Source organism: Martinezella sp. CNPSo 3959 (assembly GCF_057784355.1).
The window spans coordinates 1-112,698 of the sequence record NZ_JBXSOV010000003.1; the positions used below are offsets into that span (position 1 = coordinate 1).

General features: G+C 58.1%; 109 protein-coding genes and 7 pseudogenes (1 of these 116 only partly in view). 54 read left to right on the top strand and 62 right to left on the bottom strand.

Annotated elements, in window-relative coordinates:
- The 7 genes from AC13RE_RS10635 to AC13RE_RS10665 form a co-directional block, all read right to left on the bottom strand.
- A partial coding sequence (locus AC13RE_RS10635; RefSeq protein WP_488562889.1) for an ACT domain-containing protein occupies window positions 1-216 on the bottom strand: 216 nt, incomplete at its 3' end.
- Between the two features lie 99 nt (window positions 217-315).
- Window positions 316-1,623, bottom strand: a complete 1,308-nt coding sequence (gene glnT, locus AC13RE_RS10640; RefSeq protein ID WP_488562890.1) for a type III glutamate--ammonia ligase — start codon at window positions 1,621-1,623, stop codon at window positions 316-318.
- Between the two features lie 78 nt (window positions 1,624-1,701).
- The gene (locus AC13RE_RS10645; RefSeq protein WP_132720335.1) at window positions 1,702-3,030 is read right to left on the bottom strand and encodes an FMN-binding glutamate synthase family protein; all 1,329 of its coding nucleotides are present in this window, start codon (window positions 3,028-3,030) and stop codon (window positions 1,702-1,704) included.
- 15 nt (window positions 3,031-3,045) lie between these two features.
- On the bottom strand, window positions 3,046-3,732 hold the full coding sequence (locus tag AC13RE_RS10650) for a GltB/FmdC/FwdC-like GXGXG domain-containing protein (protein ID WP_132720334.1): 687 nt from the start codon (window positions 3,730-3,732) through the stop codon (window positions 3,046-3,048).
- A gap of 31 nt (window positions 3,733-3,763) precedes the next feature.
- On the bottom strand, window positions 3,764-4,672 hold the full coding sequence (locus AC13RE_RS10655) for a class II glutamine amidotransferase (RefSeq protein ID WP_488562891.1): 909 nt from the start codon (window positions 4,670-4,672) through the stop codon (window positions 3,764-3,766).
- Window positions 4,673-4,764: 92 nt separating this feature from the next.
- Window positions 4,765-5,448 (bottom strand): helix-turn-helix domain-containing protein, encoded by a 684-nt coding sequence (locus AC13RE_RS10660; RefSeq protein WP_015343856.1) that lies wholly within the window; start codon window positions 5,446-5,448, stop codon window positions 4,765-4,767.
- Window positions 5,449-5,525: 77 nt separating this feature from the next.
- Window positions 5,526-6,485: a GlxA family transcriptional regulator gene (locus AC13RE_RS10665; protein ID WP_488562892.1), complete on the bottom strand. Its 960-nt coding sequence runs from the start codon at window positions 6,483-6,485 to the stop codon at window positions 5,526-5,528.
- A gap of 88 nt (window positions 6,486-6,573) precedes the next feature.
- Between AC13RE_RS10665 and AC13RE_RS10670 the strand changes: the two genes are divergently transcribed.
- From AC13RE_RS10670 to AC13RE_RS10685, 4 genes are read left to right on the top strand one after another with little or no spacing between them, the layout of a single operon-like run.
- The gene (locus AC13RE_RS10670) at window positions 6,574-7,824 is read left to right on the top strand and encodes a sarcosine oxidase subunit beta family protein (protein ID WP_488562893.1); all 1,251 of its coding nucleotides are present in this window, start codon (window positions 6,574-6,576) and stop codon (window positions 7,822-7,824) included.
- Window positions 7,825-7,836: 12 nt separating this feature from the next.
- Entirely contained in the window at window positions 7,837-8,115 is a 279-nt protein-coding gene (locus AC13RE_RS10675; RefSeq protein WP_488562894.1) for a sarcosine oxidase subunit delta, read from the top strand.
- Window positions 8,112-11,045: a sarcosine oxidase subunit alpha family protein gene (locus AC13RE_RS10680; protein WP_488562895.1), complete on the top strand. Its 2,934-nt coding sequence runs from the start codon at window positions 8,112-8,114 to the stop codon at window positions 11,043-11,045. Before AC13RE_RS10675 ends, AC13RE_RS10680 begins: the two co-directional genes overlap by 4 nt.
- Window positions 11,038-11,610, top strand: a complete 573-nt coding sequence (locus tag AC13RE_RS10685; protein ID WP_488562896.1) for a sarcosine oxidase subunit gamma — start codon at window positions 11,038-11,040, stop codon at window positions 11,608-11,610. The genes AC13RE_RS10680 and AC13RE_RS10685 overlap by 8 nt, the downstream gene beginning before the upstream one ends.
- A gap of 189 nt (window positions 11,611-11,799) precedes the next feature.
- Here AC13RE_RS10685 and AC13RE_RS10690 read toward each other — a convergent pair whose 3' ends face one another.
- From AC13RE_RS10690 to AC13RE_RS10750, 13 genes are all read right to left on the bottom strand, one after another.
- Window positions 11,800-12,156, bottom strand: a complete 357-nt coding sequence (locus AC13RE_RS10690; RefSeq protein WP_488562897.1) for a YrdB family protein — start codon at window positions 12,154-12,156, stop codon at window positions 11,800-11,802.
- 118 nt (window positions 12,157-12,274) lie between these two features.
- Entirely contained in the window at window positions 12,275-13,009 is a 735-nt protein-coding gene (locus AC13RE_RS10695) for a haloacid dehalogenase type II (protein ID WP_488562898.1), read from the bottom strand.
- Between the two features lie 114 nt (window positions 13,010-13,123).
- A complete protein-coding gene (locus AC13RE_RS10700; protein WP_488562899.1) occupies window positions 13,124-13,873 on the bottom strand; it encodes a helix-turn-helix domain-containing protein in 750 nt (249 codons plus the stop codon).
- A gap of 202 nt (window positions 13,874-14,075) precedes the next feature.
- Window positions 14,076-14,450 (bottom strand): GFA family protein, encoded by a 375-nt coding sequence (locus AC13RE_RS10705; RefSeq protein WP_488562900.1) that lies wholly within the window; start codon window positions 14,448-14,450, stop codon window positions 14,076-14,078.
- 259 nt (window positions 14,451-14,709) lie between these two features.
- Window positions 14,710-15,105 (bottom strand): DUF1236 domain-containing protein, encoded by a 396-nt coding sequence (locus tag AC13RE_RS10710; RefSeq protein ID WP_112339137.1) that lies wholly within the window; start codon window positions 15,103-15,105, stop codon window positions 14,710-14,712.
- A gap of 356 nt (window positions 15,106-15,461) precedes the next feature.
- Window positions 15,462-15,776 (bottom strand): thiamine pyrophosphate-dependent enzyme, encoded by a 315-nt coding sequence (locus tag AC13RE_RS10715; protein WP_488562901.1) that lies wholly within the window; start codon window positions 15,774-15,776, stop codon window positions 15,462-15,464.
- Window positions 15,777-15,956: 180 nt separating this feature from the next.
- Window positions 15,957-16,559, bottom strand: coding sequence for a DsbA family protein (locus AC13RE_RS10720; protein WP_488485233.1), 603 nt, complete (start codon window positions 16,557-16,559; stop codon window positions 15,957-15,959).
- A gap of 58 nt (window positions 16,560-16,617) precedes the next feature.
- Entirely contained in the window at window positions 16,618-17,193 is a 576-nt protein-coding gene (locus tag AC13RE_RS10725) for a TetR/AcrR family transcriptional regulator (protein WP_488562902.1), read from the bottom strand.
- A 38-nt stretch (window positions 17,194-17,231) separates the two neighbouring features.
- Entirely contained in the window at window positions 17,232-18,275 is a 1,044-nt protein-coding gene (locus tag AC13RE_RS10730; RefSeq protein ID WP_488562903.1) for a ketopantoate reductase family protein, read from the bottom strand.
- Complete coding sequence (locus AC13RE_RS10735) at window positions 18,272-19,516, bottom strand: acyl-CoA dehydrogenase family protein (protein WP_488562904.1); 1,245 nt, start codon at window positions 19,514-19,516, stop codon at window positions 18,272-18,274. Before AC13RE_RS10735 ends, AC13RE_RS10730 begins: the two co-directional genes overlap by 4 nt.
- Before the next feature lie 137 nt (window positions 19,517-19,653).
- Window positions 19,654-20,754 (bottom strand): LLM class flavin-dependent oxidoreductase, encoded by a 1,101-nt coding sequence (locus AC13RE_RS10740; RefSeq protein WP_488562905.1) that lies wholly within the window; start codon window positions 20,752-20,754, stop codon window positions 19,654-19,656.
- Window positions 20,755-20,896: 142 nt separating this feature from the next.
- Entirely contained in the window at window positions 20,897-21,901 is a 1,005-nt protein-coding gene (locus tag AC13RE_RS10745) for an inorganic phosphate transporter (protein ID WP_112401074.1), read from the bottom strand.
- On the bottom strand, window positions 21,901-22,518 hold the full coding sequence (locus AC13RE_RS10750; protein ID WP_488563138.1) for a DUF47 family protein: 618 nt from the start codon (window positions 22,516-22,518) through the stop codon (window positions 21,901-21,903). Before AC13RE_RS10750 ends, AC13RE_RS10745 begins: the two co-directional genes overlap by 1 nt.
- Window positions 22,519-22,818: 300 nt before the next feature.
- On the opposite strand from AC13RE_RS10750, the gene ku (AC13RE_RS10755) reads away from it, so the two are divergent.
- The gene (gene ku, locus AC13RE_RS10755; protein WP_488562906.1) at window positions 22,819-23,706 is read left to right on the top strand and encodes a non-homologous end joining protein Ku; all 888 of its coding nucleotides are present in this window, start codon (window positions 22,819-22,821) and stop codon (window positions 23,704-23,706) included.
- Window positions 23,707-23,708: 2 nt separating this feature from the next.
- Window positions 23,709-26,285 carry a DNA ligase D gene (ligD, locus tag AC13RE_RS10760; protein WP_488562907.1) on the top strand — a complete coding sequence of 859 codons (2,577 nt, stop codon included), beginning with the start codon at window positions 23,709-23,711 and terminating at the stop codon, window positions 26,283-26,285.
- 141 nt (window positions 26,286-26,426) lie between these two features.
- On the opposite strand, the gene ku (AC13RE_RS10765) is transcribed toward ligD, so the two are convergent.
- The 4 genes from ku (AC13RE_RS10765) to AC13RE_RS10780 form a co-directional block, all read right to left on the bottom strand.
- Entirely contained in the window at window positions 26,427-27,233 is an 807-nt protein-coding gene (gene ku, locus AC13RE_RS10765) for a non-homologous end joining protein Ku (RefSeq protein ID WP_488562908.1), read from the bottom strand.
- 76 nt (window positions 27,234-27,309) lie between these two features.
- On the bottom strand, window positions 27,310-28,917 hold the full coding sequence (locus AC13RE_RS10770) for a DHA2 family efflux MFS transporter permease subunit (protein ID WP_488562909.1): 1,608 nt from the start codon (window positions 28,915-28,917) through the stop codon (window positions 27,310-27,312).
- Between the two features lies 1 nt (window position 28,918).
- Window positions 28,919-30,064, bottom strand: coding sequence for an HlyD family secretion protein (locus AC13RE_RS10775; protein ID WP_488562910.1), 1,146 nt, complete (start codon window positions 30,062-30,064; stop codon window positions 28,919-28,921).
- A 65-nt stretch (window positions 30,065-30,129) separates the two neighbouring features.
- Complete coding sequence (locus AC13RE_RS10780) at window positions 30,130-30,774, bottom strand: UdgX family uracil-DNA binding protein (RefSeq protein WP_488563139.1); 645 nt, start codon at window positions 30,772-30,774, stop codon at window positions 30,130-30,132.
- A 144-nt stretch (window positions 30,775-30,918) separates the two neighbouring features.
- Between AC13RE_RS10780 and AC13RE_RS10785 the strand changes: the two genes are divergently transcribed.
- Window positions 30,919-31,272, top strand: coding sequence for a hypothetical protein (locus AC13RE_RS10785; RefSeq protein WP_488562911.1), 354 nt, complete (start codon window positions 30,919-30,921; stop codon window positions 31,270-31,272).
- 226 nt (window positions 31,273-31,498) lie between these two features.
- Here the strand turns inward: AC13RE_RS10785 and AC13RE_RS10790 are convergent, their stop codons facing one another.
- Together AC13RE_RS10790 and AC13RE_RS10795 are read right to left on the bottom strand one after the other, a co-directional pair.
- Complete coding sequence (locus AC13RE_RS10790; RefSeq protein ID WP_488562912.1) at window positions 31,499-31,849, bottom strand: DUF982 domain-containing protein; 351 nt, start codon at window positions 31,847-31,849, stop codon at window positions 31,499-31,501.
- Between the two features lie 152 nt (window positions 31,850-32,001).
- Window positions 32,002-32,550, bottom strand: a complete 549-nt coding sequence (locus AC13RE_RS10795) for a sigma-70 family RNA polymerase sigma factor (RefSeq protein ID WP_488562913.1) — start codon at window positions 32,548-32,550, stop codon at window positions 32,002-32,004.
- Between the two features lie 222 nt (window positions 32,551-32,772).
- On the opposite strand from AC13RE_RS10795, the gene AC13RE_RS10800 reads away from it, so the two are divergent.
- The 3 genes from AC13RE_RS10800 to AC13RE_RS10810 all read left to right on the top strand — a co-directional run bounded on the left by AC13RE_RS10800 (window position 32,773) and on the right by AC13RE_RS10810 (window position 34,741).
- Window positions 32,773-33,390, top strand: coding sequence for a hypothetical protein (locus AC13RE_RS10800; RefSeq protein ID WP_488562914.1), 618 nt, complete (start codon window positions 32,773-32,775; stop codon window positions 33,388-33,390).
- Window positions 33,378-33,707: a hypothetical protein gene (locus AC13RE_RS10805; protein WP_488562915.1), complete on the top strand. Its 330-nt coding sequence runs from the start codon at window positions 33,378-33,380 to the stop codon at window positions 33,705-33,707. Before AC13RE_RS10800 ends, AC13RE_RS10805 begins: the two co-directional genes overlap by 13 nt.
- Window positions 33,708-33,775: 68 nt before the next feature.
- Entirely contained in the window at window positions 33,776-34,741 is a 966-nt protein-coding gene (locus tag AC13RE_RS10810; RefSeq protein ID WP_488562916.1) for a DUF72 domain-containing protein, read from the top strand.
- 10 nt (window positions 34,742-34,751) lie between these two features.
- Here AC13RE_RS10810 and AC13RE_RS10815 read toward each other — a convergent pair whose 3' ends face one another.
- Window positions 34,752-35,021, bottom strand: coding sequence for a hypothetical protein (locus AC13RE_RS10815; protein WP_488562917.1), 270 nt, complete (start codon window positions 35,019-35,021; stop codon window positions 34,752-34,754).
- Window positions 35,022-35,352: 331 nt separating this feature from the next.
- Between AC13RE_RS10815 and AC13RE_RS10820 the strand changes: the two genes are divergently transcribed.
- The gene (locus AC13RE_RS10820; RefSeq protein ID WP_015343887.1) at window positions 35,353-35,556 is read left to right on the top strand and encodes a cold-shock protein; all 204 of its coding nucleotides are present in this window, start codon (window positions 35,353-35,355) and stop codon (window positions 35,554-35,556) included.
- Between the two features lie 122 nt (window positions 35,557-35,678).
- Here the strand turns inward: AC13RE_RS10820 and AC13RE_RS10825 are convergent, their stop codons facing one another.
- Window positions 35,679-36,977, bottom strand: a complete 1,299-nt coding sequence (locus AC13RE_RS10825; RefSeq protein WP_488562918.1) for an NRAMP family divalent metal transporter — start codon at window positions 36,975-36,977, stop codon at window positions 35,679-35,681.
- 223 nt (window positions 36,978-37,200) lie between these two features.
- Between AC13RE_RS10825 and AC13RE_RS10830 the strand changes: the two genes are divergently transcribed.
- Window positions 37,201-37,785, top strand: coding sequence for a tyrosine phosphatase family protein (locus AC13RE_RS10830; protein ID WP_488485249.1), 585 nt, complete (start codon window positions 37,201-37,203; stop codon window positions 37,783-37,785).
- A gap of 102 nt (window positions 37,786-37,887) precedes the next feature.
- Here the strand turns inward: AC13RE_RS10830 and AC13RE_RS10835 are convergent, their stop codons facing one another.
- Window positions 37,888-40,962 (bottom strand): efflux RND transporter permease subunit, encoded by a 3,075-nt coding sequence (locus AC13RE_RS10835; RefSeq protein WP_488562919.1) that lies wholly within the window; start codon window positions 40,960-40,962, stop codon window positions 37,888-37,890.
- Between the two features lie 9 nt (window positions 40,963-40,971).
- Complete coding sequence (locus AC13RE_RS10840) at window positions 40,972-42,093, bottom strand: efflux RND transporter periplasmic adaptor subunit (RefSeq protein WP_488485251.1); 1,122 nt, start codon at window positions 42,091-42,093, stop codon at window positions 40,972-40,974.
- On the opposite strand from AC13RE_RS10840, the gene AC13RE_RS10845 reads away from it, so the two are divergent.
- Window positions 42,071-42,487 (top strand): hypothetical protein, encoded by a 417-nt coding sequence (locus tag AC13RE_RS10845; RefSeq protein WP_488562920.1) that lies wholly within the window; start codon window positions 42,071-42,073, stop codon window positions 42,485-42,487. The genes AC13RE_RS10840 and AC13RE_RS10845 overlap by 23 nt on opposite strands.
- Window positions 42,488-42,596: 109 nt before the next feature.
- On the opposite strand, the gene AC13RE_RS10850 is transcribed toward AC13RE_RS10845, so the two are convergent.
- Entirely contained in the window at window positions 42,597-43,070 is a 474-nt protein-coding gene (locus AC13RE_RS10850) for a VOC family protein (protein WP_112606124.1), read from the bottom strand.
- Window positions 43,071-43,285: 215 nt separating this feature from the next.
- Between AC13RE_RS10850 and AC13RE_RS10855 the strand changes: the two genes are divergently transcribed.
- The 5 genes from AC13RE_RS10855 (at window position 43,286) to AC13RE_RS10875 (ending at window position 47,749) form a co-directional block, all read left to right on the top strand.
- A complete protein-coding gene (locus AC13RE_RS10855; RefSeq protein WP_488562921.1) occupies window positions 43,286-43,822 on the top strand; it encodes a GNAT family N-acetyltransferase in 537 nt (178 codons plus the stop codon).
- A gap of 160 nt (window positions 43,823-43,982) precedes the next feature.
- A complete protein-coding gene (locus tag AC13RE_RS10860; protein WP_488562922.1) occupies window positions 43,983-45,011 on the top strand; it encodes an ABC transporter substrate-binding protein in 1,029 nt (342 codons plus the stop codon).
- A 5-nt stretch (window positions 45,012-45,016) separates the two neighbouring features.
- A complete protein-coding gene (locus AC13RE_RS10865; RefSeq protein ID WP_488562923.1) occupies window positions 45,017-46,066 on the top strand; it encodes a FecCD family ABC transporter permease in 1,050 nt (349 codons plus the stop codon).
- Window positions 46,063-46,824 (top strand): ABC transporter ATP-binding protein, encoded by a 762-nt coding sequence (locus AC13RE_RS10870; RefSeq protein WP_488562924.1) that lies wholly within the window; start codon window positions 46,063-46,065, stop codon window positions 46,822-46,824. The genes AC13RE_RS10865 and AC13RE_RS10870 overlap by 4 nt, the downstream gene beginning before the upstream one ends.
- A gap of 157 nt (window positions 46,825-46,981) precedes the next feature.
- The gene (locus AC13RE_RS10875; protein WP_488562925.1) at window positions 46,982-47,749 is read left to right on the top strand and encodes an SDR family NAD(P)-dependent oxidoreductase; all 768 of its coding nucleotides are present in this window, start codon (window positions 46,982-46,984) and stop codon (window positions 47,747-47,749) included.
- Here the strand turns inward: AC13RE_RS10875 and AC13RE_RS10880 are convergent.
- The 3 genes and pseudogenes from AC13RE_RS10880 to AC13RE_RS10890 all read right to left on the bottom strand — a co-directional run bounded on the left by AC13RE_RS10880 (window position 47,674) and on the right by AC13RE_RS10890 (window position 49,474).
- A complete protein-coding gene (locus tag AC13RE_RS10880; protein ID WP_488562926.1) occupies window positions 47,674-48,240 on the bottom strand; it encodes a PIN domain-containing protein in 567 nt (188 codons plus the stop codon). The two genes, AC13RE_RS10875 and AC13RE_RS10880, sit on opposite strands and share 76 nt — an antisense overlap.
- Window positions 48,237-48,502, bottom strand: a pseudogene (locus tag AC13RE_RS10885) (type II toxin-antitoxin system Phd/YefM family antitoxin). The gene AC13RE_RS10880 and the pseudogene AC13RE_RS10885 overlap by 4 nt, the downstream one beginning before the upstream one ends.
- 69 nt (window positions 48,503-48,571) lie before the next feature.
- Window positions 48,572-49,474 carry a LysR family transcriptional regulator gene (locus AC13RE_RS10890; RefSeq protein ID WP_112339105.1) on the bottom strand — a complete coding sequence of 301 codons (903 nt, stop codon included), beginning with the start codon at window positions 49,472-49,474 and terminating at the stop codon, window positions 48,572-48,574.
- A 139-nt stretch (window positions 49,475-49,613) separates the two neighbouring features.
- On the opposite strand from AC13RE_RS10890, the gene AC13RE_RS10895 reads away from it, so the two are divergent.
- The 4 genes from AC13RE_RS10895 to AC13RE_RS10910 all read left to right on the top strand — a co-directional run bounded on the left by AC13RE_RS10895 (window position 49,614) and on the right by AC13RE_RS10910 (window position 55,230).
- On the top strand, window positions 49,614-50,840 hold the full coding sequence (locus AC13RE_RS10895) for an HlyD family secretion protein (RefSeq protein ID WP_488562927.1): 1,227 nt from the start codon (window positions 49,614-49,616) through the stop codon (window positions 50,838-50,840).
- A gap of 77 nt (window positions 50,841-50,917) precedes the next feature.
- A complete protein-coding gene (locus tag AC13RE_RS10900; RefSeq protein ID WP_488562928.1) occupies window positions 50,918-52,540 on the top strand; it encodes an MDR family MFS transporter in 1,623 nt (540 codons plus the stop codon).
- A 48-nt stretch (window positions 52,541-52,588) separates the two neighbouring features.
- Complete coding sequence (locus AC13RE_RS10905; protein WP_488563140.1) at window positions 52,589-53,776, top strand: adenylate/guanylate cyclase domain-containing protein; 1,188 nt, start codon at window positions 52,589-52,591, stop codon at window positions 53,774-53,776.
- A 362-nt stretch (window positions 53,777-54,138) separates the two neighbouring features.
- Window positions 54,139-55,230 (top strand): porin, encoded by a 1,092-nt coding sequence (locus AC13RE_RS10910; protein ID WP_132720290.1) that lies wholly within the window; start codon window positions 54,139-54,141, stop codon window positions 55,228-55,230.
- A 172-nt stretch (window positions 55,231-55,402) separates the two neighbouring features.
- On the opposite strand, the gene AC13RE_RS10915 is transcribed toward AC13RE_RS10910, so the two are convergent.
- Together AC13RE_RS10915 and AC13RE_RS10920 are read right to left on the bottom strand one after the other, a co-directional pair.
- Entirely contained in the window at window positions 55,403-56,737 is a 1,335-nt protein-coding gene (locus AC13RE_RS10915) for an acetyl-CoA hydrolase/transferase family protein (RefSeq protein ID WP_488562929.1), read from the bottom strand.
- A gap of 269 nt (window positions 56,738-57,006) precedes the next feature.
- Window positions 57,007-58,482: a multicopper oxidase family protein gene (locus AC13RE_RS10920; protein ID WP_488562930.1), complete on the bottom strand. Its 1,476-nt coding sequence runs from the start codon at window positions 58,480-58,482 to the stop codon at window positions 57,007-57,009.
- Between the two features lie 322 nt (window positions 58,483-58,804).
- Between AC13RE_RS10920 and cueR the strand changes: the two genes are divergently transcribed.
- Complete coding sequence (cueR, locus tag AC13RE_RS10925) at window positions 58,805-59,254, top strand: Cu(I)-responsive transcriptional regulator (RefSeq protein WP_112611026.1); 450 nt, start codon at window positions 58,805-58,807, stop codon at window positions 59,252-59,254.
- A gap of 74 nt (window positions 59,255-59,328) precedes the next feature.
- Here the strand turns inward: cueR and AC13RE_RS10930 are convergent, their stop codons facing one another.
- Complete coding sequence (locus AC13RE_RS10930) at window positions 59,329-60,237, bottom strand: LysR family transcriptional regulator (protein ID WP_015343910.1); 909 nt, start codon at window positions 60,235-60,237, stop codon at window positions 59,329-59,331.
- Between the two features lie 167 nt (window positions 60,238-60,404).
- Here AC13RE_RS10930 and AC13RE_RS10935 point away from each other — a divergent pair, with 167 nt between their 5' ends.
- From AC13RE_RS10935 to AC13RE_RS10945, 3 genes are all read left to right on the top strand, one after another.
- Entirely contained in the window at window positions 60,405-61,229 is an 825-nt protein-coding gene (locus AC13RE_RS10935; RefSeq protein ID WP_488562931.1) for an aldo/keto reductase, read from the top strand.
- An 11-nt stretch (window positions 61,230-61,240) separates the two neighbouring features.
- Complete coding sequence (locus AC13RE_RS10940; RefSeq protein ID WP_488562932.1) at window positions 61,241-62,452, top strand: MFS transporter; 1,212 nt, start codon at window positions 61,241-61,243, stop codon at window positions 62,450-62,452.
- A gap of 279 nt (window positions 62,453-62,731) precedes the next feature.
- Complete coding sequence (locus tag AC13RE_RS10945) at window positions 62,732-63,883, top strand: MFS transporter (protein ID WP_488562933.1); 1,152 nt, start codon at window positions 62,732-62,734, stop codon at window positions 63,881-63,883.
- Between the two features lie 156 nt (window positions 63,884-64,039).
- Here the strand turns inward: AC13RE_RS10945 and AC13RE_RS10950 are convergent, their stop codons facing one another.
- Together AC13RE_RS10950 and AC13RE_RS10955 are read right to left on the bottom strand one after the other, a co-directional pair.
- Window positions 64,040-65,326, bottom strand: coding sequence for an epoxide hydrolase family protein (locus AC13RE_RS10950; RefSeq protein WP_488563141.1), 1,287 nt, complete (start codon window positions 65,324-65,326; stop codon window positions 64,040-64,042).
- 474 nt (window positions 65,327-65,800) lie between these two features.
- Window positions 65,801-66,310, bottom strand: coding sequence for a cytochrome P460 family protein (locus AC13RE_RS10955; protein WP_488562934.1), 510 nt, complete (start codon window positions 66,308-66,310; stop codon window positions 65,801-65,803).
- Between the two features lie 196 nt (window positions 66,311-66,506).
- Here AC13RE_RS10955 and AC13RE_RS10960 point away from each other — a divergent pair, with 196 nt between their 5' ends.
- Window positions 66,507-67,256, top strand: coding sequence for a 2OG-Fe(II) oxygenase (locus AC13RE_RS10960; protein ID WP_488562935.1), 750 nt, complete (start codon window positions 66,507-66,509; stop codon window positions 67,254-67,256).
- Between the two features lie 111 nt (window positions 67,257-67,367).
- On the opposite strand, the gene AC13RE_RS10965 is transcribed toward AC13RE_RS10960, so the two are convergent.
- Complete coding sequence (locus AC13RE_RS10965) at window positions 67,368-68,129, bottom strand: helix-turn-helix domain-containing protein (RefSeq protein ID WP_132720279.1); 762 nt, start codon at window positions 68,127-68,129, stop codon at window positions 67,368-67,370.
- Window positions 68,130-68,299: 170 nt separating this feature from the next.
- On the opposite strand from AC13RE_RS10965, the gene AC13RE_RS10970 reads away from it, so the two are divergent.
- Both AC13RE_RS10970 and AC13RE_RS10975 read left to right on the top strand, forming a co-directional pair.
- Window positions 68,300-70,558 (top strand): marine proteobacterial sortase target protein, encoded by a 2,259-nt coding sequence (locus tag AC13RE_RS10970; RefSeq protein WP_488562936.1) that lies wholly within the window; start codon window positions 68,300-68,302, stop codon window positions 70,556-70,558.
- Window positions 70,555-71,175, top strand: coding sequence for a class GN sortase (locus AC13RE_RS10975; protein ID WP_488562937.1), 621 nt, complete (start codon window positions 70,555-70,557; stop codon window positions 71,173-71,175). The genes AC13RE_RS10970 and AC13RE_RS10975 overlap by 4 nt, the downstream gene beginning before the upstream one ends.
- Window positions 71,176-71,204: 29 nt before the next feature.
- Here the strand turns inward: AC13RE_RS10975 and AC13RE_RS10980 are convergent, their stop codons facing one another.
- Window positions 71,205-72,176: a nitrilase family protein gene (locus AC13RE_RS10980; RefSeq protein ID WP_488562938.1), complete on the bottom strand. Its 972-nt coding sequence runs from the start codon at window positions 72,174-72,176 to the stop codon at window positions 71,205-71,207.
- Between the two features lie 90 nt (window positions 72,177-72,266).
- On the opposite strand from AC13RE_RS10980, the gene AC13RE_RS10985 reads away from it, so the two are divergent.
- The 4 genes from AC13RE_RS10985 to repC all read left to right on the top strand — a co-directional run bounded on the left by AC13RE_RS10985 (window position 72,267) and on the right by repC (window position 77,651).
- Window positions 72,267-73,172 (top strand): LysR family transcriptional regulator, encoded by a 906-nt coding sequence (locus AC13RE_RS10985; RefSeq protein WP_488562939.1) that lies wholly within the window; start codon window positions 72,267-72,269, stop codon window positions 73,170-73,172.
- 814 nt (window positions 73,173-73,986) lie between these two features.
- Complete coding sequence (gene repA / locus AC13RE_RS10990; protein ID WP_488562940.1) at window positions 73,987-75,210, top strand: plasmid partitioning protein RepA; 1,224 nt, start codon at window positions 73,987-73,989, stop codon at window positions 75,208-75,210.
- Window positions 75,207-76,241, top strand: coding sequence for a plasmid partitioning protein RepB (gene repB, locus AC13RE_RS10995; RefSeq protein WP_488562941.1), 1,035 nt, complete (start codon window positions 75,207-75,209; stop codon window positions 76,239-76,241). The genes repA and repB overlap by 4 nt, the downstream gene beginning before the upstream one ends.
- 186 nt (window positions 76,242-76,427) lie before the next feature.
- Window positions 76,428-77,651 carry a plasmid replication protein RepC gene (gene repC / locus AC13RE_RS11000; protein ID WP_132720273.1) on the top strand — a complete coding sequence of 408 codons (1,224 nt, stop codon included), beginning with the start codon at window positions 76,428-76,430 and terminating at the stop codon, window positions 77,649-77,651.
- A 184-nt stretch (window positions 77,652-77,835) separates the two neighbouring features.
- On the opposite strand, the gene AC13RE_RS11005 is transcribed toward repC, so the two are convergent.
- The 4 genes and pseudogenes from AC13RE_RS11005 to AC13RE_RS11020 form a co-directional block, all read right to left on the bottom strand.
- Window positions 77,836-78,006 carry a hypothetical protein gene (locus AC13RE_RS11005; protein WP_165915294.1) on the bottom strand — a complete coding sequence of 57 codons (171 nt, stop codon included), beginning with the start codon at window positions 78,004-78,006 and terminating at the stop codon, window positions 77,836-77,838.
- Between the two features lie 563 nt (window positions 78,007-78,569).
- Window positions 78,570-79,043 (bottom strand): annotated as a pseudogene (locus tag AC13RE_RS11010) (HIT family protein).
- A gap of 663 nt (window positions 79,044-79,706) precedes the next feature.
- Entirely contained in the window at window positions 79,707-81,428 is a 1,722-nt protein-coding gene (locus tag AC13RE_RS11015; protein ID WP_488562942.1) for a peptidoglycan D,D-transpeptidase FtsI family protein, read from the bottom strand.
- Window positions 81,429-81,706: 278 nt separating this feature from the next.
- Window positions 81,707-82,942 carry an MFS transporter gene (locus tag AC13RE_RS11020; RefSeq protein ID WP_488562943.1) on the bottom strand — a complete coding sequence of 412 codons (1,236 nt, stop codon included), beginning with the start codon at window positions 82,940-82,942 and terminating at the stop codon, window positions 81,707-81,709.
- A gap of 343 nt (window positions 82,943-83,285) precedes the next feature.
- Here AC13RE_RS11020 and AC13RE_RS11025 point away from each other — a divergent pair.
- Window positions 83,286-83,489: pseudogene (locus AC13RE_RS11025) on the top strand (transporter substrate-binding protein); the annotation flags it as partial.
- A 33-nt stretch (window positions 83,490-83,522) separates the two neighbouring features.
- On the opposite strand, the pseudogene AC13RE_RS11030 reads toward AC13RE_RS11025, so the two are convergent.
- Window positions 83,523-83,648 (bottom strand): annotated as a pseudogene (locus AC13RE_RS11030) (transposase domain-containing protein); the annotation flags it as partial.
- Window positions 83,626-84,633 (bottom strand): helix-turn-helix domain-containing protein, encoded by a 1,008-nt coding sequence (locus AC13RE_RS11035; RefSeq protein ID WP_488562944.1) that lies wholly within the window; start codon window positions 84,631-84,633, stop codon window positions 83,626-83,628. The pseudogene AC13RE_RS11030 and the gene AC13RE_RS11035, both read right to left, overlap by 23 nt.
- On the opposite strand from AC13RE_RS11035, the gene AC13RE_RS11040 reads away from it, so the two are divergent.
- Complete coding sequence (locus tag AC13RE_RS11040) at window positions 84,627-85,565, top strand: alpha/beta hydrolase (protein ID WP_132722065.1); 939 nt, start codon at window positions 84,627-84,629, stop codon at window positions 85,563-85,565. The two genes, AC13RE_RS11035 and AC13RE_RS11040, sit on opposite strands and share 7 nt — an antisense overlap.
- Before the next feature lie 64 nt (window positions 85,566-85,629).
- Window positions 85,630-86,196: a transposase gene (locus AC13RE_RS11045; RefSeq protein WP_488562945.1), complete on the top strand. Its 567-nt coding sequence runs from the start codon at window positions 85,630-85,632 to the stop codon at window positions 86,194-86,196.
- 223 nt (window positions 86,197-86,419) lie between these two features.
- Here the strand turns inward: AC13RE_RS11045 and AC13RE_RS11050 are convergent, their stop codons facing one another.
- Window positions 86,420-86,686: a hypothetical protein gene (locus AC13RE_RS11050; protein ID WP_112339654.1), complete on the bottom strand. Its 267-nt coding sequence runs from the start codon at window positions 86,684-86,686 to the stop codon at window positions 86,420-86,422.
- A 269-nt stretch (window positions 86,687-86,955) separates the two neighbouring features.
- Between AC13RE_RS11050 and AC13RE_RS11055 the strand changes: the two genes are divergently transcribed.
- The gene (locus AC13RE_RS11055; protein WP_132720883.1) at window positions 86,956-87,237 is read left to right on the top strand and encodes a hypothetical protein; all 282 of its coding nucleotides are present in this window, start codon (window positions 86,956-86,958) and stop codon (window positions 87,235-87,237) included.
- A 41-nt stretch (window positions 87,238-87,278) separates the two neighbouring features.
- Here the strand turns inward: AC13RE_RS11055 and AC13RE_RS11060 are convergent, their stop codons facing one another.
- The 3 genes from AC13RE_RS11060 to AC13RE_RS11070 form a co-directional block, all read right to left on the bottom strand.
- On the bottom strand, window positions 87,279-87,539 hold the full coding sequence (locus AC13RE_RS11060) for a PCC domain-containing protein (protein WP_488562946.1): 261 nt from the start codon (window positions 87,537-87,539) through the stop codon (window positions 87,279-87,281).
- A 327-nt stretch (window positions 87,540-87,866) separates the two neighbouring features.
- The gene (locus AC13RE_RS11065; RefSeq protein ID WP_095438695.1) at window positions 87,867-88,016 is read right to left on the bottom strand and encodes a hypothetical protein; all 150 of its coding nucleotides are present in this window, start codon (window positions 88,014-88,016) and stop codon (window positions 87,867-87,869) included.
- A gap of 420 nt (window positions 88,017-88,436) precedes the next feature.
- Window positions 88,437-88,637 carry a hypothetical protein gene (locus tag AC13RE_RS11070; RefSeq protein WP_132720886.1) on the bottom strand — a complete coding sequence of 67 codons (201 nt, stop codon included), beginning with the start codon at window positions 88,635-88,637 and terminating at the stop codon, window positions 88,437-88,439.
- A 469-nt stretch (window positions 88,638-89,106) separates the two neighbouring features.
- On the opposite strand from AC13RE_RS11070, the gene AC13RE_RS11075 reads away from it, so the two are divergent.
- Window positions 89,107-90,675: a putative bifunctional diguanylate cyclase/phosphodiesterase gene (locus AC13RE_RS11075; protein WP_488562947.1), complete on the top strand. Its 1,569-nt coding sequence runs from the start codon at window positions 89,107-89,109 to the stop codon at window positions 90,673-90,675.
- A gap of 428 nt (window positions 90,676-91,103) precedes the next feature.
- Here AC13RE_RS11075 and AC13RE_RS11080 read toward each other — a convergent pair whose 3' ends face one another.
- Window positions 91,104-91,346, bottom strand: a complete 243-nt coding sequence (locus AC13RE_RS11080) for a DUF2934 domain-containing protein (RefSeq protein ID WP_488562948.1) — start codon at window positions 91,344-91,346, stop codon at window positions 91,104-91,106.
- A gap of 466 nt (window positions 91,347-91,812) precedes the next feature.
- Between AC13RE_RS11080 and AC13RE_RS11085 the strand changes: the two genes are divergently transcribed.
- Window positions 91,813-92,907 carry a sensor histidine kinase gene (locus AC13RE_RS11085; RefSeq protein ID WP_488562949.1) on the top strand — a complete coding sequence of 365 codons (1,095 nt, stop codon included), beginning with the start codon at window positions 91,813-91,815 and terminating at the stop codon, window positions 92,905-92,907.
- 148 nt (window positions 92,908-93,055) lie between these two features.
- Here the strand turns inward: AC13RE_RS11085 and AC13RE_RS11090 are convergent, their stop codons facing one another.
- The gene (locus AC13RE_RS11090; protein WP_488562950.1) at window positions 93,056-93,412 is read right to left on the bottom strand and encodes an avidin/streptavidin family protein; all 357 of its coding nucleotides are present in this window, start codon (window positions 93,410-93,412) and stop codon (window positions 93,056-93,058) included.
- A gap of 337 nt (window positions 93,413-93,749) precedes the next feature.
- Window positions 93,750-94,766 carry a PAS domain S-box protein gene (locus AC13RE_RS11095; protein WP_488562951.1) on the bottom strand — a complete coding sequence of 339 codons (1,017 nt, stop codon included), beginning with the start codon at window positions 94,764-94,766 and terminating at the stop codon, window positions 93,750-93,752.
- 406 nt (window positions 94,767-95,172) lie between these two features.
- Between AC13RE_RS11095 and AC13RE_RS11100 the strand changes: the two genes are divergently transcribed.
- The 4 genes and pseudogenes from AC13RE_RS11100 (at window position 95,173) to AC13RE_RS11115 (ending at window position 96,885) form a co-directional block, all read left to right on the top strand.
- Window positions 95,173-95,565 carry a response regulator gene (locus AC13RE_RS11100; RefSeq protein WP_488562952.1) on the top strand — a complete coding sequence of 131 codons (393 nt, stop codon included), beginning with the start codon at window positions 95,173-95,175 and terminating at the stop codon, window positions 95,563-95,565.
- A 143-nt stretch (window positions 95,566-95,708) separates the two neighbouring features.
- Window positions 95,709-95,798: pseudogene (locus tag AC13RE_RS11105) on the top strand (VOC family protein); the annotation flags it as partial.
- 363 nt (window positions 95,799-96,161) lie between these two features.
- Window positions 96,162-96,449, top strand: coding sequence for a hypothetical protein (locus AC13RE_RS11110; protein ID WP_488562953.1), 288 nt, complete (start codon window positions 96,162-96,164; stop codon window positions 96,447-96,449).
- A gap of 202 nt (window positions 96,450-96,651) precedes the next feature.
- Window positions 96,652-96,885: a hypothetical protein gene (locus tag AC13RE_RS11115; RefSeq protein WP_132720892.1), complete on the top strand. Its 234-nt coding sequence runs from the start codon at window positions 96,652-96,654 to the stop codon at window positions 96,883-96,885.
- Between the two features lie 167 nt (window positions 96,886-97,052).
- On the opposite strand, the gene AC13RE_RS11120 is transcribed toward AC13RE_RS11115, so the two are convergent.
- From AC13RE_RS11120 to AC13RE_RS11130, 3 genes are all read right to left on the bottom strand, one after another.
- Window positions 97,053-97,823 (bottom strand): SDR family NAD(P)-dependent oxidoreductase, encoded by a 771-nt coding sequence (locus tag AC13RE_RS11120; RefSeq protein ID WP_488562954.1) that lies wholly within the window; start codon window positions 97,821-97,823, stop codon window positions 97,053-97,055.
- A gap of 55 nt (window positions 97,824-97,878) precedes the next feature.
- On the bottom strand, window positions 97,879-99,078 hold the full coding sequence (locus AC13RE_RS11125; protein WP_488562955.1) for an arabinose transporter: 1,200 nt from the start codon (window positions 99,076-99,078) through the stop codon (window positions 97,879-97,881).
- 61 nt (window positions 99,079-99,139) lie between these two features.
- Entirely contained in the window at window positions 99,140-100,489 is a 1,350-nt protein-coding gene (locus AC13RE_RS11130; protein ID WP_488562956.1) for an amidohydrolase family protein, read from the bottom strand.
- Between the two features lie 109 nt (window positions 100,490-100,598).
- Between AC13RE_RS11130 and AC13RE_RS11135 the strand changes: the two genes are divergently transcribed.
- From AC13RE_RS11135 to AC13RE_RS11165, 7 genes are all read left to right on the top strand, one after another.
- Window positions 100,599-101,510, top strand: a complete 912-nt coding sequence (locus AC13RE_RS11135; protein ID WP_488562957.1) for a LysR family transcriptional regulator — start codon at window positions 100,599-100,601, stop codon at window positions 101,508-101,510.
- Window positions 101,511-101,978: 468 nt separating this feature from the next.
- Entirely contained in the window at window positions 101,979-102,188 is a 210-nt protein-coding gene (locus AC13RE_RS11140; protein WP_488562958.1) for a cold-shock protein, read from the top strand.
- A gap of 122 nt (window positions 102,189-102,310) precedes the next feature.
- The gene (locus AC13RE_RS11145; protein ID WP_488562959.1) at window positions 102,311-102,520 is read left to right on the top strand and encodes a hypothetical protein; all 210 of its coding nucleotides are present in this window, start codon (window positions 102,311-102,313) and stop codon (window positions 102,518-102,520) included.
- Window positions 102,521-102,567: 47 nt separating this feature from the next.
- On the top strand, window positions 102,568-102,873 hold the full coding sequence (locus AC13RE_RS11150; RefSeq protein WP_488562960.1) for a DUF6481 family protein: 306 nt from the start codon (window positions 102,568-102,570) through the stop codon (window positions 102,871-102,873).
- An 82-nt stretch (window positions 102,874-102,955) separates the two neighbouring features.
- Entirely contained in the window at window positions 102,956-103,231 is a 276-nt protein-coding gene (locus AC13RE_RS11155; protein ID WP_132720898.1) for a hypothetical protein, read from the top strand.
- A gap of 53 nt (window positions 103,232-103,284) precedes the next feature.
- Window positions 103,285-103,641 (top strand): hypothetical protein, encoded by a 357-nt coding sequence (locus tag AC13RE_RS11160; RefSeq protein WP_488484687.1) that lies wholly within the window; start codon window positions 103,285-103,287, stop codon window positions 103,639-103,641.
- A gap of 23 nt (window positions 103,642-103,664) precedes the next feature.
- Window positions 103,665-103,970 (top strand): YkgJ family cysteine cluster protein, encoded by a 306-nt coding sequence (locus AC13RE_RS11165; protein ID WP_488563142.1) that lies wholly within the window; start codon window positions 103,665-103,667, stop codon window positions 103,968-103,970.
- 188 nt (window positions 103,971-104,158) lie between these two features.
- Here AC13RE_RS11165 and AC13RE_RS11170 read toward each other — a convergent pair whose 3' ends face one another.
- Entirely contained in the window at window positions 104,159-104,404 is a 246-nt protein-coding gene (locus tag AC13RE_RS11170) for a hypothetical protein (protein WP_488484688.1), read from the bottom strand.
- A 1,199-nt stretch (window positions 104,405-105,603) separates the two neighbouring features.
- Window positions 105,604-105,813, bottom strand: a complete 210-nt coding sequence (locus AC13RE_RS11175; protein ID WP_112338766.1) for a cold-shock protein — start codon at window positions 105,811-105,813, stop codon at window positions 105,604-105,606.
- 247 nt (window positions 105,814-106,060) lie between these two features.
- On the opposite strand from AC13RE_RS11175, the pseudogene AC13RE_RS11180 reads away from it, so the two are divergent.
- A pseudogene (locus AC13RE_RS11180) lies at window positions 106,061-106,284 on the top strand (helix-turn-helix transcriptional regulator); the annotation flags it as partial.
- Between the two features lie 294 nt (window positions 106,285-106,578).
- Here the strand turns inward: AC13RE_RS11180 and AC13RE_RS11185 are convergent.
- Window positions 106,579-107,601, bottom strand: a pseudogene (locus tag AC13RE_RS11185) (methyl-accepting chemotaxis protein); the annotation flags it as partial.
- Between the two features lie 146 nt (window positions 107,602-107,747).
- Here AC13RE_RS11185 and AC13RE_RS11190 point away from each other — a divergent pair.
- Window positions 107,748-108,467 (top strand): hypothetical protein, encoded by a 720-nt coding sequence (locus AC13RE_RS11190; protein ID WP_488484690.1) that lies wholly within the window; start codon window positions 107,748-107,750, stop codon window positions 108,465-108,467.
- 13 nt (window positions 108,468-108,480) lie between these two features.
- Here the strand turns inward: AC13RE_RS11190 and AC13RE_RS11195 are convergent, their stop codons facing one another.
- The gene (locus AC13RE_RS11195) at window positions 108,481-109,293 is read right to left on the bottom strand and encodes a tetratricopeptide repeat protein (RefSeq protein ID WP_488562961.1); all 813 of its coding nucleotides are present in this window, start codon (window positions 109,291-109,293) and stop codon (window positions 108,481-108,483) included.
- Between the two features lie 528 nt (window positions 109,294-109,821).
- Window positions 109,822-110,472, bottom strand: coding sequence for a TetR/AcrR family transcriptional regulator (locus AC13RE_RS11200; protein ID WP_132720904.1), 651 nt, complete (start codon window positions 110,470-110,472; stop codon window positions 109,822-109,824).
- Between the two features lie 317 nt (window positions 110,473-110,789).
- Between AC13RE_RS11200 and AC13RE_RS11205 the strand changes: the two genes are divergently transcribed.
- Entirely contained in the window at window positions 110,790-111,995 is a 1,206-nt protein-coding gene (locus AC13RE_RS11205) for an HlyD family secretion protein (protein WP_488562962.1), read from the top strand.
- Window positions 111,996-112,018: 23 nt separating this feature from the next.
- Window positions 112,019-112,698 carry the 5' portion of an MDR family MFS transporter gene (locus AC13RE_RS11210; RefSeq protein WP_488562963.1) on the top strand. It continues 904 nt past the right edge of the window, so 680 of the gene's 1,584 nt are visible here — the first part of the coding sequence; it begins with the start codon at window positions 112,019-112,021; the stop codon falls past the right edge of the window.

Consider the following 112,698-nt stretch of genomic DNA (forward strand, 5'->3'; position numbering starts at 1 on the left):
TTTCTCGGCGATCGGCTTGAAGCCTTCCGCCAGCGCCGTCTCACCGACGCCCTCCTCGGAGATGAAGGAGACGCGCATGAAGAACATGCCGGTATCGAGATCGTCGAACTGGCTGGAGTCGACGATGTTGCAGCCCTGTCCGGCCAGATAGTTCGAGATCGCCGCAACGATCCCACGCGTCGATTTGCACGCAACTGTCAATACATAGCTCGTCATGCTGATTTTCCTCCGCCGTCCGCGGCCAAAATTCCGCTGTTGTGCCGGGGGCTCGCGCCCCGGCACCTGAGCCCTTAAGGGCATCTTGTCGCTGCGCACTCAGATATCGAGCGTGCTGTCGCGCTCCCACTGCGTAAAGTGCGAGCAGTAGGCGTTCCATTCCTGATGCTTGAGCTTCAGATAGGCTTCGGAGAATTCCGAACCGATCGCCTGCTTCAGCCCCTCGTCCTCGTCGTAAGCCCGCAAGGCATCGAGAAGATTGAGCGGCAGGCGCGGCGCATTCTTCACCAGGTGACCCTCAGCATACATGTCGATATCGTGATGGGGGCCAGGATCGGCTTTGTTGCGCAGACCATCGAGGCCGGCGGCGATGATGACGGCCTGCAGCAGGTAAGGATTGACGGCACCATCGGGCAGGCGCAGCTCGAAGCGGCCGGGGCCCGGCACGCGCACCATGTGTGTACGGTTGTTGCCGGTCCACGTCACGGTATTGGGAGACCAGGTGGCGCCGGAGGTCGTGCGCGGCGCATTGATGCGCTTGTAGGAATTGACCGTCGGGTTGGTGATCGCTGCCAGCGACGAGGCATGTTTCATGATGCCGCCGAGGAAATGCTTGCCCTCGGCCGACAGGCCGAATTCAGCTTCCCTGTCGGCAAAGACGTTGGTCTTGCCGTCATTGCTCCACACGGAGATATGGCAATGGCAGCCATTGCCGGTGAGGCCCTTGAAGGGCTTCGGCATGAAGGTTGCTCGCAAGCCATGCTTCTCGGCGATCGACTTGACCATGAACTTGAAGAAGGAGTGCTTGTCCGCCGTCTTCAAGGCATCGTCGAATTCCCAGTTCATCTCGAACTGGCCGTTGGCGTCCTCGTGGTCGTTCTGATAGGCACCCCAGCCGAGCTCCAGCATATAGTCGCAGATCTCGGAGATGACGTCGTAGCGGCGCATGACCGCTTGCTGGTCGTAGCAGGGCTTTTCCGCTGTGTCGTATTCGTCGGAAATCTTGGAGCCATCGGCGGTGATCAGGAAGAATTCAGCCTCGACGCCGGTCTTGACTCGCTTGCCTGCGGCTTCCGCTTCTTTCACGAGCTTCTTCAGCACGTTTCGCGGCGCCTGGCCGACGAGTTCGCCCTCCATCATGCAATCGGCCGCAACCCAGGCAACGTCCTTCTTCCATGGGAGCTGGATGACGGAGGAGGCATCGGGTACGGCAAAAAGATCGGGATGGGCGGGCGTCATGTCGAGCCAAGTGGCAAAACCGGCAAAGCCGGCGCCCTCTTCCTGCATCCCGGCAATCGCCTGCGCCGGTACCAGCTTGGCGCGCTGGCCGGAAAAAAGATCCGTATAACTGATCATGAAATATTTGATGCCTTTGTCCTTTGCAAAGGCAGCAAGATCCAGTGTCATTCTCGTTCCCCTTTGGATTTCTTCGAGACACTTCGATGATGCATGCAGCGGCCGGGCCTCTCAGGCCCGGCCGGAATCTTAAAAGCCTCCCTTGCCCGGGTACCAATTGGTGCCGGCAAGCGGAATCTGCGCCATGGCGGCAGCTTCCATCGTCAGCGCACAGAGGTCCTCAGGTTCCAGATTGTGCAGGTGATTTTTGCCGCAGGCGCGCGCGATCGTCTGCGCCTCCAGCGTCATCACCTTGAGATAGTTGGCAAGGCGCCGGCCCGCAGCAATCGGATCGAGCCGGCTTGCGAGCTCCGGGTCCTGGGTCGTAATGCCCGCCGGGTCTTTGCCCTCGTGCCAGTCGTCATAGGCGCCGGCCGTCGTGCCGAGCTTCTGGTACTCTTCTTCCCACTTGGGATCGTTGTCACCGAGCGCAACCAGCGCCGCCGTGCCGATGGCAACCGCATCAGCGCCGAGTGCGAGCGCCTTCGCCACATCGGCCCCAGAGCGAATGCCGCCGGAGATGATCAGCTGCACCTTCCGGTGCATGCCGAGATCCTGCAGCGCCTGGACGGCGGGACGGATACAGGCGAGCGTCGGCATGCCGACATTCTCGATGAAGACGTCCTGGGTCGCGGCCGTGCCGCCTTGCATGCCATCGAGCACGACGACATCGGCACCAGCCTTGACGGCAAGAGCCGTATCATAATAGGGGCGTGCGCCGCCGACCTTCACATAGATCGGCTTTTCCCAATCGGTGATCTCGCGCAATTCCATGATCTTGATTTCGAGATCGTCCGGCCCGGTCCAATCCGGATGACGGCAGGCCGAGCGCTGGTCGATGCCCTTCGGCAGATTGCGCATGTTGGCGACGCGATCGGAAATCTTCTGGCCGAGCAGCATGCCGCCACCGCCGGGCTTGGCCCCCTGTCCGACCACGACTTCGATCGCATCGGCGCGGCGAAGATCTTTAGGGTTCATGCCGTAGCGCGAGGGAAGATATTGGTAGACCAGGGTCTGCGAATGACCGCGCTCCTCGTCCGTCATGCCGCCGTCGCCTGTTGTCGTCGACGTGCCGGCAAGCGTGGCGCCCCGGCCGAGCGCTTCCTTGGCGTTGCCGGAAAGCGCACCGAAGCTCATGCCGGCAATGGTGATCGGGGTCTTCAGCGTAATCGGCTTCTTGGCGAAACGGCTGCCGAGGACAACGGTCGTATCGCATTTCTCGCGATAGCCTTCGAGCGGATAGCGCGAGATCGAAGCGCCGAGAAAGAGCAGATCGTCGAAATGCGGCACCTTGCGCTTCGTGCCGGCGCCACGGATATCGTAGATGCCGGTCGCTGCCGCACGACGGATTTCAGCGAGCGTATGATCGTCGAAGGTCGCCGACTTGCGGGGTGGCGTATATGGATTGTGGTAGCTCATGAGGTCCCCTTCGCCTTAGTACGCGTCGGCATTGTCGATATTGAAATTATAGAGCTTGCGGGCTGATCCGTAGCGCTTGAATTCCTCGGGCTTGACGCCGCGCACGCCGGCCTTCTCGAGAAGCTCGGCAAGCTTCTCCAGATGCTCCGGGCGCATTTCCTTTTCGATGCAGTCCGAACCGAGACTTTGCACTGAACCGCGGACGAAGAGCTTGGCCTCATAGAGGCTGTCACCGAGAGCATCCCCAGCGTCACCCAGCACGACCAGATGACCGGATTGCCCCATGAAGGCGGACATATGGCCGATATTACCGTAGACGACGATGTCGATGCCCTTCATCGAGATGCCGCAGCGCGACGCCGCATTGCCCTTGATGACAAGCAAGCCGCCGCGGCCGGTCGCGCCGGCATACTGGCTGGCATCGCCTTCGATGACGACGCTGCCGGACATCATGTTCTCGGCGACACCAGGACCGGCAGAGCCATGCACGGTGACGTTACCGCCATCGTTCATGCCGGCACAGTAGTAGCCAACCGAACCCCTGATATCGACGGTAACGGGCGCATCGATACCGGCGGCGACAGCATGATGGCCGCGCGGATTGACGACTTCGAAGGCGAGATCGTTGGCGCCCGAGGGAAGGCCATGAAGGGCGCTGTTGAGTTCGCGCAGCGGTGTGACGGATAAGTCGAAAACTGGCATGTAAGATCTCTCTCGATTGCGGCGCTTCTGATCAGGCAGCCTTTTCGTGATCCCAGAAATAGACGGTCGCCGGCTCCGGCTCCCAGATGCGGGCATTTTCGATACCAGGCAGGTTCACCAGCGCCCGGTATTCCGAGCCGAAAGCGACATACTGATCGGTCTCGGCCATAACGGCCGGCTTGCAGGCGATGGGGTCGCGAACGACGCCGAAACCGGACTTGGTGCCGACGACGAAGGTGAAGAAGCCATCGAGATCGTCGACCGCGCCTTCCAATGCCGCGCCGAGATCCTTGCCCTTTGCCATTTCGGCCGTCAGATAGGCGGCCGCGACTTCGGTGTCATTTTCCGTCTCGAACGTCATGCCGACGCGCTTCAGCTCGCGACGCAGGTTGTTGTGGTTCGAGAGCGACCCGTTGTGAACCAGGCATTGATCCGAACCTGTCGAGAAGGGATGAGCGCCAAGCGTCGTGACAGCCGACTCGGTCGCCATACGGGTATGACCGATACCATGCGTGCCGGACATGGCGGCGACGCCAAAGCGTGAGACGACATCCTTCGGCAGGCCGACTTCCTTGTAGATCTCGACGGTATCGCCGCTACTCATGACGCGGATATTCGGGCGCGATGCCGTCAGGGCTACCCTGCCCTCGTCGAGCTTGTCCTTGGCGAGGGTGATGACCGCATGCGTGCTCTTGACCGCGACGGATACCGGGACGTCCAGCGCGCGCCGGAGTTCATATTCCAGACCGTCGAAATCCTTGGCCGGATCGGCTGACTGGACGGTTATCTTCGCCGTGTTGCCGTTATCGTTGCCGTAGATCGCAATGCCCGCGCTATCAGGTCCGCGATCGGTCATCGTGATCAGCATGGAGGACAGAAGCGCGCCAAGTTTCGGCTCCAGCGCCTTATCCTTCAAGAAGAGACCGACAATTCCGCACATGCCCAAACCCTCCGTTTTCGCATCTGCAAAATGGCTATCAGGTCCAATGCGGTTTTTCAACTCAAAAGAATAAATTTTTCTTTTTAGGCAAGTTAATCTGTCTTGCCCCGCTGTGGATAGCTGATGATCGACAGGTATTTCGCCGGCAGTTTCACCAGCACTTCCGGTCCATGCGGCGCATCCGCATCGAAGAAGAGGCTGTCGCCGGGCTGCATGGGATAGAGCTGGTCGCCATGACGGTACATCACCTCGCCCTCGAGCATATAGAGGAACTCCATGCCCTCGTGCTGGAAAGTGGGGAAGACATCGGAATCGGCCGTCAGCGTAATGAGATAGGGCTCAACGATGACGCCGCTCGAATTGTTGTCGATATGGCCGAGCACATTATATTGATGGCCGGCACGCGTGCCGCGGCGTTCGAGTTCTACGCCCTGGCCAGCCTTGACGAAGACAGCATTGCGCGGCTCTTCATAACGACGGAAGAAAGCCGTCAGCGGCACGCCGAGGGCGCGCGACAGCGATTGCAGCGTCGTCAGCGACGGCGAGATATTGCCGTTTTCGATCTTCGACAGCATGCCGAGCGAGATACCCGTCGCGGCGGCAAGATCCGTCACCGTGATGCCGAGCTTCTTGCGATAGGCGCGAACCTCGTGGCCGATCGCCATCTCGAGATTGTTTTCCTTCGGCTCGCGCACCGCATGCGGATTTTGTGAGAAAGCTGACCGCCCGCCATGGGATTGGTCGTCGGCCGATATCTTGTCTGCCTTGGTTTTCATTTATGATCCTTTTTGCCGGCAGGGCTTGCTGCGGCGATCCTATCCTCCGAGTGAAATTTTCTCAACTGCGGCGAAAATCACGCCTGACGGGTGTCGCCGGGCGCAATCCCATAGAGAGAGCGATAGGCTCGGGCAAAATGCGCGCCGCTTGAAAAGCCGGTGGCGACGGCGATTTCGGAAATCGAAAGCGGGCTCTGCTCCAGGAGCCGCCGGGCATGCTGTAGGCGTATTCGCCGATACTGATCGAGGAAGGTCGAGCCGAGATGAACGGCAAACAGCCGGTCGAGATGACGCGGCGTGACCCCGGCAATTCGCGCCATGGCGGCACGATCGAGGGGCATCTCGATCGTTTCCTCCATTTTTTCGAGCACGCTCAGCAGACCCGGGTGATGGGCGCCATAGCGCTCGGCGAGCGAACCGCGTTGCGGCGCAGTCGGCTCACCCACCTCCGTATGCAGGTACCAGTCGCTGACGCGGCGAGCGAAATCGGCACCCATGCGCTCTGATATCAAAACGTGCATCATGTCGAGCGGCGCAATGCCGCCGCCGCAGGTGATGCGATTGCCGTCGATGACGAAGCGCGCTTGGCGCGGCGTAAGCGCCGGAAAGGCTTCGAGCAGGGCTGGCGCATGCTCCCAATGAATCGTGAAATCGCGCTCGGCCAAAAGCCCGGCGGCTGCAAGCAGATAGGGACCCCCGGAGATGCCACCGACGCGCACGCCGTCGCGTGCGAGTTGGCGCAGGCAGGTGAGAATAGAAGGGTAATGCCAATCGCGTGGCGAGCCACCGGCGCAGACGAAGACCGTGCCAAGACCGGATCCGCGACCTGGAAGAGGCTCGGCCGGCACCGGCACGCCGCCCGACGATACCGCTGGAGTGCCGTCCAGCGAGAAGGTCGACAATCGATAGATTTCTCGCCCGGCCAGGAGATTGGCGGCGCGCAACGGCTCGCTTGCCGAGGCAAAGGACATCAAGGCGAACCCTGGGATCAGGATGAAACCAATATTCTGGCTATTTTTGCTATCGATCGCCGTCATGTCCCTTTTCTATCGAAAAAGGTCCTAATTGGGCAAGTCGGCATTTGCCGCTCTGTCATCATGAGCGCAATTCAAACCGGATCCAACCATGCGCTATTCGGCTTTCTCTGTTTTTCTCAACGGCCTTCGCGGCAATACCGGCTGGGCCCCCGCCTGGCGCCAGCCGCAACCGAAGCCGCATTACGACGTCATCATCGTCGGTGGCGGTGGCCATGGTCTTGCAACTGCCTATTATCTCGCCAAGACCTTCGGCATCACCAATGTCGCCGTTCTGGAAAAGGGCTATCTCGGCTCTGGCAATATCGGCCGCAATACCACGATCATCCGCTCGAACTACCTGCTGCCCGGCAACAATCCCTTCTACGAGCTGTCGATGAAGCTTTGGGAAGGGCTGGAGCAGGATTTCAATTTCAATGCCATGGTCTCGCAGCGTGGCGTGCTCAATCTCTTTCATTCGGATGCGCAGCGCGATGCCTATACGCGACGCGGCAACGCCATGCGCCTGCACGGGGTCGATGCCGAATTGCTCGACGGCGAGGCCGTTCGCAAAAAGCTGCCCTTCCTGGATTTCGAAAATGCGCGCTTCCCCATCATGGGGGGATTGTTGCAGGCGCGCGGCGGCACGGTACGCCACGACGCAGTCGCCTGGGGCTATGCCCGCGGAGCCGATAGCCGTGGCGTCGACATCATCACCGGCTGTGAAGTCACAGGCATCCGCACCGACCAGGGCCGCGTCACGGGTGTCGAGACGACAAAGGGCTTTATCGGTTGCGGCAAGCTGGCACTGGCGGCAGCCGGTAATTCCACCGTCGTCGCCGATATGGCGGGTCTGCGCTTGCCGATCGAAAGTCATGTGCTGCAGGCGTTCGTCTCGGAAGGTCTGAAGCCATTCATCGATTGCGTCGTCACCTTCGGCGCCGGGCATTTCTATGTTTCGCAATCCGACAAGGGTGGCCTTGTCTTCGGCGGCGATATCGACGGCTACAACTCCTATGCCCAGCGCGGTAACCTCGCGACCGTCGAGCATGTTGCCGAAGCCGGTGTGGCGATGATCCCGGCGCTGACCCGCGTGCGCTATCTACGTACCTGGGGCGGCGTCATGGACATGAGCATGGACGGCTCCCCGATCATCGACCGGACCCATATCGACAATCTCTATCTGAACGCTGGCTGGTGCTACGGCGGCTTCAAGGCCACGCCGGCGTCAGGCTATTGCTACGCGCATTTGATCGCCCGCAACGAGCCTCATGAAACAGCGACGCAGCTGCGCCTCGACCGATTCCGGCGTGGCTATCAGATCGATGAAAAGGGCGTCGGCGCCCAACCGAACCTGCATTGAGGACACGACGACATGGCAAGCCTGATTTCCTGCCCTCACTGCGGCACACGTCCCAAGGAAGAATTCACCATCAAGGGGGATGCAAACCTTATCCGCCCGAAAGCCGATGCCGGCACCGAAGACTGGTATGATTACGTCTACCTGCGCAACAATCCAAAGGGACTTCATAAGGAATATTGGCACCATTCCTCGGGCTGCCGCCGCTGGCTGATCGTCGAGCGCGACACCATCACACACAAGGTCCATGGCGTCAGCGATGCGGCGCTTACCAAGCTTGGAGGCGGCGCATGAGCAGCTATCGCCTTTCCTCCGGCGGTCGGATCGACCGCTCCAAAACCATTGCCTTCAGCTTCGACGGCAGGAACCTGGCGGGCCATCCCGGCGACACGCTTGCCTCCGCCCTGCTGGCCAACGGCATCCAGCTTGTCGGCCGCAGCTTCAAATATCATCGCCCGCGCGGCATCCTGACGGCGGGCGCCGCCGAACCCAATGCCCTCGTCATGACCGGCACGGGCGGACGCACAGAAGCCAACAGCCGTGCCACGATGATCGAACTTCACGACGGGCTGACCGCCCGCAGCCAGAACCGCTGGCCTTCGCTTGCCTTCGATGTCGGCGCAGTCAACGGCCTGCTCTCACCCTTCCTGAGCGCCGGCTTCTACTACAAGACCTTCATGTGGCCTGCCGCCTTCTGGGAAAAAGTCTACGAACCGCTGATCCGCAAGGCAGCCGGCCTCGGCAAGGCGTCCTATGAGGCAGATCCCGATTCCTATGAAAAGTGCTGGGCGCATTGCGACCTGCTCGTGATCGGCGCCGGGCCTGCAGGTCTTGCCGCGGCGCTGACGGCGGGACGCGCCGGAGCGCGTGTCATTCTCGCGGACGAAGGCTTCGCTCTCGGCGGCAGTTTGCTCTTGGAGCATAGCTCGTCCCTCAAGGATATGTTGGACGAACTCGACAGCCTGCCGAACGTGCAATGCCTGCCGCGCACGACGGTTATCGGGTGGTATGACGATAACGTCTTCGGCGCGGTCGAACGCATTCAGAAGCATGTGGCAGCGCCCGACCCGCGTCAGCCGGTCGAACGCCTGTGGCGCATCATCGCCAAGCAGGCGATCCTTGCGACCGGCGCCGAGGAACGGCCGCTTGTCTTTGGCGGCAACGATATTCCAGGCGTGATGATGGCTGGCGCCATGCGCAGCTATCTGAACCGTCAAGCTGTAGCTCCCGGCAAGCGCACCGTGGTCTTCACGACCAACGGTTCCGGCTACCGGACCGCCGCCGACCTCGAGGCCGCAGGCGTCGAAGTAGGCGCCATCGTCGATACGCGCGCCGCAGGTGAACACTGGAACGGCAAGGCGCGGGTGCTGACCGGTGCTTGCGTCCTCGATGCGGTCGGCACCAAGCAGGTCCGCAGGGTCAAGATTGCGAGCGGTTCGGGCACTCAGGAGATCGATGCGGACGCTTTGGCCATGTCCGGCGGCTGGAGCCCGATCATCCATCTTGCCTGCCATCGCGGCGCAAGGCCGGTGTGGTCCGAACGGCATGCAGCCTTCCTCGCGCCCGAAAGACAGGCGGGTTTGCTGATTGCCGGCTCGGCATCCGGCCTTGCCTCCATGGATAGCTGCCTTGGCGACGGAGCAATCAAAGCTGCCGAGGCGCTGGAAACCATCGGTTTTGGCAAGGTCGTGCCCGCCTTTGCTTTAGCAGAAGAAGAAGTACCGACTGTTGCCGCGCGGCTCTGGCAGGTCAAAGGGAGCAAAGGCAAAGCCTTCGTCGACTACCAGAACGACGTGAACCTGAAAGATCTGGGGCTCGCCGTGCGCGAAGGTTATGGCGATGTCGAGCTCGCCAAACGCTATACGACGAACGGCATGGCGACCGACCAGGGCAAGCTTTCCAACATCAATGCCATCGGCATTCTGGCCGAGGCCCGCGGCGTCTCGCCGGCCGAAGTCGGGACCACGACGTTCCGGCCCTTCTATACGCCGGTTTCCTTCGGCGCCCTGACGGGTACTTCGCGGGCTAAGCACTTTCAACCGGCGCGCAAATCTCCCTTGCATGAATGGGCAAAGAAGAATGGCGCAGTCTTCGTCGAAACCGGCCTCTGGTACCGCTCCTCCTGGTTCCCGCGTGACGGCGAGAAGACCTGGCGCGAAAGTGTCGATCGCGAAGTGCTGAATATCCGGAAAAATGCCGGCATCTGCGATGTCTCGACCCTCGGCAAGATCGAGATCTTCGGCAAGGATGCGGCGACCTTCCTCGACCGCATCTATTGCAACGGCTTCGCCAAGCTTTCCGTCGGCAAGGCGCGCTACGGTATCATGCTGCGCGAAGACGGCATGATCTATGACGACGGCACCACCAGCCGGTTGAGCGAAGACCATTTCTTCATGACTACGACGACGGCGCTTGCCGCCGGCGTGCTCACTCATCTCGAGTTCTGTGCCCAGACGCTCTGGCCCGAGCTGGAGGTCTATTTTGCGTCGTCAACCGATCAATGGGCGCAGATGGCGGTGGCAGGCCCAAAATCCCGCGCCATCCTTTCCGAGATTGTCGATGACGATATTTCCGATACGGCTTTCCCCTTCATGAGCGCACGCGCGGTCTCTCTGTTCGGCGGCAAGCTCAAGGGCCGGCTCTTCCGCATCTCCTTTTCCGGCGAGCTCGCCTACGAGCTTGGCGTACCCGCGGCCTATGGCGAGTTCGTTGCCGATGCCATCATGCAAGCAGGCGAGAAGCATAGTATCTGCGCCTATGGCGCCGAAGCGCTCGGTGTTCTGCGCATCGAGAAGGGCCACGTCACCCATGCAGAGATCAATGGTACGGTAACACCAGGCGATCTTGGCTTTGGTCGCATGGTTTCGACCACCAAACCCGATTTCATCGGCAAGGCGATGCTCGCCCGCGAAGGCCTGCAGGCGCCTGACCGGCCTCGCCTCGTCGGTGTCAAACCGGTGAACCCTGCGACCAGCTTCCGCACTGGGGCCCACATCCTGGCGGAAGGCGCTGCCGCAACGCTCGAAAACGATCAGGGCTATGTCACCTCGAGCGCCTTTTCCCCCAATCTCGGCCATACGATCGGGCTCGCTCTTATCAAGAACGGACCGGAGCGTATCGGCGAGAAGATCGTCGTCTGGAATGGCCTCAGAAACGAATACACGGATGCGGTGATCTGCAGTCCCGTCTTCATCGACCCTCAGAACGAGAAACTCCATGCCTGATTTGCCGACATCGAAGCCGGTCCTCGCCGGCAAGGCCGTTCTACAGGGCGAGACCATCCGGCTTGAAGCCTTGCCCGAGGGCCATCTGCTGCATGTAATGGGCGCTACGACGAGCGAAGAGCTTGCGGCGCATCTTCCAGCAGCCGGCCTCACGGACAGCTCCGTGCGTCCGGCCGGATACCGGCAATGGTTCATCGCCGGCAGCGCGCAGCTCGCCGGCTCCCAAGAGCGGGTGCTTGCGGACGCTCTGGCGGGCAGAGCTTTCATCTCCGATCAAAGCCACGGGCGCATCCGTATCCGCATCTCAGGATCGCGTGCTGCCTGGATGCTCAACAGGGGCACTGCTGTCGACCTGCATCCAGCGAACTTCCCGGAGGGAAGCAGCGCTATGACGCTCTTCGGGCATATCTCCGTGCAGCTCACGCGCCTGGGCATGGAGGATTTCGAACTGACTGTCCTGCGCAGCTTTGCGGAATCGCTGTATGAAGAGCTCGAAACGCTGGCCGAAGCCATGTCAGAGCCGATCGGCACGCTGCCGTCGCCGGCAGAACAACTTCTCAGATAAGTCTTCAAATCGTCAGCCATACGTAAACACTTCCACAAGGGTTCGGCCAACTGCTGTGTGGTGACGGGATATCGCTCATTCTTTATGCCATAAGGTGGTGTGGTATTAAGGCTTCCTACCCGAGCGCTGAAGAGGACAATCATGTCAGTGCCTCTAAGGCTCATGGCTGGTTGAGATACTCAGGCTCAATCATGAAATGAGCGCAAGGGCAATCCGATTGGCAGCTGCGACGACGACCAGCGCGATCGCCAGCGTTGGCCAACCGAGGTGGTTCAAAATCAAGGCTGTGATCAGGAAAATGCCAGCTTCGAGAACGAGCCGGCCGGCCGGGCCAACCTCGTATCTCCGCTTCGGGGAAAGGAATTTACCCCAAAAAGTGGCAACTGCTGCGCACAGCCCAAACCCCAACAGCACTTGTGCCATGATCGGTACGGCAAGATGTGCGGCCAACGCCGCAAGCGAAGCGAGTATACAAAGCTCGAGAGCAAATCTGATGCTAAGTGCTATCGCTTTCATCTTCCCTCCCAGCTGTAGAGCTGTGTTCATTCATTTTTGAAGAAGCCCAAGGCCATCAAGAAGCTCGAAGGATATCTGAATAGCAGTTTTTACTCGAAGTCCCGAGGCTTTATGTGGCCACACAGCGCGATCGGCACAGCGAGTGCCTTTACCCGATTGTGCATTCGATTGCGGCTCGGTGTGCAGCCGCAAACTCCGACAGCGAACGGAAGTGACCAGCAACTTTCGGAGGATTGTCGAGGGTTTTCGTCGCCCCTTGGCCCGCCTTACCAAATCGCCTGTCAATCCATACACTGGTCAGGTCCATTTGCACGGCCGGCGCATGGTCGTGATATAAACTCTGCGCCACATGCAAAAGCTCGCTCTTTTGAACGCCTAGATCCTGCTGCAGCCGCGAGAAAAGGAAATGGAAATTCTTCGGATCCGGCTTATAGCTCCCAATGTCCTCTGCGGTGTAGACAGCATCAAAGGAAATACCAAGCTTACGGTTTGAAGCCTCAAAGCTCTTGCGATCCACATTGGAAAGCACAACCAGATGATAGTGCCGCTTCAGATAAGCGAGTGCCTCAGCAGAATCAGGGAACGCCGGCCAATCAGGCACCGAGGCGCCGAAGCGCTCATGTAGGTCAGAGTGGACAGTTAAGCCCCAGTGCCGAGCAAGCCTTGCATGCACGACCGACAAGAGCGTGACGTAGTGCAAGGACGGCGTCTCAGCCTCCTGCGCCGTTTCAATCTCCCCGTAAGCTTTCAGCGCTTCCTCGCGCCCAATTTCACGACCTCCCGTGCTCAACAACGGCTGCAGGGCGTTCCAGATGCCGCTCTCCCAGTCAATCAGCGTACCGTAGACATCAAAAGAAAGGGCCTTAAAGCAGGTCAGATCCATGTCGTTCATCCTCTCGCGCAGATTTTCGTTGCGCTACACTAGCGCTTGCTGTGCCAGAAGAGATGAGCCTGGAATCTGGAAGACTATGCCAAAGCTACGATATTTAGCCGAGCCTCAGTCCACGCGACCAGTCAGACGAAATTCGCCTGGTGAAATCCCAAGGCGACGCTTGAATATGCGGTTGAACGCAGAAACATTCTCATAACCTGCCGCGTAGGCAATTTCCGCTATAGTGTTATTGGTGGTGATCAGGCACTCCATCGCTACATCAAGCCGCCGCTCAATATTATACTGTCTCGGAGAACTGCCGAACGTCGCCCTGAACAACGCATGGAAATGGCTTTGGCTAATGCCGGCCTCGCGCGCCATAGCGCTGATATTTGTTTTGCTGCCGCCTGTTCCAAGGTCGGCCGCCAGCCGCTCTATTCTGTTCGATGCTTTTGATTTTGTCTTAGTGGCCGAGGCCGGACGGATAAGATGCAGTCCGGTTAGCGCCAACATGGCTGCATCTTGAGCGCGATGCCCATCCGCATTGACCTCTGTGCCGATCTGGCGGAAGATTCGCCAAAGCCAGGGCTCCATGCGCGAGACCAAAGGGCTACCTCTGGTCAGTAGAACCGGTGCTTGTTCCGCATCGCTTTCGTGGAGTTTGAGATCTACGACCAACAGACTGCAATCCGCACTTGGGACAAAGTCATGGTAACATCCCGTCGGGATGACAGCGACTGAGCCGCCTGCGATAATGCCCGATCCGGCGTCGATGGAGATCTTCATCGCGCCCCGCAACGGAAATAGCACCTGGACGTGGTCGTGATAATGATAGCCGCGGCTATGATACTGTCTTGTCTCGAGATTGATGTCCACGGCTCTTGCTCCCAGGCAACCCAGTCTTGCGCTTATGAATCAGCTGGGCATACCCGTTTTTCGCGCGCGATGTTAATTTTCGCGGAGTTCTGGCTCAGATCGTAGTTTTCTGCTGGTCGGTCTGAACGTATCGAAGGCGTCGAGAAGATCAAGGTTGAATTTCTGGCGGCGTCAGCGCGAAGTGGAAATTGATCAAATCACCTCATCGTCGATCCTCCTCGTGCTGTTCCGCTCCCTCGATCGGAGAAAACCAGGGTTCCCGCCGCTTGGTCCACAGCTCATAGGTGGGGCGGAGACGCGTGGGCGCCTCGCTCAGGATTCCGAGTTTGATCTCAACCTCGTTATCACCCATGGCAAAGACGCGCGAACCGCAACGCGGGCAAAACTCCCGTCCAGCAAACTCGCTTGTCTCGCCTTCATAGTGAAATTCACTTGCCGGCCACAGGCCGAAATAAGTGAAGGCGGATCCGCTTTCCTGTCGGCAATCTGTACAGTGGCAAATGCCGATATGAAGCGGCGTTCCGCGCACCGTCAGACGCACTTGCCCGCACCGGCACGATCCGGTCGATTCCGTCATGGTATGTCCTCATCATCACTTACATTCCTGATCGGGCCCTGCCCACGGCTGACATGCTCCGTCTGCGAGCGCCGATCAGACAGCTGGTAGCTGATTTCTGCATCCTCACCGCCTGTTGCTGGCGGGCTGCAGCAGATTTGGCGGCCGCGAGCGCACTCTCATGGTCGGGAAAGGTCTCCGACCAGACATAAGCCAATCTTCAAGAAGATAGCCTCGGTCTTTTTCTGCCTTTCCCGAACCTTGGGTCACCCTTTCGGCATTATTCAAGGATGCGGACAACCGTGCGCGTCTTCGGTTGGACAATGATACGTTTGTGGTTCACGACCGCGTAGGCATAGGTCGGGTTGTCCGGGACCGGTGTGACGACAACTGTCTCTGGGAGCGCGCGGCCGACAACGATCTGGTCCTGGACGACTGCCTCGGATGGAGGCAGGGGCTGCTCCTGAACGTAAGTGACAACTTTCTCTGGCGGTGGATCGATCGCGGTGCCGGCAATCGCACCGGCGACACCTCCGACTGCAGCGCCGACAGGGCCGCCTACTACTGCTCCGGTCACCGCACCGCCTGCGGCGCCGGTTACGGTGGAAGACTGCGCGAAGGCCGAACCGGCCAGAAGGCCGAAGGCGGCCATTGAAACGACAAGTCTCGTTTTCATAGCATTCTCCTTTGATTCCAGCTCTTGTGAGCTGAAAGGAGAATTACTGAGCCAATAGAATGTTCCTCTTCGGTTACCATCCGAAGCCATCACGAGTTAGCCGCCTGCGACAAACTTCGTGATCGGTACGGAAGAGGCAGGTGCATCGACGAAGGATGCGGTAACGGCAACGCTCCAGACTGGATCTCATGTTCTGTCATGATGCCATGCCGCCCAGGGGGCTTTGTCTCAGGCAGACGGTGGTCGTTATGATCTGTCTTAGCTTCGCCTTGCCGCTTCCAACCGATGCAGCAGCTGGTCACGCTTTTCGCTCCGCATGCGCTGCGGCCCTTATTGGGGATGGGTCTTGTGTGGCGCTACAGATTGTCAGCTCGCGGATTTAGTCTCACGACCTGTTCTGCATCTACCGGCACCTCGACCAAGATGGATGGGTGACCGAGGCTGTAGCTTTCGCGCATGATCTCGGCCAGGTCGCTGAGATCCGGCACCAGCTTCCGGCTTGTCCAGCCACATGCGCGCGCCATTGACCCAAAGTCGATGCGGTGGAGGTCACTATGGTAGCGGTCGGATGAATAGTCTGGAATGACCACGGGAAGGCCCTGCACTATGATACCGAGCGCGCCGTTGTCCAGCACAAACAGAACTAACCCCAATGATCGCGCTTCGGCCAACTAATCGTAGGCCTGCTCATCGAGCTCAATTAAACAGCAACCGTTAACCCACCGAAAACGTGACAACGCCTGATAAGATGTCATTACATGCGACTGCCCTCGCCCGAGCCATCCGGGCCGAACGATGGCAGCTCTTGCCTAGCGCGGCTTCCATAGCAGGTCGCTTTTTTCAGCCCTGTGTCACGCCACCAGCTTTTCACCCCTGAGATGACGCTCCAGGAAGGGAAGGCTGTCCTGTCCCCAATAGAGCTCGCCTTCGTGGCGGAAGGTCGGAAGGCCGAAGACGCCCGCCTCCTTGGCAACATCGCGATTGCTGCTCCAGAGTTCGGCAATATCGGGACGAGCCGCGCGCGCCTCGAGCGCAGCGCCGTCAAAACCTGCAGCCTCGGCAATCGCCTTTCGCACGTCGGCATTGCCGATATCCGCAGCGGCGCCCCAGAAAGCATGTTGCAGCGCGCGGGCGAGAGCGGTCCAATCCTGCCCATCAAGCTGGGCCGCCAAGACAAGAAAGCCCGCGGGCGTCGGATCGGACAGCGCCGACCGGTTGGTAAAGTCGAGCTGCTTGCCGCGAAGAGCCGCCCAGCGCCGGAGATCCTTCATCCAGTAGGCCCGGCGCGCGTCGGGACGATCACGCGAGTAGATCGCACCATTTTCGACGATCAGCGGAATGAGATAAGGCCGGATCTCGGCGCCCGATCGCGCCGCGAGTTCGATAAACGCGTCAAAGCCTATATAGGCCCAGGGCGATCCGATACCGAAGAAGTAGTCGATGGTTTTGGTCATAAAGTTTTCCTCCCGACGGGATCAAATGTGAAACAGATCTAAATTGCTAGAGCGACCTTTACGCGTCACATGGGACGCCCGGTGCTGTGGTCGCCATATCGAAAACGGACAGCGCGCAATCACGCGCGATCAGAACAGACCGGGGGTCGCGGCCGACAGCGACCGTAGCCACAGCGCCTTCGTAAAGCAGAGACAGATGCGCAGCCGCCTGCTCGGTCGGACACCTTGCGGCCGACATGACGGAACGGAAGATCTCTCGCACCGCATTCTTATGCTCGCGGGCGATAGTGACGACCCGCTGGGAATCGCCATGCTCGGCGACCGCCAATGCGAAAGCGCAGCCGCGAAACTCCGGACTGTCGGCCTTTTCGAACAGGCGCTCGAAAATCATGGCGATCTGGTCACGCGGCTGCAGGGTTGCGGTCGATATGACCTCTCTCAACTGGAGAAGGACGCGTTCGTGACGTTCGGTCAGATAGGCCGCGACAAGATGATCCTTGGATGGAAAGTGCCGGTAGAGGGTGGCTTTTGCAACATCGGCTTCATCGATGATGCGATCGATGCCAACAGCGCGAATGCCCTCCCTATAAAAAAGGGTGCCGGCGGTGGTCAGGATATGGTCTGAAATTTTCATTGCGTCGGTCCGGATGCCTTCACCGCACTAACTCGGAACTAGCCCGCTAGGTGCGCCTTCGGCCTCGAATGAATGGGAGTGGAGAAAGACAAGTAGTTCTCGGCAAGCTCGCGCAGACTAGCGAAAGGAAGGAGCGCCGTGAAGCCACCCTGTTGCGCCGCCGATCCGGCAATTTCCTGGGCGGCACGATTATAGGGCGTCGCTATCCCATGCAGACGCCCGAGAAGCACGATTTCTCCGTTCAGATAGTCGACTTCGCTCGAGGCGCCGCGCGTGAAGCTCTGCCACGTCGATTGCTGACCGGGGCGAATACCGGCATTCTCGGCGATCTTCCAGTGCGCTATGCTGACCGTACGTTCCGAGGGAGATGCAAATCCATAGCCCGCGGCCTTGAGAACGGTTTCGGCCTCCACGACAAGGGCCGCGCTGAACGTTGCTCTTTCGTCGTCCGCCCCGTCGAAAAGCTCCAGCACATTGCGCACATTGTGAAGAAGCTTCGCCGCCTTCCATCGCTTGATATCGCGTGTTGCCTCGGCAATGTAATCCGACCGGCTAAGATCCGCGACGATCTTGGCAGCAGTCTCGTCCGAGCCTTGCGGATAGCGGCCGATGGTGACGATCGCCACTTGCGGATCGCCCCCGACCACGACGTAGCCGACTTCCGTAAAGCGGGCGGGCGTCAGGATGCTGGCGCCGTAGACATTCGGAAATAGCCTAAGAGCCGCCGTTTCCGTCGCCAGGCCATTCTGAAACGTGACGATCGGCAGGGCGGAGGCGGTCAGTACCTCGGTATGCTCGACTGGCCGCCAGGCCCAAAAGGCGAGAGCTTCGGCGGCATCCTGCGATTTCACCGTCAGCAGGAGGATGTCTCCCTGCCTCAATGACGGCGGTTCAGTCGTGTCGAAAGCTTTCAGCCGGATTTGCCGGGTGCCGGCGGGCCGCTGGTAGACGAGGCCATGATCGACGATATGCCTGATCTGGGCGCCGCGTCCGACAAGGGCGTAGTCTATCCCCGAAAGCTCAAACTGCGCGGCAAGGCTCGCACCGACGGCGCCCGCTCCGATGATGATATAGCGTGTCATGCTCGCCGCCCGGAAATTGCATTCAGGAGCTCCCGCGCGTCTTCTGCCTGCCGGGAACTGGGGGAGACAGCTGATGCCTTTTCAACCGGGAAAAGATGAGGCGGTTCCTCCGCCTTCCGGCTCCATCTGTCACATGCCGCGCGTCCGAGAATGGAAACAGACGTGTCTTCCTGGGGCGCGTGGACGAGAACCGATTGGATGTCGCGGAAATGCCGTTCGATCCCGAGATCGCCATTGAGACCGGGATTGCCGAGCGTGCGAACGGCAAGCTGAACTGCGTCGCGTATGTTGCGGGCCGCAAGAAGGCGCGCCCTGATGAGCGCTTCAGGTTCATCCAGCGAATGGTCGAGCGCATTGAACAGGATCTGTCTCGCGCCGCCCACGAGCAGGTCGATTTCACCGGCTGCGGAAATGAACCTTTCCGTTTTTGCGATCGGAACGCCGAGATTGGCGGGGATACGTTCATGACCGAAACGGATAAAAGCCTCCTGGGCAGCTTCCGCAGCGCCGAGGTATATGGCGGTGAGCGCGACGTTAGCGGCGGCATGGGCACGATTGTCCTGCGTGCCGACGGAAACATCGACAAGATCGAGGACGTCCTCAAGCGGCACCTCGACATCCTTGAATTCGACGTCGTGCGAGCCGCTGGCCCGCATTCCCAAGCTCTTCCAATTCTCGATCACCTGGATGCCGGGAAGGGTCGACGGAACGACGAAAGTGCCGACGCGCTGCGGTGTCTCATCGGTACGCGCCCAGACGAGGAAATGGGTCAGGCCAAGCGCACCTGTCACGAAACGCTTGCGCCCTGTGATCACCCATCCACTGGCGGTGCGGCGCGCCAATGTGTCGGGAAGGCCGCCTCGGGCGGGAGAACCAAGCTCGGGCTCGACGCGGGCCGCGTTCAACAGGATCGGCCGATCGCGTGCATCTTCCAATAAACGTCGATAAAGCGGCTCCGGCCATTTGCTGCCTGCCGCCTGTCCGAGATGGGTAAATATGGTCATAGCGCTAATCAGGGCGACCGAAGGATCGCCGCGACCAAGCGCGGCCAGAATGCGCCCGACATCGGCAAGACCAGCACCTTTTCCACCGAACCTTGGCGCCACGGTGCTTTCGAGCAGCCCAGCCGCATGAACAGCCTCGATGCCGACCCAGGGGAAGGTGCCGGATTCATCTGCCGCCGCAGCTGCGGCGGCAAGCTTGCGGGTCACATCCGTCAGATCGATGGTGTTAAAGGACACTTTGCATCAGCCTCTTTGAAGCGGTGAGGAGTGCCATGCGCGGACTTTGCCGCGCGATGGCTGGTCTTTGCGAACACAACCCGAATGGCATTCGCCAATTCTGTTTGTCGGTGCGTGACAATGTGTCCAGGGTGGGATCAGGCGACGGCTTGCTCCGGCGCCTCTCTTACCGCCAGATCCGCCCTGACGAGTGGCAGAATATAGCGGCCATAATCGATGGCATCGTTCAGGTTGTCATAGCCTCGGATCGAAATCAGATCCGCGCCGAGATCGACGTAATCGAGAATGGAGTCCGCAATGGTTCTTGGCGAGCCGACCAGGGCGGTGGAGGCGCCGCGCGCATTCGTCGCCGTCACCGTCGGATACCAGAGAGCCCGATCATGGACATCGCCGCGCGAGGCGATCTCAAGCAGGCGCTGCGAGCCGATATTCTGCGGAGAAGGTGCTGCGGGTGGCACCTTGCCAAGGCCCTTTGCGCGATTTTCCTTCAAAAGGTCGAGGGTGTGATGCGCCTTAGCCCAGGCAAGCTCGTCGGTCTCCGCAACGATCGGACGGAACGTCACCCAGATCCGCGGGCGATCCTTGCGCCCGGCGCGCGCTGCTTCAGCATAGATCCGGTCGATTTGCTGTTTGGTTTCCGCCAGCGGCTCACCCCATAGGCCGAAGATATCGGCAAGCGCGCCGCCGATGCGATAGGCGTCGTCCGACGATCCGCCGACCGACACCGGAATGGTGCCGTTTACCGGACGCACACGGCTGTGGAACTGCTTGAATTGATAGTAGCGGCCGTCGAAGTCAAAGGGTTCACTCGACTGCCAGACGCGTCGCAGAATGCGGATATACTCCTCCTGCCGTTCGTAGCGCTGGCGCTTGTCAAGAAAGTCACCTTCCTTGGCCTGCTCCTCATCGCTTCCGCCGGCAATGAAGTGAACCACCACACGCCCGCCGCTCAGCTGATCGAGCGTGGCGAGCGATTTTGCCGCAACCGTCGGATAGATCGTGTTCGGACGAAGGGCGATGATGATCTTGATATTCTTCGTATGCGCCGCAACCGTTGCGCCGATGGTAAAGGGGTCGAAGGACGCGCTGTCATAGGGAATGAGGGTGTAGTTAAAGCCATAATCATCGAGCGAACGGGCATAGCGCTCTAGGAATTGCGGGTCGAGCGCGGGGTTTTCCAGAGGATTGAGCTCGGTCGAGGCATTCGGAAAGGTGACGCTGATGAATTCGGTCGGCATATCGATGTCCTATGGTTTCCTTCATCGGATTTGGACAGAATGCTAGCGTGACCCTCCGGCCTCAGAAAGACAGGTCGTTCTTTTTCTACTAAATTTGTAGAATATTCGTGCTTAGGATGTCTTCAATCCTGAAGGCACAGTTCTATCCGACCCAATTCGTCATCCAATAGGTGAGTGCGGAGATAGCAGCCGCAGCCGGAAGCGTTATTACCCATGCGATGACAATATTGCCCGCCAATCCCCAGCGGACTGCGGAGACGCGCCGGGCAGCCCCGACGCCGATGATAGCGCCCGTGATCGTATGGGTCGTCGAGACTGGGATGCCGAGCCATGTCGCGGCAAACAGGGTCAAAGCACCACCCGTCTCGGCACAGAAACCCTGCATTGGGTTGAGCCTGGTAATCTTCGAACCCATCGTATGCACGATCCGCCAGCCGCCAAACAGCGTCCCGAGCGCCATCGCGGACTGACAGGACAATACGACCCAGAGGGGGACATGGAACTCCGCTCCGGTATGCCCCTGGGAATAGAGCAGAACGGCGATGATCCCCATCGTCTTCTGAGCGTCGTTTCCGCCATGACCGAGGGAATAGAGGGAGGCGGAGACAAATTGCAGCACACGGAAGGTGCTGTCGACGGCGAAGGGCGTCTGGCGAATGAATATCCAAGTCACGCACAGCACGAGGAAAAGCGCGAGAACGAAGCCCAGTAACGGAGACATGACGATGGCGCCGGCCGTCTTCAGCAAGCCCGACCAAACAATGGCGCCCATGCCGATTTTAGCCAGCCCGGCGCCGACGAGGCCACCGACCAGTGCATGCGACGAACTCGATGGAATGCCGAAAACCCAGGTCACGATGTTCCAGACGATCGCTCCCATCAGGGCGGCGAAGATGACTTGTGGCGTGACGATATTGGGATCGATGATGCCAGTGCCGAGGGTTTCGGCAACGTGAAGCCCAAAGAACAGGAAGGCGATAAAATTGAAGAATGCAGCCCATAGCACCGCATATTGCGGCCGCAGAACCCGTGTCGAGACGATGGTAGCAATGGAATTGGCGGCATCGTGCAGCCCGTTCAAAAAGTCGAAGAACAAGGCCACCGCGATGAGACCCGCCAGCAGCGGAAAAGCGAGGGTGGCCTCCATCAGACGTTCTCGATCACAATGCCGCTGATTTCATTGGCGACATCTTCGAACCGATCGACAACCTTCTCCAGCTCACCATAAATCTCGCTGCCGATGATGTAGGCCATGGGGTTCGTTGCGCCATGGCGGCGAAAGAGATCCTTCAGCCCCTGCTCATGGAGTTCATCGGAACGCTCTTCGACAGCAACGATTTCTTCCGTGAGCGCGCTGAGGCGGGAGGAATTAGCACTCATACGATCGAGAAGAGGAATTGCATCAGCCACCAGTTTTGCCGCCTGAACGATCGCGCCGCCCATTTCCTGCATGCCGGGATCGAAGCTATCCTGCTCGAACAGGCGGATTGTCTTGACCGTCTTGTGCATCATGTCGATGGCATCGTCCATCGACATGATGAGATCCTTGATATCGCCACGGTCAAAAGGCGTGATGAAGCTGCGCCGCACCGCAAGCAAAACTTCGCGCGTGATGTCATCGGCCTCGTTCTCAAGTTCGACGATGCGTTTGCAGTGCTGCTCGGTATCTTTGCCGCTCAGCAGTTCGTTAAGGGCTTCTGCGGCGCTGACGATTGTACGGGAATGCCGCCCGAATAGATCGAAAAAGCGATCTTCCCGGGGCATCAATTTACGGAACCAGTTCACTCTCGGCGCTCCGAACGTGTGTTGTCATAAATCCGTCATAAATGATGGAGGCCACCATGAAAAGCCAATGTGCCCGCGAAACCACGGTCTTCGACAGTCTCGCAAGAGTTGGGATGCCCATAGAGGTGCCACACCGAGACCTGGGCGATACGTAAGAACCGTATAAAGCGAGTCAAAATCGCCATGCGCTTCTATCGGCTTCTCCAACAAAACAAGGACAACAGGGAACAATGACCGCCAGGTCCCGTTTGTTTCCTGTCGTCGACATGGAGTCCGCTGATGAGTGCGCGTGCGCAATGGAAAGGATATCTGAAGTTTGGGGAGGTCGGCTGCGCTGTTGCGCTTTATACGGCAGTTTCCACTTCCGAGCGAATTTCCTTTCACACGCTGAACCGCGCAACCGGCAATCGCGTCCGACGGGAATTCATAGATGTCGCGAGCGGAAAGCCGGTGTCGCGCGAGGATCAGGTCAAAGGCTACGAACTCAACAAGGACGATTACATCGTTCTTGAGCCTGAGGAAATCGCCGCGGCGGTGCCGGAAAGCGACAAGGTCTTGCAGATAAAGGCCTTCATGGCATGCGACGACATCGATGACGTCTATTTCGACCGTCCGTATTATCTCGCCCCTTCCACTCCTGCGAGCGAAGAGGCATTCGCACTGATCCGCGACGGAATGCGCAAGAAGCAGGTCGCTGCCATTGCCCAAACCGTTCTGTTTCGCCGCCTGCGAACCGTCATGATCCGTGCCCACGGCAAAGGGCTGATCGCGACGGTATTGAATTTCGACTACGAGGTTCGCTCGGCAAAAGAAGCCTTCGAGGATGTGCCCGATATGAAAATAAAGGGCGAAATGCTCGATCTCGCCAAGCACATCATCACCACCAAGAAAGGCAAATTCGATCCCAGCGAATTCGACGACCGCTATGAGGCCGCGCTTGCAGAACTGGTAAAGGCCAAGATCGAGGGCAAGAAGATCCCGCAACGCAAGCCGGCAAAGGTCGCCAAGGTGACCGATCTCATGGAGGCTCTGCGCCAGAGCGCCGGCATGAGTGGCCAAGGTAAGGCAAGCGCAAAGGAACCCGCTAGAAAACCGGGCGCGACCTCCCGCAAGACGGTAAAATCGCGAACAAAATCTTCTTCGCGGCCGCAACGCAAGGCGAGCTGACAATGGCATTGGAGATCTACAACCGCAAACGCGACTTCAGCAAGACGACCGAGCCGAGAGGGCGAGCCGGCAGAAAAAAGATCGCAGTATCCGGCAACAGCTACGTCATTCAGAAACACGATGCGCGCCGGCTCCACTATGATTTTCGCCTCGAATTGGACGGTGTTTTGAAGAGCTGGGCCGTGACCAAAGGGCCGAGCCTAATAGCCGGAGAAAAACGGCTCGCGGTGCAGACCGAAGATCACCCGCTGGAGTATGGTGATTTCGAAGGCACGATCCCCAAGGGGGAATATGGCGGCGGAACTGTCATCGTCTGGGACAGCGGCTCTTGGACACCGCTTGGCGATCCCCACAAGGGCCTTGCGAAGGGACATCTGGAATTCGAGCTCCACGGAAAGAAACTCGGCGGCCGGTGGCATCTGATCCGCATGGCGGGGAAGCCACGCGAGAAACGGGAAAACTGGCTGCTGATCAAAGGCGAAGACGAGGCGGCGCGCCCGGAAGGCGCTGCCGATATTCTCGAGGAACGACCGGAATCGGCAAAAACGGGGCGTGTCATAGACGAAGTCGAGAACGAAAAGCCGGGCTGGTCCTCGAAGACGGGGAAGATCCGTCGCAGGAGCGTCCGAAAGAAGGATGATGCCGCCAAGGGGGAAGCCGGCGAAACCGCAACGCCAACGGACGCAACGCCCGTTGATCCCTCGTCTTTGAAGGGCGCACGGAAGGCCACTCTGCCATCCTTCGTCGAACCTGCTTTGGCGACATTGGTATCCAAGCCACCTTCAGGCTCCCGGTGGCTTCACGAAATCAAATTCGATGGCTATCGGCTCGAGGTCCGCATCGAGGCAGGCCGCATCAAGCTGCTCACGCGCAGCGGCCTCGACTGGAGCCAGAAATTCGGCAGGGAGATTGTCAGCGCCTTCCGGGCTCTCCCCGTCGGCACCGCAATCATCGATGGCGAGCTGGTCGTTGAGCCGGCGGCCGGCGCTTCCGATTTCTCTGCCCTGCAGGCGGATCTCAGCGAAGGCCGTAGCGACCGCTTCGTCTTCTATGCTTTCGATCTCCTCTATCTCGACGGCTACGACCTGAAGGCCTCGCCGCTGATCGGCCGCAAGGAATTGCTGCGGAAGATCATCCCGTCCGAAACCGGGATCCTTCGCTTCAGCAGTCATTTTGATGAAAATGGTGACCTGCTGTTGTCGCATGCCTGCAGGTTGAGCCTGGAAGGGATCGTATCGAAGATTGCCGATGATCCATATCGCCCCGGCCGCGGCAAGACATGGGTGAAATCAAAATGTTCCTCCCGGCAGGAATTCGTGATCGGCGGCTGGGTTCCCTCGACAACGTCGCGAAAGGCGATCGGCTCGCTGGTGCTCGGCGTCTATGAAGACGGCAAGCTCGAACATGTCGGCCGCGTCGGTACGGGGTACACGCACACTGTCGCCGAGCAGCTCTTCAAAAGGCTGGGCCGCCTGCAAGTGAAGGAAAATCCTTTCGCAACCAAGCTGACGGCGGAAGAACATCGCGGTGTCCGCTTCGTGCGGCCCGAACTGGTTGCCGAAGTCGAATTTCGTGCCTGGACGGCAGACGGCCATTTGCGCCACGCATCCTTCCGCGGATTGCGAGAGGACAAGAATCCGCTCGAGATTGTTCGCGAAACACCGAAATCCACGAAGGAGTCCGCGGCTGAGAAGCCCGCGCGCAGCAGCGTATCCTTGACCCACGGCGATCGCCTCTATTGGCCTGACGAAGGTGTTACGAAGGCGGGGCTTGCGGATTATTATACCGAGGTCTGGCGCTATATGGGGCCTTTCGTCGTTGGCCGGCCGCTCGCGCTGGTACGCTGTCCCAATGGTATTGCCGGCCAGCATTTTTTCCAGAAGCATGCCTGGAAGGGCATGAACAGGAACATCGCTTTGGCGAAAGATCCGCAAGACGAAGAACCCTACGTCAGCATCGACGACCTGAATGGCCTGATCGGCCTCGTGCAGGCGGCAGTCCTCGAAATCCATCCCTGGGGATCGATGATCGGCAATTGGGAAAAGCCTGACATGATCATCATGGACCTCGATCCAGGCCCAGACGTCGCCTGGAGCGAGGTCATCGCCGCCGCGGAAGAAACGGCTGAGCGGCTGAGGCAGACGGGGCTCGTTCCTTTCGTGAAGACCTCCGGCGGAAAAGGGCTGCACATCGTCTGCCCACTGGTCGCTAAGGCCGAATGGTCTACTGTCAAAGCCTTTACCAAGGGTATCGCAGACGCCATGGCCGCCGACAGCCCAGATCACTATGTTTCCACCATCACCAAGTCGAAACGCGGTGGCAAGATCCTGATCGATTATCTGAGAAATCAACGCGGCTCGACTGCCGTCGCGCCTTACTCCACCCGCGCACGACCGGGCGCCGCGGTCTCGATGCCTTTATTATGGGAGGAGTTGAGCCCTGCAATAGGGCCGGACTATTTTACCGTGCTCAATGTGCCGACGCGGCTTGCCGCGCTCCGTTCGGATCCCTGGGCAGACTTCCGGAAAGCCGCCGAACCCCTGCGCGAGGAGTCCGCGAAGGCCAAGCGTAAGTCTTGACGAACAAATTTCTTCCTGACAGCGAAAACCAGCAGGTGACTAGCGCAGTTCCAGGAAAAGTGCGAAGCGGTTTTGCGTCCGGAACTGCGTAAAAACAAGAAGATAGAGCGCTTTCGCGATTCGAAGAAAAGCGGAAATGCTCTAGCGTCTCCTTGCGCCCTTTTCCTGCGAAAGGCTCTTGCGAAGGGCATCCATGATGCTGATGACGTTGCTGGGTACGGCGGCTTCTTCCACCTTTGCCTTGGCGGGTCGCTTGTGCCCTTTCTTCTTGGCGGCGATGATATCGAGCAGCTTTTCCTGAACTGGGTCCGAAACCATCGCCGGGTCCCATGGTTTCGTTCGTTCGTCTATCAGCTCGCCGACCAGCTTCATCAGCTTGCCGTCCACCAGCTCTGATCCGATATTTCCAAAGTAGTTCCGTTCATCACGCACCTCGTCGCCGAAGCGCAGGGTCCAAAGGACGATCCCCTTATCTCTGGGCTCGAGCATGACGGCACGTTCGCGGCGATACATGACGAGCCGGGATATGCCGACCATTCGGCTCGCGGCCATCGCGTCGCGGATCACGCAGTAGGCCTCTTCGCCAACAGCATCGTCGGGCGTGAGGTAATGCGGCGTATCAAACCAGATCCATTCGATGCTGTCGCGCGGCACGAACATCTCGATATCGATCGTCCGGGTGCTTTCAAGGCCGACCGCATCGAGTTCCTCATCCTCAAGCATGACATAGTCATTCTCCCCGCGCTCATAGCCCTTCACTTCATCGTCCTCATCCACCGCCTTGCCCGTGACGGAATCGACGTATTGACTGACGATGCGATTGCCTGTCTTTCTATTGAGCGTGTGGAAACGAACCTTTTCATTATCACTTGTCGCCGGCGCCATGGCGACCGGGCAAGTCACCAGCGACAGCTTGAGATAGCCTTTCCAGAAAGAACGCGGAGCCATGTTTTTCTCTCCAATAGGAAGGGAACGATCTCTGGCATTTCCTGGTTCCCTGGCATGATGCTATTGCGGCCGAGACTCAATGCATGCCACCGCCGCCGCCCTCCTTGAGATCGACATTGCTGAGGATTAAGGCGAGTGGAATGGCGCAGAGCACGATCAGCATCAACACATGGAATACATCGATATAGGCCAGGAAGCTCGCCTGGGTCTGCACCTGCTGGCCGACCCAGGCGGTCGCCTGCGCCTTCGCATCCGCCATGGTCGCTCCCTTCTCGGCAAAATAGCGTGTCATGGTTTGCAGCGCGTCGTGATAGGCGGGTGAGGATGGCGTGATGTGCTCGACGAGCCGGCTCTGGTGCCACTGCTCGCGATGAGCAAGCACATTCGACGCAATGCAGACGCCGATCGAACCGCCAATATTTCGGGCGGCATTGATCATGGCGGATGCCTGATTGGTTTGCTCCGGTCTCAGACCGTAATAGGAAGCCGAGGTGATCGGAATGAAGATCAGCGGTAGGCCAAGTCCTATATAGAGGCGCGACCAAACAAAGAAACTGAAGTTCAATCCCGGATAAAGCCTGGTCAATTGCCACATGGATGCCGCAATGATCGCCGCACCGACCGCAATCAGATATTTCGGTTGAATCACGGAATTGACGCGTCCGGCAACGAACATCATGACCATGGTGACAAGACCACCCGGCGACAATGCCAGCCCCGCCCATGTCGCGGTATATCCGTAGTTCTGCTGTACGACTTCGGGAATGAACTGCGTCGTTGCGATCAGGATCGCCCCGACCGCCATCATGACGATGAAACAGGAGCCGAATTGTCGTGTGCCGAGCAGCCAGCCATCGATGATCGGATTGGCCTTCGTCAGAACCCATGGAATGGCAAGAAGAAACGATAGCAGGCAGATCGTCACCGTCAGGATGATGAAGTTAGAACCGAACCAATCATCGGTTTGCCCCCGATCGAGCGTAAGCTCCAGCGAACCGAGAAATGTCGCAACCAGCAGAAAACCGACAATGTCGAAGCGCACGCCCTTGCGCCGAAATTCCTCGCGCAGCTGCTTCGTCTTCGGTGTTTCCTTGAGCAGGGCATAAACGAGGATGAAGGCGAAGATGCCGACGGGACCGTTGATGAGAAAACACCAGTGCCAGGAAAGATTGTCCGAGAGATAGCCGCCCAGGGTCGGGCCGATGACCGGCGCGACGACCACGGCGACGCCGAAAAGCGCAAAAGCCTGCCCGCGCTTTGCCGGCGGGAAGGCATCCGCCAGGATCGCCTGCGATGTCGGCACCATGCCGCCGCCGGCAAAACCCTGGATCACCCGAAAGATCAGCAACGTCTCGAGGTTCCAGGACAACCCGCACAGGATGGAAGCGATGGTGAACGTTGCGAGGCACAGAAGATAAAACCGCCGTCGGCCGAACCGTTCCGCAAAGTAGCTGCTGGCAACCAGCACGATGGCATTCGAGACGAGATACGTCGTCACCACCCAGGAGGCTTCATCGGAACTGACGGCAAGGCCGCCGGAAATGTAGCGCAACGCCACATTGGCGATTGTAGTATCCAGCACCTCCATGAAGGTCGCGAGCGACACGACGATGGCGATGAGCCAAGGGTTCGTGGCACGCTCGGATGAGGCCGCGCCTCCATTTGCCGTTGCTGCGCCGCTCATCTCAGTTCCTCGGCCGGACCGTGACCGTCGGCACGACGGACATGCCGGGGCCGATGGGAAGATCGGCGGGCCATTGGTCAACGACGATCTTCACCGGTACGCGCTGCGTGACCTTCACATAGTTGCCGGTCGCGTTTTCCGCCGGCAGGAGTGAAAAGGCGGTGCCGGAGCCTGGCTGGACGGAGGCCACCTTGCCATGCAGCGTATGATCCGGGTATGCGTCGATCGTTACATCCACCGGCTGATCCGGACGCATGTCGGTCAACTGCGTTTCCTTGAAATTCGCAGTGATCCAGATCTCATCCGGGACGAAAGTCGCGATCGCCTGGCCGGCATCGATGAACTGGCCCTTCGCGCCGGTGAGACGGACGACACGGCCGGGCTGCGCAGCGGTTATCGTCGTATAGCTGAGATTTTGCTGGGCTTCTTCGGCCTGCGCCTGCGCCTGCTTGAGGCTTGCCAGCGCGCTCGATTTCTGCGCCTCTGCCACAGCCCTGTTCTTCAACGCGGATGTCACGTTCGCCTGCATTTGGGCGAGACTTGCCTGGTCCTGCTGCAAGGTGGACGCTGCCTGCTGCACCGCCTGCACGCTGCCGGATCCGGATTTGACCAGCTGTTGCTGGCGATTGGCCTCCTGCTGCGCATATTGCAGGGCCGCATTGGCCGAATTCAGCTGCGCTTTTGCCACATCGACGGAAGCGGCAGCCGCCTCGATCTGGGCGCTGGCGCTATCAACGGAGGCCTTGGCGGCCTCTATCTGCGCGTTTGCCTGGTCAAGCGCGATCTGGTAATCCCGCGGCTCGATCCGCAGGATGACATCGCCCGCCTTGACATGCTGGTTGTCGGTCACCGGCACGTCGGAAACATAGCCGGAGACCTTGGCGGCAACGGAGAAATTGCGAGCGTCAACGAAGGCATCGTCCGTCGTCTCGTAGGGATAGAAATACACCTTCCAGGCGAACCATCCGGCGGCAATGAGAACCGCCAGAGCGACAACACCGAACAGGATCCAGAAGGGATGACGACGAAGGAAGGAAGGCCGTTTTGCTTCCTGCCGGTCCTCCTTCTGACGTTCGATTTCATCTGAAGCCTGCTGTGTCGGCCGGTCCGGCCGGGTTTCCATGGTTGTGGATTGATTGTCAGCCATGACATGACCTTTGCTTTTGTCTTGCTCAATCTGACTTCGACGGTTCAATGAAGAGGTGGTCAGCCCTATAGAAAGCGCGTGACCTTTTTCAAATCCTGGATGAAGGCGGCCCGGTTTCTTTCTCTCTCGTCAGCCTCCCTGATCCGCAACAGCGCCGAGGGATGGATGGTCACGAGAACATCGAGCTTTGCGGACGAATGCAGGATATGTCCGCGATCGCGCATGACCTTCACTTTCGTCCCCAGCAGGGAAGATACGGCGGTTGCGCCGAGTGCGACGACCAGTTTTGGCTGCAGCAGCTCGAGTTCCGCGCCTAACCACCAGGCGCAACGTTGTATCTCGCCGGCATTCGGCCGACCGTGCAGACGCTTCTTGCCGCGCATCTGATATTTGAAATGCTTGACGGCGTTGGTGACATAGCAGCGATCGCGATCCACCCCCGCCTCATCAAGGCATTGATCCAACAGCCGGCCCGCAGGCCCCACGAAAGGCCGAGCAGCCTGATCCTCCTTGTCGCCGGGTTGCTCCCCGACGAGGACGATTTCAGCGGTGCGAGGCCCTTCGCCGAATACAAGATGAGTTGCGTTGCGATAAAGGTCGCAGCGTTGGCATGATTGCGCATCGTCACGCAGCTCGTCGAGTGTCTCTGCGTCTGCATGTTCATACGCTAACGAAGGGCCTGCGCCGGCCAAAGCAAATCTCTCGAGCATTGGGGGCTCGCAATGGTTCCAGATTCTCCAACGATCAACTAATCGCCCTTCTGTTTGTTCCATCACTACGACCGTGGTCCTGCGGGGAACCCAGGCAACCGACATTCGTTAGATCGATAGGAACATCCAAAAGGAGAAATCCTCATGAGCAATCAAAGCAAACCGGGCCCCCTCGCACTCAGTGCGTTCTTCGCTGACGAATATGATGCGGAAGCGGCGGCTCAGGAATTGGTGGATGCGGGTATTCCGAAAGACGCGATCACGATGACGCCCGGTAATCGGCCTGACACAACGCCAATCGATCATATGGGCTTTCTCGACGCGTTGACGGGCATCTTCTTTCATGAAGAGCAGCGCACAGCCTATGCGGCGGCGCTGGAACAGGGAGGAACGTTGGTCACGGTCCAGGAGATGGACGAGGCACAACACAATATCGCCCTGCCCATCCTGGCGGAGAAAGGCCAGATCGAGATCAACGAACGGGAAAGCGGGCGCTGAGGCAGGTCTCCGCCCTTGGCAATCACGTGCGATCAATTTGGCGGGTGGCCAGGCCTATGCTGATCACTGCGAATCTTCTGCGCATCCGTGAAGCCATGCGCCCATTCATCGCGCCGTTGATCGCCCTGTGGAAACGGATTGTTGTCGCTGCACGCCCCTTTCGCAAAGGCCCTTCTGCCGAGCTCATATGCATCGTTTTCGGAGTTCCTATCGTCGCTCCCGGTTTTCATGGCTGTACCTGCTCCAACACAAGGCGTGCATCGAGGCAGGCGGTCACGAAAGCAGCTCTTGATGCCTCGATGGGAACCCTGTGCAAAACGGCTGCTGCACATTGTGCCTTCGCATTGATGTAAGCTGAGCTTCTTTCACAGGGCCATCGTCGTGACAGGAAATGAATTGCCTCTTCAGGCCCCCGGATCATCCGATCGTCTCGACCACTGGCTGCAAGGCGGACTGGCTTGGTCCAAAGCGTCGTGAATTCCACATCAATGACATCGTACATCCCATCCTCCCATCTCCTGCCTCTCGTTCTTCTGGATTTCCCCCTCCCGTTGGATCGAACACTGGATATTGGCATTTGTTCCTCAACCTCTTCGATATAGAGCTGGCTTGCAGAGGCCTCCGCATCGGGTCAGGAACCTCCATCTGACGGGCATATGCGGGAACAGATGGAAACCCACAAAGCCGGAGGTCTCGCGGTGGAGGCAGGGTTGGTGGATAATAAGATCGTCAATGACCCTCTTCGCCGAGGCGCGCCGCCAATTGCTGGCGAGCACGGTTGATCCGGCTTTTCACCGTGCCGATCGCACAACCGAATCGTTCCGCGGCGGCATCGTAGGACCGGCCTTCGATGACAACGTATTGAAGCACCGAACGATAATGCTCCGGCAACAGATTGCATGCCTCCTCAAGTTCTTTCGCCCGAATGGTCCATTCCTGTAATGGCTGCGCTACTCCCTCGCCGGAAACGCATTTGTCGGCGCCGGGAGCTTCGCGCCTGTTGATACGGAATTTGGTGCAGAACGTATTACGCATGATCGTGAACAGCCAGGATTTCAGCCTGGTGCCACGATCGAATTGGTCGAGATTGGCCAGCGCTTTCGTCAAGGTTTCCTGGACCAGATCATCGGCGTCGTTGGCATTTCTGTGAAAGCTACGCGCAAAGGCGCGAAGAGCCGGAATAAGCTCAACGATTTCATCTTGCAGACCGGCCGTTCGGTACATATCGCTCACAAGCCTTCTCCTTGGGAAGCAGTGCATAGCGGTATCCGGCGGCATTGGATCGCAATGCCGGGACTCGGCTGCTGCCGAGGCGCGACGCGCGTCAGCACACTCAGGAGTCGTTGGAACAAGACGACCTGATGAGTTGTGCAGATTTGCTGCTCGCTATGCGCGGTGATGCATATCAGGATGCTTCGGAGCGTTTCCTACTCGGGATGCTCCTGGCATCTTTCAAGGGAACGGTTGCATCCGGAGCTTGTTCCCAGAGAAACCAAATAATTGCAGAAGGTCGAAACAGGACGACAGGTCGCTATCGATCGCGCCCAGAAGCGGATCACCGCTTGGAGCCTGGCCGGGCTGCTGAAAGTCGCTGATGATAGGACGATCTTTAAAGGAAGACATGAGGGGCCACTGGTAAAAAGGAACCCCAACTTTCATACGAACGGCTTGTTCCCGGCATTCGAGCAGGTGCCCCCGATCCGCTCCCAACGGACGAAAAATCCAAAAATTCCGGAAACAACGGCGCGGTTTCCGAGTTTGAAGGCAGCAAAGCCAAAAGAGGAAACACCAATGTTGACGAGAATGATCGCGGTATGTGCCCTTTCGATCGGCATGGCGACAGCAGCCATGGCGCAGCAATCGGGCTCCGGCGCAGCCGGCACCGGTAGTTCAGGCAGCGGTAACGGTGCCGGAACCAATTCGCAGAACGGAGCTACTCCCAGCGGAAATGGAGGTACCGGCAACAATACGACAGGAACCAATGGCACCCCAAATTCCAATGGTCAATCGCAGGATTGCAATGCCCTGAAGACCGGCAAGAATACCGCGCAAGGTACGGATACACAAAGCAGCAGCCAGTCGAGTGACAGCACATCGAGCAGCAATTGCCCGCAGTGACAGCGGCTGGTGAACGTAAAAAATGTCAGCTGAATTTCACTCCGCTCGTCGCCGGCATTCATAATTTAGATCGCCGGCGGCAGGTGGATCATTCCAGGAGCAGAATCATGATGAACAGTGCTCAAGAGCTCGCCGAGGAATATCTGAGGCTCGGCGGCAAAAAACTGCTGGTAATGGATGACAACATCCTATCGACGAACAGTTGGGAGGCCGATCCGCTCGAAGCCGAAGCCTTCTGGAAAAAAGAGATCGAGACATTGCCACCCAGACAGCGCAGCGAAGTCATGTCATTCTTGCCTTCCATCAACGTCACTTGAGACGACAGGACGTTGGACATCGGCAATGTCCCGCATGAACGCAATCCGATGCAAGCGCGATGGATAACATGAAAAGAACTGGAACCATCCGTATCGGTATTTCAGGCTGGACTTACGCTCCCTGGCGCGGTGTTTTCTATCCGAAGAACGTGCCGCAGAAAGGGGAGCTCGCCTACGCCTCCTCGCAGTTTCCATCCATCGAAATCAATGGCACTTTCTATGGCCTTCAAACTCCCGAGACTTTTGCCAGGTGGCGGGATACGACACCGGATGATTTCGTCTTCGCAGTGAAGGGATCCCGCTACATAACCCATCTGCGCAGGCTGCGCGATGTCGAAGTGCCGCTTGCCAATTTCATAGCGTCCGGCGTGCTGCGCCTGGGAAAAAAGCTCGGCCCGATCCTCTGGCAATTTCCTCCGCGACTGCGCTTCGACCCTGTCTTATTTTCCTCTTTCATAAAGATGCTGCCGAAAGATACCGATGAAGCCGCCCACCTGGCCAAGCGGCACGACGAGCGGCTGAACGGCCGCGATTGGCTGCAGGCGGAAGAAAAAAGACCGCTCCGCCATGCCTTCGAAATCCGCAACGAGAGTTTCGTGAATGCCGACTTCATCGAACTGTTGCGGAAACATAAGATCGGGCTCGTCTGCGCAGATACCGTCGAATGGCCTTTGCTTATGGATGTCACCGCAGACTTTGTCTATTGCCGCCTGCATGGCTCGGAAGAGCTATATGTCAGCGGATATGACGACGAGGCTCTGAAGGTCTGGGCAGAACGGATCGACGACTGGGCGCACGGGCGCGAGCCGACCAAGGCCAACCGTGTCCTGGAGCCGCTGAAACAGCCACAGCGTGGCCGCGACGTCTATGTCTATTTCGACAATGATGTGAAGGTACGGGCGCCGGCCGACGCACAGCGACTGAACGAGTGCCTTGGACTAACCCCGCAAAAGGAGAGTGTAGCCCCTACGAAGCACCTGCGGCGGCATCGGCGGGAAATCCCAAAGCCCCGACCGCAACATCGGCCAGCGTAATCAACTCAGCTCATTCGAGCTGACCCCATGCCGGGTTCCAATTCACGCCTTCCGACAATTCGACGTAAATCGGCCGCATGATTTCACCGGACATTTTGTTGCGGGCTGCCCGAAAAGCGTCATCGGGCTCCATCTCCTCGCCCGGAAAGATGGTGTCATCCTCTCCGGGCGGCGTGACCTTGCGCAGGAATCCCCGGATCTTATCGCCAGAATGGTAGAACTTGACGACGATAGAACCGGGCGGCACCGCGTTCTCGCGATATCGATGATAGATTTCCATCTTACACCTCCCTGAACTCGGTGGTCTCCCAGGCGGGGCAACACCTTGCCGCTACAAGAGGACCATGCATTTCGTCCCGCACGCGTCCGACCGACCGGTGACAATCCAAACCGTTCTCCTCCGCTTTGGTTCCCACATGAGAATCAAGCCGCGGGCCAAGGTGGCCGAGCGGTGCAATTGGGCGAAAAAAATCTTCGACGCAATTCAGCGTACGGCGCGTTCAGTGGTCTGATCATAGGCATTTTTAGGTAGCTGGAGCAGATATGCTTGATCTGACAGCGGTTGCCCGCTAGGTTGCCGCCGCAATCAAACGCAAAGATATGGGGATATCATGCCAACTGGCACGGTTAAGTTTTTCAATACAGACAAGGGCTTCGGCTTCATTACGCCGGAAAGTGGAGGACCTGACGTTTTCGTGCATGTCTCCGCCCTGCAATACGGCAACGTGCTTCGGGAGGGACAATCCGTTTCCTACGATCTCGGTCAGGATCGGAAGACAGGCAAGACAAAGGCGGAAAACGTCAGACCGCTCTGACGATTATAAATATGTCACTACCCGACATTTCGGGTAGTGCACTCGGCCGCTATGGGGCACCTGCCGACGTTTCGCCTGAACCATCGTCAGCCGAAACGGCCATTTGCTTCGTCCGATCGTTCCTACATAAATGCGGTCACGGCCATGCCGATCACGGCAACGAACATGATAGCGCAGGCGATCCAGCCAAGCGCTTTCAACCCGCCCCGGATGACGAACTGTTTCATGACGTCGCGATTGGTGGCGATCAGCATCAGAATCACCATAACTGGAACCGCGACGACGCCGTTGATGACGGCACTCCAGAACAGGGCCTTCATCGGCGGGATGGGCGTAAAGTTCAACAGCATGCCCACCACCGTCGCCAAGCCCACCGTCGTATAGAAAGCCTTCGCCTCGCTCGGCTCGCGCGACAGCCCGACCTTCCACCGCGCCGCCTCCCCGACAGCATATGCAGCCGACCCTGCGAGAACTGGAACAGCCAGAAGGCCTGTTCCGATAATCCCTGTGGCAAAAATGATCTTGGCAAATTGTCCGGCCAGCGGCTCGATCGCCTTCGCTGCATCGACGGAACTCTCGATGCTTGTCGCACCGGCCTTGTTAAGCGTGGCTGCTGTGGTCATGATGATCGCGAGCGCGACGATGTTGGATGCCGCCATGCCGATGAGGGTGTCCAACGTGATGCGAGTGTCCGCCCTTTTCGCCTCCTGAGGGTGTTTCACAAGCGGTTCCTGCTGTGGCTTCTCCTTCAGATCTTCGGCCTCCTGGGACGCCTGCCAGAAAAACAGATAAGGGCTGATCGTCGTTCCGAAAATTGCGACGATCATGGACCAGTAGTTCGGATCGGTCTTGAAGGTCGGCAGCAGCAGTCCGCGACTGAAAGCCGACCAATCGATATGCACCACGAACAGGGTCGCGATGTAGGATAAAAGCGCCAGGCTCAGCCATTTCAGGACTGCAACGTAACGCTTATATTTGAGAAGCACCTGCAGAAGGATGCAAATGATGCCGAAGGCAGCGACGTAAATCAACGAATTGCCGCTCAGCAGCAAATGCGCGGCATCTCCCATCGCACCGAGATCGGCGCCGAGATTGATGACATTGGCGATCAGGAGCGGAAAGGTGATGCTTATCCCCACCCATCTGGGATAACACTTCGCCATGCTGCCCGCCAAACCTCGTCCCGTGGTCCGGCCGATGCGCGCGCTGATCATCTGCACGGCAGCCATCAGCGGATAGGTCAGGAGCAGGGTCCAACTCGCGATATACCCGAATTGCGCTCCGGCCTGCGAGTAGGTCGCGATCCCGCTCGGGTCGTCGTCCGAGGCGCCGGTGACCAAGCCCGGCCCCAGGATTTCAAAAATTCTCGGCTTTGACGGCTCGACGACCTCACTTTTATTATCCATTTGATAGTCGCTCATGACTGCCTCCCAGCAGAAACCGGCACAGCGCATCATCGTGCCGTCCGGTGCGAGCGAACCGCACTTGCAGGCGTTTTGTTCCCGAGAAGCAGATTGCCGGAATGGAATCCGCTCCAGCCCTGGGGCGGGGCTAGCAGGGAGTAAAAAGCGCTTTCACTTCAGAGCGATGGCACTTATCGTATCGCGAACAGCGGAATCGCCAGCTGATTTGAAGGATATGACAATGAGCGTGCTTCTTTCTCCCGAACTCACGGTTTGTGGCATTGAGGAGCTGCCCGATCAGCGCGTGCGAAACGTAACCCACGTGCTTTCCCTCCTCGATCCGGAATATCCCGAGCTCGACGTCTTCCATTCCTATGCCGAGCACCATCGCACGACGTTGCGTTTTCACGACATCATAGCGTCAGCGCCCGGGCGCGTGATGCCGCAGCCGGAACATGTCGAAGCGATCCTGAAATTCGGCGCCGAGTTTCAGGCGCAGCAAGACGCTGAGGCGCCGAGCCATCTGCTGGTGCATTGCCACATGGGCGTATCACGCTCGACCGCAGCCATGCTCTCATTGATGGCGCAATCAAACCCCGAAGAATCGGGGGAGAGCCTCTTTGCTCGCCTGATTGCCATCCGCCCGCAGGCCTGGCCGAACTCTCAAATGATCGGCTTTGCCGACGAGCAACTCGGCAGAAACGGCGACTTGAAGGCGGCACTTGCCCGCCACTATGGCCGGCAGATCAAGGGACGGCCCGACTTTGTCGAATGGATGACCCGCCTCGGACGCCAGGCGGAACTCGATATGGCAATCCCGGCGTAAAGGGTGCGCCTCCGGCCTGAAGACGGCCAGTCTGCACGAAGCTTTTAGCCGCTCGAGCAGACAGCCGGATCATCGCAACGGCCGTCTCGACGGCCGGCACACTCAATGTGCAGGAGCCGGCTCTGCCTCGGGCGCAGTCTTCTTGTGATGGTCGGCTGCGAGCAGCATATAGACCGCAGGCACGACGAAGAGCGTGAACAGCGTTCCGATAGCAAGACCCGCGGCGATCACAAGGCCCATGTTGAAGCGGGCGACAGCCCCTGCTCCCGTCGCCAGGATCAGCGGCGCGACGCCGAGAACCATGGCGCCTGTCGTCATCAGGATCGGCCGCAAGCGGATGGCGCAAGCGCCTTCGATGGCTTCGCGCTTGGTCTTTCCTTCGGCCTGCAGCGTGTTTGCCACCTCGACGATCAGAATGCCGTGCTTGCTGATCAGCCCCATCAGCGTCACCAACCCGACCTGGGTATAGATGTTCATCGACGCGCCGCCGATGCCGAGGCTGATGAAGGCGAGCGCGCCTGCGATCGACATCGGCACGGACACGAGGATGATGAACGGGTCTCGGAAGCTGTTGAACTGCGCCGAAAGCGCCAGGAACACGATGATCAGGGCGAGCGCGAACGTCGTCGCCATGCCGCTCGATTCCTGCACATATTGGCGCGACTGTCCGCCGTAGTCGACCGAGTAGCCCTGCGGCAATGTCCGCGCCGCAATCGACTTCAGCGTGTTGAGCGCATCGCCGACGGCAACCCCGGGCGCCGGCACGCCGGAGATGGTGGCCGAGTTCAATTGCTGGAAGTGCGCAACCGAGCGCGGCGTCGCCTGGAGTTTCGCCGTCGCGATCGCCGAAAGCGGGATCTTGTTGCCGTTCACGTTTGCGATCGGATAGTTCATGATCTGATCGATGGTCTGGCGTGACCGTTGCTCGACCTGCGGGATGACCTGATAGGAACGGTTGTCGATACTGAAATAATTGACATAGCCGCCGCCCAGCATGGAGGCCAACGCCGAGCCGACATTGTTCATGGACAGGCCGAGGGCCGAGGCCTTGCTGCGGTCGATCTGGATCGAATATTGCGGGTTATCGACGTAGAGATCCTTCGTCAGGAAGATGAACTCGCCGGATTTCTGCGCTTCCTGCAGGAAGGCGGTGGAGACCTCGTTGAGCTGTTCGAAGCCGCTGGTGCTGCCGATGGCGAACTGCACGGGCAGACCGCTGGCGCCAGGCAGCGGCGGTATCTGGAAGACGACGGACTGTCCGCCGGCGATCTTCGCCAGATCGGCCTGAACCAGCGGCTGCAGCTGATCGGCCGTTCTCGTACGCTGATCCCAGGGCTTCAGCACCATGCCCTCGAAGGATGTGCCCGGCACCTCGACCTGCAACGTCTTGTCGGTTTCGGGGAAACTGCGAAAGATCTTGGAGACCTGGTTAGAATTGAGAAGCTTCTGTTGAAGCGTTGCATTGGGAGGGTTCGTCACCTGCGCGGCCAGGAAACCCTGGTCCTCGTTAGGTGCCAGCTCGCTCTTGGCGCTGGTATAGAGGAAATAGATGCTGCCAAGCACGATCACGGCAAAAACCAGTGCCACCGGCACAGTGTTCAGGCTGCCATGCAGCATGCGCACATAGGGCCGATGGATCTCCGAAAAGCGGCGATCGATGAAGTCGGAAATACGCTCTTCCCAGCCGCTGCGATCAGTCAAATGCGGCTTCAGGATGCGCGAGCACATCATCGGCGTCAGCGTCAGGGCAATGATCATGGATACGGTAACGGCGCCGACCAGCGTGAAAGCGAATTCCGTAAACAATGCGCCGGTCAGGCCGCCCTGGAAACCGATCGGCACGTAGACGGCGATCAGCACCACCGTCATGGCGAGGATCGGCCCGACCAGTTCGTGCGCCGCGTCCAGCGCCGCCCTCATGGGTGTCGATCCCTCTTCGATGTGGCGGTTGACATTCTCCACCACGATGATGGCGTCATCGACGACGAGGCCGATCGCCAGAACCAGGGCGAGCAACGTCAAAAGATTGATCGAGAAGCCAAAGATCAGCATCATCGCGAAAGTGCCGACCAGCGACAGAGGGATGGCGACGACGGGAATGGCGACCGATCGCGGCGAACCGAGAAAGGCGAAGACCACGAAAATGACGATCACAAGAGCTTCGACCAGGCTCTTTACGACCTCATCAATCGAGGTGGTGACGAAGGTGCTGGAATCGTAGACGATGTAGCCTTCGAGCCCCTGCGGCAATTGCTGCTGGATGCTCGGAAACACCGCGCGCACACCGGCGATCACGTCGAGCAGGTTGGCGGTCGGGGCGATCTGGATGCCCATGAACACACCGTCCTGCCCATCGAAACCGATCTGGACGTCAGGGTTCTGGGATCCGAGCGCCACGGTCGCGACATCCTTCAGCCGCACGATCGTACTGCCGATCTGCTTGACCACCATTTCCCTGAATTCATCCGTCGAATGCAGGTCGGTCCTGGCCGTCAGCACTGTCTGCGTCATCTGGCCGCGCGTGGTGCCAATACCGGAGATGTAATTGTTGGCGCTGAGCGCGGTCCAGACATCGCCGGCCGACAGGCCATAGGCGGCAAGCTTGTCCGGCTGCAGCCAGGCTCTCAAGGCGAACGTTCGCGCGCCGAGGATTTCGGCGGTCTGAACGCCGTTGACCGCCTGCAATTTCGGCTGGACCACGCGCGTCAGATAATCGGTGATCTGGTTGCTGGCCAGAACGTCGCTTCGGAAGCCGATATACATGGCGTCGATCGACTGGCCGATGGAAACCGTCATGATCGGCTGTTGCGTTCCCGTGGGCAGTTGATTGAGAACGGAAGATACCTTGGCGTTGATTTCGGTCATCGCCGCATCGGCGCTGTAGTTGAGCCGTAGGTTGACGGTGATGGTCGACGTGCCGCTGGTGCTCGTCGAGGTCATGTAATCGATGCCGTTGGCCTGCGCGATGGCGTTTTCGAGCGGCGTCGTGATGAAGCCGGCGATGACGTCGGGCGCCGCACCGGGATAGGTGGTCGTCACCGTGACGACGGCGTTCTGGGTCTGCGGATATTGTCGCACGGTAAGCGAGCGGAACGACTGATAGCCGATCACGATAATCAACGCGCTGACCACGAGAGCGAGAACGGGGCGCTTGATGAAGATATCGGTGATATTCATCGCCACACCTCAGTTGGGGTTCGCCGGGTTCGCATTGGGATCGTTCGACGGCTGGACTTCGTTGTTGATGATGACAGGCGAGCCGTTGTTAAGTTTCAGCTGGCCTGACGTGACCACCACTTCGCCGGCATTCAAGCCCTTGGTCACGGAGATCTGATCACCCCGCGCCTGCCCGGTGCTGACGAACTTCTGATTGGCGACAAGCTGCGGCTTTCCATCCGCCCCGTTGCCCTTGTCGGTCACCACATAGACGACGTTGCCGTAAGGATTGATGGTGACGGCTGTCTGCGGCAGGGAGATGTATTCCTTCGGCTCCCCGACCACCACCGTTATGTTGCCGAACATGCCCGGCAGCAGCTTGCGATCAGAATTGGGGAAGGTTGCCCGGATGGTGATGTTGCGGCTCTGCGTATCGACGAGCGGGCTGATCGCCGTGATCTTGCCGTCGAAAGTCTGATTCCCATAGGCATCGACCGTCGCCGTTACCGCTTGGCCGACCTTCAGCTGTGACAGAGCCTGTTGCGGCATCGAAAAATCGAACTGGATCGGATCGAGCGACTGCAAGGTGACGACCGCGGTTCCAGCCGATAGGTACTGACCGAGGCTGACCAGCCTGATGCCGAGATGGCCATCGAAGGGAGCGCGGATCGAATATTGATCGATCAACGCCTGCTGGGAGGCGACCTGCGCCTGCGCCGCCTTCCATGTCGCCAGATCACTGTCGACCTGGCTTTGCGCGATAGTATTCGCCTTGATCAGCTTGGAATCGCGGTCATAGGCGATCTGAGCATTGGCCATCGTCGCCTTGTATTGTTCAAGCGTCGCGATCTGCTGATCGGCAAGCAGCTGCACGATGAGATCGCCCTTCTTGACGTCCTGGCCGTCTTCGAAGCCGATCTTCTGGACGATGCCCTGGACCTGCGCCGAAAGATTGGCGCCTTCGACGGCATTGAAGCTGCCGATCGATTGCAGCGTCGTCTGCCATGGGCTCGCTGCCGCGGTGATTGTCGAGACGGTCTGCGGTGGCGCCTTGAGATTAGCCAGGTAGGCCGCAATCATGCGATTCTTGAATGCCTGGAAGCCGAAGATCCCGCCAAGGATCAGGCCTATGACGATCAGCATGATGATCATGCGTTTTATCATGAGTGTCAGCTCTACTCTTCGGGAACAGGTCGGGAGAAATTCTATTGGTGTCGGCGCAACGGGATTTCACGGCAATTCTATCAAAAACCCGCCGGCGCCGAGGCAGTCGCAAGCATATGGCAGCCTGCGGCCAATCTCTGTATGGAAAGTAGCCTTTATCAAGGCTGACAGGTTCGATCAGCCAAATTCCTTGGCTGCTGCGCCGGTCACGCGGATTTCGCCCGCTGAAGACGACACTGACCTTGCAATGATTCCAGCTGGCGGCGTTTCGTGCGGCCATCCTCTGCAAACCTCACCAGTCAAACGCCAACGGCCACCGCTTCATTTGATCAAGGATAAGTTGCCGATATCCGATCTACAACAGCCGGCTGCATATTCCTGAAACCATATTTAATGGAGTCTTGAATAAAAGCAATCATGGCGTCGACGCCGCCGCCTTCGCAAATTGCCGCGGCATCGGCGATCTAGGTATTGAGGAAGGGCTTCGCGCGTCAGCCCCGGCGTGCCGCTTCGATCGCGGCCACATCGATCTTCCTCATGGTCATCATCGCGTCGAAAGCCCGCTTTGCCTGATCGCCGCCCTCGCGCAGCGCCTCCATCAGAACACGCGGCGTGATCTGCCAGGAGACACCCCATCTGTCCTTGCACCAGCCGCATTCACTTTCCTGGCCGCCGTTGCCTACTATGGCGTTCCAATAACGATCCGTCTCTTCCTGATCTTCGGTGTAGATCTGAAATGAAAAGGCTTCGTTGTGCTTGAACATCGGACCGCCATTCAAGCCGACGCAAGAAACACCTGCGACCGTAAACTCGACGACCAGCACATCGCCCTGCTTGCCCTCTGGATAGTTTCCCGGCGCGCGGATGACGGCACCCATGGCGCTATCTGGAAAAGTCTCGACGTAAAAATTGGCGGCGGCCTCTGCGTCCTTGTCGTACCACAGGCAAATCGTGTTCTTTGCCATTGTTCTACTCCTCCTTCTCTCCAACTCCCGGATTGGTGAAATAGGCCCGAGATCACATTTCTCCACCCTGATCGGCACTATTTCCGGTTAGCAACTACTGGCTTACCGTCATAACCCTGCCACTCGGTCGGCGTGAAAACGTGCGCACTCTGCAACAAAGTCGGCCTATGGCCCAATCGCTTTAAGAAGGACTCGAATATGGAAAGCGAAATCATATGAGAAACATCGGATCGCAGATCGAAACGCCGCGGCTGCTGCTCCGTCCTTCGCGGCTGTCCGATACTCCTGCTCTGTTCGAATTTCTGGGCGACAAGGAGGCCATGAAGCATACGCATGCGGACGTGACGCCTGGCGAATGCCGTCGCAGGATCGCGGTTCACGAATGGTGCCGGCGGCGCGATGGATATGCACCCTGGACCGTTGTCAGAAAGAATGATGCAAGAATCATCGGCTGGGGCGGCTTGTACGATGATCCGTTTGACCCAGGCTGGGGCTGCGAACTCGGATACTTTTTCCGTCGGGACGCCTGGGGATATGGCTACGCATCGGAATTGGTCGCCGCGGCACTACATTTTGCCGACGGGGAGCTGCGGCTTGGCGAAGTCCGCGCCTTTGCCCATCCTGAAAACACAGCTTCCAGGAAGATCCTGGAAATGGCGGGTTTCGGGATCGTTCGCTTCGTTCCCGAGATGAACCGCCTGCTCCTTTCCAGAACCCGGCGTGAGGACAACATAGTAGATCGAGACCGATGAGAATTACGTCTTCTCTCGAGAATGCATGACAGGCAAAGTTTACAAACGCGCGCCGTATAAATAATATGACTTTTTTTCTCTTGTTTTGACCCGGTGACACGGCTATATCGCGCACGGGCCTTCGTTCGATCTCGTCGACAACAGTCATCAGGATATTTTCGTGACCATATTGAAATCAGTTTTGGCCGTTTCAGCTCTTTGCGCGACCCTTGGCTTTGCCGCGTCAACAGCCTCTGCCGCTTCGACCAGCTATCCGCTGACCGTCGATAATTGCGGCGTCAAGGTCACGTTTCAGAAGGCTCCGGAGCGCGCGATCGGGCTCGGCCAGAATAGCGCTGAAATTCTTCTCCTGCTCGGCCTCGAAAACAAAATGGCCGGCACCGCCTTCTGGCCCAACAAGGTTCTGCCGCAGCTTGCGGAAGCCAATTCCAAGGTCAAGCTGCTGACGGTCGAGTTCCCGACCTTTGAATCGATCCTCTCGGAAAATCCTGATTTCGTTACAGCCGCCCTGCCGACCCTGATGGGACCGAGCAGCAAGGTGGCAAAGCGCGAGGACTTCGAAAAGCTCAATATTCCGACCTATGTTTCCCCCAGTATGTGCCCAGCCCAGGGAGCCTCTCAGGACAAATACGGCTATGCCGCCCGTAGCCAGATCTGGAACATGAGCACGCTCTACCAGGAAATCGACGAGCTCTCGCAGATTTTCGACGTCCGCGACAAGGGCCAGGCGCTGATCACGGATCTGAAAAAGCGGGAAGAGGCACTGCGCGTGAATGCGCCGAAGGATGGCAAGAAGCTCTCCTATGTCTTCTGGTTCTCCAGCCCATCCCCATCCGCAGATGCCTATGTCGGCGGAAAAAACAGCCCGTCGGGCTATATCGCCGACCTTCTCGGCGGAACCAACGCCATCAAAACCGATGCGGAATCGCCCCAGCTCGGTTGGGAAAGCATCATCGCTAGCAATCCCGACGTCATCGTGGTCACGCAGGTCGACCGCAGTCGCTGGGAACTCGACAAAGTCCAGGCAAAGATCAAGTTCCTGACGACCGATCCGGCGACCAGCCAGATGACGGCGGTGAAGAACAAGGCCATGGTGATCATGCCCGCGCAGGCAATGAATCCGAGCGTGCAGACAATTTTCGGCGCCGAACAGGTGGCTGAGCAGCTGAAGGCACTCGGCCTCAGGTGAGCATCGTGGCGGAAACCAGTAAGTCCGGTCGCCTTTTGCCGCGGGTCGCCGCCCCTGCCGGACTTTTTCTGGCGTGCCTTGCAGCGATCGCGCTGGTGGTCGGCATCAGTGTGGGGATCGGCGACATGCCCATCCCGCTTTCCACCACCTATTTCGCCATCACGAACAAGTTGGGCTGGACCTCGGTCGAGCTCAATCGCATCCATGAAACCGTCATCTGGGAGTATCGGCTGAGCCGCGCTTTGGTTGCCGTATTCTGCGGCGCGGGTCTCGCGCTTTGCGGGGCGATCATGCAGTCCATGCTGCGCAATCCCTTGGCCGAGCCTTACGTGCTCGGCATCTCCGCTGGCGCCTCCACCGGCGCGGTTGCTGTCGTTATTCTCGGGATCGGAGCGGGCGCCGTTTCGCTCTCCGCCGGTGCCTTCGCCGGTGCTTTTGCGGCCTTTATCCTCGTCGCCGTGCTTTCAAACGGAGCACGCGGTGGCCCGGACAGAACGATTTTGGCGGGAGTTGCCACGTCGCAGCTATTCAATGCAGCGACATCCTACGTCGTCACCACCTCCGGCAATGCCCAGCAGGCGCGCGACGTTATGTTCTGGCTGCTCGGAAGCTTCAGTGGTGTGCGCTGGCCGGAATTTGCCCTGGTGTCGATTGTCGTCGGATTGGGTCTGATCGTCTGCCTGTTCTATTCGCGTCTGCTTGACGCTTTCGCTTTTGGCGACGAGGCGGCCGCCTCGCTCGGCGTAAATGTCGGCCGCACCCGTATCATTCTGTTTGCGCTGACCGCGGTCATCACGGCAACCATCGTCAGCATGGTCGGCACGATCGGCTTCGTCGGTCTGGTCGTCCCGCATGCGGCGCGCTTCGTCGTCGGACCGCTTCACATCCGGTTGCTGCCTGCCTGTGCAATTACCGGCGCCATCTTCATGGTTCTCGCCGATATTGCCTCCCGCATCCTTATTCCGCAGCAAGTTCTGCCGATCGGCGTGGTCACGGCGCTGGTCGGCGTTCCCTTCTTCTCCATCATTCTCTACCGGCTCCAGCGGGCATCATGAGCATAAAGGCCGACAATATTACCTGGAAAATCGGCGCGAAGACCGTTCTCAACGGCGTCTCTTTCGAGGCGCCTGCAGGCAAGATGCTTGGTCTCCTCGGGCCGAACGGCTCCGGCAAGACCTCGCTTCTGCGTCTGCTTGCGGGGCTGAAACGGCCGAACTCCGGCCGCATCACTCTCGAAGAGAAGGACTTACAGCAGATGTCCCGCCGTTCGATCGCAAGGCGTGTCGCCTTCGTCGAGCAGCACAGCACAACCAATGCCAATCTCAGGGTCATCGATGTCGTCAAGCTCGGCCGGTTTCCGCATCGCTCGATGTTCTCAGGCTGGACATCCACAGATGACGAGGCCGTGGAAGACGCTCTCGAGCGCGCCGGCATGAAGGAGAAACGCGAGGACCGATGGCAGAGCCTGTCGGGCGGCGAAAAACAGCGCACTCACATTGCGCGGGCTTTGGCACAGTCGCCGAAGGAACTGATCCTCGATGAGCCGACCAACCATCTCGACATCCAGCATCAAATCGGTCTGATGCGCTTGGTTGCCGGCCTGCCCGTCACCAGCATCATCGCTCTCCACGATCTCAACCACGCGGCGATGTTCTGTGATCAGCTGATCATCATGCAGCAAGGCGGGGTCGTGGCCTCCGGAGCTCCGGAAGACGTGCTGACGGAAGATTTGCTGAGAAATGTCTTTGCCGTTGAAGCAAGGATCGAGACTTCTCCTCACCACGCCCGGCCGCACATTCACTATCTGCGCTGAGGGGAAATTCGGAATCTTTCCCCTGATCATCCTTGCCTCGAACTGCAACCGAGCGCATCTTTCGCGATGACCCTCGGCATCTCCGAGAGTTTTGATTGGCATCGGCAAAGGGCCGCATCGGCATCGATTTTGCGCGTGCGGCGGATGGGGGAAATGCGTGACGGATAGGCTCAAGGGCAAGATTGCCATCATTTCGGGCGGCGCCACCGGCATGGGCGGCGCAGCGTCGCGCCTGTTTGCGGCGGAAGGCGCCAAGGTGGCGATCATCGACAGAAACGGCGACGCAGCGGCCGCGACCGTGCGTGATATCCGAGACGCTGGCGGCGTTGCCGACCACTGGGTTGCCGATGTTTCGAATGAGGCGGCCGTCAATGCGGCAGTCAAAAGCATCGAAGACCGCTTTGGTGCGGTAACGGTGCTCTTCAATCATGCCGGCACCATCGTCATCAAGCCGTTCCTCGAAACGACGCTGGAGGAATGGGAATGGCTCCATGGCGTCAACGTCCGCTCGATGTTCCTGATGACCAAGGCCGTGCTGCCGGGCATGATCGCAGCCGGCGGCGGTTCCATCGTCTGCACCTCGTCGATCTCGGCTGTTGCCGCAACCCCGATGGAAGTGCTCTATGACACGACGAAGGGAGCGGTGCACATGTTTGCCCGCGCCATCGCAGTCGAGTTCCGCGATCGCAATATCCGCTGCAATGCCGTATGCCCCGGCTTCATCCGCACGCCGCACGGGTTGCGTGAAGTGGCGGAGTTGCAGGCTCTGGGCGTCGATGTTTCGGATGCGGCAATCGCGGCCCAGCAAGGGCGGATCGGCGAGCCCGAGGATGTGGCCCGCGCTGCCCTCTATCTGGCCTCCGACGAGTCCAACTTCGTCAACGGCATCCACCTCTTCGTCGACAACGGCTTTACCGCCATCTGATCACCGACGCAGTGGTAAAGCCACCAAACCTTCTGTCGAGACGGCGTCAGCGCCCCACCTGATCCGGTGACTTGACGGCTACGCCGAAGGGCAGGAAGTGTTTGAGATTGGCGGTGATCACGGTCAGCATTGTGAATGCTTGCCGTTCCCGCGATCATCGCATCCGCCGTGCAGGGACTATGCCCGGCGATGACTGCTTTCGCCTCGAGCCTCCCGGATTCAAGAGCGATGTCCTTGTCGACGGGCAGGATGTGATCACCATAGCCGGCAATCAATCCCTGCAGCCAGGTATGAATTCCCGCAGCCTTTGCTTTGGCGCCTTTTGCTTCCAACAATCGCACGCCCTTTTCGATCTCGTGGATCGTCAGGGGTGAAAGGTAGATCGCATCCTGCCGATCCTGTTCATCCACCCATTCGGCAAACGTATTCGATGCGCTGGCTTTGGACGGAGCGAACATGAAGATCGCGTTGGTGTCGAGAAGAAAGCTCACAAATCGACCTCGCGAGATGGAGCGGGAATTCTGGAGAAAACATCCTCGGTGGGATCGAAATCAGCCGGAAAGGTCTTCAGGTATTGAACTAGGCTCGGTCGGCCCTTCCGGATCGCTTTTTTGCCTCTTCGGCTGCCTTCACGCTGACAACGACGGCTGCGGCACGCCCATGACGGGTAATTGTTACAAACTCACCGGCTGCAGCCTGATCGATGACATGGGAAAACGACGCCTTGGCATCCTTTAAGTTGATCATTGTCATGGCAGGCTCCTAAAAAAGGGGCACTTATGACCTTTTTTAGGAGCACATTCTTGCAAAATCAAGGCGCGTTCAGGTCATCCACTTGCGGTGCTCAACGAAACGCTCTGCCAAAAGGTCGATGAACAAACGCACTTTCGTCGGCAGATGACTGCGGTTGGGATAGATTGCGCTGATGGTGAATTCCACGGCGCGGTAGTCGGGCATGACACGCACGAGACGGCCGGCGGCGACCTCTTCGAAGACGATGAAGCTCGGGGCCAGAAAAATGCCCTGTCCGCTTGCCAAAAGAAAGCGCAGCGTCTCGGCATTGTTCGAGACGACATTGCCTGAGATCTTGACCCTCACTTGCTTCCCGTCAGCATCTTCGAAACGCCATTCGTCGCCGTAGGGATAATAGGTATATTGCAGACAATTATGCTCCGCGAGGTCGGCCGGCACTTTCGGCATGGGATGCGTTTCACGATATTCGGGCGAGCAGACGAGCATATGGCGCCAAGGTGCGAGCTTGCGCGCGACGAGCGTCGAGTCCGGTGCCGGCAAGGTTCGGATCATCAGATCGTAGCCCTCCTCAACCATGTCGATCGACCGTTCGCCGACGTTGAAATCAAGCGAGATCGCCGGATATAGCGTCATGAACTCGTTGACGACGGGGAGCAGGAAACGCACGATGGCGCCGCTGGTATAGAGCTTCAGCGTGCCCCGCGGCATGGTGCTAAGCGCGCCCGCCGTCCGGTCGGCCTCCTCGAGATCGGCAATGATCTGCGAGGATCGCTCATAATAATATTTGCCGGTCTCCGTCAGGCTGACCCGACGCGTCGTGCGGTTCAGAAGCCGCACTCCGAGGTGATCTTCCAATGACTGCACATGGTTGCCCACCATGGTGACCGACATGTTGAGACGGCGGGCGGCGGCGGAAAAACCGCCACATTCCACCACCCGGCCAAAGACTGCGAGGCTGGTCAACCGATCCATATTGTCCTCGGATTATCCACTGTGACTTGATGATCCTTCCCGATTTGAGGAGATTATCAGAAGGATCGTTCGGACGCATCTTCATGGCATCAAAAATGACCCCGAACAAAAAGGGGTGGCGCACTGAAGGAAACGGACGATGGTCGAACTACCGCGCAACGAGGCGTTCAAGAACGCAAGCCAGGCCGATGCTGCTCCAGTCAACGAGGTCGCGAAATCTCCTGCCGCCGACGTTCCGCAAGGAGGAGTTGCCGAAGCGCCTGTCGCTGACGCCAGCCCCAAGGCAGATAGGAAGCTCATCAAGCGCGGCTTGTTGATCGCCGCGCTGCTGGCCGGCGTCGCGGTCGCGGCGGATTTCGGCTATCGCTACTGGACGGTCGGACGCTTCATCGAATCCACCGACGACGCCTATGTGAAGGCCGATTACACCACGATTGCCCCAAAGGTCGCCGGCTACATCAAGGAGGTGCTTGTCAACGATAATGACCATGTCAAGGCCGGCCAGCTGCTTGCCCGCATCGATGACCGCGACTTCCAGGCCGCGCTTTCCCAAGCAAAAGCCGATTTAAAGGCTGCGGATGCAGCGATCGCCAATATCGATGCGCAGATCCAGCTGCAGCAATCGCTGATCGGGCAAGCCAAGGCAACGGTCGACGCGTCGCAAGCCTCTCTGGATTATGCTGTATCAGATGCCGCCCGTTCGGCTCGTTTGATTACCAACGGCGTTGGCACACAGTCGCGCGCTGAAGAGACAGAATCGGCCAGAAGGCAGGCAGCGGCCGCTGTCGAGCGCGACCAGGCCGCGCTCGTCGCGGCTCAAACCAAAGTTCCCGTGCTGCAGACCCAGCGAGACCAGGCAGCCGCCCAACGCGATCGTGCCGCTGCGGCCGTCCAGCAGGCCGAGCTCAATCTTTCCTATACCAACATCGTCGCAGCCGTCGACGGCACGGTCGGTGCCCGCTCGATCCGCGTGGGACAATATGTGACGGCAGGTACGCAGCTGATGGCAGTGGTGCCGCTGCATTCGGTCTATGTCGTTGCGAATTTCAAGGAAACGCAGCTGACCTATGTACGTCCCGGCCAATCCGTCGAAATCAAGGTCGACAGCTTCCCCGACGTCACCATCAAGGGCCATGTCGACAGCCTCTCGCCGGCAAGCGGGCTCGAATTCTCGCTGCTGCCGCCTGACAACGCCACCGGCAACTTCACCAAGATCGTCCAGCGCATACCGGTTAAGATCGTCATCGACGACGATAATCTCGCCGGATTGCTGCGCTCGGGCATGTCGGTGGAGCCGGAAATCGATACCAAGGCTGCCCAGACATCGACGGCCGGCGCGCAGGGATCATCCAGCCAGGGTGGATGATCCTTCCCGATTTTCGTCGATTATCACCTCAGCATCGTCATGAGATTGTTCCGGCATGAGCCGGAAGGAGACACACCGTGGCCACTCTTCAGATCGCCGCAAACAACAATTCAGCCGCATCGCCGGGTGCTTCAACCGCTACCGTCGTCCGACCAGCCATGAGCCCGCTGCGTATGTGGACCGCCGTGGTCGGCTCCACGCTCGGCGCCTTCATGGCCGTTCTCAACATCCAGATCGTCAACGCCTCGCTTGCCGACATTCAGGGCGCGATCGGCGCCGGTACGGACGATGGCGGCTGGATTTCCACCTCCTATCTGATCGCAGAGATCGTCGTCATTCCGCTTAGCGCATGGCTTGCTCGCGTCTTTTCAGTGCGCAACTATCTGCTGACCAATGCCGTGCTTTTCCTGCTCTTTTCAGTCGCCTGCGCCTTTGCCGCAAACCTGCAACAGATGATCGTGCTGCGCGCCATCCAGGGCTTTTCCGGCGGCGTGCTGATCCCCATGGCCTTCACGATCATCATCACGCTGCTGCCGAAGCCCAAACAACCGATGGGTCTTGCCCTCTTTGCCCTTTCCGCCACCTTCGCGCCGGCCATCGGCCCGACCATCGGCGGCTATCTCACCGAAAACTGGGGCTGGGAATATATCTTCTACGTCAATCTCGTGCCGGGCGTCCTGATGGTCGGCATGCTCTGGATCTCGCTCGACCCCGCGCCAATGAACCTCTCACTGCTCGCCAAGGGCGACTGGCCCGGCATCATCACCATGGCGGTCGGCCTTGCAGCACTGCAGACCGTGCTCGAAGAAGGCAACAAGGACGACTGGTTCGGCTCACCCTTCATCGTCCGTCTATCCATCATCGCGGCCGTTTCGTTGACGCTCTTCCTCATCATCGAGCTTCGCGCTTCTCATCCGCTCCTCAATCTGCGTCTGCTGGTGCGCCGCAATTTCGGCTTCGGTATCGTCGCCAATTTCCTGATGGGCGTCGCTCTCTATGGCTCGGTCTTCATCCTGCCGATCTATCTGACGCGCATCCAGGGCTACAATTCCGAGCAGATCGGCATGGTGCTTGCCTGGACCGGCATTCCGCAGCTGATCTTGATCCCGCTGGTCCCACGGCTGATGAAGCGCATCGACGCTCGCCTGCTGATCATCGTCGGCTTCGCGCTCTTCGCCGCCTCGAACTTCATGAACATCTACATGACGAGCAACTATGCCAGCGATCAGCTCTTCTGGCCAAATATCGTGCGTGCGGTCGGCCAGGCACTCGCCTTCACGCCGCTGACGGCGATCGCGACCGCCGGCATCGAGCAGGAAAATGCCGGATCCGCTTCGGCGCTGTTCAACATGATGCGCAATCTCGGCGGTGCGGTCGGCATTGCCGCGCTGCAGACCTTCCTCACCAAGCGCGAGCAGTTTCATTCGAACATCCTCACCAATTCAGTCTCGGTGTTCGAAGAGGCGACCCGCGCGCGCGTCGCCAACCTCACCAGCTACTTCATGAACCATGGAGTGAGTGATCAAGCGCTTGCGACGCATAAGGCCATTGTCGCAGTAGCGGCCAGCCTTCGCAAGCAAGCCAATATCATGGCTTTCAGCGACACCTTCTATCTGCTTGGCGTCGCACTGGTCGTTGCCCTCATTGCCAGCCTGCTTCTGAAAAAAGCCGGTCAACTTTCCGGCGGCGGCGCGCATTGAGCGCCGCACCTCGAAGAGGAGAAAATAACCATGACCTTGCTGCATGACATGCCAAAAGCCGCAACAGCCGACCCCAAGACGCTCAGCGGCGGCATCGGTAACAGAGCAACACTGAGCCTCATCGAATGGTTGACCGGCGACGAATGCCATGCCCTCGACGAGGCGGGCCTTGTCGCAGGTCTTGGCCGCCGCCTGCAGGCCCTTGGCCTTCCCGTCGATCGATTGACGCTGCACCTGACGACGCTGCATCCCGAATTCATCGGCCGCACCTTCGCCTGGGCGCCCGGCGAACCGGTCGAGATCCATGATCGCGAACATGGCTCACGCCTTGCGCTTGCCAATACGCCACTCATGAAGGCACAGGAGATGCGCGAGCCGCTCGTCGTCGGTCCGGGCGAAAGTCCGCATGGGCGCTGGCAGCATATCGACATATTTTCCGGCCGGGGGCTGGTGCAACTGATCGTGGCGCCGCTTTGCAACGCCGACGGACCGATCAGCTGCGCCGTTTTTGCCACGCGGCGGCCAGGCGGCTTCACATCCGGCGAGAAAGACCTGATCGAGCGCATCCTGCCGGCATTGCGCAACACCTGCGAACTCCGCGTCCTCAGACAATGCGAACTCAGCCTTCTCGATACCTATATCGGCCCGATGACGGCGAGCCGCATCCTTGCCGGACACATTCGTCGCGGCGAAATCGAATCGATGGAGGCAGCCCTTTTGCTGTGCGATCTGCGCGGTTTCACCGAGCTTTCCAATCGCCAGCCCGGCAGCACCGTGCTCGAACTGCTGAACGCCTATTTCGACAAGGTGATACCGGCGATTGCCCATGAAGGCGGTGAAGTACTGAAATTCATGGGCGATGCAGTTCTGGCATTCTTTCCAGGCGCCGACACGTCCGGAGCCTGCGATGCAGCGCTGACCGCAGCAAGGAGAATCCTCTCCGAGCTAAGCGGTTTTGAATACAGCGGCATACCAGTCAAGGTCGGCATCGCGCTGCACTATGGGGAGGTGAGCTACGGCAATGTCGGCTCCGGCAACCGCCTGGACTTCACCTTGATCGGCCCTGATGTCAATATCGTTAGCCGCATACAGAACGTCTGCAGCGAAAGGAGCGAAGCGCTCCTGATGTCCGACGCGTTTCGAGATGAGGCGGGAATCAACGATGCAATCTCCATCGGCCAACAGAGGCTGAAGGGCTTTGCCGAGGCGATGGAACTATTCACGATCGCTTATTGAAGCGGCGGACAGGAGATGCAGCGCAGGGCACTATAAGGAGGCCGGCTCCTCTCCGGCCCGAATTTTCGCGCCTGGCATGTGTTGCATGAAATCAACAACCCTTTTTTCCGTTTCCGGATACTTCCGGAGCTAATTTACAAACAATCAGAATGTATATAGCTGTGTTCCCGGGAGCTAATTAGCTTGCGATCTGGTGGGTTATTTCAGCCGCCAGCTAACGAGGTTCCAAAGGGGTGGGGATAATACCCGCAGTCGCTCGCAGATGCCTGGTGTTTGCTTCTTGTTGCAAGCAGTGTCGCCGGGAGGGTTCGTTGTGCTCGCTCCTTGGAATATGTACGACCCGCTACAATCAGGAGTTTATAATGAACATCAAGAGCCTTCTTCTCGGCTCCGCTGCTGCGCTGGCAGCAGTATCCGGTGCCCATGCGGCTGACGCGATCGTCGCTGCTGAGCCCGAGCCGCTGGAATACGTTCGCATCTGCGATGCGTATGGCGCTGGCTACTTCTTCATTCCAGGCACCGAAACCTGCCTCAAGGTCGGCGGCATGGTCCGTACCGAAGGCAAGTGGTACGACGCCTACAATGCCAACAGCCATAACGGCACTCTCTGGCATACCCGCGCTCAGCTGAGCGTCGATACCGCGACCGACACTGAATACGGCCCGCTGAAGACCAACACGGTCATCCGTTGGGATTGGCAGGAAGGCAACTCCACTTCCTCCAAGCTGCTGTTCGCAAACATCAGCCTCGGCGGTTTCCTCGTCGGTAAGGCTGACTCGCAGTTCAACTCCTACATCGGTTATGCCGGCGACGTCATCAACGACGACGTGATCTATGACGGTCCGTACGAACTCAACCAGTTGACCTACAACTACGACGCCGGCAATGGCTTCACGGCTGTGGTCTCGGTTGAAGACTCGAACTCCAGCGGCTCGGGCGCTGGCTACGGCGCAAGCTGGGCATCGGACGACAAAGCCAACCACTACGCTCCCGACGTCGTTGCCGGTGCTGGCTTCAAGTCCGGCGCATGGGGCTTCAAGGTCATCGGCGGTTACGACTCGATCAAGTCGGAAGGCGCCATCAAGGCTCGCGTCGATGCTGACTTCGGCGTCTTCTCAGCCTTCTTGATGGGCGGCTGGAACACCGATGGCGACAACCTGAACAAGTATGCCGGTACCAACCTGGCTCGTTCTTCTTGCCCGGCTAACGATGCATCGAAGTGCGGCTGGGGTGACTGGGCTGTTTGGGGCGGCGTTGGCGTTCCGATCAACGAAAAGCTGAAGTGGAACCTGCAGCTCGCCTACACCGACTCGAAGATCTTTGCCGCAACCACCAACGTCAAGTGGAACCCGGTCAAGAACCTGCTTATCGAGCCGGAAGTCTCCTACACCAACTTCGATTCTGTGAACCAGGATCAGTGGGCTGGTATTCTGCGCTTCCAGCGTAGCTTCTAATAGCGACCTACCTGGTCTCCTGGGACTAGGTACGGGAAGCCTGATGTACCGATCCATCAGGCTTCTCATAGCAATCGGTTGACCTCCGATCAAAGCCGGAAGGATCCGGTTTCCCTCCGGTTCCTTCTTATTGCCCAGCGAACCTACGCCCTTCCCGTCGTCAGAAACGACATCAGTCTGGCGCGTAGTAGCCCGCTTGATGAGCGGCACGATCCAGCGCCTCCCGGAAATCGGGATGAGCAAGCGCGATCATCGCCTTTGCCCGCTCTGCCACCGATTTGCCCTTGAGGTTCACCCAGCCATATTCCGTAACAACGATATGGATATCGTTGCGCGAGGTCGTTACCGGACCTGTGAGGGTCGGAACGATACGCGAAAGCGTTCCCTTCGCCGCCGTCGCATGACAGGCAATGATCGAGCGGCCGCCACGTGAGGCGTAGGCGCCGCGAACGAAGTCCACCTGACCGCCGGAACCGCTGAACTGCCTTCCGTTGACGAATTCGGAATTGCACGCACCGTTGAGATCGATCTGCATCGTCGCATTCACCGACACCATGCGATCATTCTGAGCGATGACGAACGGATTGTTCACATAGTCAACGGGATGCGCCTCGACATCGGGATTATCGTTCAGGAAGTCGTAAAGCGGCTTATCTCCCAGCGCAAAGGTGAAGATGGTTCGCCCGACATGGATCTGCTTGCGGCTATTGTCGACCACGCCGGCCCTGACCAGAGCGGCAAGTCCCGATGTCATCATTTCTGTATGGGTGCCGAGGTGACGGTGTTCTGAAAGACCGGCGCAAACTGCGTCAGGAAGCGCACCGATGCCCATCTGCAGGCAATCACCATCATCCACAAGTCCGGCGATGATAGCACCGATCGCATCATCGACTTGCGAACGAGGCGCGGCAGCAAGCGCCGGAAGGCTTGCGTCATTCTCGACAAGTGCCGTGACGCTTGAGACCGGGATCATGCAATTGCCCCGCACATAGGGCATGCTGGGATTGACTTCGAGGATCAGCCGAGCGCCGGGCTTGCGGGCGACTGCCAGGGCATAATCCGTGCTAGCGCCAAGGCTGAAATTTCCGTCCGCATCCATGGGCGAGACGGTAGCGATCAATGTGTCCACGCCGACATGCTCAACAAGCGAGCGCGGCACCTGGCTGAAATGGCATGGTACGATTTCGGCGGCAGGCAGCATCTCCGCCATTCGCCGCTTATCCAAGGCACGATCTACCGCTCCATGAAAATAACTCATGGGAATGATGCGGTCGCGTAGGTCGAAGTCGAGCACGCTGGAACCGGCGACACCCGTGCAAAGCAGGTAATAAAGCCGGACATTGTCCACCACGCCGGCCCGCGCACGTTCGGCCAGCGCCGCAAGGATGGCAGGCGGCTGGCCGGCGGCGATTGGCATGGCGATCTTCGCACCGGACGGTATTAAGGCAACGGCCTCCTGTGCAGAGCGCACGCGTTCGCGGTATTGCGTCTGATGATTAGCGGCCATCGAGTCCTCCCCTTGAATGCCACCGTCAGCACAATTTGGCATCCACCGCGGGATCGTGGCCGGCCCTCCTCCGAGGCCGCCGCGAGCGCTTGCTGCAGTGGAACTGCGCTTACATAAAAGCGCCTAACCTGCTGTTTGCGCAAGACCCGAACATCGCATTCACACCGGCAAAGGTGAAACCGGCCGCGACCTCATCGAACACAAGTTCCGAGGCCAAGGATGAAGGGAAGGACAATTTTCTCTCCACGCTTCGATGGATGATGGAGGTGTCAGGCCCTGACGTCGACTGTACCCATCATGCCGAGATCTTCATGCTCGAGGATGTGGCAGTGATACATGCGCCGCCCCGGCAAATCCTGCCGCAGCAGGACGCGCACCGTCTCGCTGGCGGCAACGTTCACAGTGTCTTTCCAGGCCCGGTAGGATGGCTTGGTGACCGCGCCATTCTTTTCACGTTCGACAATTTGGAACTGCGTCCCATGCACATGAAACGGATGGTCCATATCCGCCTGATTGACGATCTCCCATAACTCGACCTGACCGACCTTCGAGACCTCATCAATGCGGTTCATATCGAAACTCGCGCCGTTGATGAGGAACTTCATCTCCATGCCTTCCATGGATTCCGTCAACGCAAAGCGACGTGTGACGGCCGGCTTAGAAAGGTGTTCGATGGAGCGCAGCTTCGCGGGAAGCGGTGGCACGTTGGGTGCAGCCTCGTCTGAAACATTGGCGGTCAGCAGGGTGATGCCGGCCGCTTCAGGCTTGCCGGGCCCCATCCACCCGCGCTCATAGCCAAGCGTGACAAGCTTTGCCGCTCCCGGCCTATCGAAGGAGATGATGAGCTCAACGCGCTCGGCGGGCGCAAGCAGCAAATCGTCGATGCCGACAGGAGCCTCGATAAGGCCGCCATCGGTTCCAATAAGCACCATGGCGGCATTCTCGAAGGCCAGCCGCAGGAAGCGCGCATTTGTCGCGTTGAAGAGGCGCAGGCGACGCTTCTCTCCTTTCCTCACGATCAAGACCGGATTTTTCTGGCCGTTGACGAGCACATGATCGCCGACGCGCCCGTTCATCACATCGATCATGTTGCTCGCCGGCATGCTTCCATCTTCAGCGATCCGAAGATCGGTGAACATCAAAACAGTATCGCCATATTCCGCAGGGATCGGGTCATCTTTGGGTTTCACCAGAAAGATGCCTGCGAGCCCGCGATAGACCTGCGCGGCGGTGAGGCCATGCGGATGGGGATGGAACCAATAGGATGCGGCGCTACCTTGCGGTAAATCGAAAGCATAGAGGCGCTCGCTACCCGAGGCGATGGATTCCATGGGATTGCCATCCTGATCGGCCGGCACCGGCATTCCATGCCAATGAACCGTCGTCGGCTCATCGGGAATGCCGTTCCTGAAGGTGATCTCGACCCTGTCGCCCTCACGCGCCTCGATCACCGGATTTCCGCCATTATAGAGGAGCGCGGGCGTGTCGAGCCTGTCTGCGAAGCGAACCAACCCCGGTTCGGCGGCAAGCCTTGCCTTGAATAGACCCGCTTCGCCGGCCTCGTTCATCAAACGCGGCAGCTCCCGCAAAGACTGTCCTTCCGGCAAGACAGGCTTACCGCTGGTCATCGGCATGTCATGGGCGCCGTTTGCTCCCATATGTCCCATGTCATGCATCATCTGGGCCGCGGCCGGCCCGGAAATCGCAAGGCCTGCCAGCCCTGTCAGAAAATTACGTCGATGCATCAATTGCTTCCTCTTACTCAACGATATCCTCATAAGGCCGCTCACCACCGTGAACGCGTCCGGACTGGTCTCGATCCTGGCGTCTGGATCGACAGACTGATTGCCTTGGTGGCGGATCTGGCGCCGCCGCCGCAGGTCATGTTTTCAAGTCGCAGCACCATGAGAATTCTCATCTGTTTTGATCTCATGGTGCTCAAAGTGGAGGCTCCAACCATGGTAAGGTCAAGTGTCCTGCACCGGAAAATATGCTATTGACCTTCCCATGGTTGGAAGCCCCATCTACCATCGGGAACATCAGGCGGGGCCTGTCAGGAGAACATTCATGAATATCGGACAGGCGGCGAAAGCATCGGGTGTATCGGCCAAGATGATCCGCTATTACGAAGAAACCGGCCTTATTCCGGCGGCCGGCAGAACGGCATCGGGCTATCGCGACTATTCGGACACCGACGTGCACATGCTGCGTTTCATCCGCCGGGCGCGCGATCTCGGCTTTGCCGTTGCCGAAATCAGCGAGCTTTTGGGGCTCTGGCGCGACGAAAGCCGCCAGAGCGCTGAGGTCAAGCGCCTCGCTCAGGGTCATATCGCGGCACTGAAGAAAAAGATCGCGGACCTGCAGGATATGGAGCACACACTCACCATGCTCGTTAACTCCTGCCAGGGCGACCATCGTCCGCATTGCCCGATCCTGCAGCGGCTTGAGACCGACCGGGAGGACGAAAATCTGTCGATCCAGCCTCGAACCGGCGCCATACCGCGGCCGCTGCAGTGATCTTGCCCGCCGACGTCTTGGTGGTGGGTTGCCAGCACATAGCATGGTCGGGATTAAATCCCTGCCAAGGCCGCTCAGGCGCCTCCATCCAGAAATTGCCGGAGACGCGGCACGACGAAATCGAGGAAGACGCGCACGCGCTGCGGCATGCGCGCGCCGCCGAGAAAGACCGCATGGATCTGCTCCTCGTCCGGCTCGACGACATCGGCAAGCACCTCGATGAGACGGCCGGCCGCAATGTCGGCCCGTACGTGATAGTCGCCCATGCGGGCAAGTCCCACACCCGCCAGCGCCATGCGCCGGACGGTTTCGCCATTATTGGCAAGTAGCGAGCTCGTCATGGCGCGATCGACGATGCGGCCGCTTTCCCTGATCGGCCAGACGGGTGCAAGACGGCGGAAATTGAAGCCCAGGCAATTGTGCCGCGAGAGATCATCGACACCCAGCGGTATTCCATGGCGATCGAGGTAGCTGGGCGCTGCGACGATCTTGCGGCGGGCAATACCGATGCGGCGGGCAATCATGCCTGAAGCCGGCAAAGCCCCAACCCGAAAAGCAACGTCGGTGCGATCGAGATAAAGATCGACAATTTCATCGGACAGCGACAGATCGACGACAACATTGGGATAGGTCCGCCAAAATTCCGGCAAGAGCGGCTCGAGGCCGAGCACCCCCAGGGCAACGGCAATATTGACCCGCACCGTGCCGCCGGTCGTCGTCGCACCCTGTGCCAGCTCCTGTTCGACCTCGTCGAGATCATGCAGCAGGGCTTGGCTGCGCTCATAATAGATCTGGCCCTCCGGGGTCAGCGACAGCCGCCGGGTGGAACGCTCGACGAGCCGCACGCCGAGCCTGGCTTCGATGCGGGAGATCAACTTGCTGACGGTCGAAGGCGTCATGCGCAGCAGGCGCGCCGCTTCCGAAAAGCTACCGGCTTCCACCACACGAAGAAATACCTGCATTTCGCCTGCGCGATTATCCATGGAACACCGATCTTTGATTTAGTTTCACAAATAATGTGAAAACTCAGCCAATTCTCAAGCGAGAACGCGCTCTCTATTTCATAGGCGGAAGAGATTGCGCCATCAAGTCCGGTGCTCGATCCATTCACGGCGGCCGAAGCCGCCGAGGCTTTCAAAAGGAGTTTTCGATGCTTACCGTTACCGCCCATGGCGCAACAATTCCCGCGCTCGGCTTCGGCGTCTTCCGCATGTCGGACGCAGAAGTAGAGCGGGTCATCCCGGCCGCACTGGAGGCCGGTTTCCGTCATTTCGACACCGCACAGATCTATCAGAACGAGGCGGCACTCGGGCGGGCTCTTGCAGTCGCCGGCGCCAAGCGCGATGATCTATTCCTGACGACGAAGGTCTGGGTCGACAATTATAGTCAGGACAGGTTCGCCGCCTCGGTCGACGAGAGCCTCGACAAGCTCAAGACCGACCGCGTCGATCTTCTCCTTCTGCATTGGCCGGGCGACAAGGTGCCGGCCGCGGAGCAGATCGAAATGTTGAGCGCTGTCAAAGCCGCCGGCAAAACCCGCTTCGTCGGCGTCAGCAACCAGAATATCGCCCAGATGCGGGAATCGGTCAGACTTTCCAGCACGCCGATCGTCACCAATCAGGTCGAGATCCATCCCTATCTGCCCCAGCACGCGCTCGTTGCGGCTGCAAAAGCAAGCGATCTTGCGATCACCGCCTACTACGGCATGGCCGACGGTGCGGTGCCGAAGGATCCGGTGCTGCAGCGGATCGGCGCCAGATATGGCAAGAGCGCCGCACAGGTCGGTCTTCGCTGGCTGATCCAGCAAGGCCACATCGCTTTGTCCAAGACGGCCAATCCGGAGCGCGTCAAGGAGAATATCGCGATTTTCGATTTCAGCCTCGATGAACAAGACATGGCGGCCATCGCCGATCTCGCACGCCCGGATGGCCGGATCGTCAGCCCGCCCGGTCTCGCGCCCGAATGGGACGCTTAAGGAGCTTCAACATGGACACCAAGATTTCGACGGCCCAAAAGGCCCAAACATCCTCTCACGCCCGATGGGCGCTTCTCGCCCTTGCGATCGGCGCCTTCGGCATCGGCACGACCGAGTTTTCGCCGATGGGACTTCTCCCGGTCATCGCCAAGGGGGTCGACGTCTCGATCCCGACCGCCGGCCTTCTGATCAGCGCCTATGCGATCGGCGTCATGGTCGGCGCCCCCTTCATGACGCTCGCCTTCAGCCGCTTCGGCAAGCGCGCGGCACTGATGCTGCTGATGAGTATCTTTACGATCGGAAATCTCATGTCGGCGATGGCGCCAGGCTACTTCACGCTGCTGCTCGCCCGCCTCGTCACCAGCCTCAACCACGGCGCCTTCTTCGGCCTGGGCGCGGTGGTGGCGGCTAGCGTCGTGCCGAAGGAAAAGCAGGCAAGCGCCGTTGCCGCCATGTTCATGGGGCTGACGATCGCCAATATCGGCGGCGTGCCGGCCGCCACCTGGGTCGGTCAAGCGATCGGCTGGCGCATGGCTTTTGCAGGAACAGCGCTGATCGGCATAGCCGCCATTGCAGCGCTATGGTTCGCCCTGCCGAAAGGCGAGCGCGGCGCCATGCCTGATATCAGGCGGGAACTTGCCGTACTTACTCACCCCACCGTGCTGCTTGCGATGGCAACCACCGTCATGGGCGCAGGCGCGATGTTCTCGCTATATACCTATGTCGCTCCGGCTCTCACCGAACTGACCGGCGCATCCAATAGCTTCGTGACCCTTGGGTTGGTCCTCATCGGCGTCGGCTTCACGATCGGTAACTGGCTTGGCGGACGGCTCGCCGACTGGTCGCTCGACGGTGCGACCAAGATCTTCCTGGCTCTGCTCGCAGCCATCATGTTCGCGCTGCCGCTGGCGATGGTCACCCACGTAGGCGCCGCCATCGGTTTGCTTCTCTGGGGTGGCGCGGCATTTGCCCTCGTCCCGCCCGTGCAAATGCGCGTCATGGAAGCAGCGGCAGAAGCGCCGGGCCTTGCCTCCTCCATCAATGTCGGGGCCTTCAATCTCGGCAATGCTCTGGGGGCGGCCACCGGTGCCGCCGTCATCAGCCTCGGCTTCGGCTATGCGGCGGTCGCAATTGCCGGAGGCCTGCTGGCCGCCGCCGGCTTGGTGCTGGTGTTGATCGGTACGCGCAAGCCGTCATCGCTCCCGGCAAATTGCGGGGCTTGATAAGCTCAAGGCGTCCAAGCCCTCGATAATGAGGCCTGGTCATGCCGTCTGCAGGTTGATGCCATCGCCTGCAGGCGGTTTTGCCCATCCCGGGGAGCTTGTAGCTTTGTCCTGTCGAAGGCGCGCCCTATCGTATAGTGCTGGCCGGTGCCGCACTTACCGAAATTGGCCGGCACTTCTAATTTGTCTGATGAATTAAAGGCCTTCGTATTGCCAGCGCTGGTTGCTTTCGGATAGACCCTTTCCATCTCTCGCGTTCAGATTTTCCGGAGCATCGAAATGCGTCTTGAACCGCAGCAGCGAATTTATGTCTGCTTCTTCCTCTTTGCGGTATCGATGGGCGCAATGCTGTCGCGCCTTCCCGACCTGCAGGACGCCTTGCAGGTCGACAAATCGGAGCTCGGTCTGACACTGATCGGCGCAGCTATCGGGGCGCTGATATCGCTCACCTTCGCCTCCCCGATCGTTGCACGTCTGGGCGCGCGCAAGACGGCATTCATCACCGTGCTCGGCACGTCGGCATCCCTGGCGCTCGTGCCCTGGATGGGCGTTGCTCCGCTTGTCTTTGCCATCCTGCTTTGTGAAGGGCTGCTGGCCGGAGCGCTCGAAATCAATCTCAACGTCGAGATCGATCGCATCGAAGCACAACTTGGCCGGGGTGTGATGAACCGCGCCCATGGTTTCTGGAGCCTCGGCTTTTTCGTCACCGCCCTCGCATCTTCGGCCATCCGCCAGGCCGGCATTTCGATGCAGCTGCACCTTGCCCTGACATTTACCTTCGTGCTGATCGTGGGTTCACTTGTCATTGCCGGCATGCGCAATGCGCCCGCCCGCCCGGCACAGGATCATCCGGAGGCCGGGCATGCCGCGCTGCCGACACTCGGCCTGCTGCCTCTCTGTGTCATTGGCATTGCTGCCTTCCTGGTCGAGGGCGCGGGCATCGACTGGTCAGCCATCTATATGCGCGACGTCTTTCTTGTCGAGCCGTTCGTCGGCGGTCTCGGATTGACGCTGTTCACCTTCTTCATGGCGCTGGCAAGATTGTTTGCGGACCGGTTCGTTGATCACTTCGGCTCCCGCTCCGTTGCACTCTCCCTACTGCTTCTTTCAGCTGCCGGTCTCTGCGCCGTCTGGCTGGCGCCTCACCCCAATGTGGCGCTGCTCGGCTTCGCCTTCATGGGCGCCGGCTGCAGCGCGGTCTATCCGCTGGCGGTTTCGGCGGCCGCCCAACGCACCGACCGTCCGGCCCATGTCAATGTTGCCGCACTTGGACAAATGTCCTTCGTCGTCTTCTTCCTGGCTCCGCCGCTGCTGGGATTCGTTGCCGAACATGCGGGGATTCGCACGGCCTACCTTGTCTGCATCCCGGTCATCCTCGCCGCCCTGATGGGCATCGGGTCGCTTTCGGCCCGTCGCAACGCCTTCGCGTAGGGACTCTGCGATCCGGCAAAAGTCTCCTGCATTAAATTCGCCGGGATCCATTATTCGTTGTGAGGGGGAATCCTGTACGCTTCCCCCTCTTCCGCAGTCGAGCGTGGGGCATCGCTCGCCTGCAGCGCTTTCACCGAGTCAGAAGCCTAGGCTCGCTTAACGCAGGTAGCGGAATGCCGCCCTGACTTCGTTGGTGAAAATCGCCGGCTGCTCCCAGGCCGCAAAATGCCCGCCATTCTCGGTTTTGTTGAAGTAGATCAGATTGCCGAAGGCACGCTCCGTCCACGACTTGGGTGCCTGATAGATTTCTCCCGGAAAGACACTAACCGCGACGGGCACGGAAGGGATCCTTTCGAGAGCGTTGAAATTGTTGGTGTGGTCTTCCCAATAGATCTGGGCTGCCGAGGTACCCGTCTCCGTGAACCAATAGAGAGAAATGTCATCCAACATCTCGTCCCGAGTGAGAACCTTTTCGGGCTGCTTGTTGCTATACGTCCACTCGGCAAACTTGTCGTACATCCACGCGGCCATTCCGATCGGTGAATCGACGAGCGAGTAACCGATCGTCTGCGGACGCGTAACCATCATTTGCGCGTAGGCAGCGCTGTCTCGGTAGAAAATCGCGAGCTTGTCGAAGCAAGCGCGTTCGTCCGCAGTGAGACCTGCGGGCGCCGGGGCACCTGCAGCCAAGATCGGCACGATTTCTTTTGGGACGATCGCAGGCATGTTGAGATGAATGCCCAGCAGTCCCGGCACCTTTTGATGCGCCATGCGCTCGGAGATGACCGAGCCGCAATCACCGCCTTGCGAGACGAACTTCTCATATCCGAGCCGATTCATCAGCGTGCCCCAAGCACGGCCGATGTGATCGGAGCCCCATCCACGGACGCTGGGTTTGCCGGAGAAACCGAAACCGGGGATCGATGGCACCACGAGATGAAAGGCGTCTTCGGCCTTGCCACCATGAGCGGTCGGATTCGTCAAGGGGTCGATGACCTTGAGCATTTCCAAAACCGAGCCCGGCCAACCGTGGGTCATGATCAGCGGCATTGCGTTTTCGTGTGGGGAGCGCACGTGAATGAAGTGAATATCCAGCCCATCGATTTCGGTCATGAACATCGGCAGAGAATTGAGCTTCTGTTCCACCTTTCGCCAATCATAGCCATCGGCCCAATATCCAACGAGATCGCGCAGGCGTTCGAGTTGCACGCCCTGGGAGTCGTCAGCGACATTTTCCTTGAGCGGCCAGCGTGCCGTCGCAAGCCTGTGCTTCAACTCGGCAATCGCGCTGTCGGGAATATGGACCTTGAACGGCTTGACGCCGTCGGGCAAGGCGTCCGATGCGGCAAAGGACATGGCAGGCTTCAGAAGCGAGGCCGCTCCAGCGACAGCGGCCGCAGTCACAAAGGCACGTCTGTTCATTGAGAAGGATAAAGGCGACATCAGAATCTCCAAATGTTGGGAGGTTTGTTGAATGCCGCGAAGTTTTGCTTTCGGCGTGTATCCCGGTTGTGTCCTCAACCCAGCCAAATTGTATCCCTCTGTGTCCGGATCGACCGAGGCTACAATGGAACACAGAACTCTGCGTTTTGGCTTTGCCAGCGGCAAAATGCACCCGAAAAATATGGAACTTGGCCAAGTAGCCGGTGAAGAGGAATTTTTGGAACATCTTGGAGTGGGAGACGAGGCAATGCGGGCTGCCAAGCTCTGCGGCGACCCCATAGAGATGACGCGGGCTTGCGAAGTTCCTCTTCCATGATGATGGAAGCGGCTCGATGGCTACCTGCTCGAAGCGGCGCTCGTTTATGGGTAAAATAGGGGCGGCTATCCTGGCGGGAGGAGAAACCATGGATAGCCGGCCGGCCGCGATACGATGAGATCAGGCCGGCAAATTTCACTTAATCGCGTTGCAGCGCCTTACGGCGCATAGCGCGTAAAGACGTAATCGTGATCCCTGACGTTGCCGACATGGCAGCTGAGACAGGTTTCATGTTGCGCAACGTCGACCGGCTTGCCGTCAACGAACCGCCCGAAGCCCCAGCCGTGACTATCGGGATATTTCTTGGAATCCTTCACCATGACCTGCACCGTGGTCGGCGCTCCCGGCACCGTTGCCGGAGCGAACTCCGTCGATTGCTTGCGTTTGTAGGCCAACTTGACGAGGATCGAGCCGTCGGGAAAAGGCAGGGTGCCCTTCTTATAGGCGTCGACGGCGATATCGTTGCCGAGCACGGCGCGAAGCTCGTCGAGCGGCGGAGCCTCCTGCGCCGGCGCAATGAATTTCCAGTCCCGATAGCCTTCCGGTATGGTCACGCCGTAGATCGGCGATGCATTTTCCGGCGGCGTTGCAGAACCTGCCGATTGAGACGCGGCGATGCCGACGGCAAGGCTTGAGACGGCAAATGCGCCAAGGAATGCGAGTTTCATTTTAGACTCCTGCCTGACGGATAATCCCGCAGACGATCGCCGGGAATTGTATCCGCTAAATTTCAGGAAACGGCTCGATTGTATCGCAATGTAGCCAGGGAAACCCATTCGTGTAAGCTGCTCATCGGAAATCGGGTGGCTACCGCTCCGGTTCGGACGCCAGGCTTCAGCTTATCACGGCTTCCGAGGACCCGACATGAACACATCGATCGCCACTTCCGCACCGGCTTTCACGGAAAACTCTATAGAGGTTCGGCTCGACGCCTATGATTGGCCGTCGCTCGCAAGAGAGCTTGACGGCTTCGGCTGCGCCGTTCTTCCGAAGCTTCTGGCACCCGATGAATGCGCTGCGATCTCCGGGCTCTACTCCGAGGAACGTCATTTCCGCAGCCACATCATCATGGCGCGTCACGGCTTTGGAAGAGGCGAATACCGCTATTTCAACTATCCGCTGCCGTGGCTTCTCGGTGGATTGCGCACGGCGCTTTATCCCCACCTCGCCGGCATCGCAAACGGCTGGAACGAACGGATGGGCGTCGCGGAACGCTATCCCGATGAGCATGCCGCCTTCCTGAGGCAATGTCATGAGGCCGGTCAGAGGCGCCCGACACCGCTGCTGCTGCAATATGTGCCGGGAGACTACAATTGCCTGCATCAGGACCTCTACGGCGAACTCGCCTTTCCGATCCAGGTGGCCATTCTGCTGTCGGAGCCGGGACAGGATTTCACCGGTGGCGAGTTTGTCCTGACCGAGCAGCGGCCGCGCATGCAAAGCCGCGTGGAAGTCGTGCCGCTTCGACAGGGCGATGCCGTCGCTTTTGCGGTCCACAATCGGCCCGTGCGGGGAACGAAGGGAAGCTACCGCGTCAATCTCAGACACGGGGTAAGCCGCGTCCGCTCAGGCGTGCGCCACACCGTCGGGATCATCTTTCACGACGCCCGCTAGAGCAATTCTGCTTTTCTTCGAATCGCGAAAACGCTCTAGCTTTTTTGTTTTTACGCAATTCCGGACGGAAAACCGCTTCGCACTTTTCCTGGAATTGCTCCAAGGGCGCCGCTAACCGACGAAGCCGGCGTAATTTTCTCCGGTAATTCTGTGCATGATGGCCGAGTATGCCTCGTGATTCTGATCGCCCGCCAAGACGCGCCCGAGCGATGGCTGCGCGAAAGCCGACATAGGCAGGAGGGCGAGCGGCGTCGAGACGGGTGTGAGATGTGAGCCCTGCCCGGCGCGCAATGTCGTCAGCAGACCGAACATTTCGCCGGTGATACTGGGCCTCGACAATATCGCCATGCGATACTGCCCGGACGAATTCGTCACTAGGTAGATATGGCCCGACAGGTGCGGCACCGACACCGAACCCTGCTGGGAAAACGAGGCATCACTACGCTCGCGTTCCCGGAAGCTCAGGCAGGTCCGTTCTCCATCCCAGGCGATCTCGGTGCAATAGGCGAAAATCGCCTTCGCATCACCGAAGGACGGGCGAAGCGTCAGGTAAGTGCCCTCCAGCCAGGAAACCGAGGCGCGGGAATAGGCACCAAGCTCTTCCGGGGCGTGGCCGGGCTTGTCATTGACAACGGTCGCTTGCGTTCCAGCCGGCTCCCGCAGGACAACCCCCATCGCCTGCTCCAGCCGAATGAGGGTCGCGAGCGTGAAGGGCCGGTGGCCGGAAAGGGCCTTCTCCAAGGTCGAAAGGCTGATGCGGGCATCATTGGCAAGGCGTTGCCGGGAAATGCGCCGTCGGGCGATCTCCTCGCGAACCCGCGCCGCTACGGCGCTGTTCTGGCTGTCGGACAAATAGGGGTCGCCCTGGACCATTCCTTCGTTTCCTGTTTGCGTAATTTTCTTCACAATTCCACACATGGCCGTAACCGGCAAGACCGTTTGCGGCAAGATGCGGACGAAACAGGGCAAAGCTTACGCTGGCGAGAAAATAGCCTTTGTTCACAATGGCTTCAGTCATTTAACCAGCGAACAAGGAGCCTGTCATGTCAGCCTCGCCAAACTTCTCGCGCTACCAGAAGCGGCAAAACTTCCTCATCAGATTCGGCCTGTTGCTCTGGTTCAGCAACGCCATCCTGCTGCCGGTGCTTGCCGTCATCTTCGCACTGCTGCATCCCCTGGAATCGCACGCGCAACCGGCAGCCTTCGTCACCCCGAACGAGATGGGCGCGGGCAGCCTTCTTCTTCAGACTAAGGAAGAAGGACAATATATCGAGGCACCCCGCCTTGCGACCGATGTCGATCTCGACGTCAATGGGCCGACGGCACGCGCAGTCCTGACGCAAGCCTTCGAGAACACGACCGACAAGTGGGTCGAGGCCCTTTACGTATTTCCTCTTCCGGAAGACAGCGCCGTCTATTCCCTGAAGATGATCGTCGGCAACCGGGTCGTTGTCGCTGATATCAAGGAGAAGCAGGCAGCGCGCGCCATTTACGAGAAAGCGCGCAAGGAAGGAAAGAAGGCGTCCCTCGTCGAACAGCAGCGCCCGAACGTCTTCACCAATACGGTCGCAAACATTGGCCCGCATGAAAAGATCGTCGTTCAGATCGAATATCAGCAGTCGGTCCGCTTGGCGGACGGCCGCTTCTCCCTGCGGGTGCCGCTGGTCGTCGCGCCGCGCTATAATCCGCAGGACGCATCGCCCATCACACAGCAAGCCGATCTTAAGGCCGGCTGGGGTCAGTCCAAACAGAGCCCATCGCGCAAGCTTAGCGACCAGCCCATCTCCACGCCCCTGATGGCACCCGGCGGCGACCGCACCAATGCCGTCACCCTCAAGGTCAATCTCAACGCCGGCTTTCCGCTCGAAGACGTCAAAAGCCTTTATCACGCGGTCAAGATCGACAAAGTAAACGATAGCGCCCGCCGGATCGTCCTGGATGGCGACGCGACTGCCGATCGCGACTTCGTGCTCGAATGGAACGCAGTCGCAAGCAATATGCCGAGCGTCGGTCTCTTCCGCGAGCATGTCGGTAGGGATGACTATGTGCTTGCCTATGTGATGCCACCGGCCGTGGCGACGCCGCAGAAGGCGGGCCGCGAAGTGGTCTTCGTTATTGACAATTCCGGGTCGATGGGCGGCACGTCAATCGAACAGGCAAGGGCGAGCCTCGATTATGCCCTGTCCCGGCTCGAGCCGAACGATCGTTTCAACGTCATCCGCTTCGACAACACGATGACCAAATTCTTCCCCGATTCGGTCATGGCGACGGCTGAGAATATCGCCTCGGCCCGCCGCTTCGTCACCGGCCTGGAAGCTGCCGGCGGAACGGAAATGCTGCCGCCGCTTCAAGCAGCACTTGACGACAGCCACCAGGCCAACGGATTGCGCCAGGTCGTGTTCCTGACCGACGGCGAAGTCAGCAACGAGCAGCAGCTTCTCGATGCGATCGCAAAGTCGCGCGGACGCTCCCGCATCTTCATGGTCGGCATCGGCTCCGCGCCGAATACCTACCTGATGAGCCGCGCCGCCGAACTTGGCCGTGGCAGCTTCACCCACATCGGTTCGGTCGCCGAGGTGAACGAGCGCATGCGCGCCCTCTTCGACAAGCTGGAAAATCCGGCCGTCACCGATGTCGCCGCTGCCTTTTCGGAGAAGAATGTCAGCCTGTCACCCAACCTCCTGCCCGACATCTACCATGGCGAACCGCTCGTTCTGGCGGCCCGGATGGGAAAAGCAGCCGGAACCCTGACCGTCAGCGGCAAGATCGGTGACCGTCCGTGGACGATTTCCCTGCCGCTGGATCGGGCAAGCAATGCCAAGGGTATCTCCAAGATCTGGGCACGGCGCCAGATCGACGATGCCGAGGTCAATCTCACGCTCGGCAAGATCACACAGGCCGATGCCGACAAGCGTATCCTGCAATTGGCTCTCGACCATCATCTGGTCACGCGTCTGACCAGTCTCGTCGCCGTCGATACCAAGCGTCTGCGGCCGACAAACGCCCCGCTGACACAGGCCGACATTCCATTGCAGCTTCCTGCGGGCTGGGATTACAACAAGCTCCTCGGCATCGGTGCAACGCGGGATGCGAAGGCTGATAGCAGGCACCAGCAGACAGCCGACAAGCTGCAGGGTGCCGATGGCGATGCTGAGCTCGAGCCAATCTCCGCACCGGCTCAGGCCAGCGTTCCGCTGCCGCAGACGGCAACGCCGGGAATGCTTCTCATTCTCCAGGGACTGCTTGCTCTTCTGTGTGGGGCTTCGCTGCTGTTCCTGGCATCGCGAAGGAGCCGGGCATGATCGCCGCCACTCGCCTCCAAACCATGGGGAGCGCGCCAGCGCGCTCCCTTCTGACTTTTGCGGCCGGCATTCTCATCGCCGCCGGTCTCTTCTTCGCCGCACAAGGAGGATGGATCTACGCCAAGGCGGCTTTGGCGCAAGTCCTGCTGGAACGTGCCTTTGCCGAGAGCGTGATATCAGGCGCACCGGTCAAACCATGGAGCTGGGCCGACACATGGCCGGTGGCGCGTATTGAAGTTCCACGCCTTGGCGTTTCCGCTATCGCTCTGAAGGGTGCAAGCGGCCAGGCGCTTGCCTTCGGCCCCGGCCATCTCGACAACACCCCGCAGGCAGGCGAAGAGGGTACAGCGGTCTATGCGGCACACCGGGATACCCATTTTACTTTCCTGAAAGATATCCATGCGAACGACCATATACGCATCACACGTCGCGACGGCCGGACTTTCACTTTCCGCGTAAGCCGCATGGCCGTTGCCCGCTGGGATGAGGCTGACATCGACCCCGATGCGCGCGGCGTCCATCTCGTGCTGGCGACATGCTTTCCCTTCGACGCCGTGACCTCGGGGCCGCTTCGCTATCTGGTCTATGCCGATCTCGAAGAAACGATGGCGAAATAGACCACGGCCAGCCATATGGAAATCCACCCCTAACTGCTGTTGCGGGTAGACTCTTCCGAGTAGCGCGCGTCCATGGGTGCGAGACCGTTGGCGTTGGGTTGTGTCAGGATACTATAAAGCTCGGGGCGGCGGCCTCTTATCCAGCGCTGCCCCGTACATTTGTCGAGCAAGGCCAGATCGATTTCAGCGCTCACCCTCGCATCGGTCGCCGCCCAGGTTTCTGCCAGAATCCGACCATAGGGATCGAGGATCATGGCATTGCCGGTGCGCACTTCGTCTTCATCCTGCCCGACGCCGTTGCTGAAGACGAGGAACATTCCATTGTCGTGAGCGCGCGACGGCAGCCAGCGCATGAACCACTCCCGGCCGTTCGGACCTCGAAATTCAGCCTCGATCGCCTCGGGGTCTTCGTGGCGATTGATCCATTTTTCGACCGGTATCCGCTTCAGCCCGTGCGGACTAACCGAATGGCCGCCGCCGGCCTGATGCGGCGCGATCAGCAATTCGGCGCCAAGCAGCGCCGTGGCGCGCGCGTTCTCGATCAGATTATTGTCCCAGCAGATCAGGATGCCGGCACGAATTCCCCAAGGTGTGTCGAAGACCGTGAAGGCATCGCCGCTGGAAATAAGGCGATGCTCCCAGGCGTGCAGTTTGCGATGGCAATGGATGTGTCCATCCGGCATGCAGACCACGTAACTATTATAGAGCTTTCCGTTTTCACCCAACTCGAGGAAGCCAGCGCCGATCGCAATGCCCTTCACCCGCGCCAGGGCTGCGACCCGCGTGATCGAGGGACCAGAGAGTGGCTCCGCCAGCGCCTGCAGCGCGGGGCCGTCGAGCTTTGGAACATGCCAGTATCCGCAGATGCACATTTCGGGAAAGACGACGAGCTGATTATCAGCCTGAACGGCTTCTTCCGTGAAATGCTCTATACGCGAGAGATTGTAGGCCTTGTCATTGGCTCGATGTTGAAACTGCACGGATGAAATTTTGAGCGTCATGTCGATTGCTCCTTTCGTCATGAGCCCATTTGACCACGCACCATCTCTTTCGTAAAATGACTTTATCGATTAAAGTTATTCCTGGACAGAATGGAAATAAAGCTCCTCCGATCCTTCATTCAATTGATCGATACCGGCCACTACGGCAAGGCTTCGGCAAAATTGTTCGTCACTCAATCGACCCTGACCAAGCAGATTCAGGCTTTGGAAGCTGCAATAGGCGGAGCGTTGTTCGAGCGCGGCCGCCATGGCGCCAAGTTGACGCCTCTTGGAGAACTTCTGCAGCGCGAAGCGCGCCCGCTTCTCCAATTGAACGACGACGTCGACAGGAAGATGCATCGCGCCATAGCCGGCCTTACCGGATATCTCGACATCGGATTTGGAATATCGACACTTGCCGTCGCACCACGGCTGATCGCCGGCTTTCGGGCGGCGACGCCGGATTGCAGTATCACGCTCAACGACTTGCCATCGCGGGAACAGCATCAGCGCCTGCTGGACGGCCGGCTCGATATCGGTTTCTGCCGGGCGCCGGAGGAGGATAGCGGCTTGGCTTTCATGCCCGTCGTCGAAGAGTATCTAGCCTTGGCGCTTCCAAGTGGGGTGACCATGCCGGCCCAGGATCGGCTGTCGGAGCTGAATGAACTCGGATTTGTCGCACTTTCGCCGTCGCGCGGACCTGGATTGGACGACCAGATCAGGCGCTGGTGTTCGCTTGCCGGTTTCGAGCCCCGCATCGCCCAATATGCCGACGACATACTGACCGTGCACGCCATCGTTTCTGCCGGCCTGGGCGCGGCATTCCTGCCTTGGCGTGGCGTGCGGGTATTGGCGGGGTCCATCCGCACGCAATCTCTCTCGGGACCAGAATCAAAATGGCCGGTAGGAATCTGCTGGCATCGCAAACATACGAGCCCTCTGTTAGCCGGCTTTGTAGATCATGTAACGAAGAATCTGGAATTCGACCACCCGGCCTCCGAGTGGCAATCGGGATAAAGGCCTGGCTTGCATCGGCATTCTGCGATGCAAGCGATCACTCTCGTTGCCGGCAATGGGGTTATGCATCCAACCCCTTTGTCCGAAAGACGCTAAACGTGAGACTGTCCGACCTCGTCGTCGGACGGTTCAAGCGCCCTGATGCTCAAAACGAACCATGCAGCCAAAGCATTGTCGGCATACCCAGCACCGCCGCTCCAATCATAGCTCAAAATTACTAACCCTCACAAATCATTAATGATTCGCAAACTAGGGCCGATCCAACTTTCGACAAGGGAAGGCAGTGATTCGTCCACAGCGGATATTTTCAATGTCCGTTACATGAAACTTGTCCAGCCTTTATCCATGGCAGGCGAACAGCTGCCGAGGGTAGCGAAAGACGGCGGAGCCTGATCCGCTCAACGCTCCAGGCATACCGAACGGCTATATGCTCGCTGCCCGCACTTGTGCCATGATCGCTGAAAGGGAAAGCTGGAGATCCCGCGTGAGAGCATCCGCACGAAGCCGACTCACACAGCCCCATTCGGTGATTCCCGTCGTCGAAATCGTTACAATCTTAGCCGGGTAGAGATCAGCAGATCGGCGGCAACGACATTATGCAATCAAAAGTGCAAGCCTTCACCCGCAGCTCTTTTCAGCGGGTGGTCGCAGAAAGTGCAGGAAAAGCAGCGCGTTAAACGGCCCGGCCAAAGTCCTGACTGTCACACGCTGACCGTTCATTATCCGTTAATCTCTGGACGGCCTGACAGAATCGTGTTCTATCTTCTGGCGGGCAAATGTCGGCAAACCGGCGACAGGCCGCCAAGAGGGATAAATGGCGATAGCGAACCGCACGGAGACACTAGCTCCTTCAAAGGAAAATGCAGCCAGCAAAATCGCGCGGCATGCAACCGTACTGTCTGGTCAGCTCCAGCAGCTCAGAACACGTATGTATCCGCCGAAATCCGAGAAGATGCTACGCCAGTTCCTGACCAATGAAGTGTCAAAGCTCACGTCTATCCCAGATTCGACATTGAAGCTGATGTCGAGTGAAGGCCGCGGTCCTGTTCCCAGCCGGTTGGAGAACAATCACCGGGTCTATACGCTTGCCCAGATCAACGAATTGCGGGAGCTGTTTGCCAAGCAGAAGCCTACGGAAGCGCTTCGCTTCCTGCCTCGGCGCCGACCGGGCGAGCATCTGCAGGTCATGGCGATTGCCAACTTCAAGGGTGGCAGCGCCAAGACGACGACCTGCGTTCATCTCGCGCATTATCTCGCGCTGCATGGCTATCGCGTGCTTGCCCTCGATCTCGATCCGCAGGCATCGCTTTCGGCCATGTTTGGCGCGCAGCCGGAAATCGATGTCGGCGCCAACGAAACCATCTATGCGGCACTTCGATATGAGGCGGCCGAAAGGCGGCCCATCCGCGAGATCATTCGCAAAACCTATTTCGATGGCATTGACCTTATTCCAGGCAACCTCGAGGTCATGGAGTATGAGCATGAGACCCCTCGCGTCCTGGCTCAAAAATCCGGCTCCGGCGTCATCTTTTTCGAGCGCCTCAAGCTGGCGCTGGCCGAAGTCGAAAGCGATTACGACATCGTCATCCTCGACACGCCGCCGTCGCTCGGATTTCTGACCCTCAGCGCTATCTATGCCGCAACAAGCATGATCATCACGGTACATCCGGCCATGCTGGACGTGGCATCGATGAGCCAGTTCCTGCTCATGATGGGCGACCTGATCAGCGTGCTCAACGAAAGCGGTGCGCAGCTCGATCATGATTTCATTCGCTATCTGGTAACGCGTCACGATCCGAACGATGCGCCACAGTCCCAGGTCGTTGCGATGCTGCGCCATCTCTTCGGCACCGATGTCCTGTTGCCAACGGCGATAGAGAGCACCGCAGTCGAGGCCGCCGGACTTGCAAAGCGCTCCCTCTACGAGTTGGAAATGGGGCAGATCGGCCGAGATACGCATAAGCGCGCGCGTGAGGCCGTCGACGCCGTCAATGAAGCGATCGTGCAACTCATCAATGCAAGTTGGGGACGTGGATGAGCAAAAGCCCGAGAAAATCCATCGTCGCCAGCTTCGGCCTGCTCTCAGCGGAGTTGGAAAGCAGCGAAAACAAAACGGATTCATCGCCGCCGGCCCCTGCGCCCGCGCAAACCGGCCGTGTCGGTGCCGGTGTGATCGGGGCCGCGCATCGGGCGATCGGCGACATACGCGCCGAACGTGACCGGCTGCGCGCCATTGTCGAATCCGGCGAAGGCTGGATACAGGACCTCGATCCTCAGGTGATCGATGCCTCTCCCTACCCCGATCGCCTGCCTGACGATGATCCTCAGGATTTCGAGAGATTCAAGCGTTCCATTGAGGAGGAAGGCCAAAAGGTTCCGATCCAGGTTCGACGGCATCCTTCTTCAGGCGATCGGTATCAGGTCGTTTACGGCCATCGCAGATGGCGGGCTGCTCTAGAGCTCGGCCGCACCGTCCGTGCCATAGAAGTCGAGATTTCCGATCTCGATCTCGTTCTAGCGCAGGGCATCGAGAATGCCAGCCGGCAGGACCTGACATGGATCGAACGCGCCTTGTTTGTCTCACGCATGGATGATGCGGGCATCAAGGCGCGCCACATCTATGCGGCCCTCTCGATCGAGGATGCGGAACTTGCGCGAATGCGGAGCGTCTATCGCGCAATTCCGGCAGATATCATTGAAGCGATCGGCAGGGCTCCGAAGATTGGCCGACCGCGTTGGCTGGATCTGGCGAAGGCCATATCCGCAGCGCCGAATGCTCTTGATGTGGTGCGCACCGCTCTCTTGGATGCAAATAAAGACAACGAAACCTCGGACCAGCGCTTTCAGGTGGCGCTAAAGGCGATCAAACCTCCGTCTGAGCCGCGCAACACGCAAATTGCGATTTCCGATACATCCGGAACTAGGTTGGGAGTGTTCATGACCTCCCCTCGGGAGGTTCGAATCTCTGCCGAGGGCAAACTGGGTACGGAATTCGTAAGATTTATCGAGGAAGAGCTGCCCGATCTTGTCGAGCGCTTCACTCGTTTCAGAGACAAACGCAACCCCTGACAGCTGTCAGGGTTTTCTGATTGGAAAGGAAACTAGCAAAAGAAAAAAGGCCCCCAAACGTTGCCGTCGTGGAAGCCTTCTCTTCAATGTAGCAACTGAAGAATCGCATTTCCCCGAATCACAGTCAAGAGTCTTTGGCACCGTTTTTGGTGATCGTATTTCTTTTGCCTCTTGAAGGTGAAGAAAATGCAGAACGGAAGTGTGACGACGCCCTTTGGGCGGCGGCCGATGACGCTTGCCTTAATGAGACGGCAGGTCGCCACGTCCGCGATCGAACCAAACAAGACGGCTGATAAATGGAAAGTCTTTCGAGACATATCCGAAGCACGAGAAAAGCTCGGTCTGCAGGATCGCAGCTTGGCGGTACTCGATGCCTTGCTGAGCTTTTATCCCGACAATGAGCTTCGTCAGGACGCCAAGCTCATCGTCTTTCCCTCCAATACGCAATTGACCTTACGAGCCCATGGCATTGCAGGCGCCACGCTTCGCAGGCATCTGGCATTTCTCGTCGAGGCTGGCCTGATCGTCCGCAAGGATAGCGCCAATGGCAAGCGCTATGCGAGAAAAGGCCGAACAGGCGAGATCGAAAACGCCTTCGGCTTCGATATCTCACCGCTGTTATTGCGCGCGGAAGAACTTGCAATCATGGCTCAACAGGTCGTGGCAGATCGGATCGCTTTTCGGCGGGCCAAGGAGAGCCTGACAATTTGCCGGCGCGACGTCCGTAAACTGATTGCGGCGGCTATTACGGAAGGCGTCGAGGGCGACTGGCCCCGGATCGAAGAAACCTATAGTGCCCTCCTCGCGCGCATTCCCCGCTCCCCAACCATGTCTGAGGTCACCTCTACTCTCAGTGATATGGAGCTACTGCGTGGCGAAATCATCAACCTACTGGAAAAACAGCAGAAAATTGAAAATTATAGCACCAATGATGCCCATAATGAGCGTCACATAAAGAATTCGAATCCCGAATCCTTTAATGAATTTGAACCAGGCTTTCGAACAAAGTTGGAAGCGAGATCTCGGAAAACGGACGAGCGACAAAAAGAGCCGATGCGCATCTTCCCGTTAGCTCTCGTGCTGAAGGCATGCCCCGAAATTAGCTCCTATGGCCCTGCAGGCGTGATCAGCAATTGGCGAGATCTCATGTCTGCAGCCATCGTGGTACGATCGATGCTCGGTGTCACGCCCTCGGCCTATCAGCAAGCTTGCGAGACGATGGGGCCGGAAAATGCCGCCGTGACAATGGCCTGCATTCTCGAGCGATCAGGGCATATCAACTCAGCCGGTGCTTATCTACGCGATCTTGCAGGCAAGGCAAAACGCGGCGAATTTTCACTTGGTCCGGTACTTATGGCATTGCTTCGCATAAATGCAGGGTACGGCGATATCGTGCCAGAAGTTTCATGACATATCAGATCGGCTTGCTGAGATGTGCCGGCTCCGAGACGCCAACGGTACGCGATCGGAATAAGCCTTGGGGTCAACACAGCAAAGAGGCCGCGGGATATACATTTTCTTACGCGATATGGCTGCGGCTAGCCATTCAGCTTTGGCCATCGAACCTTGCCGACGGCCAAAGCTGCACATTGGATTAACGGCAGATGCGCTCCTTGCGAACCACCCAGTGGCCATGAACCCTATGCTTTACGGTCTTCACAAAGCAATTGTGGTGATGGCGATGAAATGGAGCTGCCTGGGAGGGAGCGCTGACGGCAACAACCGAAGCCAAGGCGATGGCAGTGGAGAGAAGCAGGCTTTTCATGTGAAACCTCATAAGCATTGGGGGTGATGCTGCGTGTTTACGCATGACTTTGATGACCGATTAAGACTTAACCAAAAATGAATAGCACCCTTACGATTTTGTAATGAACTTTAGCGGCAGCAACTCGCTCGACCAATTTTCAAAGGGGTAGAATTAAGCTCCAGAGATTAGATCCCGGCTTAATCGACAATATGCAGTGCATTGTCTCTCATCATTATTCCAGCGAGATAGAGTCATTGGAACGGTCATAGACGAATGTGAGAATGGAACCGGCGAACAAGTGCGCTCGGATTACTCGCTTAGAGACTGATTTCCCCTTTGCTGAAGAAAAAATCGGCGCTAGTGGGTGCACATCTCGCAGTCGATAAAAAGTTCAGTTAACGCGATATGGCTTATGGAAGTTAATGCCCATATAGCTTCAGGATTAGAAATTTTCACCGAGAAATCCGGCAGTTAGCCGCTGCCGAATTCGGGTATGAACGGCGAGATATTGCGCTTGTTTTGTGATGTATAGCAAGGCAGGGGAGGGAATAGTCAAGCAAATTGTCGTTCAGCAACATCTTTCAGATAGCCTGCAAACGGAGACGTATTGTCTTGCGCAGAAGGTCGATTGCTTCAGAAACGGTCGGTCCTTCGATAGGAGGCGGCAGCGCACGTTCGCAGAACTCTCGCCAGACGAACAGCGTTAGTTCGGCGCCGTCCGTTTCGCTTTCCCCTCCCCTTCCGTAAATTGCCCGAGGAGCCGATATCGGGCATCTCGCCAGAACAGTTTCTCGACCCACTCATAGATAGGAATGATATGGAAATGAAAAGCGAGTCCGGAGCTATGACCATAGCGCCCCGATATAGACGCGCGGAACGCGGAGCTCCTCCTTCAGGGCTGCTTGAGATAGCGCCAATAACGGACCGATTTCGCTCAAATCGTCATCGGATAAGTCCGACAGATCATCTGCAGATCTCTTCGAGGCAACAGCAAGATAGCCGGGGAGGGCAGAGTTCGCGCGATGACCTAGAACCCATCCGTCGGTTTCAGCGATGAAAAACTATGAAGCGGGCCTCATTTCGGATCTCCTGTTCTTGCTAATGTTCGCCGGCTAGTTTTCCCCCGCGCCTGGCGCAAAGGCGGTTTGGAATCCGTGAGCATGGGCCGCCCCTTGGTCTGAATGAAGGGGCATACAGTATGGTCCCTCTTCCGTTGCAATTCTTACTGGGCGCCCAGCAGATTACACGGAGGAAATAGATAGCGGCAATGATAGGATGTGACGTTTCTCCAGCGTTGATGGCAGCTCAAGGTCATTTGTCTCGACTTCGGAATAAGCTCTGTCCAGTTTCCGCGCTCGCAACAAAATCCTGACAGCTGTCAGGGTTTTTCAATAAGCGGATGGGGAGACGGCATGGAGAGGTTTACCCTGCGCAAGGCGAGCGGTCTGAGGAGCGCATATGTCATGCTACCCATCAATAAGCTTGGACCGCAAACCCTGACAGCTGTCAGGGTTTTTATCGTACGGGATCCGGATCCCGAGCGTTGGGGCGCTATGCGGTAGAGCAGAAACCTGGTCGGTCTTGCCAGGAAGATTTCGGTGGGAGGATAAACGGCAGGCTGAATCATGCGGGCGGGCCGCCATTTTATCCCGCGTGGCTGCAGCTGCAGCGGCGTCCGACGCTGCAGCCGTCGCGACGCTTCAGAGCGAGCGTGATCCTTAGTATGCGGCCAGCAAGTTCGATCCGAAATCCGGCTCGACACCGAGCAGCGGCGCGGCGTGGGCAATGATGTCGTGAACCATAGGTGCCGCCGTGTTGGTCGCGAAGGTTAAATTGTGTTGGCCTGTCAGCGGCTGGTCGACGAAGGCCAGCACCACGTATTTCGGGTTATTCATTGGAAACGCCGCGAGGAATGAATTGAAGCTGAGCTTGTGCGAATAGACCCCGTGGATGACCTTGTTTGCGGTGCCAGTCTTCCCGCCGACGTGATAGCCGGGGACGTCGGCAGGTTTGCCAGACCCTTGCTCACCGTTCAACTGGAAGAGGTAGCGGATCGTGTCGCTGGTGCTCTTCTTGACGATCATCGTTTCGGTCTTTTCCGCCTCTTCCTGCGTGCGCGGCAGGAAGGTTGGCTCGATCAGCTTGCCGCCGTCGATGAGGGCGGCACCCGCGACGGCGGTTTGCATCGGCGTGGTGGCGACGCCGTGGCCGAACGCTATGGTTATGGAGTTGAGCTTCTTCCAAACTCTTGGCTGGCTCGGCGCTTTCACCTCAGGCAGTTCCGTCTGCATTTTCGACAGCAATCCGAAGCGGGTCAGATAGCTCTTCTGGATGGTCATGCCCACCTTGTCCATCATCTTGGCCGTGCCGATGTTGGACGAATAACGGAAGATCTCCGGGATCGACAGGACACGCCGCGGCACGTCGCGATCGTCATGGATGGTGAAGCCGCCGTAGTGCAGGGGAGAGCTGGCGTCGAAGGTGTCCGTCAGCTTGACCGTGCCGGTATCGATGGCCATCGCGATCGAGAAGGTCTTGAAGACCGAGCCCATCTCGTCGGTGCCGTTCGACATGCGGTTCAGCCAGCCTTTGACATCAGTCTGCGGATCATTCGGATCGAAGTCGGGTGCCGAGGCCATGGCCAGGACTTCGCCGGTGTGGATGTCGAGAATAACGGCGCCGGCCGCCTGACTCTGGTAGCGGCCGATCGCATCCGACACCACGTCATGGACGATGTTCTGAACGCGCAGGTCGACCGAAAGCCGCACGGGCTCCAGTTGGTCGCGGCTCGTCAGGCCCGTCGATGCGAGATCCGACAGGCCCTGCATGTCGAGATATTTCTCCATGCCGGCAACGCCGTGATTGTCGATATCGACATAACCGAGAATATGGGCTGCCGTGCGTCCACCCGGATAGAAGCGTTTGACCTCAGGCCGAAATCCGATCGCCGGAATGCCGAGCGCCAGGATTTCGCTCTGTTCCTTCGGCGTCAGCTGCCGGCGCAGCCAGGCAAAATGCGATCGGCGATCGGCGAGCTTCTTATAAAGGGATTTGCGGTCGATATCGGGAAAGATCGAGGCGATTTTTTCCACTGCCTCGTCCGGATCGATCACACGGTTGGGCTCGGCAAACATCGAAACGGTGCGGATGTCCGTTGCAAGCAATTCGCCGTTTCTGTCGACGATATCCGGGCGCGCGGCGCTGACATGATCAGGGGGAATTGCCGAGGTGTCGGTCCTCGGTTCCATGTCGAAATAGGTGAGCCTGGCGAAGATCGCCACATAACAGACGAGCAGCCCGCCCGCGAGCATCATGATGCGCGCTTTGGCAAGTTTCGCTTGGCCCGTTGCGCGCACCGGCGGGCGCTCGCGGCCCCCAGGACCAAAGGTGATTCTGATGAGGCGACCGCTATTTGCGCCGAGTGCGTGGATGATCGACATGAACGATAATTCGCAAAAACTGGGAGGGCGGGTTTGCCTCTCGATTAACAATCTTTAAACGCAAGATGGTTAACAGGAGTCTAACCATAAGTTCCCATTACCATCCTCGCGCATGAAAGAGAGTGCACCAAGCGGACTTCCAGCGGGCAAGTGATAAAGTGGAAATGGTAGTGGGAAGGACACTTTCTAGAAAGCGACGATTGGTGCCCAGAGGACAATAGTTAGGTCCAAGCGCCTTGCAGTAGTACGCGAGGCAGATTTGGGGACTAGTAGCCCCTCTACCTGGCGTCTACACCTTCGTCTCTCGTTCCCATCCACCGTCTTACAATGAGCAACGAACATGCCAGAAAGGCCGTAGCATAGCCGCTGATCAAATATGGTGCAGATATTCCAGCAAACTCGGCCAGTGCGGCTCCAAGCGGAGGGGCTGTCGTCATCGCTGCCGCGCTAAGTCCCTCGCCTACCGCGGCAACGCGCCCCAAAAGCTCAAGCGGCGTCTCCTTCTGCAGCACCACGCGGTAGGGGACAAAAAAGCCAGCGCTGGCCAAACCCGTAGCAAATAGGAGTGCGCAAAAACTTATGGCAGACATCTCCATATCGCCGCGTCCGACGTGGCCCATCAAGGCAATTAACAGCCCGCCGACAAGGCCTGAACCGATCATCAGCTGAAAAGGATCGCGCTGCCCGAAGAACTGTCCCAGTAGCAAAGCGCCAATTACTCCGCCGGCTCCTGCGGACGCAACGGAGGCTCCGAGCAAGGCGCTCGAAAGTCCGATTTCCTTGACAAGGAGTGCAATCAGACCGTCGTACAGGAAGATTAGAAAGTAGCCGAGAGCCATGGCGACAATGGTGGTAGCCAGGACAGGCTTGCGGCGAATGTGTCTCAGGCCGTCGGCAAATTCCTCGCCAAATTTTCTCTTGGCGGCTTCACTGCGATCTGCGCGCAATCCGCCAGGCAAGCCAAAGAGAACCAATGCTGCGATCAGCGACAGGCCAGCGTTCACCAAGAAAATCTGCTGCAGGTCGAGAAATATCGTCAGAATTCCACCCAAGGCCGGGCCGACAATCTTGGTGAGCTGATTAATGACGTGGCTGAGGCTATTTGCCGCCAATAATCGATCAGGGGTCGTAAGAAGTGGAATTGCCGCCTGCTTTGCCGGCATGAACAAAGCGTCGGCACTGGATTTGATGACGACGCATCCGAGGAGCACAACGAGATTTGGCGCGAGAACAAATGCCGCCGTTGAAATGGCACGTATGACGTTACTTACTACCAGGAGCGTTCTTTGATCGGCGCGATCCACCAAGACGCCAACGGCGGGAGCGAGAACGACATAGGGTAACGCTAGCGCCAACGTTAAACTCGCGACCGCTACAGGTCCAAGCTGCCATTGGAATGCTACCAGCGCACTTAGCGCCACAAAGTCCAACCAATCGGCTAGATCGGAGGGGATCTGGGCGAGGAGCAGTCGCCGCAGTTTCGGCACGGTGAGCGGCGCGAGGCTATCAGGCAAGCGATGCATTGCGACCGCGGTTAATATCGAACCTCGTCATGGAGCCTCTTCGTTACTCACCTCAAGCACCTGCTCAACCACAACCACGGATTATGATCGAGGATGGGGAATGGCACAATTGCCGATCTAGCGACACCGCCCCCAAATCCGCTCTTTTACCTTGAAGTGCCAGTATCATACCTCAATACAAGGCCTGCTAATGGATTGAAGTACATATATAATTTCTCAATATGGAAGTATAATCCATGATAGTTTCCGCCTGTGATTTTGCGGGGTATCGAGCAGATTATTGCGAGGCTCCGAATTTGCGCTTCACGATTATCGCCGCAATGGTGGCCGGAAGGCGGAGCTCGTCTTCTTCGATCCGCATGCGGATCTGGCCGCCTATCTCGAGGGTGCGCGCAGCTTGATGCGTGACAGCGGTTGCCGGCACATCGTCGGCATGATCACATCCGCCGCCCGCAAGGAAGTCATTCCGCTTGTCGAGAAGCATGGCGGCCTGCTGTGGTACATGTGTCCGTACGAAGGGTTCGAGGCGAACGAAAACGATGGCGATTTCGATCAGAGACCGCTTGCCATAGATGGAGTCTGGCCTGAAGTTCCATGGCATAAGCGCCCCGTGCTCGAACATTGGCCGGCGTTGAGCGACGCGGGTCAAGAGCTGGGCGCGCCAGTCGAGTGGATCAACGTTGTTCATTTTGCCCGTTTACTCGTCCGTTTGAATAACGCCAATCGCCGGGTGTGCATCCGAAACGCAACTTGAATGCTCGATGAAGATGGGCAGGATCGCCAAAACCATGCGTCAAGGCTATTGCAGCTATGGTCTGATGGGATCGGCCCGGCGCTCGTAGAGCGGAGGCGACGGCCTCCAAACGCCTCTCAAGCAGATACGAGCCGAACGACTGTCCCGATCCCTCGAACAGTTTGTGAAGGTAGCGGACCGATATGTTCTGAGCGCCCGCGACGTCTTGAGCCGTCAAGCCTCCCTCTCTGAAGTGGTCGCAAATATAGGACTTGGCGGTGAGCAGCAGGGCGTCGGCTCGACAAGCCCGCGCGTCAAGCACAGGACGCGCATCGGCACTGGCGGCCATCGCAACGAGGTCCAGCAACATCTCGAATAATCGCGCCCGTTGCTCTTCAGCCAGATAATCGACGTCACGCGCCAACGTCGCGCACGCCTCACGAATTAGCGCGCCAAAGACCGGATTTGCGGACAACACCAACGGCCGTATCGGGAACGCGCGCGGCAGCCGTTCCCGAAGGTCGTCGAAGGGTAGCATGAACGACGAAACGGCGAGGTCCGGTGCATGCCGATGTTCCAGTGCAAAAGGCTTCGTACTGTCGAAGAGGCCAACATCACCCGGGACAATGACGATTTCCTCGCCGGACTGGCGGATTCGGCATTCGCCGCGTGTCTTGTAATTCAGATAAAAGCATTCGCTTGGCGATCTTGCGATCTCCGCCTTGGTCCGCAACACGAGATGGGAGGTGGCGACGACCCGGTTCAAGCGTCCGTAGCCGATCGGAACTGTCTCGACGGAGCCGGAAAATAACCAGTTTTCGTCTTGCTCTGGTTCGGGGATCAGATCCATGAAGGAGCGACAGATCCCGTCACGATAGTATTCGAAGCCGCGAAACGCATCGACGTCGGCACTGCTCCAGATCATTCTGTCCTGATGCATATGTGTCATTCAGCTCAGCTCCCACCGAACGCCTGGCGCAATCGAGAACGAATTCACTTTATGGCAACGAACGTTCCTTCCAAGTCATTTACGCAAGTCTTGTGCCATTTTACGTTCAGGTCTTCGCCAATAGCGCAAGAAACTCAAAAGAACCGCCTCGAAACAGTATTCAACTGTCGAATTCGAAGGAAGAAAAGATGGCCAAGTCAACTATCGTGTTAATCCATGGCTCCTGGCATTGGGGCGGATGCTTCCAAAAGGTCGCCGACAGGCTCGCAGTTTCCGGTTATCCGACGTTGACGCCGGATCTGACGTCGCATGGCTACAGTGAAGCAGCCTGGACAGACGTCGATTCGATGGAAACCTACACCATGCCAGTGCGGAAACTTCTGGCAGACATGGATGAACCGGTCGTTCTCGTCGGGCATTCCATGGGAGGCGTTTCGCTGACCTATCTGGCCGAGACAATGCCGGAAAAGATCCGGAGTCTCGTCTACCTGACCGCTTTCATGACCCCGCCCGACAAAACCGCCAACGATTATCTGTTTTCATACTCAAAGGATCCTTTGGCCTCGGCACTGTTCCAAGTCGTTGCGCCAGTCGATGGCGGCGGCCTGGCGCTCGATGTCGAGAAGCCGGAGCTGGTTCGCGAAGCTTTTTACGGCGATTGTTCCGAGGTGGATCTTCGCGTGGCCAAACGCAACGCCGTTCCCATCAACAGTGCAATTCCCAATGTCTATACGCCCCGTTCCATCACCGGTATCGAACGGCACTACATCACATGCTCAAACGATCGCGCCATCCCGCTGTCGGTTCAATGGCAGATGATCCAAGACGTTCCTGGCTGCACCGTGCATGCAATCGGAACGAGTCACTCACCATTTTTCAGCGCTCCAGACCAGTTGGCAACCGTGCTGCGCACGATTGCCGGAGGTGACTGATCAAACGCGCACCAGGAGTGTTCAGTCTCACTAGAGCGGTTCACCGAATGATCTTCGTGAGCGAGTGGTTGTTGCGGTTGTGAGTGGACAGAGCTGCCGGGTGGTGGCAGAGCGGTTCGACATAGCTGTGTTGTCCGTGGTGAAGTGGTCGCAGCGCCATCGGGCCACCGGCAGTGTGTCGCCCGGCAAGACGGGCGGCCATCGTCGGCGGGTGCTGGAGCCGCACCGTGCTTTCCTCGGCGCCTTGCGCTGTGACCGGCTGACCGCGCCCTGCGTCTTCGATGGCCCCATCAATGGCGAATGTTTCGGCGCCTATGTCCGTCAGCAGTTGATCCCGACCCTCAAGCCTGGCGATATCGTCATCCTCGACAATCTCGGCTCACACAAGGCCAAGGCCATTCGCGATGCCATCAGGGCTGTGGGCGCCAGACCGTGGTTCCTGCCGAAATATTCCCCCGATCTCAATCCGATCGAGCAGGCCTTCGCCAAGATCAAGCACCGGATGCGCCAGGCTCAAAAACGAACCCTTGAAGACACTGGGCGTCATCTCGGACACCTCGCCGACACTATCAAGCCAGACGAATGCGCCAACTACTTCTCAAACGCAGGATATGCCTCCCTCAAAACTTGAAACGCTCCAATGCCCTGCCTATCCCTTCCGATTACCTCAAAGAAATTGCCCTGCCGGGTGGGGCCAGGCAGGGCGGCTACGTAGCAGTATTTGCGCGAGTGGGATGTGAACTGGAGTTCAGTAACCTGCGCGCCTCAATCTATCATTGTGTGACAGTTTTGTGAATGCCACCATTCGCATCTGGGAATGGACACCCGGAACCAGAGTTACGCCCCCGCACCGACTATTCGCAAACGGTTTCACGCACGACGACCCGATGATGATGGCGATAGCCATAGCGCCTCTCCGTCCAGCACCGGCGATGATACCTATAGCGCGGCGCGTCATAGTATCCATCATCTGCGTAGGCCGGCCGATCGCGATAATAGCGTGGCGGCGCATCATAGTCGTAGCGAGGTCCAACTCCGTATTCAAAGTAGACCTGAGAGAATGCGGGCGATGCAGCCAAGGTCGCGGCGAGCGCCAGTGCTGCGATTACAATTCTTTTCATGTCTTTCCATTCCAATTTAGGGCGGCGGCGCGCTAACCTGCGCCTTGGGCCTAGTATGCCATGAGCGCTGCTCGTGGATACGGACCAAAGTCCCGGCCAAGCAAGGACTTAGGCCCCAGAGCTCATGAAAGCTCGGTTGTTGGCGTAGGAATGGATGGACTCCGGCTTCTCAAAGCGTAAGATGAGGTATCGTCGCCAAGCGAATAAGTAGGCGGTGGCGACTGAGGGCCTATACATGCTCCCGCCTGCAAGACCGAGGAAGCGGCATTATGCCCTTTCGGAAATACGCATCTATTCCAGATGATCCCAATTTCCGCGAAGCGTTATTGCTGTGGGCTCGTAAGCTTGTTAGGTCCGAGATGGTCGCAAAACGTGTGGCTCGGCGGACGATCGATGTGTTGTGCGACGATCCCAGCCTCCTCGACGGACGCGACATAAACGAAGCGATTTTCAAGCTTTTGCGCCGACACGCGTTCGATGAGAACGAATTTTCGCCTGAGCAAGGCCTTCAGGTGATGGCTTCGTCCGTACCCGAGAAGGAGCCGATGTAGTGAAATAGACCTGCCTCGGGGTCTGAGGCAAGGCTGTGGGGCTAAGCAATCAACCTCGAATGCGAACAGCTGGTTGGGCCGATCCGTTCGCATAGCCAGCTGGCAGCGACTTTTCGAAACTCAGCGAAATCGAACCAGCCGACGGTCGCACGTTCAAAGGCGCCGATTGCGGTGATCGAAGCTGCGGTCAAACCCTGTTCGGTTGCGAATGCGGCAAGCGTCGCGAATGCTTCCTCATTCGCGTCGAGAACGACGACATAGGTCTTCTGCCCGTTCTGAAGATCGATTTTCTTGTGATGCATGGCATCGCCCCCATGTTGCCTGTCGTGATCGATGCATGCCAAGACTGCCCCTGCCGTTGGCGGCAGCTTCGGCACGGTCACTTTTCCGACCTTTGGCTCGACGCATCGCTTCCTCTGCTGAATTCGGCGATCCGAAATCCTTGGAACGTCGAAGGGTCAGAACCACCCGGAGCCTCGCAGGTTCCATTGGCGTGAGGAGTCTTCGTCGTGCAGGGAACCTGAGGGTCGGATGAGGGTTGCGAGGGCAACGATCCGGGCGAAAGGACCTGAGAAGGAAAAAGCGCATAGCTGCTCGTTGCGATGCGCGGCCCGGCGCTCTTCTCTCTGCTAATGGTGCTTGAAATACTGTACTTCGCGCTCGTGCTTTTCTGCCGCCTCACGGGTTTTGAAAGTCCCGAGGTTTTTACGCTTGTGCGTCTTGGGATCGAGCTTGCGCGAGTAAAGGCGATATTCGCCTGATTTCAGTTTGCGGATCATGGCAGCGTCTCCTTTCCTATGAATATAACCTCAAGGAGTGATTTCGGTTCCCGGCGCGATCGGGCTGATCCCCGGTGGGTCATCTCGGCCATGGCAGGGATATGTCGATAAAGGGATTGGCTGTCCTTATTTGTCCGCCAAATTCATACTCTAGCGAAATTCCGGGAACATGCGGCCCTTGGCATGGTTGGCACATAGACAGCAACGAAGGGCTTGATGATGAAAAAGCTTGCGCCCATCACGTTCGGTACGGTGGTTTTCGCAACGGCGTCGTTTGCTCAAGCCTCGTCGGCGCGATGATCGACGAAGGTCTGGCGGAGGAGGAGGCGAATTTATATGGCGAGGGAATTCGCCGCGGCGGGTCCTGGTCGCCGCCCGCGTGCGATCTGATATGCGCCTTCCTACCGTTATGGCTGCAATTTAGTGGGTGGAAACTTTCTCGTTGGCGAGAAGAATAACGTAGTCTTCTGAAGCGTCGGCCAAAGCTAGAGCAATTTCTTCCACCAAAAATCCTTCCTGCTGTAAATTATCGATCAACTCGGTCATAGCGATTTCGACACGAGCACGCGTAGCGCGCCGCGGAACTGCGGATGTGACATTATTATTGCTATCTACACTCATTTTTAGATCCCTATTGAAAGACATGAGCGTCAAGAACATTACGCATATGCTGCCAATTATGCAAGTATAGACCGAATAATTGAAAAAACTATGACAACTACCTGTTGTATTATTTAGCGCTTTAATGTTCCGGTGTGAAGCTATACTTGTGAATCGCTGCGAAACTGGCGCGGGGCAGTTCAAGGGCGGCGGCACGATAGAGTTTATTGTACGCTATCGCACAGACCGACCCGGAGTGAGACGGCCACTTATGCACGTTGGCTCCAAGTGTATGATAAGCTTGCAGGTTCTTATGTTTATTACGTTGGCGGTTAAGTTTCGTTTTGCTCCCTGCGGGTAACAAATATTTAGGACTATAAACTCACTCTACCGAGCGGCTTAATGGGCCACGCTTAATACTTCGCGGCGAAATATGGCAGCTTGAGCGAGAGGCTTGCAGGCTTTCGGGTGCAATGGCTTGGAGGAGAGCATGCACGCTTTTTTGCAAAGTAAGGCTGGAAAGCAGCTTGCGGCTCTGGTGTGCGGTGCGGCCGTATTTTGGATTATCGGCTATGTTTGGCGTTCCTCCATATTTCATGGTTTGAGAAACATATCGGACAGGGCCGTCGACCTTGCCTTCTTGAACCTGATCGTCGTCGGGGCAGTGAGCTCGATCTATTCACTGTTGCGAATTCTTGATCTGCGCAGGGAAATGCAGAGACAAGAGGAGCTTGCGAGGCGAGCACATTGGATTGCAACGCATGACCATCTCACTCGCCTGCCCAACCGATATGCGCTCGAGAAATTCGAGGTTGGAAAATCCATCGATGCAGATGAGGACGGTTCTTCCACCGCAACCGTCTTCTCCCTCGATCTCGATGGTTTCAAGAAGGTCAACGATTTGGTCGGCCATCAAGGCGGCGATCGGCTTCTGCAGGAGGTTTCAAAGCGCCTGTCCCAATTGGCCGATCCTGCGAGTGTCTTTCGTTTGGGTGGTGATGAGTTTCTGGTTATTGCCAAGGGATTGGCGGCTCAGAAGGACGAAAACTTCGCAAAGTTGCTAATCCAGGCCATCAGCCAACCAATACAGGTCGGCACAATATCGTGCCAGGTGGGTGCGAGTGTCGGCTATGCCAGGTGGCCGGAACAAGGCATCGCTTTGGAGGACGTCTGCCATCGCTCCGACATCGCACTCTATCAGGCTAAGGGAATCGGCGCGAGCAGCGCATTGCAATTTTCGGAAGAGATGCAACGCAAAGTGACCGACCGTGCCAAGCTGGAAGGTGAGCTTCGCAAAGCAATCGCTGAATGTCGGATCCGATCATTTTATCAGCCCCTTATTGACCTCCGCACAGGGGAAGTTTGTGGCTTCGAAGCTCTCGCCAGATGGACTTTAGACGATGGCGAACAGATATCGCCGCAGCACTTCATTCCCATCGCCGAGAACACCGGCATGATGACTGAGTTGTTTCAGCAGCTATTGCGAATGGCATGCGAGGATGCGAAGCTGTGGCCGGAGCACATATCACTCTCCTTCAACGTCTCAGCAATTCAGATGGACGACCGGTTGCTAGCAACGCGGATTCTCAAGATTTTGAGCAGTGTTGGTTTCGCCCCTGCCAGACTGGAAGTCGAGATCACCGAGAATGCTTTGATCCGCGATCCCAATCTTGCTGCATCGGTCATCGATGATCTTCATCACGCCGGCATTCAGATTGCGCTCGACGACTTCGGCACCGGCTACTCAAGTCTGGCGCAATTGGCTCGATATCGCTTCGACAAGATCAAAATCGACAAGAGCTTTGTGGATCCTGCTCGCATTTCTGACGAACGCCACGAAAAGATCCTGCAGGCGCTCCTCCGGATGAGCCGAGGGCTCGATGTAAAAACCACGGTCGAAGGCATCGAGAACCACACGCAGCTCGCCTATTTCTTGCGTGAGGGCTGCGATATCGGCCAAGGATATCTTTTTGGAAAAGCGATGCCCGCCTCTGACGTGATCCCTTATTTGCGCAATCGTAAGTCCGTGCTTAAACCCCAGGCGTTCCAAGTCTCCTAGAACTGGCAAAATCAGCAACTGGGGGCTGGGCATTTCTCTTGCTCGTAAAGAAGAGGAGGAGGGGACCACCGTCGCGTGATGAATGATGGGCCCGTGGACGCTGCACCACCCGGATCATCCAGCATCCTCAACTCGAGGTGTCAGACACCTTGACACCTCATCTGTCGCTAGACTGGGTTCTTGGAAATGCACAGGATTTCTAATCGACTGTCGCAATCCGCATCTCGGCTGCCGACGAACGCCGATAGCTGCTCGTCGGCAGCTATCGGCTCTTCGGCAGGAGAACCGAAAGGAAGGCGGGGATCCCTTCCCGGTTATAGAACACCGCGCCTTTGAGAAAGTTCCTGATAACAGTGGAATAGAGGTGTGCTCGTCCCTTTGGCGCTCGTATGTCCCGCCGGAACTTTAGCGTCGATACTAGAAACAGGTCATTCTCGAACGGGTCGCGGGCTTTTGGCACGAGTGGTTTTCTTCTCTTTACGGCCATGCGGTCCCGAACTATTGCTTTTCAGGTCCTCTGACTTGTTGGCATCTTGCTCGGTTCGCTCGTGCTGTTCTTCGGCGCGTTGCCAATGATCAAGGTCCCGACCCTCCGGTTGTCCCTCTTCCTCCCAGAGTCTGTAGGCACGCTCACGACGCTTGTCCGGGTTTTTGTCTTCGTGATTGGCCACGGAAGTTCCTCCTGGCTTTTATCGGAAAGTCATTCGTCAGTTCGCTAAATGACGGAGGCCGACGTTTCGCAGCCATCAGCAAATCGAGCTCGATACTCTATAGCGCCAGGGGCTCGCAATATAGCGCCAGATGCTCGCAATCTTTGTCAATTCGGACCTGCCGACGTGAAGATTATCGAGCTCGTTCCTTGCTTCAAAGGAAGTCGATGCGCCAATCGGGGAGGTGCATCCACGGCGCGGCCAGATGCTTATGCTTGAAAAAATCGTATTACGACATATTTTTAGACAATAGAGCAGTGCTCGTGGTCCAGCTGGAGGAAGGATTGGCAATCCTCATGTCTCCCTCATAGCCTGATGGCTATGCGCTGTTCCGGTGTTCAAACCCCAACCCGCTTCCCATCCAGGCTGGTCGGCGTTCGGCAAGCAGCTTTCGAGATTAGGCTGCTGGCGATGGAGGAGCGTGGATATGCCGCAAGATGCAAATGAGCCTGAAGGTTCGCCCTTCACCGCGTACGAACGGGGGAAGGTGTCCTCGGATTCGGTGATGAACAACACGCTGGGGGAACACTTCGGTATCTTGGGTCTTTCTGCCGAAGCGTGGCTTGCCGCCATTGTCGAAAACTCTGACGACGCGATTGTAAGCAAGACCGTCAGTGGCATCATCACGAGCTGGAACAGAAGCGCCGAGCGACTTTTCGGATTTTCAGCCGCCGAGGCGGTGGGGCGTCACATCAGTATCATTATTCCAGACGACCGCCTGCATGAAGAAGAAACCATTATTGATCACATTCGAAACGGCAGGCGGATCGAACATTTCGAGACGATAAGGCAGCATAAGGACGGAACGCTGCTCGATATTTCGCTGACGATTTCACCCGTCCGGGACAAGAATGGCGTAATTGTCGGAGCTTCGAAGATCGCCCGCGATATTTCGGAGCGAAAGCGGATGGCGGAGCGACAGCGGCTCATGCTGCGGGAAATGCATCATCGCATCAAAAATTTGTTCGCCATCGTCAGCGCATTGATTTCCGTCAGCGAAAGGTCCGCGGAAGCGCCCGGTTCATCTTTCGCCAACGATCTGCGCGCGCGGGTCGCAGCATTGGCCGCCGCCCAGAATTTTGTCCTGAAGGAATCCGAAGGCGGCTCCGATGGACATGCTTCAACAAGTCTTTTCGGTCTCATTGACGCAATCTTGTCGGCTCACCAGGATAAGAATGGCACCCGCATCGTCGTTAGCGGAGAGGACGTTAGCGTGAACAATGCCGTGCTGACGTCGCTAGCTCTGCTTTTGCACGAATTCGCAACGAATGCGATCAAATATGGCTCTCTTTCGGTAAACGGCGGTCGGGTCGAAATCGAGGTCTCTCGTAATAACGGACTAGCGCTGACGTGGACAGAAGTCGATGGGCCTCCCGCACGGATTTCCGAAGGAGCCGCCGGCTTCGGATCAGAGCTCGAACGCATGACAATCGCCTCGTTGAGGGGATCGATCCATCGAGATTGGCGTCCTGATGGGGTGCGTATCCTCGTTGAAATCCCTGATCAGCTTCCGCGGCGTTAGGTGCATACGCTGATTGAGCCGGAAAATTTAAAGCGCGAAGCTTCCACTGGTCGCCAGATTAACCCGAGATCATGCAAGGCAACTCGCCCGAGTCGGTCCTGATAACATTCTCATCGCGATTGCTGATCTAGCTTTGGCGATCCCGACATCAGCCGGTACGCTCGAAGATGTCGACGTTCGTCTGTACAGAATGGGCCCATCCCAGCTTCTCAATTCGGCCTGAATGGCCCGCTTTGGCGCTGGTCACGACGTGCCAGACCGTCCGCAGCTTGTTTTCACGCAACATTCCGGTGAATGAGCAGATCGAAGTTAGGCCTTGTTCGCTCGTTCCGAAGGCAAAATTAACGCAGTCGTCGAACCAAACGCCGGTGGCTTGGAGTTCGTGGCCGTAAAATGCGCTATCGGGAAGGGCGGTTTTGAATGTGCTTTTGATCGATCCCTCGCGATCATCGATGATCGTCAGCGTTGATCCATACTGATTACGCCAAGTGCCTGTCCAACTCATTTCTGAGACCTCCCTATCTAGCTGATAAGGAAAACTCGCCTCTCGCTCTAATGTTTCAGCAGACCGGTGCAGCCAGATCTGTCGCCAGGTTGCCGGGCCTCATCAGCATGAATGCATCTTGATTTATTTTCAAATATCAATGCCAAGATTGCGACGTCGCTCAAGGGCCCGGTGCTCCTCCTCGGATTCCCTCTCAAATAATCGATCTAACCTCGCAAGGCATCGCGGGGCCAATAACCATTGCTTCGGGATCGTTATGAACATTGGTATAGTTAAGTGGTTTAACTCCATGATCGGATGCCCTGTTCGCTGGCATATTTCGGGTCTTCTTGAGGGATTATCCACCAAGCGACTGTACCGGGATCCTCAGACCGATGCGCAAGCCGTCCGATCTCCAATCTCGCGTTATCGAGCCCTTGAGAGCGTCCAATGCGAGTTGCTCCAATCGAGAGCCGAAACCCGCCGCTCCGCTTGGCGCCTCAATCGAGGGGCCGCCGACCTCGGCCCAATGCAACTCAACTCCATCCTGGTCTCGAACTTCGACGTCGATATGGCCACCCGATGCCGACAGCGCGCCATATTTGATCGAATTGGTGACCAGCTCATGAAGGAGCAACGCGATCGATGTAAGCGCAACAGCGCCGACCGCAATGTCATTGCCTTGGACGGCGATGCGCTCACCCTTCTGATCCTGGTGCGCTGCGGAAATCGCTTGAATGAGGGCAAAAAGGCTCGCGGAGCCGCTGGATTGGGAGTTTCCGCCGGTGTGACCCAAAACGAGATTGTGTGCGGCAGAAAGGGCCCGGATGCGCGCGCGCAAGTCGTCGGCAAGGCCGCGGGCGCTCGTGGTTGTTCGTTCGCTCACCGAGACAAGCGAATTCATCACAGCAAACAGGTTCTTCACCCGATGACTCATCTCTTGCAGCAGAAGATCTTGCCTCTCGATCAACCGCTTCCGCTCGGAAATGTCGCGTACGATCTTGGAAGCGCCGACGATCTCGCCATCCTTGTCCGTGACGGGGGAAACCGTCAGCGAAATATCGACCAGCGTCCCATCTTTGCGACATCTCACCGTCTCATAATGCTCAATCCGCCGGCCTGCCCGAATGGAGGCGATTATGGTTGCTTCCTCATCCAAAAGATTGGGCGGCACGATAATGGTGATGGGCTGTCCGATTGCTTCGGCGGCTGAGAAACCGAATAGTCGCTCTGCGCTTTTGTTCCAGCTCGTGATGATGCCGTTGACGGATTTGCTGATAATGGCATCTTCTGAACTTTCGACGATTGCAGCAAGCCAGGCGTCAGCCGATAGGGGCAGGGCGGCCGAATGGGCATCATTGCGTTGGTGTGACACTTGTTTCTCCTGTCTCTTACGCTGTCACAGATTGCGAGAATCAATTCGTCGTGTCGTCTCTTGGAGGCGCGATAGACTGCCTCTCAGCTGCCCGGATCGATCCGAGTAACCGCACTTAATTTATGCCCTGTATAATGAATGCCAAGCCGAGAAGTTTCAAAGTTGATGATGTCTCTAGCGGCATCAGTAGGGTCTCCGGCTCAAAGTGGCGACTATTCGCCCGGAAAGTTCAATCGCGCTGGGTAGCTTTGGGAACATTTCTATTGGCGAGATGTTGGAACGACTTAAATGCGCCGCCGCTTGCCGGACTTCCTGACGAAGGTGGACAGCTGTCGATGGGGCGCTATTTACTCTCCGGCCGGACCAGCGATCCAACAAATCGCACAAGGATCTTGACGAGGCGTTCATGCGAATCCTGGTTGTTGAAGATGAAGTTCTGATTGCCCTTGATGTGGAATCCGTGCTGCGCTCTGCCGGCTATGACGTTGCAGGGCCAGTCAGCAATAGCGAGGATGCTTCCCAGCTGGGAATTGGCGCCGATATCGCCCTCGTCGATGTTCATCTCAGTGATGGTCAGACGGGTCCCTCATTGGCTGGGTACCTCAGCCAAGCGCATGGTGTCACCGTCATATTCGCAACCGCCAATCCGGAAATCGTCGCCGCGGATCCTCATGCTATCGGGGCCCTGGTTAAGCCCGTCTTCGCCACCGATCTACTCAGCACCATAGAGTATGCCGTTGCGCTCCGCAGGGGCGAACCCGCTTCGGCACCTCCCTGCCTGAAACGCCTTCAGGCGTAGTCTTCGGGCCGCCGGCGCCGCCCCGTAAATTTTCGAAAATGTGTCCCACTGCTTGATCCGACCCTGATGCGGACAAGGAGAAGCGCTCCGCAATCGCCAACGCCGATTTCGGACTTGTTCATGCAGGCCAAGATGTTCAGGTCCCACCGGAGCCCCCAAATGGAGCATTCATCGCATATCTTCGCGATCCTGACGGAAACAAGCTGACGGCGAGGTTTCAGCCGACGAAATGAAAGGGCGCGCATACTTGCCGGGCGGCCACCTGCAACCAATTCCCTTGCCCGCGTCCCGCCGTTGGAACCTCAGACCACCGGGAGGGGTTTAAGCGGTATGAATTTCGGAGGTCGAAGATGGGGCCTGCAAGATATTGCGCCGTGCGCGACACCGCTTGGTCTTGGTCCGTCCTTGACGCAAGCACAGGCCGGGTTGCGGCTTACAACAACGTTATTCTTGCCGGTCTCAGCGAACGTCTCGCCGAGGATATGGCAAAGCTGCTCAACGTGGAGTACTCGGCTGCCGACACGGAAATCTTCTCATCATCAAGATCACGCAAGATATAGGCATGGGCATGAGGCCTGCACTGCTCAGTCCCTAAGATGATCGGCAGCGCTCATGCCAAGCTCGAAGAGCTTTTTCTCATCGTGGACACCCTGCTGATAAAGCTTGATGACAAAGGCGGCAATGTCCTCAGCCTTTTCGGCTTCGCGATTAATGCTCAGTTCGGCAAGGATGGCGTCAAATACGTGTTGACATGTACCGAGCGCCTCGGAATCCAGGGACATATCTCTGGTGCGAGAGTATCTATTGACCACCCTTCGCCATCTCCTGAGCATGGATTGGGATTTCACCTAGAAACTAAAACTTTCCTTGTGGCTTTTCAATAATCGAGATTAGGAGCGCTTCCGATTGTCAGGAGCGTGAAAAGCCCTGGGGCCGGCACGCTGGTCGGCTTGTCTTGGCTCATCTCGAACAGCGTATGCGGCGTTTCACTCCACTATTCCTGATTGACGAGGACGTACTTCACCACAATAAGGTCGCGCCGAGAAATTTGGTAAGAACGAGCGAAGCCGCAACAGGAGTATCAGAGTGACCGACCCGACCGTATCAGACGCAATCAACCGCATTTACGAATCCCTCCAGGCGGACAATGCCGACATCGACTTGCATATCGCGACCCTCAAGGCAGCCTTGGCGCGGGCGGGTTTGAAGGAAGCCGTATTCGACCCGGCTAAACTGGTGCAGAACAATCGTTCAGGCAGAAAACTCATGCAGGCCTACTTTCGTCAACGCGGGGTAACGGTGAAATTCGCTAGCTCGTGACGCGGGGCCGATCTCGGCGATCATGTTCGCATTTCTGCTTCGTGGCCTGGACGCGACTATGCTGATCTTCGTGAGCATCGTTCCGAAGAATTGGCTCAACCGTCGGATGCGCCCGTTATTCTGCTAACCGGAATAGGACTTTTCTCATCTAAGCTGTGCGGGCCAAATCATTTTGGCAAAGTCACGCCTGAAATCTCCTCGCAGATCGCGATGAGGCGGTCTTGAAGCGCTGGATCATGAGCCTGCGGGTTCGCGGTCCGACGCTTCAGATGATAGAAGTATTCTCCCGTGACGTCCGCTTTTGGATCGTCGCCGGCAGCCAACCAGGCTTGTGTCAGATGGGCCTGTGCCATGTCGTCAGGCGCGCCAGGGCCGCCCATCTTGGTCGGAACCCATCCGGGCTCCAGCGAATTCGAGAACACGTCCCTCCAGCGCCGCGCGATCGCGAAGGCGAGCATTGCATCGTGCAGCTTGCTTTCGGCATAGGCCTCTGATCCGTTCCAACGGCGCCGTTTCCAGAGAATGTCCTCGAGATTGGCATCTGCATGATGGTGCATGCCGGAAGACAGATAGACCAGTCGCTTCGGGGGTTCGATGAGCGCGGTCAGGATGTAGGCCGACAATGTGTTTATGGTGAAGACATGCGGCAGCCCATCGGAGGTGAGGCGATGAGCTTCGTGATAGCCGACGGCAGCATTGTGGATCACTGCGTCGAACCGCCCGAGCCTGTTAACTTCGGCGGCGACATTTTTTGCGCCGGCGATGGTCTCGAGATCGCCGATTACGACGGCCTCCGCCTTCGGGAGAGCGCGGCGGGCATCGCTGGCGCGGGCGGGATTGCGCGCATGAAGTACGACCTGATGGCCTTGTTCGGTTAGACGTTCAGCCGCCATAAGGCCAAGACCGGTGGACGAGCCGGAAATGAAGATGCGGGACATGGAAATCTCCTTCGGGAGCCGGCGAACAATTCTCACAGGCAATGTGGAACAACGGTCAGGATTGTGAAGAGCGGGCGGTCTGGACAAGCGCAGCGCCGGCAAGAGCGCAGGCGGCGCCAAACAGGTATACGGCTGCATATCCGAACCGTCCGGCGATGATGCCAGCGACCGGGCCGGAAATACCATAGGCGATATCGAGAAAAGCGACGAAGGCGCCCATGGCGCTGCCGCGATTAGCGGGAGGTACTCGCTTCAGCGCTTCGACGCCGAGAGCGGGAAAAATCAGTGCACAACCGAGACCGGTGACCAGGGCGCCGGCAAGCGCCATCCATTCATTGGGTGCCACCCAGATGAGCGCCTGGCCAGCTGCCTCTATCACCGAGGACCAGAACGCGATGCGATAGCCGCTCATTCTGTCGGGCAGCGAGCCGAAGACGACGCGCACGAAGATGAAGCCGATGCCGAAGGCCGTCATCACCAAACCGGCATTCTTCCAATGGTGGGCTGCAAAGTAGAGCGATGCAAAGGCGGTAAGAGCCGACAGCCCCACTCCTTGCAGCATCAGGCCGGCCCCTTCGCGCCAGATTTGGCCGATGACCCTATAGAAGGGCAGACGCGGGCCTACCGGGCTCGTACGAGAGGCCGACCGAAATGCGATAGCGATTGCGAGAAGCGGAGCAAGGATGCAGGCGATCATCGCGGTCTCCAGGCCGTAAGACTGATAAAGAGCCATGCCGACCGGCGCGCCGATGGCCAGTGCCGCGAACATGGCAATGCCGGTCCACGACATCGACATGCCTGCGCGCTGTGGTCCGACCGAGGCAATCGACCAGGAGACGCAACCGGTGACGAAGAGGCTCTCCCCGAGACCGGCAATCAACCGGCCGACAACAAGAATTGCAAGGCTGACATCTGGCGAGAAAATGGGCATGGCCGCCGCCAGATAGAAGAAGCCTGCCGTCATACTGATCGCGGCACCTTGCAGGGCGGAACGCTTACCGCCCTTGAGATCGGTCAAGCGTCCGGCATAGCCACGACTGAGCACGGTGGCGAGGAATTGGATGCCAATTGCCATGCCGACGACCAGATTGTTGAAGCCGAGCTTGTCGTGGATGAAGAGCGGGATGATCGGAAGCGGAAGTCCAACCGCGAGATAGCCACAAAAGAGTGCAGCGATGATCCCCGGGGCCGGACGGAAAAGATATGCGGGAGCAGTCTTCGCTTTGGCCGCATCATTGATGAGAGATGCTGACATGACAGCCTCCATTCTGAAAGTCTGTGAGGTGGAAGTGCCGCCTAAAGGCGGCGGCACCGATTCAGGCCGCTTCTTCGGGGGCGGATGCGCCGAACCGGTCCAGGCGATAGCCGCTCTTTGCCAGCAGGTAATCGCGCGACGCGGTGACATCCGACATCAGCTTGATGAGATCGGCGCCGACCAGCTTTCCACCACGTTTGCGGATTTTGCCGGCGACCATGACCGTATCGACATCCGAGCGCTCGACGGCCTGGACGATCGTGCCGACGACATTGTTGACCGGCGTGACCGCGACACCGTTGGCGCGCACCATGATGATATCGGCCTGCTTGCCGGGCGTCAGCGAACCGACCTCGCTCTCAAGTCCCGCAGCGCGCGCACCGTTCACCGTTGCCGCTTCAAGGACGCGCTCGACGGTGATCGGAGCGGGCACATTATCTTCGCCCCGGAATTTGCGGTAACGCATGGCCGAGCGCTGCTGCAAAAATAGCGCGTGCATCTCGCCGAACATGTCGCTGCCGAAGGCAGTGTCGAGATCGATGCCAACAGCCGGCGTCAGACCATGGTCGATGGCTTGCTGATAGGCGAAACTCTCGTCATCGAAACCGAAAAGCGCATCGGAACGCGGATTGACGGTGATGTGCACGCCGGCATTGGCAAAGAGGCGCCACGTCTCCTGCGGAATGCGGGTGCAATGATTGAAGATGTTGTGCAGGCCGAGCACGCCCTTTTCGGCAAATTCCGGGCCAAGCTTGGCAAGATCGCCGATGAACTCGGTCAGAATACGCATATCCAAGCTGCGGGCGACCTTCCACCAATCGAGATTAAGCTGGCCGAACAGGCCGACACGCACAAGGCCATCGCCCTGGTTCCAGTTCTCCGCCAGTCGCTTCAGATCGCCCGGCAGGTGGGCAGCAGAGGCCTTCTTGTCCATGGCAGCGCCGACCATATGCAGGGCGCGGATACCGCTGTCATCAAGTGCATCGAGCGCGGCGTCCGTATGTTCCGGGCTGCGGGAGGAATGACAAGCATCGATGACGGTCGTAATGCCGGCGTCAAGGCAGGCGAGCGCCGTAAGCCGGGTGCTGAGATACATGTCAAGCGGGCGATAATGGGAGCCGAGCGTTTCGGCGACCACATCGATATAGGCAAAGAGGTCGTGCACATCAGGCATCATGCGGCGCATGGCGCCAAGCCACATGTGATGATGGGCGTCGATCAGACCCGGCATGACGATGGCGTTTGAGGCGTCGATGACGGTTGCATCGGCAACGGCGAGGTTCGGTCCGATGGCCGCTATTCTGCCGTCTTCCACGAGCAGGTCGCCGCTGGCAAGATTGCCGACCGTTCTGTCCATCGTCAGGATGGTGCCGCCTTTGAAGAGCGTGCGGGGATGGTGGAGATTGCTCACGACTAGGTCCTTTCAGGTTTAAAGCACGGGACCGTTATCGCTCCGGAATGATCTTGAATTAAGTGCGCTTATGTCAGATGATTCCTGATCAAAAGTCAGGGATTGGCACATGTCTTTCGATGGACGGATTCTTTCGGGGGTGAGCGTGCTTGCGGCCGTCGTTGAAGGCGGGAGCTTCGTCAAAGGCGCTGAACTGATCGGCATCACAGATTCCGGTGTAAGCCGGGCCATCGGTCGTCTCGAGACGCGCCTCGGTGTACGCCTGCTCGATCGAACGACGCGCTCGGTGACGCTAACCGACGAGGGGCGGCGGTTTTATGAAGAGGTGAAGCCGCACTTGAATGCGATCGAAGACGCTGCCGTGGTCGTGTCCGGCGCGGCATCGGCGGTGCGCGGCCGCTTGAGAGTGGATATCGATCCATTCTTTCTGCCGCTCGTGCTCGCAGGTCGGCTTGGTGGATTCTGCGAACGCTATCCGGAGCTATCGATCGAGTTCGTGACTAGCGAGCATGTCGGAAATCTTGTCGCAGAGGGGATCGATCTCGCAATCCGGTTCGGCCAACCGCGCTTTGCCAGTCTGGTTGCGCGAAAGCTAATAGAAGCACCAATTTTCACCGTGGCCTCACCTCGCTATCTCGAGCGCCATGGCCGTCCGGCGCATCCTCGCGACCTCTCGGCTCATCGCTGTCTGCAATTTATCGATCCCTACACCGGGAAGCCATTCGAATGGGAGTTCATCCGGGACGGCGAGACCATCGATGTTCCGACGAGCGGACCGTTGACGTTCACTGACCCGAAGACAATGCTCGACGAATGCCTCGCCGGCACCGGCATCGCTCAGGTGATCGGCTGGGGAGTTGGGCAGGCATTGGCGAGAGGATCGCTGATCGACCTCTTTCCCGACTGGCATGGTGAACGCTTTCCGCTCTTTGTTTTCCATCCGTCGCGTAAGCACCCGCCAGCAAAGGTGCGGGCATTTGTCGATTTCTGTGCCGATATTACTACCGAACTCGAGCGTTAGGTTGATAATGACCTCGGTTGCCAACTGATCGTCAAAACGTCGCTGTTGTGCAAAAGTCGCGTCCTCGCGCGCATCCTCGCTCCATAATCAAGCAACTATGTCAGCGGGCCACGAGTTCCTGTCCCTCCTGGGATAATTGGTCCGGGCAAGTAAGCAGCGGGCCGTTCCTAATAAGTCTTATGCCATCAGCTCATTGATCGTTGGTGTGGCGAGCGATCGTCTGGTACCGGGTGGCCGTGCGTGCTGCGACACAACCAATACAGGCAATACGCATTCAACAAAAACTAAGCGTTGACCCTTCGCTCTTAAGCCCGTATAGATGCGATATCGATCTTTTGCTTGCCGAGCTTTGTCTACCGCACGATCGACACCGTGCTCTAAGCGAACTTTTCTTTCAAAAATAGTCGGTCTTTACCTGCGTGGCATCCGCTCCGCAGTTCACCACTCTATGCTTTGAAAGGGTTCATCATGACCACTGGCACAGTAAAATGGTTCAATTCCACCAAGGGCTTCGGCTTCATTCAGCCTGACAACGGCGGCGCTGACGCCTTCGTTCACATCTCGGCAGTCGAGCGCGCCGGAATGCGCGAACTCGTCGAAGGCCAGAAGATTGGCTTCGAGCTTGAGCGCGACGTGAAGTCGGGCAAGATGTCGGCCACCAATCTTCAGGCTGCTTAAGTGATATCGGCTTCCCTTTGACCACGGATGTACTGGCATTGCCGGAAGCACGCTATCATCTGAGGCCAGGCAGTTCGCCTGGCCTTTTTCATTTCGGCCCATCGCCGACATCGGGGAACCCAATGACAGAGACATATAGTAAATCTCGCCAGCAGGCCGAGATCGCCTTCGGCACTATCCAGACAGAGTTCTTTGCCAAGAACAATGCGATGGAGGAGCTCGAGTCGGCTGCGCAAGCACGCAATGCCAAGACTTTGCGGCTTCGAGAAGCGCGCCTCGCAAAAGAACAAGCCGAGCGGACGTCGGCAACATCCACCCTGGTCGCCAAATGAGCGAAGGCAGGTTGGTCATCACCGCCTGCTGCCATTAGGATACAGATTTGACATACCACAGAAACAACGAACTCGCCGACCGACGGTCAGCTGCCGCCGGCGCCAAAGCATCCCTTCTCCAAGCTTACCGGGCCGCGAAAACGGCGACCGAACCGTCTCGACTTGCCAGGCAGGCCGAGCGGCTCTTGATTGTAGAAGCTCGCGAAGCTCGCCGTATTGAACGGGACCGTCTAAAGCTTGTGGAGCGCAGCCGGCTAGGGACCGAGGCAGCAAACGAGCAGGCGGTCGCCGAGGCCGCTCGCAAGGCCGAGCGAGACAGGCGCTATGCCAATCGTAAAGCCAGGCAAGCATAGGCCGCCAGGCGCTTTCAGTCCGACCAACAGCCCTTAGGACTGAGGCATCCGCGTCGAAATCACTCATGCTTTAGGAGCCACCGTGACCACTAATACAAACGAGCTGCAGGCGATCAACACGGCCTGGCAAATCGCGATCCAGGAGATCCTGCGCATGGTCATCCGTGACATGTATCGCACCGAGGGTGAAGCAGCGTTCAACACGCACATCAAGCGCATCGAAGAAGCGGCCGTCGATAGTATCTACACGGATCTAAGACTTCGCGGCACTGACGAATGGACGGAAGTGCTGGTCAAGGAACGAGCCAGCAACTTCGTGACGACCCTTCTGACCTCCTTCACCTACGACCGGGCCTGATCGGGCGGCACCAAGAGCTTCGGCCCTTTTTTGATATTCAAGGAGAAAAAATCATGCCGACAGACCAAAGGAGATCGCTTCTTTCTCCTAAAGAGAAAGTCGAGGCCAATTCACGAGCCATCGTGGCATCGCTGACGCCGTCCCAGGTGCAAGCCCTGAAGCTCGCGGGAAATGGCGACCTGCATTCTGCGGATGGAAGGTCTTGGACTCATCTTAATGCCGTCGTTACCTACGCAAGGTCGGATCGATTCAAAGAGCATCCGATCAAGGTGAAGTCGGCCACGACGACAACGGTTGAGCGACTTACCGAATTGGAGCTGCTTAGGAACCTCGATGGAACGGACGGGGAGGCACATTCGCCGCGCGCGATCACCATGGCGGGAAAGCTTTGGCTTCTCAAGCACAAGTGACCCAGGTAAATTCTCCCTGCGACCTGACGGCAAGCGTAGCATCTACCGCTGCGATTGATTGCCAAGCCTGCGGAGCATGCTGCTCTTTTTCATCCGAATGGCCAAGGTTCACGACGGAAGCTGACGATGACCTGGCTTTGATACCCCGTCACTATGTTGAAGCTGATCAGCGCGGCATGCGTTGCGAGGGCTCGCGATGTTCGGCACTGTCGGGTGAGGTCGGGATCAACACGTCCTGTCTCGTATACGAGGTGCGGCCAGACGTTTGTCGAGCTTGTGTTCCAGGTGACGAAGCATGCACGATAGCGCGCGCCAAAGTCCGTTTCTAGCGTATGGTGGTAGAGCGAAGTGGTGCGTGTATTCGTGACGGAGCTGGCTCAGGCTCGCTTAGCCGCCGCCAAGCGCGACGGGTGGCCTCTCTCATTGAAAATCAGTAGGCTACGGGCCTTTCCAGGCTCCTGTAGATCCACTCAGCAGCCCTGACTTCAGCAGCCGAAAAGTTAGGACGCTGCCTTTTTCATTTGCTTCGCCGGGAAAGCGGGTAATCTGGCGCGTCGTAGAGCGCCCGGATTTGATTGTGGTCGAAACGCGCCTCATTTACTTCCAATAGAGATCCTCGCTGCTGCGCGCCAGGCATGTCTTCGACCGCGAAGCGGAGGGCTTCGGCTGCCGTTTCGAAACGCCTGTAACGAAGTCCGCTGCGTCCGCGTGTCGCTTTGCCCGCATAAAGCCCCGCTCCGTCCGTGTAATCGAAACTGATCACGTCGTTGTCCTCCGCGTTCGGTAAGGGGGCTGACCTTCTACTCGCGCAGCGTCTCTGATGCAGCGCTCGGTCTCTCTGAGCTCGCGTCTGCGGCGCTGCATTCTCTCTCGAAGGTTCATTAGCTTTTCGGCATTTGATCCTGCTTCGGCGCGGGGCACGCGAAAGAGCTTTTCCGCGGATTGTCTGGGGGGATGATTTATCATTGGTTCCTCGAATAGTGGGTGCGACGGCGCGCCCATCCGCATTCATGTCGGCTTGATGGTGCGTCTGCGTGCTATTTCTTGTTCGGATTTCCCGGGTTGCCGCTTGCAAACTTAACCTGTGCGCCAGATGAGGCTGGTGCCACTTCTGGTGTTTTATCTTTCTTGGGCTTGCGGATCTCTCGGTTGCTGCGCATTTGGCCTTTAGCCATCATTTTCTCCTCGGGCGCTCGAATAAGTATCGGCGCTGCTTAATTGCTTAAATTTGGATTGGCATTTCTTCTGATACCGCTTAACTCACGCGGGAGGAGATAACGTCCTGCTGGGCCGTTGGCGTGCAGATTTTCCAAACGGTGCCGAAATTGGGAAACACCGTCATGCTCGCTAAAGGCAGCCTTCGCTCGGCGCCTCGGCCGACGGCGGTTTCCAGGATCATGCAAAGATCCGCATGATCACGATATCCGAACGCACTCGTTCGAACCAGGTTTCGTGAAACGCATGCGGAATATTGGTTGGAAGACATCGCGTCCTCCTTTTGTTTGGGCAAGGCCGCCCACCGGGACGACGATTCCTATGACACGGCTGTTCACGTCTAGGACGTGCCTGTCTCGCCGTTTGGGCAGGCCATGATCATTTCCCGACTGTTGCAAACGGAACTTCCCGGATGCAAGGCAGCTAGGCCTGATATACGTGCGGTGGGAACACGAACTGAGATATGCTCCTGGCCCGATGCGTACAGATATGCATTGTCAAAGCAGATATTGTGGGATGCGACACCGCGAGCTTCCAGCACTAAGGCGGAACCCCGTATCTTGCAGTTCGATGTTATCGCGTTATCGCATTACAAGATCTCGAAAACGATCCTGTCATCGGAGCTATGGCAAATACCATTCCAAGCTCAATTCCCAGAAAAACAAAAGGCCGGGCATGGACCCGACCTCTCACAGTCATCCGGTTCAGCTGCCAGTACATCCGTGGTCAGCGGAGCGAATGACAAATTCATGCTGCCTGAAGGTTGTCAGCGGAGCTCTTGCCGGACTTTCGGTCCTGCACGATGTCGTAGCTGATCTTCTGGCCGTCCGAAAGCGAGCGCATTCCCGCGCGCTCGACAGCAGAGATATGGACAAACACGTCCGTGCTGCCGTTATCAGGCTGAATGAAGCCGAAGCCCTTGACGGAATTAAACCACTTCACAGTACCAGTATTCATAACGATTTCCTTTCATGGCAATCGCTGTTGGTCCCGCGGTGCTTTGCGGGATGGGATCGATTTTTTGAGAGGAAATCCAACGGGAGCATAAGCTCTGGAACGACATCACAAGCAATGGTCGATGTCCTACATATACGCTCAATTTTTGATTTTACAATGGATAACGCGGAAATCGACGCTGTGCACCCAAGCCACGTGCTATTTTCACCAGACCAGAAATGGCCGCCGCTCTGGGGGCGGCGCACCCAACAAGGCATTTCAGAAAGTCCTTGGTAAGCCCCCAATGAATATTTAATTCGATATCGGATAGCCCGAGCGATGAAGTTGCTTGCTGACACCGACGATCCAGTATGGAGGATCGCTTTTGATTGCGGTTTCGGCTCCAGCAGTCGATTTTACAAGCTGTTCAAGGATCGAACAGGCGACACGCCTCTGGTCTTTCGTAAATTGATCAGCAACAAGACTTCTTAAAGCCATGATCACTACCAGGGGCGGTATCCTTAATGGGATCATTCGGTGTTGACGAAGATTGGCTGCCGCCGTCCGGAATATTTACTCCCGCTATATTACGCCATTGGATCAAAATCTCTATGGGACGATCATTGGGCTTTCAGTCGAAAAGCTGAGTGCAGAACATCTCTGCTTCCATGTTTACCCTCGCCACGCGGCGTAAATTCTTTATATCGCCAGCTACTATGTAGGACCGCGATTGTGCTCGGTTGTAAGGCCAGCCGCTTTCAACTAGGTATGACGTGCTGGTGGCGGTTAAAACTCTTCCCAGCTATCGTCGCTAACGGCCAATGCGGTAGAACCTTGCGTCTGGAGCTGCGGCCGCATACGCCGGCCAGCGGCTTGAAGGGAAGGATGGGCCGGACGATTGAGTGGCTTGGCCGGTTGGGCTGTTCGCGCGCCCTCGCCATATTTGAATTGCCCGAGCAGCTGGAACAATGCGGCTGCCTCGCGTGCGAGACTATGGCTGGCCGCCGTCTGCTCCTCTACCATCGCCGCATTTTTCTGTGTGCTTTGATCGACCGTATCGACTGCCTGATTGATCTCGCCGAGAGCGGTCGACTGTTCTCTCGCCGCCTCGACGATCGCCACGACGTTGGTGTCGATCTCCTGGACTTGGGCGGCGATTTCCTGCAGAGCCCCGCCGGCATTGGTCACCAGGGCGACACCATTGGCGACCTGGGCGCCAGATGCGGTGATCAAGGTCTTGATCTCTTTCGCCGCCTTTGCCGATCGTTGAGCGAGTTCGCGGACTTCTTGTGCCACAACGGCAAAGCCTTTGCCTGCATCTCCGGCTCTCGCAGCTTCGACTCCCGCATTCAGCGCCAAAAGGTTCGTCTGAAAGGCAATCTCATCGCTAACGCCGATGATGCTGGAGATCTCGCGCGAAGAGGCCTCGATCTGATCCATGGCACCAATGGCATTGCGCACGACGCCGCCTGAATGCTCGGCATGGGCTCTTGCTCGCGCAACGAGTCTTCCTGCTTCTTCAGCCCTTTGGCTGGAATTCTTCACGGTCGTGGTGATCTCCTCGAGGGCGGCAGCGGTCTCCTCAATCGAGGCTGCCTGCTGCTCGGTCCGCTTGGCAAGATCATCTGCAGCAACCCGCACCTCATTCGATCCAGAGGCAATCGCATGGGCGTTTTCTGCGACCGTTGCCATTGCTTGCTTCAGCTTGTCGGAGGCGCTGTTGAAATCGGTTCGCAACCGCTCAAGCGAAGGAATGAAAGCCTTCTCGATTTCTTGCGACAGATCTCCCTCGGCGAGATTGGTCAAACACTCGTTGCGATGCCGTTTCGATCGGTTGCGAGGACTGCGAGCTCCCTTCCAAACCCACTTGCATCACCGGCAGTTCTAGGATCTGCTAGCGTGGAGTTTTCCGACATTTGAGCGGAACTTCTTCGTTAACGTCTCGAGGCAATTCAATGCGTGTCGTGTTTCGGTGTGATCCTGCGCTTGTCGACCATCTGCCTCGTCCCGCTCCAGCTCGCAGCATTCTGCCGGACTGGCTCCGCGCCATGCCCGCGAAGGCGCATTCCGAGATTCACGGTCGGGAAATTCGAACCGTAAAGCAGTGCCCTCCCTTTGTTGACGCCATGTCCCACGGTTTTATGATTCTGCTGCCGTGCGATGTCACCGTTCGAAGCGGTGTCTTCACGTGGGATTGGGGCATCCCAGAGCCCTCGACCGAAGGACATCCGCGATCACCGCTCAGTTTTCATGTTGCTGAGCAGCTTGCTGGCGCACCGTTTTCCAACGGGCTGGCGGCTGTGAAATTCAACAGCTTTTGGACGATCGAACTGGAGGAGGGCTGGTCACTTTTTGCCATGCACCCGGTCAATCGCAACGAGCTTCCCTTCCGCTTGTTGACGGGTGTCGTAGATTCTGATCGCTTTTATGATGCGGGAATCAACTTCCCGGCAATCTGGACCGATCCTCATTTTTCAGGCGTGCTGCCAAAGGGTACCCCGATTGCACAGTGCTTTCCGGTCCCGCGCGCAGCTCCCGATCTGATCTTTGAAGGTTTCGACGGGACGTACAAGAGCGCCTATGAGAAAACCGTGGCAGAGGTTCTCGCCAATCCCGGAGTTTATCGGAAGCGCTTCCGCGTAAAGCGCCCGCGCGTAGCGCCAGAATCGGCTTAAATGTGAGCTGCACCTAGGATTGAAGCGTTCGCTTCAACGCTTCTCGGTCCAGCCATAGCTGGCCTCGCGGTGCCGAAGTTAGCGACATGGCGATTGCGCCCAATGTATCGGGCCTCAGGCTGTAGGCCGTCCGATAAGCCGCGATCGCGTCGTCCATATCGCCCATGTCCTGCAACACGATGCCTAGATTGACGGCTGCCTCGGCGTCGTCAGGTCGCTGTTCCAGCGCTTTGCGATAAGCTTCGGCCGCACCAGCCAAGTCGTGCAAATCCTGCCGAACCAAGCCCAGGTCAAACCACATCGAGGGAGACCTGTCGATTGCTGCTACGCCTTCCAGGACCGCAGCCGCGTCATCGGGCGATCCGTCTTCAAAAAGTATCCGACCGAGGCGCGCGGCAGCCTCCCGCGAAGCGGGGTTGGCACGGTTCAATGCCTTCCAAGCGCCGGCTGCCCGGTTCCGATCTCCTGCGGCATCGAAGGTACGAGCTTGCTCAAGAAGGATTTCGACATTCGTAGATAATGTGGCGGCGCGTCCGAGGTGAAATATAGCTCGGTTGAAATCTCCCAACGACCGCGCGATGCGCCCAGCAAGCAGTTGGCCAGGCGCGTTATCAGGTATGCCCCCCAAACTGATTTCAATGTGGATGTTTGCCTTTGCAGCATCGCCCTTGGCGAACAAAATCGCCGCGAAAAGGTGGTTAAGGGTCGGGTTGCTCCGATCCTTCTGCAAGCTTGTCTCACACAAGGATATCGCTTGGCTGAAACGACCGGCATTGAAATCAGCCACGATTTGCCGGACCTGACTTTCGACCGCCGCAATACTCATGCCCCGCTTGCCTTTATCCGCTGCCGCTGGGAAAAGCGGCCGATATCGCAGTCATAAGTGCAGACTAAGCGGCGCGCCATACAAATTCTTCAACTCGCCGATTAGATCTACTGTGAGCGCGGTTCTACGGCCTATTGGCGGCCCCAATCCTGTTTTCGAAGGGCATTGCCTATGCAAACACCACCCTTGGGAAACTGCCCGTGATCCACCCCTCGCTGCTACTTTCCCAATCGCAAACTGAAATTGAAATCTTTGGCAGAAAATCCGGTTGATTTTGACCCCTAAGTCCAATGGACCCGGGGTATTTCGCGGTTTGGAATCGGGGATTAAAAGCGACAATGTAGGAACACTGGATAGCCACGACTGATCGTTGAGATTCTGCTAGTGGTCGTAAGATCAGGAAGGGAGCAGGTGGCCGATGATGTGGCCATTACCTGCCCGTGAAACATCTAGGACGAGATGCGCACCATTGCGACGATCGGGCTGCTGCTTGCCCTGAGTGCTCCCGCACAGGCACGCTCTCGTCTGTTATCGCCTCTTCGAGCCTTCTAGGAAAAGCTGTGCGCAGGTTCGCGCGCGCGCGACGATCTCGTCGTCGGCGATTTCTTCCGCTTGGCCAAGCATGACGGCGCGTTGAGGTTCCATCACCATCATTCCCCGGAGCATTCCGATCGCGGTATGGACATCCTGAACCTCGATCTCTTGCGAGGCGATCCGTGTCTGTAGCCAATCTTCCATTGCCTTGCTGGTCTTTTGGATTGCCTGCGCAAAAAAAGCCGCTGCGATCTCGGGAAAACGTTCGGATTCGCTGAGGACAAGCCTTGTTATGATGATTGTTTCGTTGGAAAGCGTCAGTCTGCCATAGGCGATCAGCAGTTTTTCGAGGCTTTCCCGAAGGGGCAAGTGCGCGAGCTGCTCAAAATCCGAGGCGAGCATGTAGTCGTTGATCGTCTTTGAAATGACGTCGGAAAACAGATCGGCCTTCGCCGGGAACAGGCGATATAGCGTCTTTGTTGAAACGCCTGCCGTCTGAGCGATGATGCTGATGTTCGCCGGCGCATAGCCTGCTTTCATAAATTGCTGGTTTGCGGCATCGAGAATCAAGTCTCTCGTTTCCTCGTCTGATCTAACCTGCGGCCTGCCGCGGCATCGCTTTTCCTGCTGGTTGCGCTCACTCATCCTGAAGTCCTCGTGTCTCTCCATCATGGTACGATCATTTTAGAAAATAACAAGTTTCCTAAACTGAAAACTGGATCGAAGCGTGCCGCACGCTCTTTCGTCCCAAACATCCGGCTATAGCGCCAGAGGTCCGCGCCTCCAGGAAAAAGATCGAGCATCCGCAAATCGCAAATTTAGGAAACCACCCGTTTTCTAAAATATTGACATTGTCCGCGGCTGGCTTATATAGGAAAATAATAAGTTTCCTAAATAGAACTTATACCCCAATTTCAAGGCCGCGGCCGAGACGACAGCGACCTTTCACAAGGAGAAGGACGATGTCTGTTCAAACGTTGCATGCCGTGAACGAAAACGCTGCCGAAAGTCGATCTGTTGCCGATCCGACCGCGGAGCAAGTCCCAGCAACTCTCGATGCCGGAAAGGCGCCGCGGGTTGCTGAGGCAGATGCTAACGCTGGCGCGCAGACGCGCGGACGGCGGCTGTCTGGACGATCGCTGTTGTTCGGCGCAGCTGCCGTCGGGATCGCCGCCGCCGGGGCCTATTTTGGGCACAATTATTGGACAAACGGTCGCTTCGAAATTTCGACCGATGACGCCTATGTCAAGGCGGATAGTACAACAGTCGCACCGAAGGTTTCCGGCTATCTGTCGGAAGTTCTCGTCAGCGACAATGAAGTCGTCAAGGCTGGCCAACCACTTGCCCGTATCGATGATCGGGATTTCCGCACGGCGCTCGATCAGGCGAGGGCAGATGTCGCCGCTGCAGAGGCGACAGTCAACGCCAAGCAGGCATCGCTCGACATCCAGCAGTCCACCATCGCTGCCGCCCGGGCAACGCTCGATGTCGACAAGGCCAACGAAACCTTCGCCGAACAGAACAACAAGCGCTACACCAATCTGGCCACCAGCGGCTATGCACCGGTTCAAACGGCCCAGCAGACCGCTTCCGCGATTGCTGCAGCCCAGGCGACGATTGTGCGGGACACCGCGGCGCTCGATGCGGCCATAAAGCAAGTCGATCTCTTGAATGCCGAGTTCGCTCAGGCCAGGGCGACGTTGGCTCATGACCAGGCTGTCGCGCATCAGGCCGAGCTCAACCTCTCCTATGCGACTATTGTCGCGCCTGTAGACGGAACCGTCGGCAACAGGACGTTACGCGTTGGACAATATGTCCAGGCCGGCACCCAGCTGATGTCGGTCGTTCCGACGACGGCGGCCTACATTATCGCCAACTATAAGGAAACGCAGCTCACCGATGTCCATGCCGGTCAACCGGTCGACATCGATGTCGATATGTTTCCCGGCCGCATCTATCGCGGCCACGTCGACAGCATCGCCCCGGCAAGTGGTCAGGAATTCGCACTTCTACCGCCCGACAACGCCACCGGCAATTTCACGAAGGTCGTTCAACGTATCCCGGTCAAGATCGTCCTCGACGGAAGCACAGCTGACACAACTGACCTGCGTCCCGGAATGTCCGTCCAGCCCAGCATCGACACCAAGGCCGATGCCATCAGTCACTAGGTGCGAATGCAGGAGATCGTGTCATGTCCACCATCACGACAACAGCCGGCCACGCTCAGCAATCGCGCGCCAGCACCAAGGAATGGATCGCCGTTCTCGCCGGAATGATCGGTGCCTTTATGGCGATCCTGAATATTCAGATCACCAATGCCTCCCTTCTCGATATTGAGGGTGGCATAGGCACAGGCGTCGACAACGGCGCCTGGATTTCGACATCCTATCTCATTGGCGAGATCGTCGTCATTCCTTTGACGGCCTACTTCAGCAACGTCTTTTCCTTCCGCCGCTATATTCTCGTCAACTCCGTTCTCTTTCCCCTCTTTTCCATGGCCTGCGCCTTCGCGCATGATCTCGGAACGATGATCCTGCTTCGCGGGCTGCAAGGTTTTGCCGGTGGCGTTCTGATCCCGATGGCCTTCACCATGGTTCTGACCAAGCTGCCGAAAAACCAGCAGCCGCTGGGTCTTGCCATCTTTGCTCTTTCGGTCACCTTTGCCCCGGCGATCGGACCGACGATTGGCGGCTATCTGACGGAAAATTACGGCTGGCAGACCATTTTCTTCATCAACACCATCCCGAGCATGATCATGGCGATCGCTCTCGCCCTGACGCTCGAAAAGCAACCAATGCAACTCAGCCTCCTGAAGGAAGGAGACTGGGCGGGCATCGTGACGATGGCGGTTGGCCTTTCGGCTCTGCAGAC

Excerpts from the sequence above, each read along its gene's own strand:
- AC13RE_RS10965 (WP_132720279.1), bottom strand. The coding sequence starts at position 68,129 with ATGGTCCAGGGCGACCCCTATTTGTCCGACAGCCAGAACAGCGCCGTA.
- AC13RE_RS10675 (WP_488562894.1), top strand. The coding sequence starts at position 7,837 with ATGGCAAGCCTGATTTCCTGCCCTCACTGCGGCACACGTCCCAAGGAA.
- AC13RE_RS11035 (WP_488562944.1), bottom strand. The coding sequence starts at position 84,633 with ATGACACATATGCATCAGGACAGAATGATCTGGAGCAGTGCCGACGTC.
- AC13RE_RS11125 (WP_488562955.1), bottom strand. The coding sequence starts at position 99,078 with ATGTCAGCATCTCTCATCAATGATGCGGCCAAAGCGAAGACTGCTCCC.
- AC13RE_RS10665 (WP_488562892.1), bottom strand. The coding sequence starts at position 6,485 with ATGACGGCGATCGATAGCAAAAATAGCCAGAATATTGGTTTCATCCTG.
- AC13RE_RS11195 (WP_488562961.1), bottom strand. The coding sequence starts at position 109,293 with ATGAGTATTGCGGCGGTCGAAAGTCAGGTCCGGCAAATCGTGGCTGAT.
- repA (WP_488562940.1), top strand. The coding sequence starts at position 73,987 with ATGGCGATAGCGAACCGCACGGAGACACTAGCTCCTTCAAAGGAAAAT.
- AC13RE_RS10730 (WP_488562903.1), bottom strand. The coding sequence starts at position 18,275 with ATGACACGCTATATCATCATCGGAGCGGGCGCCGTCGGTGCGAGCCTT.
- AC13RE_RS10970 (WP_488562936.1), top strand. The coding sequence starts at position 68,300 with ATGTCAGCCTCGCCAAACTTCTCGCGCTACCAGAAGCGGCAAAACTTC.
- ku (WP_488562906.1), top strand. The coding sequence starts at position 22,819 with ATGAGTGCGCGTGCGCAATGGAAAGGATATCTGAAGTTTGGGGAGGTC.
- AC13RE_RS10960 (WP_488562935.1), top strand. The coding sequence starts at position 66,507 with ATGAACACATCGATCGCCACTTCCGCACCGGCTTTCACGGAAAACTCT.
- AC13RE_RS10985 (WP_488562939.1), top strand. The coding sequence starts at position 72,267 with ATGGAAATAAAGCTCCTCCGATCCTTCATTCAATTGATCGATACCGGC.
- AC13RE_RS10945 (WP_488562933.1), top strand. The coding sequence starts at position 62,732 with ATGCGTCTTGAACCGCAGCAGCGAATTTATGTCTGCTTCTTCCTCTTT.
- ku (WP_488562908.1), bottom strand. The coding sequence starts at position 27,233 with ATGGCTCCGCGTTCTTTCTGGAAAGGCTATCTCAAGCTGTCGCTGGTG.
- AC13RE_RS10820 (WP_015343887.1), top strand. The coding sequence starts at position 35,353 with ATGCCAACTGGCACGGTTAAGTTTTTCAATACAGACAAGGGCTTCGGC.
- AC13RE_RS11015 (WP_488562942.1), bottom strand. The coding sequence starts at position 81,428 with ATGTCGATCATCCACGCACTCGGCGCAAATAGCGGTCGCCTCATCAGA.
- AC13RE_RS10655 (WP_488562891.1), bottom strand. The coding sequence starts at position 4,672 with ATGTGCGGAATTGTCGGTCTCTTCTTGAAGGATAAGGCGCTGGAGCCG.
- AC13RE_RS10695 (WP_488562898.1), bottom strand. The coding sequence starts at position 13,009 with ATGGATCTGACCTGCTTTAAGGCCCTTTCTTTTGATGTCTACGGTACG.
- AC13RE_RS10780 (WP_488563139.1), bottom strand. The coding sequence starts at position 30,774 with ATGCTCGAGAGATTTGCTTTGGCCGGCGCAGGCCCTTCGTTAGCGTAT.
- AC13RE_RS10850 (WP_112606124.1), bottom strand. The coding sequence starts at position 43,070 with ATGGCAAAGAACACGATTTGCCTGTGGTACGACAAGGACGCAGAGGCC.
- AC13RE_RS10830 (WP_488485249.1), top strand. The coding sequence starts at position 37,201 with ATGAGCGTGCTTCTTTCTCCCGAACTCACGGTTTGTGGCATTGAGGAG.
- AC13RE_RS10890 (WP_112339105.1), bottom strand. The coding sequence starts at position 49,474 with ATGGATCGGTTGACCAGCCTCGCAGTCTTTGGCCGGGTGGTGGAATGT.
- AC13RE_RS11070 (WP_132720886.1), bottom strand. The coding sequence starts at position 88,637 with ATGAGTGTAGATAGCAATAATAATGTCACATCCGCAGTTCCGCGGCGC.
- AC13RE_RS10975 (WP_488562937.1), top strand. The coding sequence starts at position 70,555 with ATGATCGCCGCCACTCGCCTCCAAACCATGGGGAGCGCGCCAGCGCGC.
- AC13RE_RS11135 (WP_488562957.1), top strand. The coding sequence starts at position 100,599 with ATGTCTTTCGATGGACGGATTCTTTCGGGGGTGAGCGTGCTTGCGGCC.
- AC13RE_RS10905 (WP_488563140.1), top strand. The coding sequence starts at position 52,589 with ATGCCAAAAGCCGCAACAGCCGACCCCAAGACGCTCAGCGGCGGCATC.
- AC13RE_RS10710 (WP_112339137.1), bottom strand. The coding sequence starts at position 15,105 with ATGAAAACGAGACTTGTCGTTTCAATGGCCGCCTTCGGCCTTCTGGCC.
- ligD (WP_488562907.1), top strand. The coding sequence starts at position 23,709 with ATGGCATTGGAGATCTACAACCGCAAACGCGACTTCAGCAAGACGACC.
- AC13RE_RS10690 (WP_488562897.1), bottom strand. The coding sequence starts at position 12,156 with ATGAACACAGCTCTACAGCTGGGAGGGAAGATGAAAGCGATAGCACTT.
- AC13RE_RS11140 (WP_488562958.1), top strand. The coding sequence starts at position 101,979 with ATGACCACTGGCACAGTAAAATGGTTCAATTCCACCAAGGGCTTCGGC.
- AC13RE_RS11160 (WP_488484687.1), top strand. The coding sequence starts at position 103,285 with ATGCCGACAGACCAAAGGAGATCGCTTCTTTCTCCTAAAGAGAAAGTC.
- AC13RE_RS10740 (WP_488562905.1), bottom strand. The coding sequence starts at position 20,754 with ATGCCGACCGAATTCATCAGCGTCACCTTTCCGAATGCCTCGACCGAG.
- AC13RE_RS10855 (WP_488562921.1), top strand. The coding sequence starts at position 43,286 with ATGAGAAACATCGGATCGCAGATCGAAACGCCGCGGCTGCTGCTCCGT.
- AC13RE_RS10705 (WP_488562900.1), bottom strand. The coding sequence starts at position 14,450 with ATGACGGAATCGACCGGATCGTGCCGGTGCGGGCAAGTGCGTCTGACG.
- AC13RE_RS10650 (WP_132720334.1), bottom strand. The coding sequence starts at position 3,732 with ATGCCAGTTTTCGACTTATCCGTCACACCGCTGCGCGAACTCAACAGC.
- AC13RE_RS11100 (WP_488562952.1), top strand. The coding sequence starts at position 95,173 with ATGCGAATCCTGGTTGTTGAAGATGAAGTTCTGATTGCCCTTGATGTG.
- AC13RE_RS11085 (WP_488562949.1), top strand. The coding sequence starts at position 91,813 with ATGCCGCAAGATGCAAATGAGCCTGAAGGTTCGCCCTTCACCGCGTAC.
- AC13RE_RS11190 (WP_488484690.1), top strand. The coding sequence starts at position 107,748 with ATGCGTGTCGTGTTTCGGTGTGATCCTGCGCTTGTCGACCATCTGCCT.
- AC13RE_RS10915 (WP_488562929.1), bottom strand. The coding sequence starts at position 56,737 with ATGGCCGCTAATCATCAGACGCAATACCGCGAACGCGTGCGCTCTGCA.
- AC13RE_RS10745 (WP_112401074.1), bottom strand. The coding sequence starts at position 21,901 with ATGGAGGCCACCCTCGCTTTTCCGCTGCTGGCGGGTCTCATCGCGGTG.
- AC13RE_RS10725 (WP_488562902.1), bottom strand. The coding sequence starts at position 17,193 with ATGAAAATTTCAGACCATATCCTGACCACCGCCGGCACCCTTTTTTAT.
- AC13RE_RS11005 (WP_165915294.1), bottom strand. The coding sequence starts at position 78,006 with ATGAAAAGCCTGCTTCTCTCCACTGCCATCGCCTTGGCTTCGGTTGTT.
- AC13RE_RS10815 (WP_488562917.1), bottom strand. The coding sequence starts at position 35,021 with ATGGAAATCTATCATCGATATCGCGAGAACGCGGTGCCGCCCGGTTCT.
- AC13RE_RS11175 (WP_112338766.1), bottom strand. The coding sequence starts at position 105,813 with ATGAATACTGGTACTGTGAAGTGGTTTAATTCCGTCAAGGGCTTCGGC.
- AC13RE_RS11075 (WP_488562947.1), top strand. The coding sequence starts at position 89,107 with ATGCACGCTTTTTTGCAAAGTAAGGCTGGAAAGCAGCTTGCGGCTCTG.
- AC13RE_RS11200 (WP_132720904.1), bottom strand. The coding sequence starts at position 110,472 with ATGAGTGAGCGCAACCAGCAGGAAAAGCGATGCCGCGGCAGGCCGCAG.
- AC13RE_RS10930 (WP_015343910.1), bottom strand. The coding sequence starts at position 60,237 with ATGGATAATCGCGCAGGCGAAATGCAGGTATTTCTTCGTGTGGTGGAA.
- AC13RE_RS10955 (WP_488562934.1), bottom strand. The coding sequence starts at position 66,310 with ATGAAACTCGCATTCCTTGGCGCATTTGCCGTCTCAAGCCTTGCCGTC.
- AC13RE_RS10670 (WP_488562893.1), top strand. The coding sequence starts at position 6,574 with ATGCGCTATTCGGCTTTCTCTGTTTTTCTCAACGGCCTTCGCGGCAAT.
- AC13RE_RS11065 (WP_095438695.1), bottom strand. The coding sequence starts at position 88,016 with ATGATCCGCAAACTGAAATCAGGCGAATATCGCCTTTACTCGCGCAAG.
- glnT (WP_488562890.1), bottom strand. The coding sequence starts at position 1,623 with ATGACACTGGATCTTGCTGCCTTTGCAAAGGACAAAGGCATCAAATAT.
- AC13RE_RS10660 (WP_015343856.1), bottom strand. The coding sequence starts at position 5,448 with ATGAAAACCAAGGCAGACAAGATATCGGCCGACGACCAATCCCATGGC.
- AC13RE_RS11050 (WP_112339654.1), bottom strand. The coding sequence starts at position 86,686 with ATGAAAAGAATTGTAATCGCAGCACTGGCGCTCGCCGCGACCTTGGCT.
- AC13RE_RS10645 (WP_132720335.1), bottom strand. The coding sequence starts at position 3,030 with ATGAGCTACCACAATCCATATACGCCACCCCGCAAGTCGGCGACCTTC.
- AC13RE_RS11120 (WP_488562954.1), bottom strand. The coding sequence starts at position 97,823 with ATGTCCCGCATCTTCATTTCCGGCTCGTCCACCGGTCTTGGCCTTATG.
- AC13RE_RS11090 (WP_488562950.1), bottom strand. The coding sequence starts at position 93,412 with ATGAGTTGGACAGGCACTTGGCGTAATCAGTATGGATCAACGCTGACG.
- AC13RE_RS11145 (WP_488562959.1), top strand. The coding sequence starts at position 102,311 with ATGACAGAGACATATAGTAAATCTCGCCAGCAGGCCGAGATCGCCTTC.
- AC13RE_RS10795 (WP_488562913.1), bottom strand. The coding sequence starts at position 32,550 with ATGCCGCCGGATACCGCTATGCACTGCTTCCCAAGGAGAAGGCTTGTG.
- AC13RE_RS11205 (WP_488562962.1), top strand. The coding sequence starts at position 110,790 with ATGTCTGTTCAAACGTTGCATGCCGTGAACGAAAACGCTGCCGAAAGT.
- cueR (WP_112611026.1), top strand. The coding sequence starts at position 58,805 with ATGAATATCGGACAGGCGGCGAAAGCATCGGGTGTATCGGCCAAGATG.
- repB (WP_488562941.1), top strand. The coding sequence starts at position 75,207 with ATGAGCAAAAGCCCGAGAAAATCCATCGTCGCCAGCTTCGGCCTGCTC.
- AC13RE_RS10785 (WP_488562911.1), top strand. The coding sequence starts at position 30,919 with ATGAGCAATCAAAGCAAACCGGGCCCCCTCGCACTCAGTGCGTTCTTC.
- AC13RE_RS10720 (WP_488485233.1), bottom strand. The coding sequence starts at position 16,559 with ATGACCAAAACCATCGACTACTTCTTCGGTATCGGATCGCCCTGGGCC.
- AC13RE_RS10940 (WP_488562932.1), top strand. The coding sequence starts at position 61,241 with ATGGACACCAAGATTTCGACGGCCCAAAAGGCCCAAACATCCTCTCAC.
- AC13RE_RS10870 (WP_488562924.1), top strand. The coding sequence starts at position 46,063 with ATGAGCATAAAGGCCGACAATATTACCTGGAAAATCGGCGCGAAGACC.
- AC13RE_RS10685 (WP_488562896.1), top strand. The coding sequence starts at position 11,038 with ATGCCTGATTTGCCGACATCGAAGCCGGTCCTCGCCGGCAAGGCCGTT.
- AC13RE_RS10980 (WP_488562938.1), bottom strand. The coding sequence starts at position 72,176 with ATGACGCTCAAAATTTCATCCGTGCAGTTTCAACATCGAGCCAATGAC.
- AC13RE_RS10920 (WP_488562930.1), bottom strand. The coding sequence starts at position 58,482 with ATGCATCGACGTAATTTTCTGACAGGGCTGGCAGGCCTTGCGATTTCC.
- AC13RE_RS10910 (WP_132720290.1), top strand. The coding sequence starts at position 54,139 with ATGAACATCAAGAGCCTTCTTCTCGGCTCCGCTGCTGCGCTGGCAGCA.
- AC13RE_RS11110 (WP_488562953.1), top strand. The coding sequence starts at position 96,162 with ATGATCGGCAGCGCTCATGCCAAGCTCGAAGAGCTTTTTCTCATCGTG.
- AC13RE_RS10845 (WP_488562920.1), top strand. The coding sequence starts at position 42,071 with ATGACGATCAGCATGATGATCATGCGTTTTATCATGAGTGTCAGCTCT.
- AC13RE_RS10790 (WP_488562912.1), bottom strand. The coding sequence starts at position 31,849 with ATGCCAATATCCAGTGTTCGATCCAACGGGAGGGGGAAATCCAGAAGA.
- AC13RE_RS10840 (WP_488485251.1), bottom strand. The coding sequence starts at position 42,093 with ATGATCATCATGCTGATCGTCATAGGCCTGATCCTTGGCGGGATCTTC.
- AC13RE_RS11060 (WP_488562946.1), bottom strand. The coding sequence starts at position 87,539 with ATGCATCACAAGAAAATCGATCTTCAGAACGGGCAGAAGACCTATGTC.
- AC13RE_RS10950 (WP_488563141.1), bottom strand. The coding sequence starts at position 65,326 with ATGTCGCCTTTATCCTTCTCAATGAACAGACGTGCCTTTGTGACTGCG.
- AC13RE_RS10680 (WP_488562895.1), top strand. The coding sequence starts at position 8,112 with ATGAGCAGCTATCGCCTTTCCTCCGGCGGTCGGATCGACCGCTCCAAA.
- AC13RE_RS11055 (WP_132720883.1), top strand. The coding sequence starts at position 86,956 with ATGCCCTTTCGGAAATACGCATCTATTCCAGATGATCCCAATTTCCGC.
- AC13RE_RS10835 (WP_488562919.1), bottom strand. The coding sequence starts at position 40,962 with ATGAATATCACCGATATCTTCATCAAGCGCCCCGTTCTCGCTCTCGTG.
- AC13RE_RS10895 (WP_488562927.1), top strand. The coding sequence starts at position 49,614 with ATGGTCGAACTACCGCGCAACGAGGCGTTCAAGAACGCAAGCCAGGCC.
- AC13RE_RS10825 (WP_488562918.1), bottom strand. The coding sequence starts at position 36,977 with ATGAGCGACTATCAAATGGATAATAAAAGTGAGGTCGTCGAGCCGTCA.
- AC13RE_RS10810 (WP_488562916.1), top strand. The coding sequence starts at position 33,776 with ATGAAAAGAACTGGAACCATCCGTATCGGTATTTCAGGCTGGACTTAC.
- AC13RE_RS10775 (WP_488562910.1), bottom strand. The coding sequence starts at position 30,064 with ATGGCTGACAATCAATCCACAACCATGGAAACCCGGCCGGACCGGCCG.
- AC13RE_RS10750 (WP_488563138.1), bottom strand. The coding sequence starts at position 22,518 with ATGCCCCGGGAAGATCGCTTTTTCGATCTATTCGGGCGGCATTCCCGT.
- AC13RE_RS10935 (WP_488562931.1), top strand. The coding sequence starts at position 60,405 with ATGCTTACCGTTACCGCCCATGGCGCAACAATTCCCGCGCTCGGCTTC.
- AC13RE_RS10770 (WP_488562909.1), bottom strand. The coding sequence starts at position 28,917 with ATGAGCGGCGCAGCAACGGCAAATGGAGGCGCGGCCTCATCCGAGCGT.
- repC (WP_132720273.1), top strand. The coding sequence starts at position 76,428 with ATGCAGAACGGAAGTGTGACGACGCCCTTTGGGCGGCGGCCGATGACG.